The organism is Subdoligranulum variabile (genome assembly GCF_025152575.1).
GTDB lineage: Bacteria > Bacillota > Clostridia > Oscillospirales > Ruminococcaceae > Gemmiger > Gemmiger variabilis.
In genome coordinates this window covers 1132443-1247064 of the sequence record NZ_CP102293.1, presented here as the reverse complement: position 1 = coordinate 1247064, position 114622 = coordinate 1132443, and the positions used below count along the sequence as shown (strand labels likewise).

The window sequence follows — 114622 nt, the reverse complement described above, 5'->3', positions numbered from 1 at the left end:
GATCACGGCCCGCTCGCCGGGCAGCATCTCCTTGTTGAGCCGGATAAAGGTGCGGGTGCCGTTGTGCCACAGCATGGGGTTGAGCACCCGCGCCGTGGCCCGCAGGTCCAGGGTAAAGGCGGTTTCCTGGTTGCCGGTGTTGACCACCGTCGTGTACAGGCTCTGCCGGTACTGGCTTATATACCAGCTGCCCGCCGTGCTGACTGGCGTGGGAAACCAGGTGGAATCAAGGCCGCCCAGCATGGTGGTGACCGTCTCCTCGGTGCGCCAGTAGGGGTAAGGGCACTTGATTTTGAACTGGAAATGCAGCAGCCCCGGTTCGCCGTCCACTTCGGGCAAGCGCTGGGCTTCGCCGTCCAGATACCACCGTTCCGTGCCGAGGATCTTCGTCCAGCGCAGCGGCGCGCCCGCCTGGATGAGCCGCTTAAGCAGCCGCTCGCTTGCGTCGTAGTCGCCGACGATGTCGCCGGTGACCGTGACGCTCCGGCTGCCGACCGCGCGGCCATTGATGGACTTGCCGATCTGCCCGGCCGCTTGCGTCTCCGAGAACGAGATGTCCAGCCCGTCCTCGCCGGAGATGGAGGTCACCCAGAACCAGGTATCCGGGGCAAAGTGGATGCTCTGCCCAGTGTCCAGGTTGGCGCAGATATATTCGGGGATCGTCTGCATGGGTGCCTCCTTAGGGGATCTTCCATTTCAGCCGCTCGGCCATGGCTTCGGTCTCATCCGTAAGTTCGGCTTCGCTCAGGCTGTCGTGGGTGTTAAAGGTGTTGTTCATATTGATAATCGTCTGCGCCATCGGCATAGGTGCGGCACTGCCGGCTGCCACACCGACCGGCACCGCCAAGCGGCTCTGGTTGGCGGCCACCATAGCACGCATGGTGGCGACAATTTGGGTTGGTGCCAGACTTCCGTTGGCAAAAGCCTGTTGCACCTTGTCCATTGCAGCTTTGGCTTTTTCGATGACAAGGTCCGTCCCTTTTTCCTCACCACGCGCCCAGCCCTTCATTAGATTCAGACCGATAAAGTCTTCCATCACATGGGAAGGCGAGTGGATTTCCGCTTCAGCAGCCGCGGCGGCAATGGCTTCACGGACCGTTTCCACCATAGCATTGACAACGCCAGATCGACCAGCGACAATACCCGCCGTAATGCCGTTATCCATCTGCAGGCCAATTTCCCGCCCTCCGGTGTTCGCCTGGGTTTTGGCGGCAGTCTGTGCCTCACTGATCATCTTCGTGGTGGCATCTTTTAGGGCTGTGTTATTGGCAACTCCCTCGGCCATTGTGGTGACCATTTCGCTGCCAGCGTTCGTCACTTCGGGCAGGCCCAGTTCGGTCTGCAGCGCGTTGGCTGCGGCCTGGCCGCCAGCGCGGAACGTTTCGCTCAGCGTCAGCAACTGCTCATCAGTGGCAGATACCAGCGCTGCCACGGTGGCAGCGGATTCCGGTCCGGCATCTCGCAGCTGCTGCAGGAGACCCTGGTCGAGGCCACGTTCACCAAGAGCAACCAGATTATCGGCCCAAGCGGAAAGAATTTCCTGGTTCTTCTGCATATTGGCGATCATCTGTTGAACACTCAACTCGCTCTTGGTGTCGATGACGTCGAACATATTGGTAGCCGTCTCGGTATAGCTTTGCAGGGCCTCCTTGCGGCGCTCCATCTCGGCTTCTTCTGCTTCGGCGGCGGCCTGGGTGGCCTCCTGCTGGGCCTGGGCATTATTGATAATCGTCTGGGCAGTGGTGGTGTCGATGGCGGCCAGCTCTTCGTCCAAGGCTTTTCTTTGATCACCGAGCGCCTTCTCCTGAGCGGCATAGGCAGCCAGAGTCTCACCAGATTGCTGCATCAGCTCGTTGTACTCACCCTGACTGATAATTTTCTGTTCCAGTTGGGCGGCCCATTCGGTCTGCATGGTTTCCAGTTCGGCTACGTTCTGGCGGATGGCAGCTTCTTCATCCAGCAGTTCATTGTATCGTTCCTGCCGGGCAGCCACTTCTTCCATGGTCTGTTGGGCTTCGATGTATGCCTGCAGCTGTTCGGTATTCATAGAAAGCAGGTCGGCTTCCTCATCGTAGGTCAGACTCAGGTCTGCGTACTTTTCGTTGAGTTCATCGACCATCTCACCAATACGCTGCTTCTGGCTGGCGGATTTGTTTTCGATGCTGTCCAGTTCCCCGAGCTCTTTTGCCAGTTCGCTGGCAGCGTCCGCATTGGCTCGGATGGATTTCAGGTTGTTATCAGCAGCCTTGGCGTTACTCTCCTCACTTTTGGCAAGGTTATCCTGGGTACTAGCCAGATCATCCAAAATTGCCGACTGCTCGGTAAAGGCTTCCGATTCCGCCGTGACGGCTTTGTACACAGCCACAGCTCCCGCACCTACGGCCGTCAGCCCCAAAGTGATCAGACCCACAGGACCGAGCAGTGTCTTGATGGCAACGCTCAAGGCGGTGGTCGCCGCCGTCAGCAGGCCGCTGGCCACGGTGGCCAATCCCATGCCGGTAGTCATGCCCCCCAGGGCAAAGGTCTTGGCAGTGATAACTCCGTTAGCAGCCATTTCTGCAACAATCTGTTCTTCTGTGGCCGCCGTTCCCAGCTTGGCCACAGCGGCCGCACGTGCCTCCGCTACCGCTTTTGCATTGAGTGTTGGTGTCAACACCTTGCCTGCGGCATCCGCAGCAACGATAGCGGCGGCAGCCGTTTCTTGCGCAGTGGAAAACGCCTTGACCACCTGATTGGCTCCATAGGCCACGGTCAGAGCGCCCAGCGTCACAACCAAGATATCCGCATGGGATGCCACCATCTCAATGGCCGGTGCCGCCAGACTCATAGAATCCTCGATAACATCGCCAGTCGTTTCAATGACGTTTTGAATGCTTTTAAACTTTGTTTCAGATAACCCGGTATCAAGCGCCTCAATCATTGTTGTGGTGCCGCGCACCATGGCCGTGCCCATGTTGGTCCATGCGGTCTTAATGCCTGCACTGGAGGTTTTGGCGAGTTCTGCAAAACCACCCACGCCATTGTTCAGCTGGATAATCCGGTCGTTAAACTGCGTAAAAGTGATTTCGCCGTCTTTCAGCGCGTTATACAGATCAGTCTGTGCGCTTTCACCCACATACCCGAAACTCTCAGCCACGCGGTTCAGTGCCAGACCCATGGTTTCCTGCATGGTCTTCCATTCTTCCATCTCGAACTTTCCGCGGCTTAGCGCCTGCACATACTGTTCGAGACCACGGGCCGCGCCGTCACTTCCCGCTCCGCTGGCGAGAAAGGCATTATTAAGGGCCAACGTGGTGTCTACGGCACCGTCCAGATTACCAGTTAGCACTGTCAACCGCTGCGCGGTAGACACAACACTGTCCAACGTGGTGGGGATTCCCTGTATCCCCTCTGATAGCCGCTGTACTGCCTCCTGGGCACTATCCGCCCCGTATCCCAACTGCTCCATCATCATGGGGAAGCGGTTCATCGTGTCATATCGGTTTATCGCCGAATCCAGGGAAGCAGTTACGGCGTCAACGCCTTTTTGGATAATCTTCAGGGCACCGCCGCCTTTGACGATATCCGACAGTCGGCGGGTACTTTCCGCAGTCTTGTCCACTGCAGCGGGCAACTGTTCCATGCCACTGGCTGCAGATTCCGCCCCCTTTCGGATGGTGTCAAACTGCTTATTGATATCACCGGTGCCGGAGGAAAAGCCGGATGTATCTAATTGCGTATCGAAAGTAATAGATCCATCATAAGCCACTTTGCACGTTCTCCTTGTATCAATTTCCTTTGCGTGATAAGATGTAAATCAAAAAGGGAGGAATAAACATGGGATTCTTTTCCAGAGCACCAGTAATTTGTGAAATCTGCGGAAGGAACTGTTCCACCGCCGGAGGAAAGAAACAATTGCTGGATGGGACGATCTGCTGGTCTTGTCTGATGCGCGCCGGGTACAATCCTAAAGATGCGCCCAGGCTTTCTCTGGCGGACGTTCGCGCAAAAGCATCATCAGCAAGCCAGGTACTGCGGGGGGAAGAAGCAATGCCTGTCAGTTTGCAACTCCAGGACATATGTATCGATACTGTTGGGAAGCAGTGGTACTGTAAAACTGGTCTTTTAACTGGCACCGGAGATAGATGCCCAGAAACCACTGGCGTACACTCTCTAAATGATTTACGGGTTACTTGGGTAGAGAGCTATACTCTCAATTCCGTAAACACGAAAACTACCAATAATGGTATCAAACGTGCCATCATCGGTGGTGTGTTAGCCGGTTCAACAGGTGCTGTAATTGGCGCTGTGACTGCAAAGAAAACGACCACAGGGAACACCGTCAGCACAGAACACTTTCATGTACATCTTCGTTTTAGCAGCAACCCCGACAAGGACTACTGGATTTACCTGAAAAATTCCAATGAAGTCAATCTTCTGTTACGCCACATTTCGCATGAAAATGCGCCCGAAACGTCCGATCCCACAGAGGAGCTGCGAAAGTATAAATCCCTTTTGGATGATGGAATTATCACGCAGCAGGATTTTGAAGCCAAAAAGAAACAGCTTCTGAAACTATGATTTTTCATGGCGGCCGTCAAGTTTGGCGGCCGCTTTTTTGTCTCAAAGATGCTTCTGCTTCTGCGTACCGCCGCGCAAGACGTTCGGCCATACTCTCAACTTTTCGCGGTCGCGCAGCCGCTTTTGCAGGAAGCGCCACCTGTTTCTGTAGTGCCTTGTAGTGTTCCCGCATCTTTTTGTCTTTGACTTTGCTGACATCCATGGTGCGCAACTGCATCCGCTGCGCCATGGCCGTACTGTCCGGCAAGTTTTCCAGCAGCGCCAGGAAAGCCCACCAGTGTAGGTAGGGAATTTCCGTCAGGTCTATCTGGTAAGCCTGTCGGAATGCGGCGTAGATGCAGGATGCGTCCGCGTCATTGGTAAGGTCGTAGGCTCGCACGACCTTTTTTCCGACCGGTTGTTTGTCCTCAGCGTCCGTGGACTTTCCCCGGCTGTAAAACCATTGAAGCCGGTCTACCGCCCGTTCCAGGCCGCCCGGTGGAAGCTCCTCAAAAAGTTGCTCTACGCCAAGCACCGTTTTTACGGCTGGGCTCAAAGCGTCATCGTCAAGAATCTGCTCAAAACGGATCATATTACGGTAATCGGCATAAATGGGCACGCCGTCAATGGTCTCGGGCAGACCATCCTCTAACAACAGGCAACTCATTTCGCCGCCTTGCGCCGGGTGGCGCGGTTAGGCTTGTAGGCGGCAAACCGCTGGGCGTACTGCACGCCCTGGCTGCTGATGGCATCGTGCAGGGCCTCCATTACGTCCAGCAGGGTGGACAGGCTGGTTTTGGGGCCGAGCAGTGCGTTGCAGGTCCCGTCGCCAAAGGCGGTATCGATAAAATCGGTCAGCAGTTTGCACTGTGCGGCCAGGTAGTCCTGGTATGCCCGCAGCCCCTCCATCGTCGCCATGGCGGCGGGATTGGGGTCGGGCGGCAGTGAAGCCGCAGCTCTCTGCATCGCGGCTTCTGCGTCCAGATACCGCTGCATATCAGCGGGGGATGTCACATCGAAGTCGATTTCTTTTCCAAGCACGGTAAGCATTACAATATCCTCCTTGCGAGTGTGCGGCCCGCCGGTACTGCCCCGGCATTGTTCTGTTGGCCGCATAAAGCCCCCGCCACAAGACAGGGGCTGCGCCATCAGCTGGCGCTGTAGGTGTATTCCGTCGGCGTGCCCACGGCGGTGAGGGTCGCGCTCCAGGTTGCATTGCCTCCGGCTTCGCCGCCCTGATCATCCTCCACCGCGATGCTCAGGGAGCCCTGCTCACCTTTGCCCGTCAGCATGCAGAAGTACACATACTTTTTGATCACAGACTGGCCGGTTCCATACTTAATGGCGTGGGCCAGAAGCGCCTCCTGAAAGTCATCCGCCGCCATGCGGTCACCCGCCACTGTAAAGGTACGCTTGGTGCCTGTCTTGGTCTCAGTGGTACCGCTGCGCAGGTAGGTGCTCTCGGCGGTGGTGGCCTCCAGCGCACCACTCTGTTTGGTCACGCCTCCATCGGCCACGATGTAATCGGCGGGGCCGGACGCCGAGCCGGAAAAGTCCACGGCCAGCACATAGTCGCCCGCAGTGACGACGCCTTCAAATTCAGGGCTCGGCGTTACTCCCTTCATCAGTTCAGATAATTTCATCTTCCTCTGGTTCCTTTCTCGTAGTAGATCAATCGGCACTGGATCTGGTACCGCCCTACATCGGGGGCCGCAGTCATCAGGTAGCCGGTGCTCTGTGCCTCGATGCTCTGTACGGTGCGCCCCGGCCCCAAATCGGGAAAATTCCGCTGCCGGGTCTGTTCCTCAAACCAGGCGGCCAGCTGTTCGTACAGGGCACTGTTTGCAAGGTTCTGCAGCGTATCCGAACCATAGTCCGAAATGCTGCGCAGAACAAATTGATATTGCCGCATCGTACTGCCGCTGAAGTACCGCTGAATGATCTGGCTGGCGGGCGTGGTATCGATTGAAAACGCCACGCTGTGATCCGGCAACCAGTCCACGCCCAGAGGGTGATCCCCCAGCAGGGGGCAGGACAGCAGGTACTGGTGCAGCGCCTCGGCGATGCTCTTATACTCCATGGGCTTGTCCTCCGGCCCGCGCGGCTGCTCCGCGCAGGATATCTGCTTTGTGGTCGATCATAGCGCGCTCGAACCACAGCGCCCCTGCATTGGGATGCGCGCTTTTGTCGAAATGGAAACTGATGCCATAGTACAGACGGTGGGCATAAGGGGCGATGTAGCTGACCTCGCCGGACCCGATCACGGTCCCCAAGTCACCGCTGCGCATCAGGAAAGCGCTCTGCATCGGGACATAGGGGCGGCAATACCGCAGCACCGCTGCGTCGATATATTCCTGCACCGTCTGGAACTGACTGGTGCGTTTCGGGCCGAAATCCCGGCTCCAGGTCAAGCGGCAGGAGATTTTTCCTCCCTTGAATTTGATCTGTACCAGTTTTCCCCGCGGCGTTTCGATCCGCATCCTTTTGGTTTGAGCCATTATTTGCCCTCAATTCGCCAGTGCCACAGCCGCCGCGCACCTCGGCGGTTGTCCTGCACATGGGTCACCACAAAACAGCGTCCCTGATATTTGCCGGTCAGGGCTGTGCTCCCGGTTACAGTGTCATCGACCTCACCGCGCACCAGCACATCACCAGGGGCAGCGGGAATCGCGGCGGCGGTGTTAATGCGCACCGTGTAGGCGTCAGCGGTCATAAGGCCGTTGTCGCTCACGCTGGCCGCCTGCCCACCGTACCAGCTGGCGGTGGTGTATACCGTCCGGTTCCACACGTCGGCCCGGCTGGCCGGGTCATAGCTGCGGTGGTAGAGCGTCACGGTCTCGTCGCAGCACAGCATATCAGCCGCACCCCCTGTACCGCAGCGGGTGCGTCCGGGGCAGGTACAGATCCGCTGCGGCCTGCAACTCCGCCTGCTCCTGCTCCACCAGATCAGCCGCGGCTCCCGCGTAGCTCTCGCTGTATCCGTCATTGGTAGCGCTGGCAAGCCCCGGCGTGCGCTCGGCAACGGCGGTCTGGTAGCGCCCCGCCACCTCAGCCATGGCACAGGCAGCCATGCGCACAGCATCATCCACCGGCGCTCCTTGGCGCAGGCGGTCGAGAGTAAGTCGATCCAGCCAGGCGTCAGCCTCCCGCGCTGCGGCGGGCCACTGTGCCTCGGTCAGGACCGTCCCGTGGTAGGTGCCCTGATAGTAGGAAAAGTCAGCATACATGGGTGCCCTCCTCAGCCGGCGGCTACTTCAACGCGCTTGATGTACAGCGTCTGCGGCTTAGACACCTTGATGCCGTATACCTTGCGGCCCTGCACGGCAGAGGCACCGATAAACTTGCCGGAGCCATTCAGGTCCTGCAGGTGGGGCTCTACCTGCCACTCCTGCACACGATGGCACCAGTTGGGATGACCGGCGATCAGTTCGGTGGTGATCTTCTTTCCTGCCACGCGGGTGGTGGACTCAAAGTCCAGGTTGGCGCTCTCAAAGACCAGAAAACCGGCAACCTTACCCACAACGCCTTCCTGTACCAGCTCCTGCGACAGGTCGCCCTGCTTAACGAAGTTGGGGTCCTGCATCAGCACTTCCAGGTACTCAGGGCTGACGATCATCCAACGCTGGCCATCGTTGGGGACACCTTTGCGGGACAGGGTACGTTTGGCTGCCAGCGCCTCCTTGTAAGCATTGCTGCTGGTACAGGCAGTCTTGCTGGTGGAAACATTGGCCAGTGTGCCTTCCTCCACGCTGCCTTCGCCAGTACCGGCGGCCTCCAGTGCATTGAGGGATTTCTTGTCCATGGACAGGCCCAGGGAGTAGGCCGCGCTGTCCAGGCGCTCAGCCACAATACCGTCGGGCACACTTTCGGCATCGAAACCGTCGATCAGCTCGTTCACGGCTTCATCCTGGTCAATATCCAAATCCAGGTAAGTGGTCGTACTGGCCTTGGGGTCGACACCATTTGCCTTATCGTAGTCCTTGACCTCGACCTCGGTGTCACGCACCGGGATTTTGACCTTTCCGGCCTTGGGGTCGCCCTCATATTTGTTGTTGAAGATGTAGTTGTCGCGGGTCACAAGATTGGTGCGCAGCTTGGCATCCACCATCTTGCCGTAGCGTTCCTGATTTGCATGTGCCATAAGTTTTTCCTCCTCAGAACTTCAGTTTGGGGTTGAGCGCTGCGAAGGCAGCTTCTACGCCCCCCTTTTTCTCGGTCCCCACCGCTCCGGTGCCGGTTCCGGCCGCATAGGGCGGCGGGGTCTCTGCACTCTCGAACAGATAACCGCTGTCTTTCTGCAGCGCAGCCAAGGCGGCTTCGATGTCCTGATCCTGGTTCTTACTGCCGCGCAGGGTGTCCATATCCAGCAGTGCCTTGATGGCCTTGCCGTTGCGCCCTTTGGCTTTGGTGATGGCACCATCCAGTTTGGCGTCAAACTGCACGGCGGCCACGCGGGCGTCGGCGTCCTTCTGGGCCTGTTCTGCTTTGGCCTGCCAGTCGGCGGCAGACTTCCGGATCGCGTCGATGTCCATTTCTTTGTAACCGGCGATGGTCTTGTTGGCATCGGCCAGCTGGGTCTCGGCGGCCTTCTTGGCCTCGTTCACGGCGTTGAAATCGGCCTTGGCCACAAAGCCCTTGCCGATCTCCGCGCTGATCTTCTTGTCGATGTCCTCGGTCCAACTGTCGCCGAGGATGTTCTTCAGCCATTCGAGCATAAGCTCCTCCTTATGGTTTGGGGTTGTTTCGGGCAGCTTTCCTTTTTTTCCGGCCAGTCCCGGTACTGCTGCGCCCCGGTTCTTCCCCCGGTGCCAGGGTATGACAAAAGCCCCTTACGGGGCCTTGGTTGCGGTTCTTCAGTTTATCACGAGGGCGGTTGCGGTGCGGATAGGGCCTGTGCCGAGATGCCTGGCATTGTCCGATCCGCATGGGTGGCCGAGGGGTGGAAATATTCCGCCCCGGCCCCATGGTAAAAAGGGCCTGTCTGAGGCTAACCGAAAGGGCATCCATTGTCACTGCGTACCAATCGGAAATGTGTGCAAAATCATCCATCTGCTTGATACTCCTAGTTTTTTTGAGCACGAAAAAAGCACCCCTAAAATGGGGTGCAAATAGCGTTTAAATTATGATTCAATGCTTCGCGGTTTCCGCAGTTTCAGAAGTCTTTTTCCCAAAGACTTCCTTCAATCGCTGGATTCCTTTTTCGTCGGCCTCTACCATCTGTTCAAAGGTCGTGGACGCACAGTATTCTTGGTTATTGCTATCTTCGCTGTGCTCGGAATTCCTGATATTCAAACCCATACGCCCCCATTTCCTTTAAAAAGCGCCGCCGAATGGCCAGCAGCTTTTCTGCAGAACTTTTCCAGTCCGGCATTTCTTTCTCTAATTGTCCCCACAGATGTATAACCGATGCTGCGTCATAATCTTGCTTTTTGCGCAGAACAAAGACGGAACCATCATTTCCGACCACCGTTGCCAACTGCAGTTTCTCATCCATAAGAAATGCCGAAACATCGTCGATGGAAAAAGGCGTACCGGTCGGGTGCGTGTGCATCGTTCCGATGGAATCCGTATGGGTCCTCAAACGAACATACCCTTCTGTTTTTCCAATTATAACATCGTTTGGCCGCACAATGCAATCCTGCGCAAAACTGGCTCCCACTTCCATACCTGCTGATTTCCCTTTCAAAGCCGAGAGAAGCGTTTTATGCGCTTCACGCAAGTTTTCGGCCTGTTGTGGTGTCATACCTTCCAGCTTTATGGTCGGGATGTTGTCTATACTCTCTTGTGTTACCTCATGTACTTTGATGAGTTCGTCTGCATACATCTCGGACTTTTTTCGGTACGCCCACACAGCCTTGCTGGCTTGGCTGCGTCCAAAACCCGCCGTATACAGCCGCTCGGTGCGGGTGCGCCGCCCGGTGGCGCGGCAGAACCTGCTGTACTCGCTCTGCAGCACCCGCAGGCGGATCTGATGCTTCTGCAGATCATCACTGCCGCTTTCTTCATCGCACAGCACCTGCCGCCGCATCTGGCGGATGGCATTTTCGATGGCTGCCTGCTCCTGACCAGCCCCGTACAGCGTGTAATGCTTGCCGTTGTAGGTGACACCCTTCTCGTTATCGGCGACCATCTGCGTCAGTTCCTCATCGCTGTATACCGGCGTGTCCACGCCGATCAGTACCGGGTCCGCCACGTGGCGGCAGTTCAGACGCCCGATGGGGCGCTGCAAGCTGGCGTTCAGTGCTTCAAATTCTTCGTCCGTGAACTGCCGTCCCTGGATGGGCTCATGGTCGGGGGCGCAGGCGGCGTGGGCACTGATTTCCCATCCGTCGCAACCCAACCGGTCATGGTTCTGCTGCTGGATCGCGTTGTCCAGCTGCCCCATCTGGTCCATCAGATAGCGGCGGCAGGCATACTCAATGCCCACGCTGCGCCCATTCTTTTGCTCAATGGTGCGCAGGCCGCGCTTGGCCAGCGGTCCCACCGCGCGGCGGATGGCTGTGTTCAGGTCCAGCGCGCCGGTGGCTGTCTGACGGAAAGCAAAATCCAGTGCCTTGGCGTAAGCATCCTGAATGGGCACCGTTTTGCCGTCGGGGGCCGTCGCCCACAGATTTTTCAGCTGTTCAGCCGTGCGGGTCTTCATGACCTCAGCGTATCCTTCGGACAGCTGCTTCAGGTATTCGCTGTCTTCAAACCGTGCCGAGTTGTCCACCACATAATCCAGCAGGGTGTCTATGACTTCCTCGCTGATTTCCAGCTGGTGGGCAATGGCTTCGGTAAGGGCCGTCTTACTCTCTCCCAGCGCTTGGGCGCGGTAGATTTCATACTCGGCGGTATCGGTGATGGCGCCGGCCTTTTTGATGCGCCGGCTGATATCTTTCAGCAATTCCTCAATGATCGGCTCTGTCAGCGCCAGCGCCGCATCGTTCAGGCCGTCCCGCTGTTCCTGGGTCATCGGGCGTCACCTATCTTTCCAGATCGGCCAGCTCCGGCATATATTTCTGCCGGATGGCCGCCAGATCAGCCTCCGTTTCGCAGGGCAGATCGAACTTCCAGGCCAGTGCCATTTCGGGCTTCAGCAGGCCCATCTGGACCATCTCCTTGCGGTCGGTCCACTCCTTGTCGGCGTCGTACAGCACACCGTTGCCCCATGTCACAGTCAAGGTATCAGGGTCCCACGGGGTATCATCGCACAGGTGATATGCGCGGCCAATCTGGTCGGCCAGCCGCAGAGCGGCCTGCAGACTGTCATACCACAGGCGTTGAAAGTCGATGATGGACAGGCTATAGTCCCCGGCGCTGGATGTAATCTCCGTCGCCGTTTTTTCGGTGGCTTCGGCGTCGCTCAAAATGCCACGCTTGATCCCCAGTAGGTTCTCTATGGCTTTCAGGTAGGCTTGGCGTCTCCGCTCGTAGTTTTCGTCCCGCAGCGCAGGGGAAAAGGCAGTAATGCCCACGTTACTTGAGTTGTCGTCCACACCGACGAACAGATCGTCTTTCAGCTGTTTGCGCCCAGGTTTGGCAGGCACAGTCGGGGCCAGCAGGTCGGCGCTGGCCACAATCCGCATCCGCCCCAGCTCGAATTCCCGCCCCAGCTGGTACTCGTTGCGGTTGATGTTGTAGATCAGGCCCATAGCCGGTTCGTACACCGACACCCCGTCGGGGCTGCCGTCCACTGTGTTGGCGGAAGGCATACGGATATGGACCAGCCCCACGCCGTCGATGGGCATGGCGTATGTGTATGCAGGAGCCAGCCCCGCATACTGGGGCAACGTATCCAGTGGCACAGGCTTTCCCAGCCTGGCAGGACTGTCGGATTCGTACAGTCGGTTTTGGATGGTCAGGTATCCGTTCACCCCGGTCCGACGCTCCATTAAGGTGAAATAGCGCCGTTCGGCCACCACGCTTTTTTCACAGGTAGCCATATCAGTCACGCTTCCGTCGGTTCCTCGGCCCAGTACCAATACATGATCCCGGCGCATGGTCCGCCAGAGCATTCCGCCGTTTGTAGTGGGTACCGGCTTGATCCAGACTTCACCGCCTACCATACCCCACTGCATAGCCAGGCTGCGCTGGGCATCATAGGCCCGGCGCACACCGTCCATCCACTGTAGCTTGGGGGTATCTGTCTTCTGCAGATCGCTGTCATATTCTGCAAAGATTGCCTTGCACAGTTTGTTCACGATAGCATAGGGAAGCCGTTGGCAGGGGTCGATTCCCAACTTGTCGTCCGGCTCACGTTCAAACCAGGCATCAAACCAGGATGCAATAGCTTCACGCATGGCCGTGCTGGTGCATTCCCGTATTCCCAGTGCAGCTTCCAGATCACGGTATCCGCTGCTGGCCATCGCGCGAATCAGTGCACTCATGGGTATCTTCCTCCTTCCTTGGCATCGTTATCTGAAGGTTCCGCCAGCAGCGCGGCCACAGACAATATGGCTCGGCCCCGCGCCAATGGCAGTGGGCACAGCGCAATTCACTCGTTATTTTCATAGTGGTTATATACCGTATTCGCGGGCAGATGCCGAACCGTGTATTCCAGTCCGGCAGCATAGTGCTGCATCTCCCGCAGCTCTGCCCGGGCGTCTTCCAGTTCTTTCCGCAGCCGCTCGTTTTCTTCCAGCAGCGTCTCCCGCGCGTAGGCGGGCAAGAACTGCTCCACGATCCACCTTTTTACTTTGTTCATCAGGTTCCTCTCCTTGTCCACAAACGGTTGGTAGCGTAGCGCACGGCATCAATGTGGTGGTTGTCTGCATCCACATACCCTGGCAGCACCTCGCCCTCCCGGCTTGTTTCGTATTCGTATTCGCTGAACTCCTTGGCCGTGTCGGGGCACCGCCTCGGATCAATGACGATAGCCGACAATCCCTGAAGCCACTTCATACTCTCGGTTACACTTCCGGGACCTTTGACGGCTTCCCGGCAGCGGATACCCGCATCCCGGTAGTCACCGCAGCTCTTGGGCTCGGCGCTGTCGGCGGTCACAGTCTCCCATCCCTCGATGCGCTGCATTACCAGCTTGGCCGTATCCTGGTTATTGGTCTTCAGCCGGGTCAGCTCATCAAAGATATACAGCGTTCGGGCATGAGCGTCGTAAGCGCAGCGGTTGAAGGCCCAGGGGTCCGGGTACCATCCCCAGTCCACGCCGTTCAGCGCATCTCCAAAGCTGCGGATGCGCTTGGCGCTCAACTCCTCCAGGCGTATATTGTCAAACACCTGGGTGCCGTTTCCCACCGCTTCGCCCAGGTACTCATGGCGGTACTTGGTGGGCTTGGTCTCTTTGATGTATTCGGCCTGGGCCAAAAATTTCGGCCCCAGCCATTCAGGCGGGGCCTCCAGGTAGCTGCTGTGATGTACCCGCTTTCCGGGGCGCTGGACCAGAGCGTACTTGTTGGCCCAGTTTCTGGCGGCGGACGGTGGGTTGAAACTGATGAAGGTCAGGCCAAACTCGCCGCCGCGCAGAGCGGACTGCTGGACGTTGCGCACCGCGTCCTCACCACCCTTGATCTGGTCGGCCTCCTCGAACCACAGCACGCCGATGTAACCGAAGGGCAGCTTGATGGACTTGATCTTCTGGGTGTCATCCAGGCCGCGGAACAAAATGCGCTGCCCGGTGGGCAGGTAGGTGCACTGCAGCGGACTTTGGGTGCAGCGGAATTTCGCGGTCAGCCCCAGCTTGTCGATGGCCCACAGGATCTGTGCATACACGCTGTCACGCAGCGTGTCGGCTACCTGGCGGCAAACCAAGGCATGGCAATCTGGGTGGTGGATCAGCTGCAGGATCACCTCCACGCTGACGTAGGAGCTCTTCAGACTGGCGCGACCACCTTTCTCCACAGCTTCATCAATGAGTCCTTGGTTGATCTGCCGGTGGGTCTCATAAAAGGCAGGGCCGATCACATCCCGCAGACGCACCGTCTGCACGTTTTTAGAGGTCATCAACGATCATCACCTCGCCGCTTCCGCCACTGGTCTGCATTTCTCGGTACATCCTGATGGCATCCACATCTCCGGAGCGGGCACGTTCCACCAGCGCCGCATGGATGGCGGACCACTCTCCCTCGGCGTACTTCTCGGCCATGGCATCCAGCAGGATGGAGAACTCCCGTTTGCCCAGGCGCTTATATTGGTTTTGAAGGGTCTTCAAATCCTCGGCGGGATTGTAGTTCTCTTTTTCCCGGCTCTTGCGGATGCCCGCCACAAGTTCCCGGATCGAGGTATTTTTCGTACGCATACGGGACTCCTTTCGGCAAAAATTCAAGGGCGCTGTTGCCAGCGCCCCAACGCCCGCAGAAACGGGCCTGCTTTTGATTCTGTTTTCGTATGGGCAGTTTTCCGCCTGCGCATCCTTGAACAATTTTAAACGCCCCTGGTGGCGAGTTAAACGGTAGTTTGCGCGGATGGTGTCCGAGTCTTTGTTTTTTCGGCAGACACGCTTCGCCATCCGGGGCCAAACTAGTCTTTTTCCCCGGTGATCAAAGTATGTCCGCCGCTTTGGCTTCGGGGGGCGAACCAGCCCCGTTGCTACTCCCGGTTTCCTGTTCAATCTCAAAGCTAAGGTTGATCTTGTGTTCTTTCCCATGCAGGGGCAGCACCGCTGTGGCGCGTCGTTCCCGCCGGAACACACTGCGCAATGCTTCCAGTTCAGCCAGCCGTTTCAGGGGGCCGCTGGTAAAGTCCAGACTGCCATCCGCCCGGCATACCGCCTTGCTCACCGGTTGGGGGCCGTCTCCGGCCAGCCACAGGATGTTGGCTTCCTCGTCCGCACTCAGCGGTTCCGGCGTGCCACGGGTAGCGCCCAGCCAGTACAACACGCCATCCTCGCGCCGGACAGCGTAGTATACATCCACAACGCGCTCGCACTGCACAAAGATGTAGGCCGGGTACAGGGTGTAGGTTTGCTCCTGCCAGCGCCCGCCGCGCCGAATCTGGCGCACCGCGCGCGGGCAGTAAGCCGGTATGCCCGCCTTGCGCAACCGCCCGCAGATATCTTTCTCACGCCCTGTAATGACCTGTAAGACGTACATGCTCATGTGCCGCTCTCCTGTGTCTTTCGGTCAAGGTAGGCCGATACCTGCCTGTACAGGTCGGGCCGCTCCTTTGCCATGGCCGTCCACAGCGCCGTCTTGATATCGTCGGCCCCGGCTTCCAGATCGGTCTTGTTCTGCAGCTCCACACGCTTCTTGTAGGCGACTGCACGGGTCAGACCGCTGATCTGGTTCATCAGCTTGTCCACACCGACCTTGGACCAGTCCTCGTCCTTCTTGCTGGCCAGCGCGCTCATCAGGTTCTGGCTGGCGATACGTACCAGAGCTTCGGTGGTGTCCAGGTCAGGGTAGCGGTCCAGTTCTTCCATCATGCTGCGGAAGTTCTGCTGGGCGATCTGCAGCGTCTGCATATTCTCTACGTACCCCTGGGCGTATCTGCATACGCTCGAAACGCTCAGACTGTAGCCGTGCTCCTGCAGGTACTCCACGATCTCGCTATAAGTAGCGCTGCCGTCAAGGATCATCTCCTCAACGGTAGCTTTCATCTCTGGGGGCAGGCTGTCGATTTTACTGTGCTTGCGGTTGCCCGCTTTTTTGCCAAAAGGCCAGCCCATAATCACACCTCGACCATTTCATCGCGGATATTACCCTCGAGTACGCGCGTCCCCTTACTGGCCAGCTTACCTTCCAATTCGGTCCAACTATGGTCGGCCAAATCCGCCACCGGAAGGTGGTCTTTCACCGTACGCAGCATGATGTAGCCTTCCAAGGCCAGGAAGTCGAGACTGGCAGTGTACAAGTTCTCACTGATATCATCTGCCACCAGTGCCCGCTGAATACCGCGCAGGCTGTTGTAGCTCGGCGCAAGCACATTCAGCGCACGCATGATTTTTCCGTTGGCCCGGGCAAGATCATTCTGTTTCATTTCGGCCAGCAGTCTTTCCTTCAGATCCATTATGCGTTCTCCTTCCGCTGCATCTGCATCAAAATTTCAAGCACCCGGTCCAGCTTCTCGTTTTGCAGTTCGAGCCGCCGCTCGGTCTTTGCCTGTTCCCGGTAGAAGTCCTCCTTGGTAAGGTAGCCTTCGCTGATCTTGTTGATTTTCCTACGGCATTCTTCAATGTCTTTATCATGGGTGGCGCGGGTCGTGTAGGTCTCCTGAATTGCCCGAATCTGCTCCTTACAGGAATCCAGCTGCTTGTCAAACTCGACCTTGGAAACGGCGCCGTCAGCCTTCCTCTCCACACGGTCATAACTGCGCTTCAGCAGCCAGAACAGCAGGGCCGTCACCCCGCTCAGTAGCAGGGCTACCAACCACCAAGTTCCTGCGTCGAACTGCATTCCTTCCATGCTTTCCCCCAAAAAAGAAGTGAGTATCATTGATTTCTGCAATCAATGATACTCACTTCTTGATTCATGGGGAATAATAAACATTTATTAAATTCATGTTAGGGATCAAACATACTAATTTGTCCCTCCAGTGGGGCGAGCATCAGGCTTTTGCGCTTTTCATCCACAATGCGCCGGATTGTGACGGGAGTCAAGTGGTATTTCCGTGCCAGTTCTCCTGTATTACCCCCGTCGAATTCGTCCACGATTTTCTGGTTTCTTACCAAGCGATCAAAGCTGTCGGCCTTTGGGATGTAGATGAGCTCGCCCGCATAGATGTCCACCAACTTGCGGTAGTTCTCTATTCCGATTAGATCGGCCACATCCCGCTGGGCCTCCGTCAGATCTTCTCGGCGGATCTCCCACTCGCTCATTTTGATCACCCCCGGCGTTTTTGTGCGTTTGACACATACCCCTTCAGGGCTTCGATCACTTTGTTTGCGCCTTTATAATCAACCCAGGCAAAGGGCGCGGAGGGGAAAGCTTCCACTCCCAACGACTTTTTGATGATTGCACACAGGCGATCCCCCAGCTGCGCCGTGCTGGGGCTGGCTTCTGCCAGTTGGTACATCAGCGCCCATATTTTCCGCTGCTGTCCCTCGCTGACCCGCCCCGGTGCGGTCTTGCGCAGGGGGCGGCCGCCTTTGCGGGGCGGCGGGGTGCCCTGGCGGGCTTCCAACTCTCCGATCACCCGGCAGGCTTCAGCGTAGGTCAGTTCCTTCACGCTGGCCTTGCCGGTCATACTATTGACCAGATCGTGCAGGGCGTCCTGCCGGTCCGCGCCCCGCATCCCCAGCGCCCCGCCGATGGCGTAGATTTTCCGTATTTGGTAGTTGTTGATGTTCGGCATCTTCCTTCACCGCCCTTTCAGCTTTCAGTTTTTCGATTTCCTCCGGGGTCAGCCCAGTGGCCAGGTACGCCTGCAGCAGTCTCCAGTCTCGCTTGCTCATGGCTTACAATTCTGGGTTCTCGCCGCTGACATCGTAGTAGAATTCATCCCGCTGCTGGATGTATGCGCCGATCTGGTTCAGCAGTTCCACCGGCTGGCGGCTCAGTGCCGCCCGGTCCAGTGTTTCAGTCGTTTTGATAAATTCCTTGCGGCCCAGCGCCTTCAGCGCGGCGATGGCCTCGGCAGCCTTGGAGGCGGGCAGGATCAATCTGCTGCTGATGCGGTAGCCGACCGTGCCGAAGTTCAGCGTCCGGCTCTTGCCGGTGAGTTCTGCCCGGTGGGCATCCGCATACGCTTTCACATCGCCCTCCAGTTTCTTGATACGGTTCTGCAGGGGCAGCGCCATTTTGCTGTATTCTTCCTTCACGCTATCGATGCGCCGGTCACGGTCTACCCCCAGTTCGGTCAGGGCGTGTTCACATTCGCGGATATCCCGAAGCGCCCCGTCTACTGCAGCCCAGTCAGGAAGCACCGGCGCAGCGGTTACTTTTCTTCTTGCCATTTACTTATCCTCCATTTCGGCTTTGATGGTCTTCGCTATGTCACGGGCCAGGCCCACCGCTGAGGGCGGCATATCTTCCCGGATAGCCTTCTCCAGTACCAGAATCGCAGCGTACCCCATGATCATCTCCCCGCCATCGCAGGGCATAAACAGATCCGCCATGCGCGCCGCCAACTGGGCAACCTTGTGTTGCACCGCATTGTTCGGTTTTTCGTTTTCCATAATGTACCTCCATTTGTACAGTTACCTCCCTCTGCATCATTCCGGGCTTGGGACCGGCAGGGCTACGCCCTGGCTGCATTAAGGCAAGAGGGGGCTTACGCCCCCTTGCGCCGTTCCGGCACGGCTTTCCGATCTTTACGCCGCCGCTTTTTCTCCGGCCTGTTGCGCACCGGCTTGGAAAACTCCATCGTTTCCAGCGCATCGTCGTATCCATCGCTATACCCGCTCCAGTATCCGGGCAGATTCTCTTTTACGTATTCCTCAGCATCGGTGTCCGTCTCGGCCACTCCCATCATCGGAAAGGTATCCCGGCTCCGCCCCAGGCACCACCCGGCCCACAGGAGTAACACTACCATCGGGAGCACCAGTATTTCACCGCCAGGGCGGCCGCTTCTCCCAAAGCCGGTCTGCAAGGCAATCATACAAAAAGCGCCCGCTGCGACTCCCGCCGCAAACACCACACCAAACTTCCACTTGTTCATGGCTCTATCCTCCTCATACCTGCGCCAGCATACCGATGCCCATGTGGGCCGCCATGCGGTACAGGTTTTCGTAATCCACGCTCTCGGCACTGGCCGCGTTGGTGTACAGGTTCATGGCCCCGCGGATGCCCCACGGGCTGCGGCACACGCTCAGCAAGAAGTCCAGCTCCTTTTTGGCTCCGCGCTGCGCCAATACCGGGAAGAGTTTCTCCACATCTTCACGCTTGACCTTACGGGTGGTATATTCCCGCTGCATACGGATGCGGCTGAACAACTGGGCGAACTGTGCCTGCTGCCGTCCCTGCAGGCGGCTGTACACCTCGCTGTTTCCGATGAGCACAACACCCACGCCATGCTCCCCGGTCATGGGGTTGTCATCGGTCAGGGCGCGGATTTCCTCCAGCGCCGCGTACTTCAGGTGCTGGGCTTCATCAATGACGATCACCATGTTGGTTCCGTCCAGTCGCTGGCGCAGGGCCACGACCTGGTCCATCTTATTGCGGCATTCCGGCACGCGCACGGCTCTGGCCAGCAGCTTGATGGCCCCGGTCAGATTGCCGGTGCTGGGGGTGATGCTGACCCCCACGGCGCTGGCGGCGTGATCCCGCAGGAACTTTTGCGCGCCTTTGCTCTTGCCCACACCGGCATCACCGTGCAGCACCACCATGCAGTGCTCCAGCTGGGCAAAGCGGATGCTCTGGTATACGTCCTCCGAGATGGAGGTCGGAATGTACTCTTCTCGGACGAGCAGGTCGCCGGTTCTCTCGGCGACTGCTGCCGCCTCCTCGGTGATCTTGAAAAACTCCCGCAGTTGCCGCTCCACCGCCTCTACGGAGCCCTTGTATTTCTGGTTCAGGTAACTGCTCAGCGCTGCGCTGGAAATATTGACTTTGCCCGCCAACTGGTTCTGGCTGATGCTGTTCTGCTCCATGTAGGCTTGTACCCGCTGGATCAGGGTCAGGTCATAGGTCTTCTCCATCTTCAAATCCTCCTCGTTGTCTGATCAGGTTTTCGGTCATTGCTCCAATATCAATATCGCCCACCGCCCGCAGCAGAGGTTCTTCCTGTTCGGCGCGGCGCAGTTCGATACAGTTAGGTTTGGGGGCCAGCTCCAGTTCATCCAGATTGTGGCGCGCCAGAGCGGTGGCCAGATTGAGCGCCCGCTCCGGGTCATCCGGCAGGCGCAGCGCCTGCCCGTACTCCCGCACCGCCTTTTCGGCTTTACGTTTGGCGGCCATCAGCTCGGCGATCTGCTCCTGTGTAGCCAGATATCCGGCGGTCAGCTTACTCTGCGGGGCTTCCGTGAGAAAACGGTCCTCCAGGTCGTAGACCCGCACTTTGCTCAGGTCCTCCGGGTCATACCGCAGATACACCTTATCCTTCATGCGCAGGTTGGCCAGCTCCGGGGTGTAGAAATCCAACTCCAGACCGTGGATCTTCAGTGTCACGCCGCGGCGGGTCACTCGCACCGGCTTGCTGGTGCGCATCAGCATCAGCTGCAGGTCGTTTTCACTGGCCGGTTGTCGTACCGCGCCATTGGGCAGGCTTTCCCGCCAGACCTCCACGCGGCTTTTTCCTTTGTCCTCGGCCACACTGCCACCGTAGGGCTCACAGTTCAGATACCCTTCGATCAGCGTGTCCACCGCCGCAATCACTTCGGCGTCCGTGGGCACATGGTCGCCCTGCTTCAGTACATATTTCAGCCGGTTTGGCTTTTCAAGCACGTTGCCGCCGGTATAGGTAGGGAACAACCGGCTTACATAATTCTTGAAATCCTCGAACCGCCGCTCCACCAGCTTGGCGCGGGCATTGCGCACAATGGCATTGGTCATCTTGATGCCCAATCGCTCAAACACACCCGGCGGGGCAAAAGGTTCGCTGCCATCGGCCAGACGCTTCTTGGCGCGGTGACCTCGTCCGCCGATGTCGTAGGTCAGGAACTCACGGCCATTGTCCACGTAGACGTTTAGGGGGATGCCGCGGGCGGCAATGCCCTTGCGCAGCGCATTCAGCGTGGCCTGACTGCCGGGATTGGCGGTCACATACCAGCCGGTAAAAATACCGCTGCGGGCATCCAGCCAGGCGCTCAGATACAGGCGGTGCAGGGGGCCATCCGGCCCCATGCTTTCCACGTCCAGTGTATGGGTGTCGCCGATCCAGAAGTCGTTGGCGGAAATACTCTCGTATTCGCGGCGTATGTAGGGGCTGCACTTGTCGTAGTAGGCTTTTTCGCCCTCCCGGCACAGCACCGTCACCGCATAGGGTACCGCCTTGGCTTTGCGGTAAAAGGTGTGATAGCTAGGCAGCGGCAGGGCCGTGGGCATATTTTCCCGCGCCCACTGCTCGGTCAGCGCCACACAGCGGGGGATCGGCAACTGCGCCTCATCCAAGAACAGGCTCAAAAATTCCTGCTCGATTTCCGGCAGCAGCACGGTCTTGCCCTTGCGGGCCTTGCCGCGCTTGTCTACCAGTGAATCTAATTCTCCGGCCCGGATCGCCGCCCACTTGCGGTACAGCGTCTCTACGCTGATCTGCCGTTCCGGCTCCTCCAGCTGGCGCAGCAGCACAAACTTTTCATCGCATTCTGCCTTGCGGCCACCCGCCTTGCGGCGGTATTCCTGCCAGCGGTCCACCATGGCCAGCCAGTAGCTGATCTCGGCCCGCTCCTCGGCGCTGTAGCTTTCCAGCGGCCTTGCTGCGGCGGGCGTTTCTTTCTTTCCCTTACCCATGGGGGGTGCAGCGGAGGCAGGGCGGTGCTGATCCATGTATTTTTTCTGCACCTGCTCCGGCAGTGCCGACAGCGGGATCAAATAACAAGCTCTCCCATGGGAATTAACTTGTATCTGCACGTCAGTATACCGACCTTCTTTTGCCAATCTCCGCACATATTGCACACTGGTTCCTGTTAGCGCCGATACTTCCGTCGCCTTCAGTAACGCTTCCAAAATCCTCACCTCACTCCGACCTGCCATCCTCAGTGCTGGGCGGTCAACCCTCAGCAGACGGCCCCGCAGGGCCGTTTCGGCTGTTATTCAAAGTGTCCGTCTGTGCTGTAAGCCCATTGCAGTTCGATCTGTCCATCCGGCATCAGGTACAGGGCCGGGCGGTGTGCCTTGCAGGTCCATCCGCTTTTGATGTTCTGCACCCAGGCATCCCCATAGTACCCTTCCACCTTCAGCACCTTGTATTGGCTCCCAGCATTGGGGTAAGTCTCGCCAACCAGCAGTGGATCGCCCAGCTTCTGAACCGGCACCCGGTCATTCTTCGGTATCAATGTCATAACCAAGCGCCTCCATCACATACAGGATCTCACCAGTATAGCCGATCAAGCCCTCATACCGTAGCCAGATGTCCAGCAGCTCCCGGCGGTAATGCCGCTCCAGCGCCTTCTCGATCGTGCCGGGCTCTTCGCCGGTCATTTCTTTCAGCGCCGTCAAGATTGCATCTTCCAACCCTTTTTCCTCCTTTTTGAATGGACGATTAAACGCCGTTTTAACAGTCTTCATACCTGTCACAAAATCACTGTCCCATGCGCCGCGCCGCCAATGCTCGGGCCACGCCCACCAGTTCAGAGCGTCCTCCAGTGTGGTGTATCTCGGCCCCATGGCCTCCTGGATCGCGTCGATTATCTTCATGCCGGTTCCCACTGGATGCGGCCATCCTGGTACCGGGTCTCCTTAGTGACCTGGTATCTATCCCAAGGGTGGCAGGTGCGGCCATGGCGGCGGCACCAGGCTTTTTGTCTGCGAACATCGGCTCGGTTCAGTTCATCCCGCTTCTGTATGGCGATGTCTTTGTCGGTATAGCTTTCGACCACGGTGGAGCCTGCACCGCTCCAGGAATCCCGTTTTACCAGGATATACAAGACTTGCATCCAGATTTCTCCTTTCTTGGCCTGCCTCATCAGTACCGGGCGGCCATCCCCGGCAGACCGCCATCTCTGGCGGTTTCGGCAACTAATTAGGCTGATTCTTGTTGAAATAGCCTGTCTTTGTCCAGATCCGGAAAGAAGCGCTTTTGAATTGTTTGGACTTCCGGCCAAGTAAAGGGACTTTTCCCTGACAGCTTATTATTAAAAGCTCGTGGCGTTACGCCTATCGCGACGGAAATCGCAGTCTTTTTAATTCCGCGTTCCTTAATTTTTTCTTCCAAGAATCTATAACACATCTCAGCACCTCCAAAAATACCGAATACGGAACTCTTTATTACAATATAATGCCTTAAACGGAATTTGTCAACCCGTTTATGTGTGTTTTTGTTCCGTATTCGGCATTTTTTGTTGACGCACTTATGCGAAAACGATATACTAAAATCCATAAAGGGGGAAATGTAAATGGATATCGGAGCACTCATATCGCAAAAAAGGAAACAGGCAGGAATGACGATTGATGAACTGTCGGATAGATCTGGCGTTCCAAAAGGAACTTTGAACAAGATTATCAATGGAATTACTCGTGATCCACAATTGGAAACCGTTAAAGCAATCGCGCGAGCTTTGAGTTGTACACTGGAAGATTTCGACGACTCTCCGAAGCCCCGAGCTATTTCACAAGATGAATACACAATGATTGAGCGGTATAGACTGCTTGATCCGGCCGGAAGAGAAATCATTGATATACTTATCGAAAAGGAAGTGGCTCGGTTAAACACCCTGCGCGATTCATTTACCAAATAAAAGAGCGCTTTGTATCGGTATTGTTGGGAAATAACACTTTCAGTTATAGGCGTATTTGAGAATGAGTAATGGAAACCTTTCCGCTTTTGCATGGCTTCATCATAGAATCTTTTTTACGATATATCGTAAAGGAAACAGGTGTGTTTAATAGAAACAAAATGTTTCCATTAAATCGCATAAATAAGGGTGGGAATGGTGTATCTCTTTTCGTTTCATTTCTTGGTCTATTTAATCCGTTTTAATAGCCGTTAAAACGCGCTGTTTCGTAAATTATGCAGGATGATTTCGGGGGTTTTAAATACTGTTTGAACGTATTTCAAACAGTACATCAGTAACAATAGCCCCTCTCCCCGGTGTCCACAAAAAGCGCCCTAAAATGGGCAAAAAAAATTTGCAAGCCCCTTTTCAGGGACTTGCATTTTTTATGCGAACTTTTCCGTTCACGCATCATTAAATTTTACGTTATTGGGTTAAAAAACGGCTTTTCCCGCCTTTTTGCACATTCCTTTCGGCCCCGTCCGCCGTTCAAACCGATTTTCTCATTCTCCGTGAAACTTCACAACCACGATAAGGGAGGAACCGCCCATGCTGCCCTGTCAGACCCACTGTTCCCATTACTGCGAAGGCTGCCACAAGACCTGTGCCGCCTGGCGCGTTTTGCAGCAGCGCCAGCACGAGGACCAGCAGCGCCGCAAGGAGTACCTGCGCCGCGCCAACGAAGTCTGCCGTCAGGTGCTGTACAGTTACTGGCAGGCGGGCGGGTACATAGGCCCCCAGATGGGCCACTGAATCCATAGGGCCGCCGGAGAGCGGACTGCACGGGGAGACGACGGTGCAGTCTGCTCTTTTTTTCTGTGGACGGGCCGTGCAACCGCTTGCCGGTTGTGGTATAATGACAAAAAACAAACCAGGAGACAACTGTTATGAAGATACCCGCAAACGGCTTTACCCACGGCGGCAAGTTCCATGCCGACGATGTGTTTTCCACGGCGCTTTTGCAGATCGTGCGCCCCGACATCAGGATCACCCGGGGTTTCACGGTGCCCGACGACTTCGAGGGCATCGTCTACGATGTGGGGGGCGGCATGTTCGACCACCACTCGGAACCCCGGGAGACCCGCCCCAACGGCGTACCCTACGCGGCCTTCGGCCTTTTGTGGCGGGTGCTGGGGGCCCAGCTGGTGGGGGAGCACCAGGCCCGGCTGCTGGATGAGAACTTCATCCAGCCCCTGGACCTGAACGACAACACCGGCGAGCAGAACTCCCTGGCCGACGCCATCGGCAGCTTCAACCCGGTGTGGGACCAGAAGGCCGACCCCGACGAATGTTTCTGGCGGGCGGTGCCGGTGGCCAAGCAGATCCTGGAAAACGAGATCGCTGCGGCCAACGCCGTGAACCGCGCCGACGAGACGGTGCGCCGGGCCTACGCCAACATGCGGGACGGCATTGTGGTGCTGCCCGCCTACATGCCCTGGAAAAACGGCCTGTACAAGACCGACGCCCTCTTTGTGGTGTATCCCAGCCAGCGGGGCGGCTACAGCGCCCAGTGCGTCAACGACCACCGCACCAAGCGCAGCAAGCTGCCCTTCCCGCCGGCCTGGGCCGGTAAGCCGGAAGCCCAGCTGCGGGAAATCAGCGGCCTGGGGCTGCGGTTCTGCCATCCCAGCCGGTTCCTGATCACCGCCGACGACAAGGCCACCGCCATCGAGGCCTGCCGCCGCACCCTGCGGGCCGCCGGCCGCCCGGTGAGCGAATGAGCGCCGAAGGGTTTGGCCCGGCGGCCAGCCTGGCCGCCGACCGTCTGCCCCACACCCCGGCCTGGGTCTACCTGCTGCGCTGCGCCGACGGCAGCCTCTATGCGGGCTGGACCAACGATCTGGCCCGGCGGCTCCGCGCCCACCGCACCGGGGCGGGCGGCGCCAGATACACCAAAAGCCACGGAAAATCCGCTGTGCGGCTGGCCTACGCCGAAGTCTGTGCCGACAAAAGCGCGGCCCTCAAGCGGGAAGCGGCCCTGAAAAAACTGTCCAAATCCGACAAGGAGGCTCTGGCCGCCGACTGGGCGGCCCGCAGCCGGCTCACCGTGCGGATGGCCACCCCCGACGATGCGGCGGATGTGGTGGCTCTTTATAATTGGTATGTGACCCACGGCACCCAGACCTTCCAGTACGAGCTGTCCACCGAGGCGGAGTACCGGCAGAACATCGCCGAAGTGCTGGAGAAAGCCCCCTTCCTGGTGGCCTATACCGCCGACGGGCGGCTGGCGGGCTACGCCTGCGCCCATCCCTGGCACACCCGGCGGGCCTTCGCCTGGGACGTGGAGACCACCGTCTACTGCGCCCCCGACGTGCTGGGCCAGGGCACCGGCCGCAGGCTCTACACCGCGCTGCTGGAACTGCTGCGCCGGCAGGGGTATCACAACGCCTTTGCCCTCATCACCCGGCCCAATCCCCAGAGCGATGCCTTCCACAAGGCACTGGGCTTCACCCGCTACGGGGTGGAGAAGAACAGCGGCTACAAGTTCGGCCGCTGGCTGGATCTGGGCTACTGGGCCTATGAGCTGAATCCCCCCGCCGATCCACCCGCCCCCGTGCGGCTGCAATTGGATGAGGCGGAAATCGAATTGGTGCTGCAGGATTGCACGGTTGTATAAATAGTAAAGCGGAAAAACTGCGGTGACCCGTGGGAACTCTGCAAGTAAAAATGAATATTCATGCACAAAACCGCATAGAAGAGCCGCTCCGCTGTACAGAACGACTAAAAACAGTCGGAATGTGGAAACTCCTTTGTGCGGTTTTCCACTTGTCTTTTGCCGCAAAAGTTGTATAATATACATCGATGAATGAATAAATATTCAGCGACGGCAAGCAACCGATCCCCGGCGCTGGCACAACAGGAGAGGGAAAGATCATGAAAAAGAACAAAGAAGACATCAAGAAAGTCGTACTGGCCTACTCCGGCGGCCTGGACACCTCCATCATCATCCCCTGGCTGAAGGAAAACTACAACAACTGCGAAGTCATCGCCGTTTCCGGTGACGTGGGCCAGGGCACCGAGCTGGACGGCCTGGAGGAGAAGGCCATCAAGACCGGCGCCTCCAAGCTCTACGTGCTGGACCTGAAGAAGGACTACATCGAGAACTACATCTGGCCCTGCCTGAAGGCGGACGCCAAGTACGAGGATTACCTGCTGGGCACCTCTCACGCCCGTCCCTGCATCGCCAAGGCCCTGGCGGACATCGCCAAGAAGGAAGGCGCCGACGCCATCTGCCACGGCTGCACCGGCAAGGGCAACGACCAGGTCCGTTTTGAGCTGACCCTCAAGGCCATGGCCCCCGACATGACCATCATCGCCCCCTGGCGGGAGTGGAACATCAAGAGCCGTGACGAGGAGATCGACTACGCCGAGGCCCACAACATTCCGCTGAAGATCAACCGGGAGACCAACTACTCCAAGGACAAGAACCTGTGGCATCTGAGCCATGAGGGCCTGGACCTGGAGAAGCCCTCTCTGGAGCCCCAGTACAACAAGCCCGGCTTCCTGGAGCTGGGCGTCAGCCCCGAACAGGCCCCCGACACCCCCACCTACGTGAAGATCCACTTCGAGAAGGGCATCCCCACCGCCGTGGACGGCAAGGAGATGGGCAGCGTGGAGCTGGTGGAATACCTGAACAAGCTGGGCGGCGAGAATGGCATCGGCCTGCTGGACATCGTGGAGAACCGGCTGGTGGGCATGAAGAGCCGCGGCGTCTATGAGACTCCCGGCGGTGCCATCCTCTACAAGGCCCACAACGTTCTGGAGACCATCACTCTGGACAAGGAGAGCTTCCACTTCAAGGAGATCATCGCCCAGAAGATGGGCGAGCTGGTCTACAACGGCCAGTGGTTCACCCCGCTGCGGGAGGCCATCTCCGCCTTCACCGACGATCTGCAGAAGACCGTCACCGGTGATGTGACCCTCAAGCTCTACAAGGGCAACATGATCAACGCCGGCGTCACCAGCCCCTACACCCTCTACGACGAGCAGACCGCTTCCTTCGGCGAGGATGAGGATTACAACCAGGCCGACGCCACCGGCTTCATCAACCTGTTTGGCCTGCCCATCGCCGAGCGCGCCAAGCTGGCCAAGAGCTGGCCCACCGAGGAATAATTTCCTCAGGACCGCAACCATTCCGTACCGCCGTGGGCGGGCTGTATGCCCACGGCGGATTTTGTTGTTACCACCCTAAGGAGGGTTCTTATGCCGCAACTTTGGCAGGGCCGCGCCAGCAAGGCCGTGGACAGCCGCGTCAATGACTTCAACTCCTCCATCCGTTTCGACGCGCGGATGATCGAGCAGGACATCCAGGGCAGCCTGGTGCACTCCGCCATGCTGGGGCGGCAGGGCATCATCTCCGCCCAGGACGTGGAGGACATCCACAAAGGCCTGCACAGCATCCTGGACGACCTGCACAGCGGCGCGCTGGAGATCGATCCCGCCGCCGAGGACGTCCACACCTTCGTGGAACAGACCCTCACCGCCCGGGTGGGGGATGCGGGCAAGCGGCTGCACACCGGCCGCAGCCGCAACGACCAGGTGGCGCTGGATTTGCGCCTCAACCTGCGGGAAGCCTCCGCCCATCTCCAGGGCCAGATCAAGGAACTGATCGAAACGATCTGCGACCAGGCGGAAAAAAGCGCCGACTACGTCATGCCCGGCTACACCCATCTGCAGCGGGCTCAGCCGGTGACCTTCGGCCACCAGCTCATGGCCTACGCCTGGATGCTGCTGCGGGACCTGGGTCGGATGCAGGACGCCACCGCCCGGATGAACGCCGAGTGCCCCCTGGGCTCCGGCGCCCTGGCCGGCACCACCTATCCCCTGGACCGGTTCTATACGGCCAAGGAGCTGGGCTTTGACGCCCCCTGCGCCAACTCCATCGACGGCGTCTCCGACCGGGACTTCTGCATCGAACTGGGGGCGGCCATCGCCACCTGCATGATGCACCTCTCCCGTCTTTCCGAGGAGATCATCCTCTGGTGCAGCTGGGAGTTCAAGTTCATCGAACTGGACGACGCCTTCACCACCGGCTCCTCCATCATGCCCCAGAAGAAGAACCCCGACGTCACCGAACTTATCCGCGGCAAGACCGGCCGGGTCTACGGCGACCTGAACACCCTGCTGGTCATGATGAAGGGCATCCCCCTGGCCTACGACAAGGACATGCAGGAGGACAAGGAGGCCATCTTCGACGCGGTGGACACGCTGGAACTCTGCCTGCGCACCGTGACCCCCATGCTGGCCACCATGACCCCACTGCCCGCCAATATGCGCCGGGCGGCGGCCAAGGGCTTCATCAACGCCACCGACTGTGCCGACTACCTGACCAAGAAGGGCATGCCCTTCCGGGATGCCTACAAGTGTACCGGCACCATGGTGGCGGCCTGCATCGCCGCCGACAAGACGCTGGAAGAGCTGACGCTGGAGGAATTCAAGCAGTACAGCGACCTCTTTGAGGAAGATGTGTATAAAGCCATCGACCTGACCACCTGCTGCGAGGGCCGCACCAGCTACGGCGGCCCCACCAAGGCAAGCGTGCTGAAGCAGATCGAACTGGTCAAGGAAAAACTGGCAAACCAATAAACAGAAACAGGTGTTTTTGTGGCAAAGTACAAGATTTTCGTGGACGGCTCCGCCGGCACCACGGGGCTGCGCATCGCCGACCGGCTGGCGGCGCGCCCGGAATTTACAATTCTGACCATTTCCGAGGCCGACCGCAAGGACGTTCATGCCCGGGCAGCGGTGATCAACGAGAGCGACCTCTCCTTCCTCTGCCTGCCGGACGACGCCGCCCGGGAGGTGGTGCCGCTGCTGCGGCCCGACGTGCGGGTGCTGGACACCTCCACCGCCCACCGCACCAGCCCCGACTGGCTCTACGGCCTGCCGGAACTGGGCACTACCCGGGAAAAGCTCCCCGCCGCCACCCGTGTGGCGGTGCCGGGCTGCCATGCCACCGGCTTCATTGCCCCGGTGGCCCCGCTGGTGGAAAAGGGACTCATCCCCAAAACGGCGCAGCTTTGCTGCTACAGCCTGACGGGGTACTCCGGCGGCGGCAAAAAGATGATCGCCCAGTATGAGGCCCCCCGGGAGGATGCGGCCCTCAACGCCCCGCGGCCCTACGGCCTGGCGCTCCACCACAAGCACCTGCCCGAGATGAAGGCCATCACCGGGCTGGACACCGCCCCCAACTTTGTGCCCATCGTGGCGGACTACTACGCGGGCATGGAGACGATGATCCCCCTGGACCTGGCAGCCCTGGGCCTGACCGCCGACCAGGTGGCCGAGACCCTGGCAAGCTACTACGCCGGGGCGAAGATGATCGCGGTCCACCCTTTGTGCGAGGGGACGGACGGCGGTTTCCTGGCGGCCAACAAGCTGGCCGGTTCCGACCGGCTGGAAATTTTCTGCCTGGCCAACCCCGACGGCACCCAGATGCAGCTCATCAGCCTGTTTGACAATCTGGGCAAAGGCTCCTCGGGTGCGGCGGTGCAGTGCATGAACCTGATGCTGGGACTGGACGAATGTGCGGGTCTGGCCCTGTAAACTCATAGATCGTGGAATGGGAGAGAGGAAAACAATCATGGAAACTTTTCAGCCTGTTGCGGGCGGCATCTGTGCCGCCCAAGGTTTTTCCGCCGCCGGTGTACACTGCGGCATCCGGCATAACCACAGCAAACTGGATCTGGCGCTGATCAAGGCGGAGGTGCGCTGCGCGGGCGCCGGCTGCTACACCACCAACAAGGTGTACGGCGCCCCCATCACGGTGGACCGGGAACATCTGCAGGACGGCTACGCCCAGGCCATCGTGGTGAACAGCGGCAACGCCAACACCTGCGCCCCCAATGGCATCCAGCTGGCCCAGGACACCTGCGGCCTGGTGGCCCAGGCCCTGGGCATCGACGCCAACGACGTGCTGCCCGCCTCCACCGGCGTCATCGGCCAGGCCATGGAGCTGGCGCCTTTTGAGAAGGGCGTCCCCGCGGCCGCCGCCAAGCTGGCCGCCACCCCGGAGGGCAGCCATGACGCCGCCACCGCCATCATGACCACCGACACCCACGCCAAGGAATTTGCCGTGGAGTTCACCATCGGCGGCAAGACCTGCCGCATCGGCGCCATCGCCAAAGGTTCCGGCATGATCCATCCCAACATGGCCACCATGCTGCTTTTCATGACCACCGACGCCAAGGTGGAACCCGCCGTCCTCCAGAAGGCGCTCTCCACCGTGGTGCCGGCCACCTTCAACCAGATCTCGGTGGACGGCGACACCTCCACCAACGACACCGTGCTGCTGCTGGCCTCCGGCCTGTCCGGTGCCGAAGTGGCGGAAGGCACCGCCGACTACGACACCTTCGTGGCGGCGCTGACCGTGGTGGCCGAGCATCTCTGCCGGGAACTGGCTGCCGACGGTGAGGGTGCTACCAAGCTGCTGGAATGCACCGTCACCGGCGCGCCTGACCTGGCAACGGCCCGGGCGGTGTCCAAGAGCGTCATCCACTCCACCCTGTTCAAGGCCGCCATGTTCGGTGCCGACGCCAACTGGGGCCGGGTGCTCTGCGCCATCGGCTACACCCCGGGGGACTTCGATATCTCCAAGACCGCCGTGCGGCTCAAGAGCCGGGCCGGGGAGGTCTTTGTCTGCGAGAACGCCGCCTACCACCCCTACAGCGAGGAGGAGGCCGCCAAGGTCCTGAAAGAGGACGAGATCGAGATCCTGGTGGATCTGGGCTGCGGCGATGCCACGGCCAAGGCCTGGGGCTGCGATCTGACCTACGACTACGTCAAGATCAACGGCGACTACCGCACCTGAGAAGCGAGGGGAACACGGCGATGAAAAACGAACAGATGGCGCTGCTTTTCAGCGAAGCAACGCCCTATATCCAGAAATACCACGGCAAGACGCTGGTCATCAAGTACGGCGGCAACGCCATGGTCAACGATGCACTGAAGCTGGCCGTCATGAACGACCTGGTCACCCTGACGCTGCTGGGCGTGCGGGTGGTGCTGGTCCACGGCGGCGGCCCGGCCATCAACCAGATGCTCAAAAAGGTGGGCAAGGAGTCCAAATTCGTGGGCGGCCTGCGCTACACCGACAAGGAGACCATGGGCATCGTCCAGCAGGTGCTGGCGGGCCAGGTGAACAAGGACCTGGTGGCGCTGCTCAAGGGCCGGGGCGTGGGCCTCTGCGGCATGGACGGGCATATGATCACCTGCTCCCGCAAGGCGGACATGGATCTTGGCTACGTGGGCGAGATCGAGCGGGTGGACACCACCCTGATCGACCATCTGCTGGCGGACAGCTTCATCCCGGTCATCGCCACGGTGGGCATGGACAGCAACGGCATCCCCTACAACATCAATGCCGACACCGCCGCCGCGGAGATCGCCATCGCCCTTCACGCCGAAAAGCTGGTCAGCATGACCGACATCGTGGGTCTGCTCTACAACAAGGACGATGAGTCCACCCTCATCCCCGAGGTGGAAGTCTCGGAGATCGAGGGTTACAAGCAGGCGGGGGTCATCGCCGGGGGCATGCTGCCCAAGATCGAGGGCATGGCGGAAGCCATCTACAAGGGCGTCCACGAGGCGGTCATCATCGACGGCCGGGTGCCCCATTCCATTCTGCTGGAGATGTTCTCCGACCGCGGCGCCGGTACCATGTTCTACCGCCGCGGCAACCGCTAAAGGGAGGTACAGGCTATGAATTCCCAGTCCATCATGAAGCGGGACGATACCTACGTCCTGCATACCTACGGCCGCAGCCCGGTGGCACTGGTGGGCGGCCAGGGCATGGTCGCCACCGACGCCGAGGGCAAGGCGTATCTTGACTTTACCTCCGGCATCGGGGTCAACGCCCTGGGCTTCTGCCATCCGGCCTGGGTGGCGGCGGTCACGGCCCAGGCGGCCAAGCTGCAGCACACCTCCAACCTCTATTACACCGAGCCCTGCGGTGCTCTGGCGGAAGAACTCTGCCGCCGCACCGGGCTGGATGCGGTATTTTTCGGCAACTCCGGCGCCGAGGCCAACGAGGGCGCCATCAAGGCCGCCCGCAAATACAGCGTGGACACCTACGGCCCCGACCGCAACAAGGTGCTGACCCTGGTCAACTCCTTCCACGGGCGGACGCTGGCCACCCTCACCGCCACCGGCCAGGATGTCTTCCACCACGATTTCGGGCCTTTCCCGGAGCGGTTCGGCTACATCCCGGCGGGGGACTTCGCCGCCCTGGAAGCCGCCGCGGATCACGAAACCTGCGCCGTGCTGCTGGAACTGGTCCAGGGCGAGGGCGGCGTGGTGGCCCTCGACAAGGACTATGTGGCGAAAGTCGCCGCCTTCTGCAAGGAGCATGACATCCTGCTGCTGGTGGACGAGGTGCAGACCGGCGTGGGCCGCACCGGCACCTTCCTGGCCTGCGAGCAGTTTGCTCTGCACCCCGACATCGTCACCCTGGCCAAGGGCCTGGGCGGAGGGCTTCCCATCGGCGCCGTCGTCATGAACCGCAAGGTGGCCGAGCACATGGGACCCGGTTCCCACGGCTCCACCTTCGGCGGCAACCCGGTGGTGTGTGCCGGCGCGCTGGCCGTTATGCAGCAGCTCACCGACGACCTGCTGGCTAAGGACCGTGCGCTGGCGGAGTATCTGCGGGCGGAACTCAAAAAGCTGCCCCACGTCGCCGAGGTGAGCGGCCTGGGCCTGATGGTGGGCATTGCCTTCGAGGAGGGCATCAGCGCCGCCGCCGTGCGCACCGCCTGCGAGCAGCAGGGCCTGCTGGTGCTCACCGCCAAGACCCGGCTGCGCCTGCTGCCGCCGCTGATCCTCACGCAGGAGGATGTGGACAAAGCCCTCGCCATCCTGCGTACCGTGTTGGAGAAACTGTGATGAAACATCTGTTGAAACTGGGCGGACTGTCCCGCGACGAGATCCTGCACATCCTGGATGTGGCCGACGAGTACAAGCGGCTGCACAAGCAGGGCGTTGACCCCAAGGACCTGCAGGGCAAGGCGGTGGCGCTGCTCTTTGCCAAACATTCCACCCGTACCCGCACCAGCCTGGAGGTGGGCATCTACCAGATGGGGGGCCTGGGCACGTACCTGAGCGCCAACGATCTGCAGACCGCCCGGGGCGAGCCCGTCCAGGACACCGCCCGGGTGCTGGGGCGGTATTATGACGCCATCGTCTGCCGCACCTACAAGCAGACCGACCTGGACGCCCTGGCCCAGTACAGCGGCGTGCCGGTGGTGTCCGGCATGACCGACTACGCCCATCCGCTGCAGGTCCTCACCGACCTGATGACGGTGCGGGAGTACAAGGGAAAGCTGGAAGGGCTGCGCATGGGCTTCATCGGCGACGGCTACAACATGGCCAACAGCCTCATTGTGGGCTGCCTGGCGGTAGGTATGCAGGTCACCATGGCCTGCCCCAAGGGGTATCGTCCCGCCGCCGATGTGCTGATGCAGGCCAAAGCCTACGGCGATGCCTTCCGGCTGGTCCATGACCCCGACGAGGCCGCCCGGGACGCCGATGTGCTCTTCACCGACGTGTGGGTGAGCATGGGCATGGAGCGGGAGACCGAGCGCCGCTACCGGGATTTCACCGGATTCACGCTGGACGCCGACCGGATGGCCCTGGCCAAGCCGGATTGCATGGTGCAGCATCCGCTGCCCGCCCGCCGGGGCGAGGAGATCGCCACCGATGTGTTTGAAAAGCACGCCAACGAGATTTTTGATGAGGCGGAAAACCGCCTTCATGTGGAAAAAGCCGTCCTGGCCATTCTGCTGGCCGGCAAGTGACGGGTCTTGTTCCTTCTTTGCAAAGAAGGAACCGAAGAAATTCCAATCAAAAATCCCTCGCAGGGGTATCACCCTGCGAGGGATTTTTCGTTAGAGTTCTTTTGGTTCTTTTCTTGCAAGAAAAGAACAAGGCTGGTACAATGGGGAAAAATCACACAGGAGGAACCTCCCTATGTACCAGGCTGACCCCCACCGTTACGACACCATGCCCTACCGCCGCTGCGGGCGCAGCGGGCTGCTGCTGCCCGCCGTTTCCCTGGGGCTGTGGCACAATTTCGGGGACAACGCCCCCTACGAGAATATGCGTGCCCTCTGCCGCACGGCCTTTGACCAAGGCATCACCCACTTTGACCTGGCCGACAACTACGGCCCCGCCCCCGGCGCCGCCGAGCGCAACTTCGGCCGCATCCTGCGGGAGGATTTCCGCCCCCACCGGGACGAGCTCATCATCTCCACCAAGGCCGGGTATCTGATGTGGGAGGGGCCCTACGGCGACTGGGGCAGCCGCAAACACCTGCTGGCCGGGCTGGACAAAAGCCTGCAGCGGATGGGCCTGGACTATGTGGATATCTTCTACCACCACCGCATGGACCCCGCCACCCCGTTGGAAGAAACCATGGAAGCCCTGGCCCAGGCGGTGCGCAGCGGCAAGGCGCTGTACGTGGGGCTTTCCAACTACGACGGCCCCACCCTGGAACGGGCGGCGGCTATCCTCGACGAGCTGCACTGCCCCTTCGTCATCTGCCAGAACCGGTACTCCCTCTTTGACCGCAAGATCGAAGAAAACGGCCTCAAGGAGAGCGTGGGCAAGGTCAGCCGCGGCCTCATCACCTTCAGCCCCCTGGCCCAGGGACGGCTCACCGACCGGTATCTCCACGGCATCCCCGCCGACAGCCGCATCCGCACCGACGGCCGCTACCTGAAAGAAAAGGACATCACCCCCGAGGTGGTCGCCAAGATCCGGGCGCTGAACGAGGTGGCCGCCCGCCGGGGCCAGACCCTGGCCGAGATGGCCCTGGCCTGGCTGCTGGCCCAGCCGGTGGTCACCAGCGTGCTCATCGGTGCCTCCCGGCCGGAACAGATCCTCGATAACATCCGGGCGGTGGAAAACACCGCCTTTGCCCCCGAAGAGCTGGCAGAGATCGATGCCATCTGTGCGGGCCAATGACCCATACAAAGACCCCCGGCCCCGGCGGAATTTCCGCCGGGGCCGGGGGCTTTCTCGTATGAGCAAAGGGGTTACGCCGGTTCCTCCGCAAAGTTGCCGGTGTAGAGCTGGTAATACTTGCCGCGCTTGGCGATGAGTTCATCGTGGGTGCCGCGCTCGATGATGCGGCCCTGCTCCATGACCATGATGCAGTCGGCGTTGCGTACCGTGGAAAGGCGGTGGGCGATGACGAAGGTGGTGCGGCCGGTCATCAGGGCGTCCATGCCGTCCTGGACCAGCTTCTCGGTGCGGGTATCGATGGAGGAGGTGGCCTCATCCAGGATCAGCGCCGGCGGGTCAGCCACCGCCGCCCGGGCAATGGCCAGCAGCTGCCGCTGGCCCTGGCTCAGGTTGGCGCCGTCGCCGGTGAGCATGGTCTGGTAGCCGTCGGGCAGACGGCGGATGAAGCTGTCGGCGTTGGCCAGCTTGGCCGCGGCCATGCACTCCTCGTCGCTGGCCTCCAGGTTGCCGTACCGGATGTTGTCCATCACGGTGCCGGTGAACAGGTGGGTGTCCTGCAGCACGATGCCCAGGCTCCGCCGCAGATCGGCCTTCTTGATCTTGTTGATGTTGATGCCGTCATAGCGGATCTTGCCGTCGTCGATGTCGTAGAACCGGTTGATCAGGTTGGTGATGGTGGTCTTGCCGGCACCGGTGGCACCCACGAAGGCGATCTTCTGGCCGGGCTTTGCCCACAGGCTGATGTTGTGCAGCACCATCTTGTCCGGCGTGTAGCCGAAGTCCACGTCGTCCAGCACCACGCTGCCTTCCAGCTTGGTGTAGGTGACGGTGCCCTCGGCCTTGTGGGGATGCTTCCAGGCCCAGACGTTGGTGCGGTGATCCACCGGATGCACGCTGCCGTCGGCGTCCTCCTGGGCGTTGACCAGCTCCACATAGCCGTCGTCGGCCTCGGGGGTCTGGTCCATCAGGTCAAAGACACGCTGGGCACCGGCGGCTGCCGTGACCACAAAGTTGACCTGCATGGAGATCTGGGTGATGGGGTTGGTGAAGCTCTTGTTCAGGCCCACAAAGGTGATGACGGTGCCCAGGGTAACCCCCGCCAGACCGTTGATGCCCAGCACCGCGCCCACGATGGCCACCAGCACATAGCTGATCCAGCCGATGTTGGCGTTGATGGGCATGAGCAGGTTGGCGTAGCGGTTGGCTTTGTCGGCGCTGTCCCGCAGCTGGTCGTTGACGGCGCGGAAATCCCGCAGGGCGGCGTCCTCGTGGCAGAAGACCTTGACCACCTTCTGGCCGTCCAGCATCTCCTCGATGAAGCCGTCCACGATGCCCAGATCCCGCTGCTGGCGCACATAGTATTTGCCGGACAGCTTGGAGAAGTTCACCGTGACGATGACCATGACGCAGGCCGTCAGGATGGAGATGACGGTCAGCGCCGGGTTGAGGAAGATCATCGTGATGAGGGTGGCGATCATCGTTACGCTGGTGTTGATGATCTGGGGGATGCTCTGGCTCAGCAACTGGCGCAGGGTGTCGATGTCGTTGGTGTACACCGACATGATGTCGCCGTGGGCGTGGGTGTCGAAGTAGGAGATGGGCAGGGATTCCATGCGGTGAAACAGCTCATCCCGCAGCCGGCGCATGGTGCCCTGGCTCACCGAGACCATGATGCGGTTGTAGGCGAAGGCGGTCACCACGCCCACCGCCAGGATGCAGGCCAGCCGCACAAGGCTGGCGGCCAGACCGGAAAAATCGGTGGAGCCGGTGTTCAGCATGGGCAGGATGTAGTCGTCCACCAGCGTCTGGGGGAAGGTGGCGCCGGTGACGGTGGCCACCGCCGTGACGAGGATGCATACGATGACCAGCGCAAAGGGCAGGGCATAGTAATGCAGCATATAGCGCAGCACCCGGTTCAGCACCTTCAGGGGCGCCGTGCGGGGTTGATTCGGTTGTTTCATGGGGCTTCCTCCTTTCAGGCGGGCTGGTCGAAGTCGCCGCCGCCCTTGACCTGGGACTCGTAGATCTCCTGGTAGATGGCGTTGGTCTTCAGCAGGTTTTCGTGGGTATCGAAGGCGTCGATGCGCCCGCCGTCCAGCACCAGGATGCGGTCGGCATTCTGCACGCTGGAAATGCGCTGGGCGATGATGATCTTGGTGGTGCCGGGAATGGTCTTTTCAAAGGCCGCCCGGATCTTGGCGTCGGTGGCGGTGTCCACGGCGGAGGTGGAGTCGTCCAGAATCAGCACCTTGGGCTTCTTCAGCAGGGCCCGGGCGATGCAGAGGCGCTGCTTCTGGCCGCCCGACACATTGGCGCCGCCCCGCTCGATGCGGGTGTGGTAGCCGTCCGGCATGCGGTCGATGAACTCATCGGCACAGGCCGCCTTGCAGGCGGCGATGCACTCCTCGTCGGTGGCGTCGGGGTTGCCCCAGCGCAGATTGTCCAGAATGGAGCCGGAGAAGAGGGTGTTCTTCTGCAGCACCACCGACACCTGGTTGCGCAGCACCTCCATGTCGTAGCGGCGCACGTCCACGCCGCCCACCTTCACGGTGCCGCTGTCCACGTCGTAGAGGCGGCAGATCAGGTTGACCAGGCTGGACTTGCCCGAGCCGGTGCCGCCGATGACGCCGATGGTCTCGCCGGAACGGATGTGCAGATCGATGTCGGTGAGGGCGTTCTTGCCGCTGCCGTGCTTGTAGGAGAAGTTCACATGGTCAAAGTCGATGCGGCCGTCCGGCACGTCGGTGACGGGATCGGCGGGATCGGCCAGGTCGGGGGTCTCGTTGAGGACCTCGCTGATACGGTGGATGCTGGCCAGGGACATGCTGATCATGACCACCACCATGGAGAGCATCATCAGGCTCATGAGCAGGGCCATGATGTAGCTGAACAGGCTGGTCAGGTCGCCGGTGGTCATGCTGCCGCCCACGATGTACTGGGCACCCAGCCAGGACACCGAGATGATGCAGAAGTAGACCGCCACCATCATGGCCGGGTTGTTGAAGGCCAGCAGGCTCTCGGCCTTGACGAAGAGGCGGTAGAGGTTGCGGGAAGCCTTGCTGAATTTGTCGTTCTCATAGGATTCCCGGACGAAGGCCTTGACCACCCGGATGGCGGAGATGTTCTCCTGGACGCTGGCGTTCAGGTCGTCGTATTTCTGGAAGACCTCGTTGAAGATGCGCAGCGTCACCACCATGATGCTGCCGATGACCAGCACCAGGAAGACCACCGCGATGAGGAACATGGCGCTGAGCCGGGGGCTGATGTACAGGCACATGGCGTAGCTGAACACCAGGGTCAGGGGGCTGCGCACCGCCACGCGGATGACCATCATGAAGGCGTTCTGGACGTTGGTGATGTCGGTGGTCATACGGGTGACCAGGCCCGGCACGCTGAATTTGTCGATGTTGGAAAAGGAGAAGGTCTGGATCTTGGCGTAGATGCTCTCCCGCAGGTTGGCGGCCAGACCCGAGGAGGCCGAAGCCGCCGCCTTGCCGGCCAGGGCGCCGCAGGCCAGGCTCACCAGAGCCATGGCGATCATCAGGGCGCCGTAGCGGTAGACTACCCCCAGATTGGCGGCCTCCAGACCGTCATCGATGATACGGGCCGTGACGAAGGGGAGCAGGATCTCCATCACAACCTCCAGCGCCGTGAACCCGATGCAGGTCCACGCCGCCCGTTTGTATTGCTTGAGTTGCTGCAGTACAGTCTTCACTTTCTTCACTCCTTCAAGGAAACATTCTCTACGTTACAGGATTATAGCATCTTCCCGGACGATTGAGAATTTCAAAACCTTGTTCGACGTTAGCAAATATCGAATGATGTATTGCAAAATATTGAAAGGTGGCGTATACTGATCCCGACATTACCCGCGGGAGGGAAAACGGCTATGAATACCCAGCAGCTGCTGTGCTTTGTCTGTGTGGCAGACCGGCTCAACTTCACCAAGGCGGCGGAGGAACTGTTCCTGTCGCCGCCCACGGTGACCCATCACATCCAGACGCTGGAGGCGGAGCTGGGCACGGCGCTGCTCATCCGCAACTCCAAGATGGTGCGGCTGACCGAGGCGGGCCGGGGCTTTTACAACGACGCCAAGGAGATCCTGGCCAAGATCGAGATCGCCCAGAAAAAGCTCCACGACGCCGCCCATACGGCGGTGCGGCTGTTCCATATCGGGTGCACCAGCAGCACCGAGCTGCAGTACCTCAAGCCGCCCCTGCGGGCGCTGGGGCAGCGGTATCCTGGGTTCAACCCCATCGTGCACCTGCAGGACTATTTCAGTCTGAAAAATATGTTCGAGGCCGAGCAGCTGGATGTCATGCTCTGCACCCGCAACATGATCCGCAAGCTGCCGGGCTGTGAGTTCCACCCGGTGGCCGAAGCGCTGCTCTACGCCGTGCTGCCGGCGGATTCGCCCCTGGCGCAGAAGGGGGAACTGCACTATGCCGACCTGCAGGACCAGCGGATCCTGACGCTCCATCCCAAGATGGTGCCCTTTGAGGGCGGCGGCCGCCTGCGGGACTGGATCATCGACCATGGCCTCAACCATATGGACATCCACTGCGAGAGCGACCGTTCGGGCATCCTGCTGGCGGAGTGCGGCTACGGCGTGGCCCTCTTCCCGGAGTTCTACACCCAGGAACTGCCCGACACACTGGTCCGCCGTCCCTTCGAGCCGGGGGGCGGCACGCTGACCTTCGGGGTGGCCTGCCGCAAGCAGGGCAAGGACGACTATGTGAAGGAATTCCTGGCGGCCTTCCCGCTGCAGAAAGCATAAAACACCGGGCGTGCCCGCAAGGGCACGCCCGGTGTTTCGTTTGTCAGGAGGAGGACCGCAGCACCAGTTCCATGCCGCCCGGTCCCCAGCCGAAATCCCCCACGGCATAGCCCCGCTCCAGCATCCGGGGCAGGGCGGGGTCATTGAGGTGCAGGTGCCGGTAGGGCTCCCGCCAGTGGGGCAGCCCCCGGGCCGAAAAGACCATCATGTTGGCCCCGGCCATAGGCCGCACGGCCCGCAGGGTCAGCCCCGCCGAAAGGTACTGGGCACACAGGTCCTCGCACCGGGGCAGCGCGTCGGCGTCCAGGGGCTGCACGGCCCAGACGTGGTAGCTGGCGTAGCGGGCGGTGGCCAGCCGCAGCGCCGTGCGCAGGAACTGCCGCAGCTGGGTATAGTGCTCCGCCGTCAGCGGTTCGGTGAGCACGGCACCCTGGCCGTCGGCACCGTAGCCGGCGGCCCGCAGACTGGCGGGCAGGGTCTCGTCGTCGTAGAGGGGCAGCAAGGCCGCCGCGGCCTGCAGCGTATCGCTCCCCGCAAAGTCCCCCAGGATCCGCCCGCTGGCCAGGGCGGTGTTCAGGGCATCCCGGGGCAGCTGGGGCAGGCCGCCCTCCCCGCAGAGGGTCAGCAGCGCCTCCCGGTCGGCGGGCAGCAGCATCCGGGCGTCAAAGGTGGTGGTTCGTTCCAAAGTTTGCAGCATACAAAGGTCCCTTCTGTAAGTAAAGAATGAATACGGGACCTATTGTACAAAAAGCCGCCCGCCAAACCTGCCGAAACAGGGCGGACGGCGCAAGGCCGGTTCAGTCCCGGGGCGTGGGATTTTTCCGTCCCCGGGCCAGCTCCTCAAAACTGCGGTTGGCCGTGAAACAGCGGTGGTAGGGATTGTCGGGCAGCGGCGTTCTGGAGGGCGGCGGCACCGGCTTTTTCCGCAGCCGCCGCAGATATGCCCGGAGTTTGGGGCCTGCGCGCATGGCTCAGCCCTCCACCGGGACCGCCCCGGCGGTCAGGGTGGCCCACAGGCCGCTGTTCACGGTGTAGGCCTCCGGCACCTCGTCGTACCAGTTGCCCCGGCAGCCGATGTACAGCCCGTCCAGCAGCGACTGGCCGGAAACGCTGTTCTCCCCGGTGGCAACCTCCCCCAGGTCCAGCCCCGCCAGCAGCGGGCAGTCCTGCCAGCGGTAGACCATCTGCTGCCAGTTGTCCAGGTCATCCTCCCCGGGCAGAGTGCCGTCGGTGTACTGCAAGGCCTGGGTCTGGCTCTCAAACCCGGCGGGATCCTCCAGCAGGAACAGATAGACCTCGCTGCCTTCCGCCAGAGCCGCCGTCAGCTGGGTGGTGCCCGCCAGCTGGCTGTAGGGATCGGCGCTGTCGGGGGCAAAATCCACCAGGTACTGGTCCAGCTGTACGATCACCTGGCCGTCGCCGTTGCGGTCGCTCACGTAGGGGATCAGCGCCTGCTCCAGCGCTTCCGCCGTGGCTTCGGACAGGTTGCGGGGGCCCACGTAGCCGATCTGGAAGTCCGGCTGCACCCGGAAAAACATATCATGGATGATCCAGGCCAGCAGACCCAGCAGAATGACCACCACCAGCACAAGGATCTTGTGGTAGTGCCACCAGTTGGCGGCCTTCTCCTGTTTGGTGTATTCGCGGGGGGCGGGTTCGGGGGCGTACTGTTCGTCGCTGCTCTTGGTGACCCATGCCATAGGAAAGCCAACTCCTTTATATTTCACATTCTCCTTATTCTACCACAAATCGCGCCGGGATTTGTAAACTATTTTTAACACAGCCTTGCAAAGCGGGAATAAAATCGGTATGATGGAAGAAAGATCCCGCGCCGCGGCGCGCGGGAAGGGGAGAGGACGGTGCCTGTATGGAGAAAAACACCCTGCTGCTGCGCGATACCGAAGCGTTCATGCGCGGCGAGCTGGACAACGTGACGGTGGCGGGGGGCAGCATCGTGCTGGACCTGGTCCAGGGCAGCTATGTGCCCTACGGCTGCTACACCAGTGCCGCCATCCCCCTGCCGCTGTTTGATGCCCTCTGGGTGAGCTGGAACGCCACCTCGCCCCCCGGCACCGCCGTGGAGGCCCAGGCCCGGGTGCTGGTGGACGGCAACTGGTCCGCCTGGGTGGGGTTCGGCAAATGGAGCCCCTACCTCCGGCGGGAAGGCACCCCGGAGCAGGAGCGCGGCCCGCTGCGGATGGGCTCCGACCTGCTGCGGCTGGACAGCAAGCGGGCCACCCAAGCCCAGCTGCGGATCTATCTGTACACCAAGCAGGAGAAGGTCACTCCAGCGGTGCATCTGCTGGGGGCCAGTGTGCGGGCGGTGGGAGTCATTCCCGCCCGGGGCCGCCCGGTGAACCGCACCCTGCACCTGATGCCCTATGTGATGGGCCGTCGGGCGAAGGCGCTGCATCCCTGGATGGACCTGGCCATCAGCCTGGCCAGCCTGACCAACCGCTGGGGCGCCGATCTGCTGCCGGAGGAGTTCGCCCAGGTCCTGCGGGACTGGCGGACCCCCGACGCCCAGGACCCCCGCAACCTGGGCTTTGCCGCGGCGGCTGCGGGCTGCTGGGGCTTCCCCACCTGGGTGAACTGGTGCGGCCTGGGCACCCTGCGGGAGGAAGTGCGCCAGGGATACGGCTCGGTGGTGGCGCTGGAATCCACCCCCGCCCAGATCGCCCAGGGCTACCCCGAGCGCCGCTTTGTGGCGGTGCGGGGCTTCCGGATGGCGGGCGGCGCCTCCCAGGTGCTGCTCTGCGACCCCTGGGCCGGGGAGGCCGACTTTGACGCCGAGACCGAGATGCCCCTGGACGATTTCCTGGTGGCCTGGGACAATGTGGCGCTGCTCATGCGGGCCCGTCCCACCGAGGATGCCCGCACCGGCCCGGCCCGGGGCAGTGTCTGGGTGCGCCCGGCGGGGCCGGCGGCCCCCGGGGTCTACCGGCTGTACAGCAACGGCGAGCTCCATCTGCTGGGGGACGATTTCTGCGAAAACGGCGGGGTGCTGGCCTGGAGCACTCCCGACGACAAGCCCCATGCCACCACCGCCCACCGGACCTTCCACTTCGTGGCGCCGGACGAGGGCGGTCTGCGGCTGGACCCCCAGGGAGAAAACCGGAAATATACGGTCTACGCCATCGACACGGCGGGCAGTATGCTCGTGGGCGATCTGACGGTGTGACCTGCTGCCCGTCCCCCGCTTCGGGGGACGGGATTTCCTTTGTCCGCGGGGCGGAAACACCCCCGGAAAAACCCGGCAAAAAGTGGAAAAGTCACAATTTTTTAAAGGTTTTTTACCTTGCTTTTGACGGCGAATCATGTATAATAAAGGTAACATGGGGGACAAGGGCCGGCTGTTCCCCATTCCAAACGGTCGGCGGCCCTGCCGGCCGCCGGATCGTCCCGGCCAAATGTATAGAGAAAGAGGTATATGTAACATGGCAAAGCTGGATCTTACCAAGTACGGCATCAGCGGCACGACCGAGATCGTGTACAACCCCTCTTATGACGAACTCTTCGCCGAGGAGACCAAGCCCGGTCTGGAAGGCTACGAAAAGGGCCAGGTCAGCGAACTGGGTGCGGTCAACGTCATGACCGGCATCTACACCGGCCGTTCCCCCAAGGATAAGTTCATCGTCATGGACGAGAACTCCAAGGACACCGTGTGGTGGACTTCCGAGGGCTACAAGAACGACAACAAGCCCGCTTCCAAGGAAGCCTGGGATGCCTGCAAGAAGCTGGCCGTGAACGAGCTGTCCAACAAGCGCCTGTTCGTGGTGGATGCCTTCTGCGGCGCCAACAAGGATACCCGCATGGCCATCCGCTTCATCATGGAAGTGGCCTGGCAGGCACACTTCGTGACCAACATGTTCATCAAGCCCACCGCCGAGGAGCTGGAGAACTTCGAGCCCGACTTCGTGGTCTACAACGCTTCCAAGGCCAAGGTGGAGAACTACAAGGAACTGGGCCTCAACTCCGAGACCGCGGTCGTCTTCAACATCACCAGCCGTGAGCAGGTCATCCTGAACACCTGGTACGGCGGCGAGATGAAGAAGGGCATGTTCTCCATGATGAACTACTTCCTGCCGCTGAAGGGCATTGCCTCCATGCACTGCTCCGCCAACACCGATATGAACGGCGAGAACACCGCCATCTTCTTCGGCCTGTCCGGCACCGGCAAGACCACCCTGTCCACCGACCCGAAGCGCCTGCTCATCGGCGATGACGAGCACGGCTGGGACGACAACGGCGTCTTCAACTTCGAGGGCGGCTGCTACGCCAAGGTCATCAACCTGGACAAGGATTCCGAGCCCGACATCTACAACGCCATCAAGCGCAACGCCCTGCTGGAGAACGTCACCCTGGACGAGAACGGCAAGATCGACTTCAACGACAAGAGCGTGACCGAGAACACCCGTGTGTCCTACCCCATCGATCACATCGAGAAGATCGTCCGTCCCGTCTCCGCGGCTCCCGCTGCCAAGAACGTCATCTTCCTGTCTGCGGACGCCTTCGGCGTGCTGCCCCCGGTCTCCATCCTGACTCCGGAGCAGACCGAGTACTACTTCCTGTCCGGCTTCACCGCCAAGCTGGCCGGCACCGAGCGCGGCATCACCGAGCCCACTCCCACCTTCTCCGCCTGCTTCGGCCAGGCCTTCCTGGAACTGCATCCCACCAAGTATGCTGAGGAGCTGGTCAAGAAGATGAAGGTCAGCGGCGCCAAGGCCTACCTGGTCAACACCGGCTGGAACGGCACCGGCAAGCGCATCTCCATCAAGGATACCCGCGGCATCATCGACGCCATCCTGGATGGCTCCATCAAGACCGCGCCCACCAAGACCATCCCCTACTTCAACTTCGAAGTGCCCACCGAGCTGCCCGGCGTCGATCCGAAGATCCTCGATCCTCGCGACACTTACGCCGATGCTTCCCAGTGGGAGGAGAAGGCCAAGGATCTGGCTTCCCGCTTCCAGAAGAACTTCGTCAAGTACGAGAGCAACGAGGCCGGCAAGGCTCTGGTTGCCGCCGGTCCCCAGCTGTAATCGCTGCGGCTGACGCCTGACGAATCCATAACCTGAAAACCCCCGTCCTGCCATGCAGGGCGGGGGTTTTGTGGTGCTGCGCCGTTGCGCCGGAGGGGAGAGACGTGGTATACTGAAAAACAGAAAACGGCAGGCCGGAACAGTGGAATACGGCCCTGCACAGAGGAGGAACTCCATGCAATGGTGGAAACTGGAGGCCCCGGAGCGGCGGCGCTTTGCGCTGCTGGCAGGGGGCGGCCTGATCTATGTGCTGCCCATTCTCCTGGCAGACCGGTATTATCAGGATGATCTGGCCCGGGCAGTGTATGGCGCCGGCGGTTGGGTCGGGGACGGCCGTCCCCTTACCGAGTGGATCATGGAACTGTTGGCGGGCGGCGGTAGCACGGTGATCGATGTGTCCCCGCTGCCTCTGCTGCTTGGGGTGGCGGTGCTGGCCTATGCCATGACGCTCTATGCCCGGCAGGCGTTCCCGGCTCTGCGCGGCAGCGCTCTTGCCACGGTGTCGTTGGGGTTCGTGCTGACAAATCCTTTTGCTCTGGCCAATCTTTCCTATAAATTTGACTGCCTGACCATGCTGCTGGCGGTGGCGATTTGTTTTGTGCTCTACGCTCTGCCGGCAACCCTTGGCGGCCCCCGGCTGGCGGTGGCCGGGGCGGTGTGTGCGGTACTTGTGATGAGTCTGTACCAGCCCGGTGCCGGGATGTTTCTGGTGCTGGCGGGCGTTTGGGGTGTGTTCTGGCTTGTGGACTGGCTGGGCAGCGGGGAACCGCTGCGTGGACGTTTGCCCTGCCTTTGGCCGGAAGTCTGGCGCCTGGGCGGGATTGGAGCAGGGGCTCTGGTTTACCTGAAAGGCATCGCGCCCCGGCTGATGAATCAGGAAGGATGGCAGCAGAATGCCTCCCAGACGGTTGGCGGCATCGGCGCTCTCCGCACCATGGTATCGCATCTTTTGGAAGGCGCTCGCTATATAGAAACGCGGCTGCTCCAGTTTCCGGTGGCCTACCGCACCGCCCTGCTGCTGGCAGTGGCCGGGGCGGTCGCCGCAGCGCTGTGGAGATTCTGGCGGCAAAGCAAGGCGGCCCCTGTCCGGAAACTGTTGGGATGTCTTCTGCTGCTGGCGGCACCGTTTGCCGTCCTGTTGGCCAGTTATCTGCCGCTGACCGCGCTGCAGAGCGTACCTTTTGCGCCGCGGCTCCTTCTTGCCGCCGGCGGGGCGATGCTGTTCATCGGTCTGCTGTGGCTGCGGGCGCTGCCCCACCGCCGGGCGGTGGCCGGGGTACTGCTGGGGGCCTGTCTGTTCTGCCAGTTCTGCTATGGTTACGCCTATGGCAATGCGCTGAAATGTCAGAAGGACTATGAGGTCTATCTGGTGACCCAGATCGCCCATGACTGTGAGACCATCAACAGCGCAGAGACGTACGATCAGCTGAGCTTTATGGGGGACCCGCCGAGCCCGCGCCAAATGCAGCAGTTCACCAATATGTATCCGCTTTTCGGGGAGCTGATTCTGCCGTATTTCAACAACAGCAACTGGATCGGCGGTGCCTGGGTCTACCACTACCTGCAGCATGGATTGAAGATCGTGGATCTCACCGATGCCGACAAGGCGGCCTGCACCGACGAAAACCGGCTGCTGCAAAATTCCCTCTATGATTGCTACCGGTCGGGAAACAAGATCCTGATTTCTTTCCGCTGAAAAACCAAACCCCTTCCGCTGCGCCGGCAGCGGAAGGGGTTTTTATGGCTCCTGTACCGGTTCCAGCAGGTGATGCTCGGCCACCGTGGGACCGTCCAGGCGGCGCTCCCGGCCGTCCATGAAGCGGATGGTCAGAAAACGGCCGTTCACCTCGGTGACGGTGCCCAGCCCGAACACCCCGTGTTTTACGGCGGCCCCCACCCGGGACAGTGCCCCCAGATCCACCGGCGGCAGCTTGGGCGCCGGTGCGGTGGTGACGGCGGGCAGAGGGGCCGGGGCCTTGGTCTGCAGGCGGGCGGCCTGGGCGGCCAGACGCTCCCGCTCGGCCCGGGCTTCCGGCAGGTTGAAGAGCACCTCCTGGGTGAACACCGAGGGCAGCGCCGGGCAGTCAAAGAGTACCAGCCGCCGCCTGGCCCGGGTCATCCCCACATAGTAGAGCCGCCGGTCCTCCTCGTAGCGGCGGGTGTCCTCCTGGGTGCGGCAGCAGATCTCCAGCTGGGCAGGCAGGATGCCGTCAAACACATCCAGCAGTACCACGCTGTCATACTCCAGACCCTTGCTGGAATGGATGGTGGAGAGGGTCAGCATCGCTTCGGCGGGGTCCTGCCGGTCAGCCAGCAGCTCTCGCAGTTCTCCCAGCCGGGCCAGCAGCCGGTCGGGGGTGGGCTCCTGCTCTGCCAGCAATCCCAGTATGGACAGTTTGCCGCTGTCCATCCGTTTCTGCTCCAGGTAGGCGCCGTAGCCTGCCTCATCCCGCAGGGCGGCGATGGCTTCGGCGGCGGTGAGGCCCGGCAGCCGGTGCATGGCGGCCACCACATCCTCCAGCCCCTCCCGCACCCGGCGGCTCAGATCGGGACAGCGCCGCAGTTCGTCCAGGATGGGCCGTCCGCTGCGGCCGCTGGCCCCGCAGGCATAGACCGCCTGCCGCCGGGCGATGGGCAGCCCGAATTTGTAGTAGAGTTTCATGAACAGCGTGCTGTCGGCGGGATGCCGGGCCAGCTGCAGCAGATCCGCCACGTCCAGCACGATCTTGTCGGTAAAAAAGGTCAGGTCGCTGCGGGGGAACCGGTAGGCCAGGCTGTGCCGCTCGCAGAGGTCAATGAGGGGCAGGGCGCTCTCGTTGTTGCGGAAGAGCACCGCCAGTTTCTCCCCCCGGCGCACCCGCTCAAACAGCCAGGTGAACTGTTCCTCCCGTTTTGTGATCTTTACGATCTCCAGCGGACCCTGGTCGCCGCAGGTGGCCCGCATGACCTTGGGACGGCGGTACCGGTTGCGCGCCACAAAGTGGTTGGCGGCATCCACGATCTCAGTCCCTGAGCGGTAGTTGTGCTCCATCAGCAGCACCCGGGCGCCCGGCCACACCTTCTCAAACTCCATCAGCGCCTGGGGATAGGCCGCCCGGAAACCGTAGATGCTCTGGTCCTCGTCCCCCACCATAAAGAGATTGCGGGAGCGCCCCGCCAGCAGGGCGATGATCTCGTGCTGGATCTTGGAAGTGTCCTGGGATTCGTCCACACAGAGATAGCGGTACCGGTCCTGAAAATACCCCAGCACCGCCGGCACAGCTTTGAGGATCTGCAAGGCAAAGACCATCTGGTCGTCGTAGTCCATCCAGCCCCGGCGCTTCAGCTCCGCCTGGTAGCGGTGGTAGAGGGCGGGCAGATCGGGCAGGTCGGTCTCCAGGGCCGCGATGCCCTCCTCGTCCAGGGCCATGTTCTTGATGTAGGTGATGGCGGTGCGCAGCTCCTTGAGGGTGCTGTCGGTGGGGTAGTCCTCCGCCACCTGCTGGTAGAGCTGGGTGAGCAGACGGGTCAGTTCCCCCTCGTTGGTCATGAGCTGGGGCTGCTGCCGGTGGTAGCGGCGGCTGTAATACTGCAAGATCACCGCCGACACCCCGTTGATGGTGCGGAAGGGCAGCCGCTCCGCCAGCTCCGCCCCGAACCGGGCCGCAAACCGGGTGCGCATCTCCCGGGTGGCGGCCACCGTGTAGGTCATGGTCAGGATGGACTCCGGCGGGATGCCCCGGCACTGCACCATGTAGCCCAGCCGGGTCACCAGCACGGTGGTCTTGCCGCTGCCCGGCACCGCCAGCAGCAGCACCGGACCGTCCACGGCGGTCACCGCCGCCCGCTGCTGGTCGTTGAAGGACGCCATATGCTCTTGGAAAAACTGCTGCTCCTCCACGGGGCGGGGACCTCCTTTCAGCGTTTCAGGATGAAACAGGGCAGCGGCGCGGTGTCGGCCCAGTTGGCAAAGTCGCAGACCAGCACGGTGTACTGGGTCAGCGGCAGGGAACGGAAAAAGGCCAGGGCGGCCTGCTTTTCGCTGTCCCCGATGACCTGCCCGCTGTAGAGCACGGCGGCCAGGATGCCCCGGGGCTTGAGCAGCTTCAGCGCCGCCTGCAGCGCCGGGATGCTGCCCGCCGCCGTGGAGTGCACCTCGTGGTCCGCCCCCGGCAGCCACCCGAAGTTGAAGAGCACACAGTCGGCGCTGCCGGGCGCGGCCAGCTCCCCCAGCCGGGCATGGTCGGCCTGTACGGCCCGGCCGATGCCGTCCAGCCCGGCCGCCGCCAGCCGGGCGTTGGTGGCCTCCACGGCCCTGGGCTGGATGTCCAGGGCCAGGACCCTGCCCTGCGGCCCCGCCAGACGGCAGAGAAATTCGGTATCATGGCCGTTGCCGCAGGTGGCGTCGATGCAGAATCCCCCCGGCGCCAGGTGGGCAGTGAGGAATTCATGGCAGAGTCCCACCGCCGACAGGTCGGGCACCCGCCGGCGGACCAGCCGGGTGCCGTCGGGGCGGAAATCAAACTTTTCCGCCAGTGCCCGGGCGGCGTCGTCGGCAGGCAGGGGGGCGGTGAACCGGGTCTCCGCCTTGGGGTCCAGGCCGCCGTTGTGCCGCAGCAGCTCTTTTAACAGGTAACTGCCGTAGCCCCGGCGGCGCCAGGCCGGGTCGATCTCCACCCGGACGGCGCCCTGTTCCAGCCGCGCCGTGCCGATGGGTGTTTTCTCTTTGTACAGCGTATATACCGGACCTTCGCGGCGAATCTGCATAGGGCACACCTCTCTCTTTGAACAGGATACAAGCCCCGGCAGGCATTGTCAAGTGCTGCCAAAAATGATAAAATGTGTGAAAAAGAGGGCTGAACGGGCCAAAAACGCCCGGCTTTTCACATTCTTTTCACGCACACGCGAAACCTATTTCACAATTCGCGGGTATACTCTTTAGCAGAGAAGGCGAAAAGACCCCCTCTCAGAAGAAAGCGAAAGGAAGGACCCGTATGAGCAACGAGTTTGATTACTCCGGCCTTTATAATCATACAACGGGCGAGGGTACCCCCCAGGGCACCCCCCCGGCAGACCAGAACCACACCGAAAACACCCAGGCTGCCCAGAGCAGCTATCCCAATGTGGGCAGCAGCGGCATGAACACCGCCAACACCGCCCAGACCGATTACTCCACCCCCAACTCCGCTCCGCAGCAGAACAGCGGCTACACCGGCGCCACCGGTTCCACCGGTTCGAACGGCTACACCAGCAGCTTCAGCGGCGGCAGCAACGGCGGGTACAACGGCTACAGCTACGCCAGCGCCCCCCAGCAGCCCCCCAAGAAGCAGAAAAAGCACCATCCGGTGCTGCTGCGTGTCCTGGCCGGCGTGGGCGTCGTGGTGCTGGGCTTCGGCAGCGGCTTCGGCGGCGCCATTGTGGCCAACCGCACCGGCCTGACCGGCAACCAGGTGGTTGTCCAGCAGGTCCAGCGTGATACCTCCGACGCCACCAACGCCAACAGCACCGACGGCACCACCATGAGCGTCCAGCAGATCGCATCGGTGGTCTCGCCCAGCGTGGTGGCCATCACCACCGAGCAGATGAGCGGCTCCCAGACCTGGTTCGGCGGCTACTATGTGCAGAGCGGCGCCGGTTCCGGCGTCATCATCAGCCAGGATGGCTACATTCTGACCTGCGCCCATGTGGTCAGCGGCGCCACCAGTGTCAAGGTGGAACTGAGCACCGGCGACAGCTATGACGCTACCATCGTGGGCTCCGACTCCACCTCCGACATCGCGGTCATCAAGATCGACGCCACCGGCCTGACCCCGGCGGTCATCGGCAACAGCGACGCCCTGGCCGTGGGTGAGACGGTGGTGGCCGTGGGCAACCCCCTGGGCACCCTCTCCAACAGCGTGACGGACGGTATCATCAGCGCCCTGAACCGGGAAGTCACCGTGGAAGACAATGACATGACCCTGCTCCAGACCGATGCGTCCATCAGCCCGGGCAACTCGGGCGGCGGCCTCTTCAACGGCAACGGCGAACTCATCGGCGTGGTCAACGCCAAGAGCAGCTACTCCGAGGCCGAGGGTATCGGCTTCGCCATCCCCATCAACTCCGCTATGGACATCGCCAACCAGCTCATCGAGAACGGTTCGGTGGCCCGTCCGGCCCTGGGCGTCAAGATCTATGACGTACAGGACGCCAACACTGCCCAGCAGCTGGGTGTCAGCAGCACCGGCGTCTATGTGGTGGAAGTCACCGCGGGCAGCGGTGCCGAAGCCGCCGGCGTCAAGGCAGGCGACCGCATCATCGCCGTGGACGATACGGCGGTCAGCTCCTCCAACAACGTGAAGAGCTACCTGGCCGACAAGAATGTGGGTGACACCGTCAACCTGCAGGTGGAGCGGGACGGCAAGGTCCTGACCCTGGCCGTCACCCTGGGCAGCAGCACCCAGTAACCCGTAAACAGCAATCCCCCTGCCGGGAATTTCCCGGCAGGGGGATTTTTGTATGTGTGGTTACGCCTGCAGGGCACGGCAGGCTTCCCGGATGAGGTCCCGCTCCACAAAGGGCACCTTTTTGCCCTGGATGAGCTGGTAATCCTCGTGGCCTTTGCCCGCAAAGAGGACGATGTCCCCAGGCTCTGCCATGGCCACCGCCTGGCGGATGGCCTCGGCCCGGTCGGGGATCAGGGCGTACAGGGCATCGGGGGCCATGCAGGCATCGATGTCCCGCAAAATGTTCATGGGATCCTCAAAGTCAGGGTTGTCGCTGGTGAGGATGCTGTAATCCGCCCAGGCGCTGGCGGCCTCGGCCAGTTCCCGGCGGCGCACCTGGGTGCGGCCGCCCACCGATCCGAAGACGCAGATCAGACGGCGGGGCTGGTAGGCCCGCAGAGTTTTCAGGGCGCTGGTCAGGGCCAGCCCGTTGTGGGAGTAGTCCACAATGAAGGTGCGGCCGGGCAGACCCTCCACCACCTCAAAGCGGCCCTCCACCGGGGTGTGGGCCAGGGTTTTGGCGGCCTGGTCGGGGGTCACGCCGAAGGCCCCGCAGAGGGCGATGGCGCACAGAGCGTCCGACGCGCTGAAGGCGCCGGGGGACATCACCCGCACAGGGGTGGCTTCGCCGCCGTGCTCGCAGGTGAAGTCGATGCCCAGGGCGGTCTCGCTGCGGTACTGGGCCAGGTCCACCGCCCGGTAGTCGGCGTCGTGGCCGATGCCGAAGCTGACCTGCTGCCCGGCAAAGCCCGCCCGCATGTAATCGCTGACGGCATCGTCGGCGTTGTAGACCATGACTCGGGCGTTGTACTCGGCGAAAAGGCGGCGCTTGGCGGCCTTGTAGTCCTCGAAATCGGGGTGCTCGCCGGGGCCGATGTGGTCTTCCGACAGATTGGTGAAGGCCACCACCTCAAAGGGGATGCCGTCCACCCGGTGGTGGCGCAGCGCCTGGCTGCTCACCTCCAGCACCACGTGGTGCACATTGGCGTCCAGCATCTTGCGGAACAGCCGGTGCAGTTCCAGGCTTTCCGGGGTGGTGTTGGCGGTGGCTTCGTGGGTCCCGGCGATGTTCACGCCGTTGGAACCGATGTAGGCACAGGACAGTCCCGCCTCGGTGAGGATGGCGGAAGTCAGCAGCGCCGTGGTGGTCTTGCCCTTGGTGCCGGTGATGCCGATGATGTGCAGCTGTTCGGCGGGATTGCCGTAGAAATCGGCCCCGATGACGGCCAGCGCTGCCCGGGTATCCTGTGTCACGATCTGGGCGACGTCGGCGGGCAGGTCCAGCGTATGCTCTACGAGGAACGCCCGGCAGCCCTGATCGTAGGCGCTGCGGGCGAAGGTGTGGCCGTCCATCCAAGCGCCCACCAGGCAGACAAACAGCGCCCCCGGTCCCGCCTTGCGGGAGTCGTAGGTGATGGCGGTGATCTCGGCGTCCGAGGCGCCGGTGTGATCAATGTGGCGAACGAGTTCGTTCAGTTTCATGGCGGGGTCAGCCTTTCGGGTAGTAGGTTTTGAACTTCTTGAACTGGCGGCGCAGCTGCTCCAGCACGCAGGCGTAGCGGACAGGATTCATCCACAGGTCGGGCTTGTAGAGCAGCGAGCAGGCTTCCTTGCCCTGGGCTTTCAGCGCCCGGGCTTTGGCCACCAGCTGTTTGTCCTCGGTGTAGGTAAAGGCCACCTGGGCCGGTACATGGTGCCAGAATACCTCGTTGCGGTTGAGCATGCAGTCGGTGCCGCCGTCGTTCCATTTCTCCACCACGAGTTTCGCAATGTTCATGCCGCTGGCCGTCACATAGTAGTTGCTGCGGCCCTGGCGCAGATTGATCTCAAAGACCCGGAAATCCCCCGGCTCCCCCGACCACTTGATGTCGAAGTTGGAAAATCCCGTGTAGTGGCAGGCTTCCAGCATCTGGCGGATGTTCTCCACCAGGGGCAGGGCGGTGGTGTCCTCGGTGACGATGGCCGCGTGGTTGCCCAGCCCGTGGGGGGTGTGCTCCTCCACCATGGTGTGGCCCAGGCACATGGCCCGGACCTTGCCGTTCTCGTCGGAGAAGGCGGTGAGCACCCGCATGTGGTCGTCGCCGCCCGGCACCATCTTCTGCAGGATCATCTTGTCGGGGTAACCCGAAGCATAAATCTGTCTGACGATGGCCGCGGCCTCGTCAGGGGTGGCCGCCGTGTAGACCTTCTTCATGCCGTCAAAGGGAAATTTCCAATACGCTACACTGGAAGAGGGCTTCACAATAATCGGGTAGGCAAAGCCCAGCTTGTCCTCGGTGAGCTCGGCAGGGTCTGCCGGGGCGGTGAGGACTTTCGTGGTGGGATAGGGAATGCCGAACTTGTCGCAGACTTCGTAGAACTCCGCCTTCTTCTGGATCAGACCGTAGAGGTCGGCGGCAGGGCCGGGGGCAATATACTCCGGCAGTTCGGCCTTGCGGCGGATGATCATGGCCGCGTAGTCGTCGGTGCAGCCGAACAGATAGAGCTTCTTGCCGGCGTGCTCTTTGGCAAAATCGTGGAGCACTTTCAGCATGGTGGGTTCGTTGTCGATGTCCGGCACGATGGTGAAGTGGATGATCTTGGAATACTTGGTGGGGGCCATGGCATACCGGCCGAAGGCGTAGCTCTCCACGCCGTAGGCCTCATGGAAGGCCCGGGCAAAGTTGTAGCAGTTCAGGTCGGCACCCAGGAATACAGGGATCAGATCGGTGTTCATAGCAAAAATTGCATCTCCTTGGTTATATAGTCACTGTTGGCGGACATGTGCCGACAACAGTGACACCTACAGGGAAATTGCCCCCAAAATTGTGTGCGAGGAGCTCGCGACGAGTGCGCGGTTTTGGGGGCGATTTTGTCGAAGGGGAATACAAAGGGGGAAACAGACCCGTCAGGCATCGCCGTGCGGGGCTGTTGCCCTCTTTGAAGCGCGCGGCGCTTGCATCACGCCCACTTTTCAAAGAACTGTTCGTGCCAGGTCAGGAAGGTGTAGGCCGTCCAGATCTTGCGGCGGTCGTGGCGCGGGTCGGCCAGCATGGCCACCAGCTTGTCCTGGTCGAAGTACTCGGCGGCTACATCGCTCTCGAACCGGGCGCGTACCTTGGCGGAGAACGCCGGGTCCTCCAGCCACTTGGCGATGGGCACCGGGAATCCCTTCTTGGTGCGGTTGGCCCAGGCGTCGGGCAGCGTCTTGTTGGCGGCGGCCCGCAGCACGGCCTTGGTGTCGCCGGCAATCTTGTAGTTCACGGGATAGCTGGAAGCCTCCCGCAGCACTTCCCGGTCGAGGTAGGGCACCCGCAGTTCCAGGGAATGGGCCATGCTCATCTTGTCGGCTTTCAGCAGGATGTCGCCGGGTAGCCAGAGGTTCAGGTCCAGATACTGCTTCTTTTCCAGCTCCGGCAGGTCCTTCACCCGGTCGTAGATGGGCGCGGCGATCTCCCGGGCAGTGGGGCCTACCCGGTATTTCGGCTTCAGGATGTCGTAGGCTTCCTTCTCGGTAAAGACCAGCGCCTGGCCGATGAACCAGTCCTCGGGACGGCCGCTGCCCTTGATAATGAAGTCATGCCCCTTGAAGTAGGGCAGCTGCTGGCTCACATCGCTGGCCAGATGACGCAGCCCCAGGGGCAGATGCTTGTATTTCTGCATCAGCGGGGTGTCGGCGTACCACTCGTAGCCGGCGTAGATCTCGTCGGCGCCCTCGCCGGAGAGCACCACCGTCACATGGCGGCGGGCCAGCTCGCACAGGAAGTAGAGCGGTACCGACGACGGGTTGGACTGGGGTTCGTCCATGTGGTACTGGATGTCCGCAAAGGCGTCCAGGCACTGCTCCTTGGTGAGCATCTCCCGGTAGTTGTGGATGCCCAGCTTGGCGGACAGCTCGGCGGCCTCGGTGGTCTCGTCGAACTTGTGGCCGCCGTCGGGGGTCTCAAAGCCCACCGAGAAGGTGTCGTCCGGCATCAGGCAGGCGGTGATATAGCTGGAATCCACGCCGCCCGACAGGAAGGAACCTACCTTCACGTCGCTGATGCGGTGGGCAGCCACCGACTCCCGCACCCGGGCGTCGATCTCGGCGGCACAGTCCTCGAAGCTCATGCCGGTCTTGTGGCGGAAATCCACATCCCAGTAGCGCTCCATATGCATCTTGCCGTCCTTGTACTCAAACCAGTGGGCGGGCGGCAGCTTGTAGGTGCCCTTGAAGAAGGTCTCGTTCATGGCGCTGTACTGGAAAGTCAGGTAGGGGCGCAGTGCCTCGGCGTTGACCTCCCGGCGGAACCCGGGATGCTCCAGCAGGCTCTTGATCTCCGAACCGAAGAGCAGCTCGCCCGCGTCGGTCTGGGTGTAGTAGAAGGGCTTGACGCCGAAGATGTCCCGGGCACCGTACATGACGTTGGTCTTGGTGTCGTAGACCACGAAGGCGAACATGCCCCGCAGCATGGCGGCCAGCTTGTTGCCGTACTCCTCGTAGCCGTGGAGGATGACTTCGGTGTCGCAGTGGGTCTTGAAGATGTGACCCTTGGCCTGCAGCTCGGCGCGCAGGTCCATGAAGTTGTAGATCTCGCCGTTGAAGACGCAGACGACGGTGCCGTCCTCGTTGTACATGGGCTGGCGGCCCGCCGCCAGGTCGATGATGCTCAGCCGGCGGAAACCCAGTGCCACGGCGGTGGCGGGGGTGTCACCGCTCAGGTGATACCCTTCCATATCGGGGCCGCGGTGGATGATGCGGTCTGCCATCTTATGCAGGATCGCCTCACGCGCTTCGCGCAGCCCGGTAAAACCAACAAAACCACACATGGTCGTTTATCCTTTCCCTTGTTCAGGTTGCCTCTATGCTTTCCCATACGGAGAAAACTCCATATATCTGTATATTGTACCACAGCACCCCCCAAAAGAAAACCCCCGCCCGGATTTTTCCGGGCAGGGGTTCGGCGTTACAACATATGTTTTTTGTGCAGGAACCAGGCGGTGACCACACAGATCACCAGGGTCAGCCCCAGCACGATGCCGAAACCGGCGGCACTGCTGGCAAAGGGCATGCCCTCTGAGGAGACGTTCATGCCGTACAGGCCGCTGACCACCGTGGGCACGGCCATGAGCAGGGTGATGCTGGTCAGGTATTTCATGGCGTTGTTCAGGCGGTTGTCCAGAATGGAGCTGAACAGTTCCCGGGTACCTTTGATATCGTCCCGGTAGATGCTGGTCATCTCAATGGCCTGACGGATCTCCACGATGACGTCGTCCAGCAGTTCCCGGTCGTCGGGATACTGTTCCAGCCGCTTGTACCGGGTCAGCCGGTCCAGGACGGTGGCGTTGGCCCGCAGACTGGTGGCAAAGTAGACCAGGGTGGATTCCAACCCGTGCAGTTCCACCAGGTCGCTGTCCCGCAGATCACCGGACAGGTTTTTCTCCAGGGCCTGCCGCCGGCGGTCGATGAGCCGCAGCTCCTGCTGGTACATGGTGGCGGCACGGTAGAGCAGCTGATAGACGAACCGCATCTTTTTCCGGGTGGAAAATCCCTTCACCCGGCAGGAGGTGAAATCCCCGATGACCGGCGTCTCCACCGAACAGACGGTGACCACCAGTTCCTGGGTCAGCAGAATGCCCATAGGAATGGTGGAGTAGATGCCCTCCCCGGAGCCGGGGACCTGATAGGGAATGTCCACGATGATGACGGTGTACCCGTCCTCCAGACTGATACGGGCCGACTCTTCCGGGTCGGTGGCGGCGAACAGGTCGTCCGGTTCGATGTCCAGTGTGGCGGCCACCTGGCGCACCTCGGCCTCACTGGGGGCCGTCAGGCAGACCCAGCTGCCCTCCTCCATATTGTCTGCCCGCGTCAGCAGTTTGTCTCTTGTGCGGTAAATCTTCATCATGGGCGTATCCACCTGTACTTTTATACTGCCCTACCAGTATAAGCCCTCTGGAGCCAAACCGCAAGTAAAACCTTTGTACAATGACGCCTATACCTTATATAATAGCCAAAAAGCTCCCCCACAGCCCGGCGATCCAGTTCTTGTGGTGCGGATCCCATAAAACCACGATATGCGGTTTAACCAAAAATGCCCTCCGAAATTTGTCAAAAAAACTGAAAAAAGGTGTTGACAAAGTGGGTTCTGGGTGGTATTATAGTCAGGCTGTCCGGCGCGAGAGCGAACGCGACAGCCGCTGAAAAACCGCATAACAACAGCCTTTGAGGGCTTTTCGGAAGCTTCGGTTCCTGAAAAAACTTCAAAAAAATCTCAAAAAAGTTCTTGACAAACGGAACTTCGCGAGATATAATAAATAGGCTGTCACGCGAGATGCGAACAGCGAGCAGGACCTTGAAAATTGAACAAAACTGAAACTTGTGGAACCTTATCGTGGGTTTCCAAACCCACGTAAATCAATTCCAAATTACAAGTAATTCAAACAGGACGCAAGCGATTGTGTCTGAGTGATTTACAAGATTAAACACTTATAAAGTGATTTAATACCATTTTATAAAGAGTTTGATCCTGGCTCAGGACGAACGCTGGCGGCGCGCCTAACACATGCAAGTCGAACGGAGTTATTTCGGTTGAAGTTTTCGGATGGATACTGGTTTAACTTAGTGGCGAACGGGTGAGTAACGCGTGAGTAACCTGCCCTGGAGTGGGGGACAACAGTTGGAAACGACTGCTAATACCGCATAAGCCCACGGCCCGGCATCGGGCTGAGGGAAAAGGATTTATTCGCTTCAGGATGGACTCGCGTCCAATTAGCTAGTTGGTGAGGTAACGGCCCACCAAGGCGACGATTGGTAGCCGGACTGAGAGGTTGAACGGCCACATTGGGACTGAGACACGGCCCAGACTCCTACGGGAGGCAGCAGTGGGGGATATTGCACAATGGGGGAAACCCTGATGCAGCGACGCCGCGTGGAGGAAGAAGGTTTTCGGATTGTAAACTCCTGTCGTTAGGGACGAATCTTGACGGTACCTAACAAGAAAGCACCGGCTAACTACGTGCCAGCAGCCGCGGTAAAACGTAGGGTGCAAGCGTTGTCCGGAATTACTGGGTGTAAAGGGAGCGCAGGCGGACCGGCAAGTTGGAAGTGAAATCTATGGGCTCAACCCATAAATTGCTTTCAAAACTGCTGGCCTTGAGTAGTGCAGAGGTAGGTGGAATTCCCGGTGTAGCGGTGGAATGCGTAGATATCGGGAGGAACACCAGTGGCGAAGGCGACCTACTGGGCACCAACTGACGCTGAGGCTCGAAAGCATGGGTAGCAAACAGGATTAGATACCCTGGTAGTCCATGCCGTAAACGATGATTACTAGGTGTTGGAGGATTGACCCCTTCAGTGCCGCAGTTAACACAATAAGTAATCCACCTGGGGAGTACGACCGCAAGGTTGAAACTCAAAGGAATTGACGGGGGCCCGCACAAGCAGTGGAGTATGTGGTTTAATTCGAAGCAACGCGAAGAACCTTACCAGGTCTTGACATCCGATGCATAGTGCAGAGATGCATGAAGTCCTTCGGGACATCGAGACAGGTGGTGCATGGTTGTCGTCAGCTCGTGTCGTGAGATGTTGGGTTAAGTCCCGCAACGAGCGCAACCCTTATTGCCAGTTACTACGCAAGAGGACTCTGGCGAGACTGCCGTTGACAAAACGGAGGAAGGTGGGGATGACGTCAAATCATCATGCCCTTTATGACCTGGGCTACACACGTACTACAATGGCGTTTAACAAAGAGAAGCAAGACCGCGAGGTGGAGCAAAACTCAAAAACAACGTCTCAGTTCAGATTGCAGGCTGCAACTCGCCTGCATGAAGTCGGAATTGCTAGTAATCGCGGATCAGCATGCCGCGGTGAATACGTTCCCGGGCCTTGTACACACCGCCCGTCACACCATGAGAGCCGGGGGGACCCGAAGTCGGTAGTCTAACCGCAAGGAGGACGCCGCCGAAGGTAAAACTGGTGATTGGGGTGAAGTCGTAACAAGGTAGCCGTATCGGAAGGTGCGGCTGGATCACCTCCTTTCTAGGGAGTCAGACATTCAGTCAAAGCTGGTCTTTGAGTGAATGGACAGGGAAACAAGTTTCAGTATTGTTCAATTTTGAGGGCCGCTGCAAAGCGAACCTCAAAGCATAAGGGACAGCGAAACCCGAAACGCTGTAAAGGCGCGGGGGTATAGCTCAGTTGGGAGAGCACCTGCTTTGCAAGCAGGGGGTCAAGGGTTCGAATCCCTTTATCTCCACCATTTGGGCTGATAGCTCAGCTGGTTAGAGCACTCGGCTGATAACCGAGAGGTCGATGGTTCGAGTCCATTTCAGCCCACCACTGGTTATCCAGTGTGCTGGGTAACCCAAATCCTTATGCAAGGAAGTACCTTGAAAACTGAATATAGAACTGCGAAATGAGATTTTAAGCTAGTAAAATTCCTGATTTTTTAATAAAATCTATAATTTCACCAAGCGGTAAAATCTCGTTGGCAAATGGAGAATCTGAAAAGAGATATGTTTATCGAGAGATAAACAACGGTCAAGCTACAAAGGGCGCAAGGAGAATGCCTTGGCACTGGGAGCCGATGAAAGACGTGGTAAGCTGCGATAAGCCTTGGGGAGGAGCAAACATCCTTTGATCCAGGGATTTCTGAATGAGGAAACTCACTGAAGCTCATACTTCAGTATCCTGCACTGAATCCATAGGTGCAGGAGGGGAACCGCCTGAACTGAAACATCTAAGTAGGGCGAGGAAGAGACATCAACCGAGATTCCGTTAGTAGTGGCGAGCGAACGCGGAAGAGGGCAAACCGGAAGGAGAAATCCTTCCGGGGTACGGACCGCTTTTAGGACCCAAGCTGTTAGCCGAATGGTGTGGGAAAGCCATCCGGAGAGTGTGAGAGACACGTAGGCGAAAACGGCGAGGGCTGCGCGAGTTCCAGAGTACGGCCAGACACGTGAAACCTGGTCGGAAGATGGGGGGACCACCCTCCAACCCTAAATACTACCCAGTGACCGATAGCGTATAGTACTGTGAAGGAAAGGTGAAAAGGACCCCGGGAGGGGAGTGAAAAAGAACCTGAAACCTTGTGCCTACAAGCACATAGAGCACATCAACGTGTGATATGGTACTTTTTGTAGAACGGTCCGGCGAGCGATTGTACGTTGCGAGCTTAAGCACTTCAGGTGCGGAGGCGTAGCGAGAGCGAGTCTGAATAGGGCGTTCAGTAACGTGCAATGGGCCCGAAACCGGGTGACCTACCCATGATCAGGCTGAAGTGAAAGTAAAATTTCATGGAGGGCCGAACCGACCTCCGTTGAAAAGGCGGCGGATGAATTGTGGGTAGCGGAGAAATTCCAATCGAACTCGGAGATAGCTGGTTCTCCCCGAAATAGCTTTAGGGCTAGCCTCATGTTAGATACCCGGAGGTAAAGCACTGAATGGCCTAGCGCCCGAGAGGGTAGCGAAGCCTATCAAACTAAGAATGCCGGAGTATCGATGCATGGGAGTCAGACAGTGTGAGATAAATCTCATTGTCAAAAGGGAAACAGCCCAGATCTACAGCTAAGGTCCCAAATTGTATCTAAGTGGAAAACGATGTGAAAATACACAGACAACCAGGATGTTGGCTCAGAAGCAGCCACTCATTTAAAGAGTGCGTAATAGCTCACTGGTCGAGCGTCTTTGCGCGGAAAATTTAACGGGGCTAAGATACAAACCGAAGCTTAGGCTGCATCGTAAGATGCGGGGTAGGGGAGCGTTGTGTAAGCGGAGAAACAGTAGCGTAAGCGGCTGTGGAGTTTACAGAAGTGAGAATGCCGGAATGAGTAGCGCGAATGCAGTGAGAATCTGCATGGCCGGAAACCTCAGGTTTTTGGAGGAAGGTTCGTCCGCTCCAAGTTAGGCGGGAGCTAAGGTGAGGCCGAAAGGCGTAGCCGATGCACAGACGGTAGAGATTCCGTCCCCACCGAAAGATTTAAGCGCAGGGACACTTTTTGAAGGTCAGAGCCGGGTGTTGGTTCCGGTAGTGATCGAGGGAAATTTAGTACCGAAGTCTGGCTGAATGAGAGGCGAGAAAAGCTGCGTGTATATCTAAGGTGCCCGTACCGCAAACCGACACAGGTAGGTAGGAAGAAGATTCTAAGGCCAACGGGAGAAGGGTTGTTAAGGAACTCGGCAAGTTGACCCCGTAACTTCGGAATAAGGGGTGCTCACGAGAGTGAGCCGCAGAGAATAGGCCCAGGCAACTGTTTACCAAAAACACAGGTTTGTGCTAAATCGAAAGATGACGTATACGAGCTGACGCCTGCCCGGTGCTGGAAGGTTAAAAGGAGATGTGCAAGCATTGAATTGAAGCCCCAGTGAACGGCGGCCGTAACTATAACGGTCCTAAGGTAGCGAAATTCCTTGTCAGGTAAGTTCTGACCCGCATGAAAGGCGTAATGATCTGGGCACTGTCTCAACAGCCCGCCCGGCGAAATTGTAGTACCGGTGAAGATGCCGGTTTCCCGCGACAAGACGGAAAGACCCCATGGAGCTTTACTGTAGCCTGATATTGGGTTTCGGTGTTGCATGCACAGGATAGATGGGACGCTAGGAAGCAGAGGCTTTGGCCTTTGTGGAGCGGACGTTGGGATACCATCCTTGCGACATTGGAATTCTAACCTGCGCCCTTGAATCAGGGCGGGGGACATTGTCAGGTGGGCAGTTTGACTGGGGCGGTCGCCTCCTAAAATGTAGCGGAGGCGTTCAAAGGTTCGTTCGATCTGGACGGAAACCAGATGAAAGAGTGCAAACGCATAAACGAGCCTGACTGCGAGACTGACGGGTCGAGCAGAGACGAAAGTCGGAGTTAGTGATCCGGTGGTATGTGAGTGGAAATGCCATCGCTCAACGGATAAAAGTTACCCTGGGGATAACAGGCTGATCTCCCCCAAGAGTCCACATCGACGGGGAGGTTTGGCACCTCGATGTCGGCTCATCGCATCCTGGGGCTGAATTCGGTCCCAAGGGTTTGGCTGTTCGCCAATTAAAGCGGTACGCGAGCTGGGTTCAGAACGTCGTGAGACAGTTCGGTCCCTATCTGTCGTGGGCGCAGGATATTTGAAAGGCGCTGTCCCTAGTACGAGAGGACCGGGATGGACGAACCTCTGGTGCACCAGTTGTCACGCCAGTGGCACAGCTGGGCAGCTATGTTCGGATCGGATAAACGCTGAAAGCATCTAAGCGTGAAGCCGGCCTTAAGATAAGATATCCCACTGAGTCAATCAGGTAAGACCCCTTGAAGACTACAAGGTTGATAGGCACAATGTGTAAGTGGCGTGAGCCATTCAGCAAGCGTGTACTAATAGGTCGAGGGCTTGACCCCATCTTGATCAGATACTCTGTTTGCAAAGCGGTTCGATATTCAGTTTTGAGGGTACATCCTCAACAAAAGAGAAGCAGATGACAAGGTCATATGCATGGCCGGTGTCGATGACGGTGAGGTTCCACCTGTTCCCATTCCGAACACAGAAGTTAAGCTCACTTGTGCCGAAGATAGTTGGCTGGAGACGGCCTGTGAAAATAGGTAGATGCCGGCTTCTCTACAAAGCAGCCTCCGGGCCGAGCCTTGGGCCCGGTCCGGAGTTTGCTTTATATGCACCATTAGCTCAGCTGGTAGAGCAACTGACTCTTAATCAGTGGGTCCTGGGTTCGAGTCCCCGATGGTGCACCAGAAGCAGCCAGTAGAGTGCAGAACACCCCTACTGGCTGCTTTGTTGAGTGGTCACTGTTTACCACAGAGAAGATGGACTGACGTAACCTGCGTCAGTCCTTTTTCTTTTTCCTGTATTCTAGCACTTGAATGGTCAGAGAAATGGAAGCATATATTGTGCCGCCAATGAGGGAAAGAAGCAAAAGCAATTCACTCAATTCCAATACACCATCACCTCCTGCCTGAGATGAATCAATTGGCAGTGCAAACAGTGACGGCGAACAGTGTATCATAGTTAATAAAGTGTTGTCAACTTTTTGTAATTGCTTTCTTATTCATCGCTTTGTTCATGTCGCTCACGAAGTGATACCTTCAAGGCCTGCAGAACATCCAATAGTACAAGTGTTTCATATGGACTACAATCAGAGAGCAATAAGGTGATTTCCTTACTTGCATAGATTTCTGTGCAGGTAAGTTGCTCAATCAGGAGTTGAGTAGGAGATACTCTCAAGGCATTAGCGATAAGAACAAATGTTTCCAAACTCATGCTTTTAAAACCATTCTCTATGTAGCTGATGTAGGATGGTGTTTTGTCGATAAGTTCGGAGAGCATAGCTTGAGAGATTTGCCTGCGATGACGGATTAGGCGAATTCGTTTTCCAATGGATTTGTAGTCAAGACTCATAATAAGGCCTCCCTAAAATTTGTAGCCTTATTATAGTGTTTGCTACAGCCGCTCATGATAAAGACCTAGAAATAGATCAATATGATGTAGAGGCAATGGCCGAATTCGTTGGATTTGTTATTGAATACATCTACGTGGTTCCGAAAAAAATCAATGATTATAAAACGCGCTTGGATGATAAAACATCTGGAAAGGGGAAACAATAGCCAAATTTTGTTACGGTGATACTCTCGTTGCTTCTTTTTTTATCGTGTATCGACCAGAAGTCAATTTCTTGACTTCTGGTCGATTTTGTTATTGATGCATGGATTATATAATGGGGGGAAAGACACGATAATAGGGGGACACAATATGCCAGAGCAGACTATGCAAAACCAAGGGATGGAGCAGATGGTCATGCCTTCTTTTGACTGGTTGTCAGAGGGACAGTTGGAAAAAAATGCTCTTTTGGCGGAGCACCGTAACTGGTTAAGGAAAATTCGACGGGAACGACCACATCCGGAAAATCATCATCGAGTGGCAGTATACATCAGATACTTTAACCAGACGCGATATGAAGATTATCTCTCTGCACATAAAAAGCAATTTTTGGACACCTTATCCCTCTGTCCCAATTGGGAATTTATCGGTTTCTATATTGATGAGGGAAGCACCGCACCCAATATGGAGAGCTCCTCAGAATGGGCCAGACTTCTGCAAGATTGCTTCGATGAGAAGGTGGACTTGATTATCACGCAGAAAGCGAGCAATGTGTCCAAAAAACTTACTGAATTGTCTTTTTGTGCGAGACTGATGGCTGCGCTTCCCAAGCCGGTGGGGATATATTTTGTCTCAGAGGATATCTATACATTGGCTTCCTATTATCGCGAGGATCTACACGACCCTTATTTCTTGCCCGGTCCTGATTGGAAGATATTGTCTGAAGATGACACCCGGAGGGAGATGCTGCATGATTGACCAGTATTCAAGAAAGAAACTCGCAGAGAAGAAAGACAAGGTGCGGCGTCGAATTAATACAAAGGTTGATCCGGAAAACTATGAATTTATTCCAGCCAAAAAGCCGATTGATTATTACGACAATGATGTCGAACAACGTGTAGCTGTATACGCACGGGTTTCTACAGACAATGTCCAGCAGACAACATCCTACGAACTTCAAAAGAAATACTACGAAGATTTCGTCGTACATCATCCAAATTGGACGTTGGTTAAAATCTATGCTGACGAGGGAATCAGCGGAACATCTCTGGCACACAGAGATGAGTTCCATAGCATGATTTCCGATTGCCGCAGCGGGAAAATTGATATGATTATCACCAAAAGCGTGTCGCGGTTTGCCCGTAATGTGGTCGACTGCATCAGTATGGTACGGATGCTTGCAGAGTTGCCCAGCCCGGTGGGGGTGTTTTTTGAGAGTGAATGTATTTTTTCCCTCAAGGATGATTCGCAAATGGCACTCTCATTTCAGGCAACCATGGCGCAGGAAGAATCGCATATCCGAAGCCGAAGTATGGAAACTTCCCTACGGATGCGGTTGGATGGTGGGTTACCGCTTACCCCCAAATTGCTTGGGTATTCTCACGATGCAGAAGGAAATCTGGTAGTCAATCCGGATGAAGCACCTACGGTAAAACTGATTTTCTATATGTACCTGTATGGATATTCTACCGCAGATATTGCGGCAGCACTTACTGAACTGGGGCGCAAAACTTATCTGGGAAACATCAAATGGACATCAAATTCCATTGTACAAGTGCTTCGTAACGAGCGGCATTGTGGGGATGTTTTGACGCGGAAAACCTTCACCCCTAATTACCTAAACCACAAGGCCAGAAAAAACAGAGGGGATCGTCCTCAAAGTTTATATCGAAATCACCATGAGGGCATTATTTCGAGAGATGACTTTATTGCCGTTCAGCATCTATTGAATAATTCCAAGTACGGAAATCGCTCGATTCTTCCTGAACTTCGAGTAATTGATAGTGGCCTGTTGAAAGGTTTTGTGGTCATAAATCCTCGATGGGCAGGGTTCAAACCTGCAGATTATTATCAAGCGTCCATCAGTATCCAGGTTACTGCAGAGCAGCGGGAGGAAACAGATCCGGCTAAGAGTATTACCCTGTCCCCAGGAGATTTTGATATGCGAGGATTTGAAATTGCTCGGAGTGAATTTTTTGATAATCATCTCCGACCGTATGTACTGTTTCAGGATAAGAAGGTCAAGTTTAGTGTTGCTTGTGTTCGGGCCTTTGGAAAAGATAACTGTGTGGAGTTGTTGGTCAATCCTGCGGAAATGCGTTTTGCCGTGCGTACTGCCCCTAAAGGAAGTCGCAATGCGGTAGTTTTTTCAAAACTGGTAAATGGGAAATATCAACCCAGAGAAATTGCTGGTGCTGCTTATGCAGAAACACTTTTTGAATTGTTCGGATGGAGCCAGGATTTAAAATATCGGATTGCGGGCGCTTTATACCAAACGGAAAGCGAATCGGCGTACATTTTTGATGTCAACGATGCGGAAGCATTTATAAAATCATATCTGCTCACAGGCCAGGCAGGCGAACAGGCAACACAAGATCCAGTACAACCGCTTTCCATTTCTGGTAAAAGGGTAAGAGCCGTTCCAGAGGAATGGATCGGTTCTTTTGGAAAGCAGTATTACCTTCATCAGAAGTCTTTCCCGGCAATCTGTGACCAGAGTGAAGAGGACTGGAAAATACGAATGGAAGGCCAACTTTACGAAACAGGGCAGAAACTTCACGTAACAGGTTTTGAGGTGTTGAGGGACTATATTCGCAAGGAATTCAGTCAACATGGCAAGGAGGAATCTAAATGAATGAGGATCCCCGTAAAAGTACAGAGGGGGTAATCGCAGGGATGCTCCGTTCTTTGGAAGGGACACAGCAGGAGGACGAAGCATCTGTTGTTCTGGAGCACGAGCGTGTGCCCGTTGCGTCCGAAAAAGACAATACGGATGATGTTTTGGAAATTGCAGGTGACTTCAATTATGATGGATATCAGGTAGTACGCCGAGAATTTTTTGCCCATATCAGTGAACCTTCCGTGACCTTCAATAACTACAAGTTTTATGTGAATGCGGCTTGTCTGAATCGATTTCCGCAAGTCGATCATGTGCAGGTACTGGTCAATCAGGAAAGCAAAATTCTGGCGATTCGTCCTTGCCGCGCAGAAGACCGTGATGCCTGTGTATGGTGTACCAATGGAACCGGCCGGCGTAAGCCTAAACAGATAACCTGCAAAATCTTTTTCGCCAAAGTGTTTTCACTGATGGGATGGAACTTGGATTACCGGTATAAACTTCTGGGACGCGTGATCCATGCGAAAGATGAGTGGCTGATTGCATTCGATCTTACCGCCACCGAGGTTTACCAGCGAGTATTGAAAAACGGTGAAAAGCCAAAATCTTCCAGAACACCTGTGTTCCCGGAAGGATGGAAAACACAGTTTGGCCTTCCCTTTCGGGAACACCAGAAGTCTATGCAAGTGGATATTTTTGAGGGCTATGCCGTATATGGACTCCGCGACCATACTGCCCAGAAAGATTCTAAGGTAGATGATTCTGCTTTCAAGGGAGGTCAAGAACATGGTTGATCCAAAGGGACAAAAGGTGAAAAACGATAAAACCGTGCATGCTTCGTTGACGCTTGATCCATTCCGAAATCGAATTCGTATTCACCGTCAGACAATCCGTCTGTTGAAAAATCCTGCGTATATTCAATTTTTGGTGAATCCGGAGGAACTTTATATAGCTGTTCTTGGTTCAGACAAACCTATTTCGGGTGGTACTGCAAACAGAGTCCGGATGTTGGACACAACGCAACAATCAGTGGAATTTTACAGCGCGATCCTAATGAATAATTTTTCTGAGATGGTCGGAGGTTTTGACCCGAGATTCAACTACCAACTGGAAGGAGAAATTGATCAGGTGAACCGGGTTGCCTATTTCTCCTTGCAAACAATAAAGCAACTGGAGCGAAGGAGTAAGTATGTCAGAAAAGAAATTTAGGCAGTTGAGAATCGACCCGGAGTTTAAAAATCTGATTCGCCCCCTTCGCAGAGAAGAGTACCGGCAGCTTGAGCTGAATCTGGTACGGGAAGGGTGTCGGGAGGATATTGTTGTCTGGAATGATACCATTGTGGATGGGCACAACCGTTACGAAATTTGCAACAAATTGCATATCCCTTATGGTGTTTATGAAAGGGAGTTCCCCAACCGGGATGCAGTAATTGCATGGATTTGCTCCAATCAGCTTGGGCGCCGCAACATTACAGAGGAAACAAGGAAATACCTGATCGGAAGGCAATATGAAGCGGAAAAGAAGGCACAAAAAAATGGGAATGGTTATAATCAGTATCGGGCAAATCCTAACGCTGTTCCGGTGAGGGGAAGGCCAATTGATGAGGAAAGCGGCTGTCGGACTGCAGCCCGGATCGGAAAGGAGCATCATGTGTCTGGTGCAACCGTACAAAAATATGCAAAATATAGCACTGCATTGGATACGATAGCCCAAAGCGCACCGGAACTGGTTCCGCATATTCTATCCGGTACATGTAAGATATCATTTGAAAATATTGTGGCACTGGCGGAGAAGGATACAGGAGAGCTGAAAGAACTGGGGCAAAAAATTGGGAAAAATCCATATGCTTTTGCCCGGTACAGCGAATCAAGGAGGAACATTCATTCCGACGTGGCAACTAAACCAGCAGGAGCGACGGCAGATCAACCGGCAATCAAGACGATGCCGGTATATGACCCTGATGCAGAAGTTGCCGGGCTAACGCTCACAATTCCTTCCTGGATGAGTTCTATTGACCGAACTAAAACCATGGCACGTCTGGAAGCAATTTCTCCTGCGGCCAGACAAAATCTTCGGACAGCGTTGCGTGAATTGATAGAAAAGATCCAGGAAATGCTCAGTGCAATTGAGGGGGAAACCTGATGGCAGATTATAGTATGTTTGTTCCCAATGTCCATTTTGAGCAGATCCCTATTAAAAACCTTGTATCTAATCAGGAGTATCAGCGAAATATTTCCGAACAGCATGTACTGAATGCGGCAGCCCATTTCGATTTGTATCAAATCAATCCTGTAAAGGTAAGTCGACGAAATGGAGTTAATTATGTGTTCAATGGGCAGCATACAGTGGAAATTGTTGCATTGGCTTCGGGGTCCCGTGAAACCCCTGTGTGGTGTATGATCTACGACGATTTGAATTACGAACACGAGGCAGACATTTTTGCCAACCAGATGAAGTTTGTAAAACCTCTTCGGCCTTACGAGGTGTTTATGGCAAATGTGGAGGCAGGAAATCAGGAACAGCTCATTATCAAAGATCTGGTAGAGTCTTATTCACTTTCTATCGGGCAGGTAAGAAACTACGGCGTTGTGTGCGCTGTCTCCACGCTTGAAAACATTTATGAACGGTTTGGGTACCATGTTCTCGACCGGACGCTGCGGCTCTGTGTAGGCACTTGGGAGGGGGATATGAATTCTCTGTCTGCGAATATGCTCAATGGGATAGCAAGACTTGTCTACACATTTGGAGATACCTTGAAAGATGAGAACTTCAAGGAAAAGGTGGGAGAGATGTCGGTCAAGCTGCTGTCCAGAACAGCCAAGGAGCGCCGCCCAGGGTCTATGGGGTATGCGGAGGCGATGCTTCTGGCCTATAATCGTAAGTGCAAGTATCCGCTTAAATGGACACGGCTCTACGAAAAGAATATCGGGAACCATGAAGGATTGGATATAGACACAGATTTGGAGGAGGAGGACGCAGAAGAAGGGGTTGAGCTGTTGGTGAAGGAATAGGAAGATTGACTACCTCAGAAGTGGTTTGTACTACATTTTGGTACAAACCACAATGACGATACAATGATGAATTTTCTGATCTGTGCTGCTCGTATATATCAATAGGTAAAATAGCATGGGATAAGTGTGCCCATTTTTAGCCGCTTGGTTTCTGGCAATGCCGGAAATGAGCGGCTTTTTGTTTTTCCCCCTTGTATTATAGAGTAGTAGTTATTAAAGCCCCTCCCCAAGGGCTGTGCTACACTGTAAGGGATGCTGTGGATCGGTGCATTTCCCCCTACCACAAGATGGTTCTGGAGAGGTTCCAACCACAGTCCCTTACATTTTGTTAATCAGTTAAATACCGCTAGACGGTTTATGTGGAACAAGGCTACAAAAGTAAGGCGCTCTGTGGATGAAGCATCACATTTTTCGTCGGAGGTATTTGTTATGATGGTTTCTGTTGGCATTGATGTTTCAAAAGATAAGCACGATTGTTTCATCGTCACTTCTGATGGTGAAGTTCTGTCGGATGTGTTCACTATCCCCAACACCATAAACGGATTTCACTGTCTGTTGCGAAGAATCCAGGATTGCACCAGCACACAGGACAAAATAAAGGTAGGGCTTGAGGCAACCGGGCATTACAGCTACAATCTGCTCGGTTTTCTTCTTGACAATGGTCTAACCACCTATGTCCTGAACCCCTTGCGTACAAACCTTTACCGAAAGAGCCTCAGTCTGCGAAAAACAAAAACCGACCGGGTGGATGCACGAACGATTGCGTTTATGTTGTTATCCGATGCAAGTCTCAACCCCTACACAGATACGGCATACCACACCGAGGAACTAAAGTCACTTACCAGATATCGTTTTGACAAGGTGAAAGAGCGTGCCAAGCTGAAAAGTTCCATTGCCCGATTGGTTTGCATCCTGTTCCCAGAACTGGAAAAACTCGTTCCCTCTCTGCATATTGCTTCTGTGTACGCTCTGCTGGAGGAGTTTCCTGGCGCTACCTTGCTGCCCGGTCATCTGATGCCCGCAGACATTGTGGATCTAAACGATTACCAGGTCGAGTCCTGGCCATCCACCCCCGAAGGAGAAGAACGGCAGCGCCGGGAATGGCGGGAAATGTACGAGATCCTTTTCTCGCATTCTCAGGTGGAAGCAATTACCGGATGGGACTTTGCCGACGGTGCGTGGCTGAATGCGCCCAGCGGTTTGTTGCGGGCGGACAATTCGCCCAAGCCCAGTTACCGGGAACTGCAGCGGCTGATTCATGCGGAGTGGACTTCCCAAGGGGAGCTGCATACCGATGAAAACGGCGTTGCCGAGCTGGCTGGTTTCCGGGGAACGTACAGTCTGCACACCGACCGTGCGCAGGCAGAGGTGCAGCTGACGGCGCAGCCGATTACACAACCGCAGCGGATTCTGCTGCAGGATTGCCATACATGAGGAGGCGCGTTGGAATATAGAGCCTGTCACATCTCGCGCGTTCGCGGCTTACGGACGTGTGGTGAGTGGCTTTGAAGAGGAATGTGCTGCCCTTGTACAAGCGGTGACCGAGCACACACCGCTGCCGGAACGGCTGGCATATATTGGATTGACCGGAGAAAATAGCGACGTCTCTGTACAACTTTGAAAAAGATGAGTTGAAAACTATAAGCCTATTGTGTTGCGGAGCAATCAGGCGTTTCGTTTTGTAAATGAATCGTGCATACAAAAAGCAGACCCGTGAGTCCAAGGGTCTGCTTTTTGTATTTGCGATAGGGAAGAGTATGGACGGGTTACGCAGGTATCGATCCGGGAGATTCGGTTTCCAAACACCCACATCCGCTTGGCTTTTCGCGGATTCGTATGGCTTTTTATTTGTGGGCGGGCTCCTCACCGGCTGGACATTCTCTCCCCATTTGGCAGCCGCTACCGAATGATTCGTGAAGGATTACTTGGTGGGAAGTTCGCGATAGGTCATTCTTTCAAAATCAGAATAACCACCAGCGTCTTCCCCATTGCCGGAAGCGTATAACCCCAGTGTACAGCCGACAAAACCGCCGGCATGTTCCGTGCTTAAAGAGCGCAGGTCGATACCAGAGGCAGCTGTTTTCCATTCGGTACCGCTTTGGTAAAGAACACTGGCCACAAGCCCTTCTACGCGCAACTTCAGTTTGATGGGGGTTGCAGCCGACATATCCATTCGCGCCAAACAGCTGTCTTCACCATCTTTGCAAAGAGAAACAACAAGTTTGATCCCCGAATCCTGGGGATAGCACTCTGCCCGTAGATGGTTTTCGTTGCTTTGAACCATGGCAATACCGGCGCAATCACTCTCTTTGCAGAAATGCGGGATAAAGCTGGTTTCAAATTCGCAATTCCAGTGTTGCTGACGCAGCGCGAGGTATGCAGGCTCACCGCAATCCTTCAGGCTGTCGCAACGATGGAAAAGACGAACAATATGCTCTTCTGCGTGCAGTTCCAGTTCGTGATCGCGGTGATTGCGCAAAGTCAGCAATTCCAGCGGCAGAGAAGGTGTATCAAACGTATAGGTTTTACATTGGGGTACGTCGTCAGAAGGCTGCCCCTCGTAAGGCAGCGTGACTACTTCTTCAAGATGACCGACCCCCGCATTCACAACCGGCCAACCATCTTCCCAGGTGACCTTTGCCAAAAAGGTTTCACGCCCCAACAACGTGTACCCTTGGTTCGGCCGGCAAGCCAATACAACCATATACCAGTTGCCGTTTCCGTCATCCACTAAGTCGGCATGACCGACGCAGGTAACAGGATATTGGGCTCCCAAATGGCGATGCGTCAGAATGGGGTTGCAGGGGCAGTACTCGTAGGGACCAAACACATTTTTGCTGCGCGCGATCATGACGCTGTGGTGGATGGAAGTACCGCTTTCCGCATGCAAAATGTAATAGTAACCGTCCTTTTTGTACAGGTGAGGTCCCTCCGGCCAAATGGCTTTGCGCTGGAATCCGGTAAGTACAATGGTGGCATCGGGCTTTAACTGCATCGTGTCCAGATCCAGAGTTTGAATCCAAATTTCGCAGTCGCCATTGTAGCGGTACCCGGCAGAACGCGGCCGTTGGCCGATATAATAGCAGGTACCGTCATCGTCAAAAAAGAGACTGGGATCAATGCCGCCGGTAGACTCACCCAAATAGTAAGGCTCGGACCAGGGGCCGCGCGGATCTTTTGCAGTGACGATAAAATTTCCTTGGTCGGACACGTTGGTGGTAATCATATACCAGGTGCCCTTATGGTAACGAATGGTAGGGGCAAAAATCCCCTCGGAATGCTGACAGCCGGACAAAGGAACCTGAGAATCACGATCGAGCACATTGCTGATCAAATTCCAGTGGACAAGATCTTCGCTCTCAAAAACCGGCACACCGGGAAAATACGCAAATGTCGAATGAACCGTATAGAATTTGTTCCCTACCCGGCAAATCGAAGGGTCGGGAAAGAAGCCTGTCATGATAGGATTTTTAACGGAAAGCATAGAAAACCTCCAGGTATAAAGGGGTGATGTTCTGCATGCAAAAATATAGAGCTATGGCCGCTGTATCCAGGAGGAAAAACAGATGCAGCGGCCATAGCTATTGAAGGGTGCCGCCAAACTGACTTTTCGTGTTACAGGCACTGGAAAACAGGGGCGGATGGCAGGAAAAGGATTTTACTCTTTTACACTGCCAATGGTCATGCCGGATACAAAGTATCTTTGCAGGAAGGGATAAAGCAAAATGATGGGAAGCATCGTCACCACAGTAGCGGCGGCACGCACGGTAACCGGCGTGACGGCTGCGGTAGCGGTGTTGCCGCCGGTGGTGGCACTGCCGCTTTGCTGCATGACAGAGGAAAGAAGCTTCATCAACTCATATTGCAGGGTCGTATACTGGGTGTTCATCCGGTTGTACAACATAGCATCGAACCAGGAGTTCCACTGTCCGACAGCTACGAACAGGGCGACGGTGGCATACACCGGCTTGCACAGGGGCGAGATGATACGGGTAAAGATGGTGAAATCGTTGGCACCGTCAATCATGGCGGATTCTTCCAGCGCGCTGGGCAGACCTTCCATGAAAGTGCGCAGAACCAGAACGTTAAATGCGCTGATCATGCCCGGAATGACGTATACCCAGAAAGAGTTGGTCAGGTTCAGGTTGCGGTACAAAATCAAGGTGGGGATCATACCGCCGTTCACATACATGGTGATGACCCAGAACAAAGACAGCTGGGAACGGAACAAAAAGCGTTTGCGGCTGATGACGTAGGCCAAAAGTGCGTTCGTTACCAGGGAGAAGATGGTTCCCAACACAGTTCTGGCCACCGAAACCACTGCACCGGTGATGATGTTCTGCTGATTCAGAACCGTTTTATAGTTCGAGAGCGTAAAGATGCGCGGCCACAGATGGATGCCACCGCGTACGGCGTCGATACCGTCGTTGAAAGAAAGCGCCAGCGTGTTCAGAACAGGATACAGCGTAATGGTGACGAACAAAACCAGGAAAATGGTATTGCAGGTAACAAAGACTTTGTCCATGGTGGATGATTTGATTTTCATGTGTACCCTCCCCTTAGAACAATCTGTCTTCACCGGCACGTTTGGCAATCCAGTTTGCGCCGAGAATCAGAATAATTGCAACGACGCTCTTGAAGATACCGGCTGCAGTACCCAAAGAATAATCGTTTTGGCTGATGCCCCAGGTCAAGGTGTAGATATCAATGGTTTCCGAAACACCCTTGACCAGGCCGTTGCCAAGCAGATACTGGACTTCAAAGCCTGCATTCAATACGTTGCCAACATTCATGATCAGCAGAATCATAATGGTGGACTTGATGCCAGGAAGCGTGACGTGCCAGATTTTGCCCCACCGGCCGGCACCATCCAAAGTGGCTGCCTCATACAGGCTGGGATCGATGGAGGTAATGGCGGCCAGGTAGACAATGGCATTCCAGCCGGTTTCCTTCCAAACATTGGCAAATGCAACGATTGGCCAAAAATAACTCGGATTGGCGAAGAAGTTGATGGGCGAATCCAGAATGCCCAGGTTCACCAGCAGCTCATTGATGATACCGGTGGAAGACAGCGCATCGTGCAGAATACCGGTGACAATGATCCAGGAAAGGAAGTGGGGCATATAGGAAATCGTTTGAACAATCTTTTTGCCGAACATGTTGCGTACTTCGTTCAGCAGGATGGCGAAGATAATGGCCATTAAAAAGGTGGTCACCAGATTGAGAACGCCCATGGCCAGAGTGTTACGGATATCACGCAAAAAGACTTCGTCAGAGAACAGGAATTTAAACTTTTCCAGTGCTACGAATTCAGATCCGAAGAGGCCGTCTTTGGGTTTGTAGTTCTGAAAGGCCATTACCCAGCCTGCCAGTGGAACGTAATAAAATACGATGCCGTATACAAAAAAGATAGCCGCACAGACCATCAGAAATTTCTGGCGTGAAATCTCTTTCCATGTAATACGCTTTGATGGATTTTTCATTGGCGAGTCCTCCTAAGGAACGTGTATGGCGAATCATGTGTTGCAAACTAACGTTTAAGGAGCTTGCGGGTTGAATGCATTTCATAAAAAAAGTGGCCACGGCTACACCGTGCAGCCGTGGCCACTTGTATGTGTCAACGTCTGTGTCGCCTGCAATAACGGGCATCAAAGACCGGCACGGCGCTCAAGCTCAGTTTGCATTTCTGCCAAGAAATCCTGCGGATTGGCTGCGTTGTACGCAGTCATGTATTCATTCCAGGTGCTTTCAAAATCAGGCGCCATAACAACTTTGGGCAGCCATTCGTGTTTGACTTCGCCCATCTTGACCCAGGCAACACCACCGGGGGTTTCGGTAGTCATTGCATTGGAGTAAGAATACATCGGGAACCAGGGGCCCTGTTCTTCTTTCACAGAACCGATCAAATCAACGTAGCTGTCTACGCCGTAGGCATCAAACAGTTTCTGCAGCGGGGTGGACAGGCTGTCCAGGAATTCGCTTGCCTGCTGGTCGGGCTGCATGGCGTTCTTGCCGTCCCGGCTGGTGCCCAGCCACTGCGGCATGTAGGAATAGTTGCACAGGTGAGAGGCCTGGTAGGCGGGATCCGCGCACTTCATCCGCATTTCTTCGGTGCGGTAATACAGGCCGTTTTCATCAACCAGGTAATCCTCACCTTCAACGCCCCAGAAGCGAAGATCGTGGATTTCCTGATCCAGCAGATCGTTCATAAACTTAAATGCACCGTCAATATCGGAGCAGCTGGTGGTAACGGCCACGCCGCTGGAATTGTTCAGGGTATCGGCGTAGTTGTGCCAGCGGTTTTCCATTCCTTCGTCAATGGTCAGGCCCAGCGGAACGTAGTTGCAGCCCTGCTCGTCCAAACCCTGCTGTTTGAAAACATCATTGACATTGTACGCGAAGTTCCACCACTGGTCGCACATGCCCAGCACAGCGCCGGTGGAAAGCTTGGCGATGTATTCATCGTAGGTCTGGGTGGCGAATTCTACGTCCACGTAGCCTTTCTGGTATTCTTCGTTCAATTTCTGGAAATACCGCTTGGCAGTGGGCGTGGTATTGTAGTCAACCACCTGCATCGTATCCTTGTCTACAATGACAGAGCCGTCGTTGGGATACCCATCAAGGAACTGGGGTGCATTCTCGATGCAGAAATAGCGCCAGTCTTCGCAAAGTGCCGTGTAGGGAATGTTCTTGGTACCGTTTGCCATGGTGGGGTTGGCATCGGCATAGCTTTCCAGCAGATCGAAATACTGGTCCAGGGTTTTGATTTCGGGGTAACCGGCCCATTCCAGAACACGCGCCTGAATCCAGAAGGCTTCATCGTTATGGGTGGTGGCACGATCTTCGCCGTAGGTGTTCTGGAATACGTTGGCCCAATAAATCTTGCCGTCATCCTGACGGAAGCTGTCCCACTCTTCGTCGGTGTACATTTCTTTCAGGTTGGGGTACTTTTCCAGGTAATCATCCCAGGGCACCAGGACGCCTGCGTCATAAAGAGACATCATGGCATCGCCGCCATTGATGAAATCCGGGTACTCGCCGCCGGCGATGATTGTGCCGATGGCTTCTGCGTCGGTCTGGCCGGTCAGCCAGGTCTCTTTCAGTTTGGCACCGGTCTTTTCGGCAATGATGTTCATAATGTCGTTGTCATCATTGATTTCGGAACCGGGCATTGCGGTAAACATCGTAAATGTTTTGATCCCATCGGACGATTCGGTGGAATCAGAGCCGCCGCCACATGCCGTTAAGCCCAGCAGCATGGCCGCGGACATACTTGCCGCAAATACGCGCCGCCACAATTTTACTTTCATAATTGGCCTCCTGTAAATAGATTTTTCGCCCCTTGCGGGCTTTTCTGATTTAAGTATATATACTAAAAATGTTTTACACAACCGACAAATTCTAGTAAAAACCCCTGAAAATTATAGCTTTGCAAATTCAACGGAAGAGGAATCGCGCTAAACAGCGAAACAATGATACAAAAAAGACAGGCAGTCCCCCATCCTTGAAGTATTTTGGGGGGGCAACATGCCTGCACTTTTGTTTGGTTTATCGTTGTTTTTTAAGAATGCAAAAAACGAAAAGCAAGTGTATGATTATTCTGGTGTGAATTATTTCCCGGGAAATTCAGAATGTGGTTTCTCGGTTTTGCTCTTCCGAAAATGGGAAGGCGTACAGCCTTTCAGCTCGATAAATTTGCAAAGGAAATAATCCACATCTTTATAGCCCACATCTTCGGCAATGCGGCCGATCCGCTTGTTTGTGTACAATAGCTGGTGGCACGCTTCGTTAATACGGTAAGAACACAAATAGTTTTTAAAGGACTGTCCGTATTTTTTGCGGAAGATTTGCCCTAAGTATGCACTGTTGATATAGTATTTTTTGCCCAAGCCCTGCAACGTCAGGTTTTCCGAGTAGTGTTCCTGGATTTCCTTGTCGATAGAATCCAAAATATCGGTGGAGATATTTTTTCGCAGAAGGGAAAGGTAGTCTGCATACTCGCGTGCAAAGCGGAACAGATGCTGTCGGCTCCTGCGGGAAATTCCTTCCCGGAAAGACTGCGCGCTGATAAATTGCAGCATTTCCTTCTGGTTGGCTTCGTTGTCCAAATTGGATGCAAGATGCATAAGACGGAACAAAAGATAATTTAAGTTCAGGTTGATATCTTTGTCATGTACGCCACGCCGCTGCATTTCGGCAAACAAATGGTCTATTTCGGAGCCGATGCGTTCCTGCTCATTCAGTTCAATGGCGGTAATCAACTGATCCAGGGTATCTTTGCACAAAACGGCTCTTTCTTGCGGAACCGATAACTCTTCCTCGTAATAATAGATCGATTTTTGCTGGCGGAAGGCGCAAAGGTTTTTCAGCCCGCAGACGGTATCATACGATTCAGAAACAGTGGTGATATCGTCCACTTTTTTGCCAACCAGAAATCGCAATTCGTGTTGTATCGAAACACCCAATTTCTTATAAAAATCCTGGATATACTGTGTTTCGGAACAGCCGGCATTTCGGGCAAGCGCACCGCTGTAAACAAAAGCAATCCCATACCCAACGCGATCCAGCGAAGCGTCATAGAAACACCGGCTCTGGTCCTCGCCTAAAATTTGCACACAGCTTTGGTACAGGTCACGCTGCACCATACGGAAGTGCTTCTCATCATCGTCATCTTCGCTGTCCGAAGAATGGCAAGCGGAAATTTCAATGTAACGAACGCCGTCCGAAAAATCCAGATGCTTATGCAGATAATCCACGCCGTTGGGATCATATTTGCCGAACAGCAACGAGATCAAACACCGGGCTTGATAGGCCAGTTCGTACTGCTCCTCCATTTTGCTGTTTTGCGAGATGTTATTGTATTTGCTGAGAATGGATAACAGATCTTGCTTTTCCACCGGTTTGAGAAGATAGTCGATACACCCGTAGCGCAGCGCTTTTTGAGCATAGGAAAACTCACTGTATCCGCTCAGAATCACGAAACCGGCGTTGGAAAGATTCTCCCGGCGAACAGTTTCCAGTAATTCAAGTCCGGTCATTTTTGGCATCATAACGTCGGTGATGACAAGGTCAACGGGTAACTTTTTTATGTACTCCAAAGCCTCCTGCCCGTCGGACAGAACGGCAGCCACTTCATAGCCTGCGGCGTTCCAGTCAATCAACGCCTGCAAACCTTGCGCAATAAACTGCTCATCATCTACGATAATAACTTTTAACATGTCACTCCGCCCTTATTGCTTTGTTTAGAGGGAACCGAATCGAAACAAGTGTTCCAATGCCCGGCTCGCTTTCCACCGAGAACTGTGCAGTATCCTCCGTCATCATGCGGATGCGCAGGCAGGTGTTCACCATGCCTACGCGTCCTTTTTCTTTTAACATTTTCAGGCTGGCGTTGCGCATCCGGTCTTGAATACGTTCTGCCTCGGCCTCGTCCATACCGCCACCGGTATCTTCAATTTCCATGCAAAGCGCATCGTTTTCTGTATACACGCGTACAAAAATCCAACCGGGAGAAGATTTTGCTTCAATACCGTGCACACAGGCATTTTCCACAAAGGTGGTAATGGTCAATTTCGGAACCAGGATGTTCTGGCAATCTTCCTGCGCATTGATTTGATACGAAAGGCGCTCCCCGAAGCGATATTTTTGCAAGGCCAGGTACGCTTCAACAAACGCCAGCTCACGCTTAATGGTATTGGAATCCGAGGACCAATCCACGTTTTGGCGCGCCATTATGGCCAATTTCTGTACCATATCGGCGGTTTCTTCTTCTTTTTTCAGGATGCTGTGCATACGGATGCTTTCCAGTGCGTTGAACAGAAAATGGGGATTGATTTGGCTGTATAAAGCCATCAGCTCTGCGTTCTGCCGGGCAATATCCATCTCCTGCTCTTTCAGTCGGCATCGGTAGACGGTGTCAATCAGGCTGTTCATCCGGTCAGCCATGCGGTTGTAGTTGTCCATCAGACTGCCGATCTCATCTTGACCGCTTGGCCCGGAAATCTTGATCAACACGTCGCTGTCCATCTGGTTGAAGACTTTTTCCAGACGGAAAAGACGAGAAGTAATGGAATTCTCCAGCAGATTCATCAAAAGCTGCGGGGGAATAATGTTCAGGAGCAGCAGCAGGATCAGGATATGGATGTTTTGGCGAATTAGGGCTAAAACGTTGCCGCTTGGTTCCATCACATAGATGTCCAGATCTTCCCCGTAAAGGGTAAAATGCTGGGACAAGCCTACCGAATCAGACGGGGAGAATGTGTCATAAGGCTGCCAACGATAATTGGGCATTGCGTTCGTAAGCAAAATCCGGTTACCGCTGCATACATAAACTGAATAGTTATACCCCATGTTCTGGAAATCGCGGTCCAGCGTGCTGTAATTGATTTCAATACACGAAAGGCGCTCCGCCTTATCGCTGTAAAGGCTATTCATCCCACGTAAAAACAACACCTGGCGCCCATCTGTTTCATCATAAGAAAAAAGAAGCCGCGGGCTGTAGCCATCCGCAGTATACTGCTGATACCAGGGCTCCTGCGAAACGGTGGATAACCGTGCAAATTCACTGCCGTTTATCAGGGTTTCATTGTCTGCATACACCCGTATGACAGAATTTGTGATCCGGGAAACACCCTGCAGCAAAGAATGGTGGATGTATTCTCGGTAACTTGAAAAATAGTCCCGGGGACTGGCATATTGCCGGCTCACAAAATCCTGGAGGGAGTCATCCATATACAGGCTGGTAGAAATCAGCGCGGAATCTTCTGTGGCGGCGGAAAGCATCGACTGCACTGATTTGGCTATTTTTTCCATCTGGTGCAGCTGCTCGGCATGCTCGTTCTTGGTTAATGCATGTAAAATTACAATATCGGTCAAAAATATGGGGACCAGAATACATAAAAAATAAAGATATCGAAGTTTTTTCTTCAGGCTTAAGTTATTGAGAAAACTCTCCAGCTTGATTCTGACATGATGAAACCGGTTCATACAAAGCTCCTTACCGGTGAATGTTGCAAAAGGACCTTGCTATTTTTAGCGGTGCAAAGTATAATGCCAGTATAATTCAGCCGCAGAACCATTGTCAATCAAATAACAGATTGAATGGTGTACAATTTGAATCGCTGTTTTTGGTGAATATTTACATCCTGAAAAAAAGGAGGAGAACTCATTGAGAGGCGTTTTTAATCCGGACAGCCCCCTGATGCGCGCCCTGGGCGTTGTGTGGGATCTTATTGTCCTGAATCTGCTGTTCCTGGTTTGCTGCATTCCGGTGGTCACCATTGGCCCTGCCATCACGGCTTTACATTATGTCACCACAAAAATGGCGGGTGAAAAAGACGGCACTCCGGTGGTCGGCAATTTTTTCAAGTCATTCCGGGCAAATTTCCGCCAGGGCGTACTGATGGGAATTCTTTTTGGGGCTGCAGGGGGATTTCTGGGCTATGATATCTATCTTCTATGGCATTCCGGGAATTTCCAAAACAGCATCTTTAAGATTTTGATTCCCGTGGCTGCAATCGCTTATATGATGACCTTCGTATATGCTTTCCCGCTGCTTGCAAGATTCAACAATACGGTTTTAGGTACCATACGGAATGCGTTTATCATGTCTGTGACCTCTTTGCCCAAAACCTTTTCCATGTTGTTGTTGATAGGCGCATGTGTAGCATTTACCCTGTATACACAGACCACATTGCGCTATGGACTGTTTTTGTGGTTTGCGCTGGGGTTCTCTTCGATCGCTTATGCAAATGCATTTGTTTTAAATGGCGTTTTCATGAAGTGCTCGGAGCAGTACTCTTCTCAGATAAATCAGGAGCAGTCTCAGGATACTACGGAGAATTCAGACAGCAAAAAGTAACCGTTTGACGGCATAGAATAAAGCAGAAGAGCGCAGGAGTCATCTCCGGCGCTCTTTTGCTTTGGTCTGGAAATCAGGCTTTCAGAGTAAAGGTAGCAACGCTGCATGCGGGCAAGAGGGAAGTAAAGCTGTTGGTACCAACAGTTATGTTTGTCAACGGCTTCGGCTCGACTTGATGGGGATTATCGAACGTATTGTAGGCAGCCGCGCCGGCACCATCACCGCTAAGAACCTGACCGGTGATGGAAGTAAACTTGCTCAGGCCATCCCAGTGAATTTCAACAGGCACAGAGGAATGATCGCTGAGGTTGACGACGGTAACCAGCACATTGCCGTTATGGTCTTCACTGGCGGAAACGTGCAAATTGGGAACCTTGCAGTCTGCCCCGTCTGCACCGATGAGCGCTGTTTCTGCGTAAGTTTCCAGCTGGCGAGCCCCCTGGTGGCCTTTGAACATATGGAACACGTGATACGTGGGCGTGCAAAGCATCCGCGGCCCGTCGGTAAGAATCATAGCCTGCAGCACATTGACCGTTTGTGCAATGTTGGCCATGACGACGGAATCACAATGATCGCCAAAGATGTTCAGGTTGACTGCAGCGACCAGGGCATCCCGCATAGCGTTTTGCTGGTACAGGAAATGGGGGTTGGTTCCTTCCTCCACATCAAGCCATGTACCCCATTCATCAATTACAAGCCCCAGATTTTTGTTGGGGCAGGCCTGCCGCATCCGTGCGGTGTGGTTTTCAATCAACCCCTTCATCTGAAGGGCTTTATACATGGTAATATAATACTCTTCGCGGCTGAACTTGGTGGCAGAGCCTTTGTGCTCCCATTCGCTGCCGGGAATGGTGTAGTAATGCAAGCTTAAAGCGTCTACCAGCGCCCCGGTCAGTTCAGCAACCCGTTGCGTCCAATCGTAGTTGAAATCACAGGCGCCGCTTGCAATTTTGTAAATCTTGTGGGAAGGATCGTAGTCCCGCAGGAAACTGGCATACTGACGGCACAGATCGGAGTAGTAGTCTGCGCGCATATTGCCGCCGCCGCCCCACATTTCGTTGCCGATTCCCCAGTACTTTACGTTCCAGGGTGCATCCTGACCGTTTTGCCGCCGCAAGTCCGCCATGGGGGAAACGCCGGGCATGTTGCAATATTCGACCCAGTCGCACATTTCCTGTACAGTGCCGGTGCCTACGTTTCCGTTGATGTATGCTTCGCATCCCAACTGACGGCACAGCTCCATAAATTCATGGGTGCCAAAGGAATTATCCTCCCGTACACCACCCCATGTGGTATTGATCAGCGTCTTACGGGAAGACTTGGGACCGATGCCGTCCTGCCAGTGATAGGTGTCTGCAAAACAACCACCCGGCCACCGAAGGACGGGAATATCCAGCTCTTTGAGAGCATTGACAACATCGGTGCGCATTCCATTCTGGTTGGGAATCTCGGAATCTTCGCCTACATACAGGCCGCCGTAAATGCAGCGCCCCAGATGTTCGGCAAAATGCCCGTAGATGTTTTTATTGATGGTGCCGACAGAGCGGTTGCCGTTAATGAAAATCAACATTGACATAGCCTCCTGAATGTGTGGTCCAGTAAACTGCGGTTCATGGAAAAAAGCAAACCGAAGGGGAAGTAAAAAATCGTTTTTTTGGTAGGGTACATTATACCTTTGCTTCTTGCGGGAACCAGATGCGGTAATGCCCGCTTAAAGCAAGCAGCGCAAAAAGATACAGGCAATTGTCATAATAACGCCGCGGTCCGGAACGGAGCGGAGTGCTAAAGAACCGGCGGAGCCATTCATCCGCGCAGGCGTCATCCAGAATCAGGGAACCCTGCGCAATGGTAGCCAGAAGCCCTACAGGATGCAGAGCATTTCCTTCAACGGGTGTGCCGTCGATCAGATAGATGCCGTTTGTTTGCCCGTGTTCCTTTTCTTCAAAAAATTGCTGAATATGTGCAGCTGTTTCTTGGGCCCAACCGTCTTTGTCCCCGAACCATTGGGCATCCAAAGCAATGTTGCCCAACGTGCGGTATGCATCGCTGAAGAACCAGTCGTGACGGTCCGGCTGATCACCCCGATGCGGGCGGCCGTCGTACTCGGCATATTCGGCACTCAATCCGGTACGGGCGTGGCAGGCTTTGCGCAGGTACTGGCGGCTGGCCGCTGCGGCTGCATGCCAGAAAGGACGGTCGCATTCGTCGCTCCACAGAGCAAAAAGTTCATAGAAATGCGGCAAATGATAAGAGGGATCGGTAAATTCACAGTTGGGAACGAATTTGATGAGATGGTTTTCGGGGTTCCACATGGGAAATCCGGAACCGGCTTCTTCGCCTTTGTGTACACATGTGTGCAAGATGCGCCGTGCCCAGGAAGCGTAATCCAGTACCCCTTCGCCGGAACCCCAGCGGTTGGCTGCAAAAAACAGGGACATGGCAAAAAATTCTTCGCCGTCAGGGGCGGGTCCATCGGAATTTTTGCTGCCGTCAGTATGACAGGACCAGGCAAAATAGCCGGCGTTTTCCCCTTCGGTGAGGTACATGTGGGTCACGACCCATCGCCACAGGCAGTCGAATTCCTTCTGGCGATTCATTTGTACGCAGAACATCATTGCGTAGGACATGCCCTCGGTACGGACGTCATGGTTCCCCGTATCCTCTATGTACATCATGTCAGGTCCGGCAAAATGGCAAAGGCGAACCCCCTGCGGACCATAGAACATCTCCTCAAATGTGCTTTCCAGCTTGTTGTCAATTTCGGCCTGCGAATATCCAAGCCGTTCCAGTCTGTTCAAATATTGCCCGTTATAGTAGGCACCTTCCATAATCATTTCAGCTCCTTCTGGACCGTGTAAGAGGTAACCGGTTTACGCGGTCTACTGATTTTGTGACTCACTATAGCAGGTTTTCTATTTTGAAACAAGTGCAAAAAGAGCGAAAAAACGTTATGAAATCCAAAACCGCGAGGAATATAGCAAGAAATGAGAAAAGGCACTTTGTAAAAACACCTTTTGCCAGAAGCCGAAAAATGGACGGGAACAGCAACATTTGCAAATCTTCTTTTTTCATTTCGATTTCCTAGATATAGTGGGCAGAAATTCTCCATTCAAAAAGCAAGAACCCCATGCAACAACAGTACAAAAAAGAATTGCTTACAGATGTACATATTTTTTTGAGGAAACAATGACAGTGATTAAAAATTGCTAACTTTATGCGTATGCCCCCAGATGCGGACAGAAAAATAAAAAAGCAAAATACAAGGAAACGTATAGCAAAAAATGAGAAGCACCACCGCGGTATAAGGCTTTATGATAAAGAAAAATAGCGGAACTCAAAAAGTTTATCATGAGAAGGTGTGCCTGAGATGCGTGATCAACGAATTGCTCCACGGGATCCCATCCCTCAGCGAGAGGCTCTGTATATTCTGGTTGATAAGCCCGTCGGCGGCGGGGGCTCCGATGCAGAAGCCAACCGATTTCCTGTTTTCTTGAACGATGAGCGTTTGGTAACATTCGCAAAAATCGTGGGTGGCGTTCAGGACGAGAACATTCTGCAAATGCTGCAGACAGCTAAAGGCTTCCGCCGGTTGGTTCACAGCATTGGTGTGAGCGTTGTCAGTGATGCGCCTGATAAAGCGGCCGTCTTTAGCATGTATTTTTCGGGGGAACATGGCACAGAAGGAGGTAGCGGCAAGATTTCTCTGTGTACCAACGGCGTCGAAACGATCCTGGAAATGGCTTGCGTAGAGGAACAAGATACGGATGCTGTTCCCGGCAAGTTCTTGATAGAACTCCCCTGTGAAGAAGACACGGCCCTTGTGACGGTCAAATTTTACCTTCATGACGGGTACCATGCGCCGCGATTTGATCCGGATCCGCCGGTTGAATTTGATACGCCGCAGTATAACGCAATGATCGCACGCTCTTGCTTGAGTACAGGGAACAATGCACGGATCAAGCGAGTTCTGGGGGACCTGCGTGCTGGTAAGCCGGTGACTCTGGCTTTTCTTGGCGGTTCTATCACACAGGGGGCCGGAGCTGTTCCCGAACAGGAAAAGTGTTATGCCCGTCTGACCTTTGAAGCAATCCGGGACAAATACTCCTCTGCACCCGATCAAGTGAATTATATCAAAGCCGGGGTAGGCGGAACCCCATCACAGCTAGCTTTGAATCGCTATGATCGAGATGTCACACGCAATGGTACGGTATCCCCGGATCTGGTCGTGGTAGAATTCGCCGTCAATGATTTGGGGGATGAAACCAATGGATGCTGCTACGAAAGTCTGGTGCATCGCATTTGGAATGATCCCGGCGAACCGGCTGTTATTCTCTTGTTTTCTGTATTTGCAAATGACTGGAATCTGAAAGAGCGGTTGGCCCCCGTGGGATGGCGGCATGAATTGCCCATGGTGGACGTGCTGGAAGCGGTCAGCCCCCAGTTTGGAGCAACGACTGCGCAGCGGAGTGTGATTACCAAGCGGCAATATTTCTATGATACCTATCATCCTTCCAACGCCGGACATCGCATCATGAAGGATTGCTTGATGTATCTGTTACAGCGTCTGGATGCCCAACAGAGTATGGCACCTGCAAAAGAAGCGCCGCCCTATTACAGTTTCTACTTCTCTGCGATGCAGGCGTATGACCGCGGCAACTTGCCGTTTGACATCTCTGTGGACCCGGGAAGCTTTACCGGTACCGATGAAGATCTGCAGATGGTTGCATTGGATAATGACACTTACAATACAGCGCAGTTTCCTTTCAACTGGAAAAAAACGTCCGGAAAGAAACCGTTTCAAATGGAGTTGGTATGCAAGTCACTCCAGATGGTTTTTAAAGATAGCGCATCCTTGGATTTTGGAAGAATCCGCGTAACAGTAGACGGGCAGACGGTTGCATATTATGACCCGAGGGAAGTGGGATGGACCCATTGCCACGCAACAATTCTGTTTGCGGAAGAAACCGCCGGCAAGCACCACATAGAAATCTGCATGGCGCCGGAGGATGAAGGTAAGACCTTCACAATCCTTGGCTTTGGCGTTGTGCGCTAATGATACAAAATAAGAAGAAAGGGGTACGTACAAAATGAAAGATCGTAACCAAAAACTGGAACAATACCGGGAGCGGGCACGCGCACTGGTTGCACAAATGACGCTGAAAGAAAAAATCAGCCAAATGCTCAGCTGGGCTCCGGCCATTCCGCGTCTGGGCATCCCTGCATACAACTGGTGGAACGAGGGCATTCATGGCGTGGGACGCGCCGGAACGGCAACGGTATTTCCGCAGGCAATTGGTCTGGCTGCGTCTTTTGATGAGGACTTACTGGGCCAGGTCGGGGAAGCCGTCGGCGTGGAAGCGCGTGGTAAATACAACATGTATCGCAGCTATCAGGACCGGGATATCTATAAAGGCCTGACAATCTGGGCGCCGAATGTAAATATATTCCGTGACCCACGCTGGGGCAGAGGGCACGAAACCTATGGCGAAGATCCGTACCTGACCTCTCGCCTGGGCGTACGCTTTGTGGAAGGTATGCAAGGCGATGACCCGGACTATCTGCGCGCCGCTGCCTGTGCCAAACACTTTGCAGTCCATTCGGGTCCGGAAGACCAGAGACATTATTTTGACGCCAAAGTTTCCCAACAAGATTTGTGGGAAACGTACCTTCCGGCCTTCCGTGCACTTGTAAAGGAAGCCGGAGTGGAAGCAGTCATGGGTGCCTACAACCGCACAAACGGTGAACCGTGCTGCGGCAGCAAAACCCTTCTTGTGGACATTCTGCGCGGAAAGTGGAATTTCCAGGGGCATGTTACGTCCGACTGCTGGGCAATCAAGGATTTCCATGAAGGGCATATGGTCACGTCCGGCCCGGTGGATTCTGTGGCATTGGCCGTAAATAACGGGTGTGACCTCAACTGCGGCGATCTGTACGCGTATCTGGAAGAAGCTGTGGCAGAAGGCAAGGTAAAAGAGGAAACGATTGACCGAAGCCTGGTCCGGCTGTTTACGACCCGCATGAAATTGGGCATGTTTGATGCGGAAGAGAAGGTACCCTACAACAAAATTGGGTACGATGCGGTAGATAGCCGGGAAATGCAGGCCCTGAACCTGGAAGTGGCCGAGAAGATTTTGGTTCTGCTGAAAAACGAAAACCATACCTTGCCGCTGGACAAAAGCAAGCTGCATCGGGTCGCAGTGGTCGGCCCGAATGCGGACAACCGCAAGGCTTTGGTCGGCAATTATGAGGGAACCGCATCCCGGTATGTGACGGTTCTGGATGGAATCCAGGAGTATCTGGGAGAAGATGTGCAGGTTCGCTACTCTGAGGGGTGCCATCTGTATGCAGATAAAATCCAGGGACTGGCAAAATCCAATGAGCTTATCAGCGAAGTACGCGGCGTATGTGCGGAATGTGATGTGGTGATTTGCTGCCTGGGCTTGGATGCGGGCCTGGAAGGTGAAGAAGGCGACCAGGGAAACCAGTTTGCCAGCGGCGACAAGCAGTCTCTTTCTCTGCCGGGAAACCAGGAGTCTGTACTAAAAGCCTGCATCGAGAGCGGAAAACCTGTGGTGGTGGTGGTGCTGAGCGGCAGTGCGTTGGCCTTGGGCACTGCGCAGGAAGGGGCAGCCGCCGTTCTGCAGGCATGGTACCCCGGTGCCCAGGGCGGCCGGGCCGTAGCGCGTGCCTTGTTCGGGGAATGCAATCCGCAGGGGAAGCTGCCGGTCACTTTTTATCATTCGGATGAGGATCTGCCTGCATTCACGGATTATGCAATGAAGGGACGCACCTACCGCTATATGGAAAAAGAACCGCTTTACCCCTTCGGTTATGGCCTTTCTTACAGTCATTTTACCTTCCGGGATGCCAAGGCCGATGCTGCACAGATTGGGCCGGACGGTGTGGATGTAAGGGTAACGGTAGTCAACGACGGGCAGTACCGCGGCCGTGAAACCGTTGAAGTTTATGTCAAGGCCGAACGCCCTGGCACACCGAATGCGCAGCTGAAAGCACTGGCAAAAGTGGACCTTATGCCTGGGGAAGAAAAGTGCGTTACGCTGCATCTGCCGCAGTGTGCTTTTGCTCTTTGCAACGAGGAGGGCATTTCGGAAGTGCTACCGGGTGAATACACCGTTTGGTTGGGAGGAAGCCAGCCCGATGCACGCAGCATCCTGCTGACGGGGCAGAAACCACTCAACATCCTGCTGCATCAAAAGGAGAAAGTTGTTATCTCCGACTGATGTCCCCTCCTGAACCCCATCTTTCCGTTTGTTGGAGATGATTTGATGAGTGATACGATTTACGCAGATCACGCTGCTACGACCCCGCTTGAACCGGAAGCCTGGGAAGCGATGTGTTATTGGCTTACTAAGGATTTTTCCAATCCGGCAGCCTTGTATCGAAGCGGAATTGCCGCACATCAAGCAGTAGAGCGAGCGCGCCAAAGCGTGGCAGAATGCCTGAGATGCAGCGCATCACAAATCTTTTTCACATCCGGCGGCAGCGAAAGCAATACGTGGGCAATCCTGAGCGGTGCCAGCAGAGCAGGCATCGGTAGCAGAGAAGTCGTCACTACGCCTATTGAACATCACTCAGTCGGTAGAGCCTGCGCATCGCTAAAAAATAGCGGAATAGCTGTATATACGTTGCCGGTCAGCGAAGAAGGGAAAATAGATTTGCCTGCTTTGCTGCGGGCTCTGGAACGGCAGCCCAGATTGGTGACCATTCAATACGCCAACAACGAGGTAGGCACGATTCAGGATATCCCTACCATTTCCACCCTTTGTCAAAAAAAAGGTGTATTGCTCCATGTGGATGCTGTACAGGCAATCGGGCATATCCCCGTAGTATTAGACGGCATCGATTTTCTCAGTGCTTCCGCGCATAAATTTGGCGGTCCCAAAGGCATAGGCTTCCTGTATGCACGAAATCCTGCTTTGCTGAAGCCTTTGATTTTTGGTGGCGAACAACAGAGCGGATTACGCCCCGGAACGGAACCGGTAGCTCAGATTGTAGGGCTGGCATGCGCGCTCAAACTAGCCTGCAAACAGATGGAGCAGCATGCCGCATTCAAACGAATGTTAGCAGAAGAATTTTGCCAAACACTTCGTCAATCTTGGGCAGAAGTATATTTCAATAGTACCAAAGCAGGCTTGCCTGGTTTGGTTAGCGTGGGGCTGCCAGGCTACGAGGGTCAGAATCTTACCTACCGATTAGATGTGGCCGGCGTGTGTGTTTCACCGGGTGCTGCGTGCGATAACACAAGGAGCCGCAATGCCTCCCATGTATTGCTGGCCCTGGGGGGAACTGCGGCTCGTAATGCATTGTGTACACTTCGGTTTAGTTTTGGCCGGGCCAATCATTCCGGTGACGGAATCGAGGCTGCACAAAGGCTGGTGAAGATTCTTCAATCTATGCCCAAACGCCTGCTATGATTGCGTTCACAGAAACTTTTGCGCGAACCTTTCTAAGGGGGGCGGACGAACAGGGAAGTTGCCTGTTCGGTGCCCATTATTCTTGCGGCGCAGAAAAACCAAGCCCCAATTTTCTGAATTCGCTGGGTGTGCAGCCAATTTGAAATTTAAAAATGCGATTGAACGTGGCCAACGAATTGAATCCTGAACGCATGGCAACTTCTGTGATGGGGAGCGAAAAGTCTGCTAACAGGGTTTTGGCAAAGAGAAGCCGTCGCCCTAACAGATAGTTGTGGCAGGTGGTCCCTGTTATTTCTTTAAAAAGCCTTGCGAAGTGGTACTTACTGAATCCTGCTTCATTGGCCAATTCGTCCAAAGACAGATCTTCTGTGCAGTGAGCATTAATGTAATTGCATAACATGGAAAAACGCTCTTGCTGTTCTTTTTGCCGCAGGGGAGAGATGTTTTCATGCGGTGCATTCTGATGGAGCTTGCGGCCTATGACTGCGAAAAAGTGCAGCATCAGCGAAGACAACTCGCAATCCCGAAAGACCGCCGCACCAAAGTATTCTTTTTCCATCCGGGTCATCAGGGCCAGAAGCTGGTCGTTGAACTGCGGTTGATCCTGATAGCGTAACAGCCTGAAGGGATGCAGGGCGGCAAAAAAAAGCGCAAGCTCGTGGAACTGCTCAAACATTGCGGTACTAAAATTCAAAATGTACCGCTCGCCCTCCTTTGGAGCTGTAATGCTGTGCAATTCCCCTGAGCCGATGAACAGTATGTCATGGGGTTTCAAATAAAGAATTTCGTCTGCAACGGTCACATTATAGGTGTTTTGGATCGGGCAGATAATTTCCCCGGGGACATGCCAGTGTAACGGGAAGTCTTCCGCTGAATTGTTGTGATATAACCGGATGTTGGAAGCGAGTGTAAAGTTTACAGTTTCGGTGGTACCGTTCAATTTTTCAATCATAGCAAATTCCTCTTAAACGTGACGGCAGCCGCAATCATAACTCCTCAACGAAAAGATTGATAAAATGCAATGCTGCCCCAAGCGGAACCGCGTGCTTGGGGTAATGGCAAAGGGAAATATATTCGGCCTCCTCATCAAACGGATCGCGGCTGGCCGTCAGCCCCCGGAGCTCCTTTAAAAAAGGCGTGAGATATTGAGCGACATACCCGCCCAGCACAATGCGACAGTCAAAAACCATACGGATCGTGGCAAGCGCTGATGCCAAGTGGCGGAGATAATCTTTCCATAACGTTTGGTACGCTAAGTTCCCGGCTTCCAAGCCGGCAAAAAACTGCTCCACGGAGATACCCAAATCGGTAGAAATTCGATCAGAAGAGCAGTAAGCTTCCAGACAGCCACGCAAACCACACTTACAGGAAAGCCCTTCCGGCTGCACACAAATGTGCCCGAACTCGCCGCTGCGGCCATTCAGACCGGTATAAGGAACACCGTTCATAAGGATAGCGCCACCTACGCCACCTTCTAAGGAAATATATGCCATGCAATCGGAATCTTGCTGAACGTACCATTCAGCATACCCGCCGCTGGTCGCATCATTGCAAACGGAAACAGGGTAAGGGATGCTGCAAATCAGCGGACGAATACTTTGATCCCTCAAATTAAGCGTCGGTGCTGCGACCACACAAGTTCTGTCGGCATTAAAAATGGCTGGTAGCGCGATCCCGACCCCCAGCAGTTTTTCGCGGTTCAGACCAAATCTGTTTAGAAAATTTTCCAAATCGGCTGCAAGGAAGTTCCCCATCTCCTTCATGTTGTTGCAATGGGGATGAGGATACTTTTGATATGCGATTTCATCCAGCCGGAGGTTCGCAGCAATGATCCGAAAATGATCGTCGGTGACAGAAATTCCTACAGAAAAATGCGCATTTTCATTAATGGTCAATTGAAGAGGCCGGCGCCCACCCGTAGATTCTCCAACGCCATCGATGCGCACCAACCCCGCTTGTGTCAGTTCGTTCAGATTTTGATGTACAGTTGGCATACTGAAATTGAGGCTGTCAGCAATCTCCTGCTTAGAACATCCGGGTGCCTTGTAAATATATTGATAAATCTGGTTCCGGGTCAAGCGACGCCGTTCGGTAGGCGGAAGAGAAAGCTTTTTCATATATAATCCCTTTAACTTTTTAAAAGTGAAATCAATGTAAAACACTTTCATCTTACCCAACCACAACAAAAAAGTCAACCGAATCAGAAATTTTTGTGGATATATGGCGATATTTCTCGACTGCTTTTGTTGGTTTTGATGATTGACAGTGATGTATACTTGCAGTATCATATGTAAAGAACTTATATAAATGTTCTTTACAAAAGAGCGGCTGGAAAGGCGGTATTCTTATGTTGTATATCGGCGTGGATCTGGGTACCTCGGCGTGCAAATTTCTTCTGGTGGACGAAACCGGCAAGGTGTGCAACCAGGTTTCCCGGGAATATCCCCTAAGTATGCCTCATACGGGATGGAGCGAACAGGATCCTTCCTCCTGGTGGCAGGCATGCCTGGATGGCATCCCGGCTCTGCTGGAAGGCTTCGACCCCGCTCAGGTGCAGGGCATCGGCATGGGCGGCCAGATGCATGGTCTGGTGGCCCTGGACGCCGCCGACAAGGTGCTGCGCCCCGCCATCCTGTGGAACGACGGCCGCACCGCCAGACAGACCGACTATTTAAACAAGGAAATCGGCCGCGAGACCCTGAGCAAATACACCGGCAACATCGCTTTCGCAGGATTCACCGCCCCCAAGATCCTGTGGATGAAGGAGAACGAGCCTGAACTTTATGCGGCTATTGCCAAGATCATGCTGCCCAAGGATTACCTGGTGTACCGCATGACCGGCGTGCACGCCACCGATTATTCCGATGCTTCCGGCATGCTGCTCCTGGATGTAGAACACAAATGCTGGAGCAAGGAAATGTGCGAAATCTGCGGTGTCAAGGAAGAATGGCTGGCCCATCTCTATGAAAGTTGGCAGTTTGTTGGTACCTTGAAACCGGACGCAGCCGCCGCTCTGGGTCTGCCCGAAAGTGTAAAGGTCTGTGCGGGTGCGGGAGATAACGCAGCCGCAGCTGTGGGCACCGGCACGGTAGGGAAAGGACACTGCAACATCAGTTTGGGTACCTCCGGCACTGTGTTTATCAGCAGTGAGAAGTTCGGCGTGGATGCCACCAATGGTCTGCATGCCTTCGCTCACGCAGACGGCGGCTGGCATCTGATGGGCTGCATGCTCTCCGCTGCCTCCTGCAACAAGTGGTGGATGGATGACATTCTCAAGGTCACTGATAAAGACTATCCCGCCGAGCAGGCCCCTATTACCCGGGACAAGCTGGGCCGCAATAAGGTGTTTTTTCTGCCCTACCTGATGGGCGAGCGCAGCCCTATCAACGACACCGATGCCCGAGGTACCCTCATCGGGCTGAGCATGGACACGACGCGTGCAGATATCACACAGGCAGTACTGGAAGGCGTGGCATTTGCCATCCGGGATTCGGTGGAAACCGCCCGCTCCATCGGCGTGGAGATCCCCCGGTCCAACATCTGCGGCGGCGGTGCCAAGAGCCCGCTGTGGTGTACCATCATGGCCAACGTGTTGGGCATTCCCTTGGATATCCTGGTTACCGAACAGGGACCCGGTTACGGCGGTGCGCTGCTGGCCATGGTCTGCTGCGGTAAATATGCGACCGTGCAGGAGGCCACCAATGCCCTGGTCCATGTCAGCCGTACCATTGAGCCGGACGCGGAACTCACCGCCCTGTATGAAGAACGGTATCAGAAATTCAAGCAAATCTACCCCACCTGTAAGCCGCTGTTCAAAGAACTTGCCAAGTAACAAGTTAAGAAAAAGGGAGGAAAAACAAATGACCATCTATCCTGTTACTGCCCCCGAGTTTGCCCCTTACGGCCGTGTCATCACCGGATATGAAACCGAATGCGAGGCCGTGGTTGCAGCCCTGAGCGCTTCCACCCCGCTGCCGGAGGGCACCGACTATCTGGCTGAAGATCCGGCCCTGCAAAACCTGCCGGAATCCGCCGCGCTGGGGGCTTCGCTCTTTGGCGGTATGCCCTTCCAGATGGGCTGGTGCAACGGCCACAACACCAAGCTGAACTGCCTGGAATACCACCGGGACAGCGAGTTCAATCTGGGCACCCGGGACTTCATCCTCCTGCTGGCCAAGCAGGACGAGATCGTGGACGGCACGCTGGACACCAGCAAGGTGAAGGCTTTCCGTGTGCCCGCGGGTACCCTGGTGGAAGTCTACGCCACCACCCTGCACTACGCCCCCTGCCACACCGACCCCGCCAACGGATTCAAGGTGCTGGTGGCTCTTCCCAAGGGAACCAACACCGACAAGCCGAATATGCCCATCAAGGGCGGGGACGATGCATACCTCTGGGCCTGCAACAAGTGGCTGCTGGCTCATCCCGATTCCGCCGAGGCCGCCCAGGGCGCTGTGGCGGCCCTGACCGGCGAGAACATTGATATCGAAAAAGATCTATAACTAGAATCATCCACATAGAAAACGGAGGAATTTGACATGAAGTCTACCAACATTCCCGAAGTCCGCCTGGGCATTGTGGCTGTCAGCCGCGACTGTTTCCCCATTGCCCTGTCCACCCAGCGCCGCCAGAACATCGTGACCGCCTGCAAGACCAAAGGCTTTGAGCCTTATGAGTGCAGCGTCACGGTGGAAAACGAAGCCGACATGCTCAAGGCGGTGGCCGACGTAAAAGCTGCGGGCTGCAACGCCCTGACGGTTTTCCTGGGCAACTTCGGCCCCGAGACGCCCGAGACCCTCATCGCCAAATACTTCGACGGCCCCGTCATGTACGTGGCGGCTGCCGAGGGTGACGGCGACATGATCAACGGCCGCGGCGACGCCTACTGCGGCATGCTGAACTGCTCCTACAACCTGGGTATGCGCCACCTGAAAGCCTACATCCCCGAGTACCCCGTGGGCACTGCCGAGGAACTGGCGGACAAGATGGCGGAGTTCCTGCCCATTGCCCGGGCCGTGCTGGGCGTGAAGGACCTGAAGATCATCTCCTTCGGCCCCCGTCCCCAGGACTTCTTCGCCTGCAATGCTCCCATCAAGGGCCTGTATGAGCTGGGCGTGGAAGTGGAAGAAAATTCCGAGCTGGACCTGCTGGTGGCTTATAAAGAGCACGCCGACGACCCCCGCATCCCCGAGGTCTGCGCCGACATGGCCGCCGAGATGGGCGAGGGCAAATACTACCCCGACCTGTTGGCCCGCATGGCCCAGTTCGAACTGACCCTGCTGGATTGGGCCGAAGCCCACAAGGGCAGCAAGAAGTATGTGGCCTTTGCCGACAAGTGCTGGCCGGCTTTCCCGTCCCAGTTCGGCTTTGAGCCCTGCTATGTGAACAGCCGCCTGGTCAGCCGGGGCATCCCTGTCTCCTGCGAGGTGGATATCTACGGTGCCCTGAGCGAATATATCGGTATGTGCGTTTCCGGTGACACCGTCACCCTGCTGGACATCAACAACAGCGTACCCAAGTACATCTACGACGAGGAGATCGCCGGCAAGTTCGATTACAAGCTGACCGATACCTTCATGGGCTTCCACTGCGGCAACACGCCGTCCTGCAAGATGTGCGCCGACCGTGCCGTGAAGTACCAGCTGATCCAGCACCGTCTGCTGGAGCCGGCGGGCAGCGATCCCGACTTCACCCGCGGCACCCTGGAGGGCGATATCGCGGCATCCGACATCACCTTCTACCGCCTGCAGTGTGACAGCGAGGGCAACCTCCGCGCCTACATTGCCCAGGGCGAGGTGCTGCCGGTGGCCACCCGCTCTTTCGGCGGCATCGGCATCTTTGCCATCCCCGAGATGGGCCGCTTCTACCGCCATGTGCTGATCCAGAAGCGTTACCCGCACCACGGTGCGGTGGCCTTCGGCCATTACGGTAAGGCCCTGTTCGAGGTATTCAAGTATCTGGGCATTGCCGATATTGCCTACAACCAGCCCAAGACCCTGCCCTATCCCACCGAGAATCCCTGGGGTTGATTGATTAGAAAGGAAGTCTTTTGTTATGAAATTCTTTATTGATACCGCGAACGTCAACGAGATCCGCGCCGCCAACGACATGGGCGTCATCGCAGGCGTCACCACCAACCCCAGCCTCATCGCCAAGGAGGGCCGGGACTACGCCGAGACGCTGGCTGAAATTGCCACCATCGTGGACGGCCCCATCAGCGGTGAGGTGAAAGCCACCACCACCGATGCCGAGACGATGGTCAAGGAGGGCGAGGCCATCTACGCCCTGGACCCCAAGCACATGGTCGTAAAAATCCCCATGACCGCCGAGGGCCTCAAGGCCATCAAAGCCTTATCCGCCAAGGGCATCCCCACCAACTGCACCCTGATTTTCAGCGCCAACCAGGCGCTGCTGGCCGCCCGCGCCGGTGCCACCTACGTCAGCCCCTTCCTGGGGCGCCTGGACGATATCTCCCAGCGGGGCATCGAGCTCATCGAGACCATCCACGACATGTTCCTCAACTACCCCGACATCGAGACCCAGATCATCGCCGCCAGCGTGCGCAACCCCATCCATGTGACGGACTGCGCCCTGGCCGGGGCGGACATCGCCACGGTGCCCTACAAGGTCATCGAGCAGATGCTCCATCACCCCCTGACCGATTCCGGCATCGAGAAGTTCAAGGCCGACTACTGCAAGGTGTTTGGTGAGTGATATGACAAAGGAAGAACGTCTGAAGCTGCAGATCGCAGCCTGCAAGGTGCGTATGGGCGTGATTGAATCCACCCACGGTGCCAAAGCCGGGCACCCCGGCGGCAGCCTGTCCGCCGCCGATATGTTTACTTACCTTTATAATAAGGAAATGCGCGTCGACCCAACCAACCCGAAATGGGAGGACCGGGACCGGTTCGTGCTCTCCAAGGGACATACCGCGCCGGGGCTGTACAGCGCGCTGGCCTACCGGGGATTTTTCCCGGTGGCGGACCTGCCCACCCTGCGCCACATCGACAGCTATCTGCAGGGCCACCCCAACATGAACACGGTGCCCGGCGTGGATATGTCCACCGGCAGCCTGGGTCAGGGCGTGTCGGCCGCGGCCGGCATGGCCAAAGCCGCCAAGTACCTGCACAAGGATGATGTGCGTGTGTATGCTCTCCTGGGCGATGGCGAGATCGAGGAGGGGGAAGTGTGGGAAGCGTTCCTCTTCGCCGCCAAGTACAAACTGGACAACCTCTGCGTCATCATCGACCTGAACGGGCTGCAGATCGACGGCCCCACCAGCGAAGTGATGCCCACCGACCCGGTGGGTGCCAAGATGCGGGACTTCGGGTTCCGCACCGTGACTATCGACGGCCACAACTTTGCCCAGATCGAGGATGCCTTCCAGTATTTCCACACCCAGACAGGCGCCCCCACAGCCGTCCTGATGAATACTACCAAGGGCAAGGGCGTCAGCTACATGGAGAACCAGGTGGGCTGGCACGGCAAGGCCCCCAACGATGAGGAATACAAGATTGCCATGGACGAGCTCAACGCTCAGATGGCGGAACTGGAGGCGCAGGTATGAGTGAGGTCAAGAAAATTGCCACCCGCGACAGCTACGGCGCCGCGCTGGTAGAACTGGCAAAAGATCACCCCGACGTGGTGGTGCTGGACGCCGATTTGGCCGCCGCCACCAAGACCGGCGTCTTCAAAAAAGCCTATCCCGACCGCCATTTTGACTGCGGCATCGCCGAGAGCAACATGATGGCCACCGCCGCCGGTATGGCGGCCATGGGGCTGGTGCCCTTTGCCTCCAGCTTTGCCATGTTCGCCGCCGGCCGCGCCTTTGAGCAGGTGCGCAACTCCATCGGCTACCCCCACCTGAACGTGAAGATCGGTGCCACCCACGGCGGCATCTCGGTGGGCGAGGACGGTGCCTCCCACCAGTGCTGTGAAGATTTCGCGCTCATGCGCTCCATCCCCGGCATGACGGTGCTCTGCCCCGCCGACGACGTGGAAGCCCGCGCCGCCGTCAAGGCCGCCTACGAGCACCAGGGCCCCGTCTACCTGCGGTTTGGGCGCCTGGCGGTGCCGGTGTTCCATGATGAAGCTACCTTCAAGTTCGAGATCGGCAAGGGCGAACAGCTCACCGAGGGCAACGATGTGGCCATCCTGGCCACCGGCCTGGAGGTGGGGGAGGCTCTCACCGCTGCCGAACAGCTGAAAAACGAGGGCATCCACGCCCGGGTCATCAACCTGTGCACCATCAAGCCGCTGGACGAGGAACTGGTCGTCAAAGCGGCCAAAGAGTGCGGTGCCGTCGTCACCTGCGAGGAGCACAGCATCCTGGGTGGTCTGGGCGAAGCGGTGGCCGCCGTGCTGGGCGAGCAGTGCCCCACGAAGATGCGCCGGGTAGGCGTGAAGGACGTCTTCGGCCACTCCGGTCCTGCCTGGGATCTGCTGGAGCAGTTCGGCCTGCGTTCCGACGCCATCATCGCCGCTGTAAAGGAGCTGGTGTAAGATGATCGCCATCGGCTGCGACCACGGCGGATACGAACTCAAGCAGAAGATTTTGGCTCACCTGCGGCAGCGCGGACTGGAATACCGGGACTTCGGCTGTGATTCCACCGCTTCGGTGGATTACCCCGTCTATGGCAAGGCGGTGGCCCATGCCGTGGCATCGGGCGAGTGCGAAAAAGGCATCGTCATCTGCAGCACCGGCATCGGCATCTCCATCGCCGCCAACAAGGTGCCCGGCATCCGCTGCGCGCTGTGCGGGGATTGCTTCTCTGCCAAAGCCACCCGCCTGCACAACAACGCCAACGTGCTTGCTCTGGGCGCGCTGGTCACCGGACCCGGCCTGGCGCTGGAGATCGTGGACATCTTCCTGGACACGCCTTTCTCGGAGGAGGAGCGTCACAGCCGTCGGGTATCCCAGCTGGAGGAAGAATAATGTTTGAACTGTGTGCATCCATTCTGGCCGCCGACTTTGCCAATCTGGAGCGGGACATGCGGGCGGCCAATGCCGCCGGTGTGGATGCCTTTCACATCGACGTGATGGACGGGCACTTTGTGCCGGCCATCTCCTTTGGTACGGGCATGGTGCGCACGATGGAACGCCTGACCACCAAACCCCTAGACGTTCACCTGATGGTGGAAAAGCCGCTGGATTTTCTGCCGGAACTGGAGGAACTGGGGGTAAAGCGGGTCTCGGTCCATTACGAGATCCCGGGCGGGCCGGAAGCGGCCCTGCGGGCCATCTGCGCCGCCGGGATGCAAGCCGGGCTGGTACTCAACCCCGAAACGCCGGTGGAATCGGCCCTGCCGTACCTGGCCCAAATTTCGCAGCTGCTGCTGATGACGGTACACCCCGGTCGCGGTGGGCAGGTCTATCTGCCCGGCAGCAACGAGAAGATCGCTGCTGCCAAAAGTCTGCTGCAAGGGCAGGGGAGCAATACCGTCATCCAGGTGGATGGCGGCATCACCCCCGGTACCCTGCCCGGCGCCTATGCGACCGGGGCACGGAGCATTGTGGCGGGTAGTGCGGTGTTTGGAGGTAAAATAGATGAAAATGTAAAGATGTTGCGCGTTGCGATATAACGCAACCCTAAAAGGAAATATTCTATTGGATGAAGTAAAACAAACTGTTGTAGGCCGTTTGCGCAACAACATACATACAAGGAAGGGTGCTGACCACAATGTGGTCGGCATCCTTTTTTGCTTCGACATTATATTATAAAAAACGCCATCTTTCGGGAATTATCGACTTACGGACTTGCGTTGATAGTGCCTGAGGACGGCGTTTTTTTATTGCTGTGTCTGCAGAAAGGCACCTTCTTTCGATAAAATATTGATTTTTTTATTTAAATGTATCAAAAGCTGTTAGGTTTAGGCGATAAGATGCCCCCATAGCAAAGGAAGGGAGGGTGTTGCTTTGCAAAAAAATTGAAAAGATTTTGCTTATAAAATGAAAAAGAAAAAGGGCGTTTGAGAAGGTATTAAATCCCTCTTAAACGCCCTTTTTTCGTCTCATTTTTTCGGGTCTTTTCGGTTTCCGTGATCTTCTAAAATCAGATCTTGGCCGGTCTTTTTTTGGAGACTTGGAACATACTCAAGAACATCTTCAACGCGACAGCCCAAAGCCTCACAGATACGGTCCAAATGTTCCAGGTTGATTCTCTCCGCAAACTCATTATAATAAGCGCAGATCGTAGATGGACGGATTCCAGTTTCCCGCGCTAGGCGCGCTTGTGTCCACCGCTTTTCCCCGAGCAAACGAGACAGATGATTTTTGATCATCTGATCGCCCCTGCCCATTGTAATTGAGGCAGAGGCAGGCGTCCCTCTTTTGGTATAGCCTCCATTCGCTTGACCACGGCGCTGTGGGTTTTATACCCCAGCCTGTCTGCGATTTCTTCCAGTGTGTATCCATCTACCCTCAGTTCCAAAATCGCCATATCCTTTTGGGATAAGGTGGCCTTGAACCGCTGGCAGAAGTCCTCGCTCTCCACCTGTTCCGTGAAGTCTCCTTTCGGGTCGGGGAGAGAATGTATCCTGCTGTCCTCATCTTCCATGCATTCTTCCAGGGAAACGGTCTGCACCCGTTTGGAGCGGGTGTGGTACCACTTACGGAGGAAGTCTTTTCGGACATTGGTGTCCCACCGCTCAAAATCTTCCTCGCAGGGCATGTTCCGTATTACTTCCAATATGGGCCCCCAGCCCTGTTCCTCGATGGTCTCTTCCACCACCTGTTTCATGACCTGGCGCACATCTTCCGGGTCGCAGAAGGGAATCTCATAGTCAGGGGGCAAGGCAAAGAGTGCCTGCACACCCCAGCCCCGCACTTTTTCCACTCCTTTGGCCCACAGGGGCAAGGCATAGGACAAGCGCCATACCGGGGAATAGCCGGAGTAATGTTCCTTCCAGCCGCCAAAGCCAAAATGGGGAAAAGCAAGGGAAGCCACGGCATCCATGATCTCGTTCAAGAACTGCTGGCTCAAAATGACCTTGCCCCATCCGGGGGTGGCGTTCAGTGCTCCCATGCTGCGGGGCAGTTTGCTTAGGGTAGGATAACGGGAAATCACATCGTAGGGCAGCATGTACACCAGAGGCAGGTAGCGTACAGGGCTGTCATAGGGAAATTGGTAGATAACGGGCATATAGGTTCGACCTCCTTTCGTGAGAGACGGTTGTGTCTCTAATTATTAACGGCACAAGTATATACCTTTTGTTCCTGCTTTTCAAAAAAATTTGAAAAGCAGGGGAATAATTTTCCATAGCAATAGGGAGCAGAAAGCCTTTTAGGCGAAGAAAAGAAGTTTTTCTGTTTATGACTTGCACTTTCCACTTTATCCCTTTACAATGAAAACAAATCGAACTGCACCTGTTTGGTGCGGAAGGGGGATTGTTGCATGGGACTGATTGCAAAATCTGCAAAGGAAGTTACAGAACGGCATAAAGGCTTTGAGCCGCTGGAACTGACCGAGGGCAATGTCCAGGCTATCTTCAATCGGTGCTTGGCAGGGGACAACACCACAGAGTATATTAAAAGTGTGCTGTATCAAAAGGAACATGGCTATGCGGAGGACTCCAATCCCATTTTGTTTGACAAGGAAGCCCTTCTGGATAACCTAAAAAATATTCGGTATTTGTATGGCCAGTTGATTACGGTACACTTGAAGACGAACACCATCAACACCGATGAAGATAACAGGTCATGTGTGATGAAAAACTATCAGGGCAAAATCTGGACAACGAACAAAGGAACCATTTTACGATTTTTTCACTTAGGTGTAGGCTCTGGAACGATTCACCCATTTAGCGTTGAAGGTTACTCAGGTTTTAAGAATGTAGGGATCACTCCCACCCTCTCCCCGAAAGACCCCGCCTTCCCGGCGTGGTGGGAGGCCCACAAGAGCGAGTGGGAAGCGTGAGGGCGAATCTTGCGAATAAACCATAGAGAATAAATCAGCACCCGCTCGGTGCGGAAGGAGGCTTGTGGTATGGGCTTAAAGGATAAAATGATTAAAAAAGCGGCAGAAATAGAGGAAAGACGGCCCGAATTTACTCCGCTGGAACTGACCGAGGGCAATGTCCAGGCTATCTTCAATCGGTGCTTGGCGACGAAGGATACACCAGAAGCTGATGAACAGCTTAGTATCCTGTTCAAAAAAATCATGGGATATGAGGAAGATTCCAAACCAGTCGTATTCAGCAAATCTAAAATAGAGCAGAATAAAAAGAATGTCCTATATTTAATTGGTCAGCTGGATTTTGTGCATAAAGGCAGCCGTGAAGTCAAAGCGAAAGAAACGATTTTTAGATATGATGGAAAACAGTGGGCAACCGATAATGCGATTATCATGGAATTATACCATATGGCAGAGGCTGCTGGTGGCATTTCTCCATTTATGAAAAAGTACAATGTTGCCAATACCGAGCCAAGCGTTAAACCCACCCTCTCCCCGAAAGATCCCAACTTCCCGGCGTGGTGGGAGGCCCACAAGGGCGAGTGGGAGGACTGACAGTTTCGTCCGAGTGTGTACCATCGAATTAGGTGGTCTGCCCTGACTTTGTATACCTGCCAGCCCCGGTGCCTTTTTCCAGCCCGTGGTAGAGGGCGCTTTGCCCCACCTTGCGCCCCCACTTCCGTACCCCTGTGGCCGGCAGGTATAACACACTATACCTTGCAAGCAAGGTAGTGTGCCAGGGGGATACCCCCTGGACCCCCTCGTGCTGCTGGTGTGCGCCGAGTTGATCCCGTCCACCTCTGTTTCGTAAACCGCATAGAACCAGCGCAGGACAGCGTACCCCGTGGCTGCCCTGCGCTTTTTCTTTTGCCCATCCGTAAATCTCGGAGAATCTGATTTCGGGTTGCAATTTCACAAAAACCGGGTTATAATGAAATTGACCCGGAAAAGGAGGCGAGAGTATGATAGAAGTGGGTAAGCGATTGAAAGCCCTGCGGGAGAGCATCGGATTCTCCCAGGTGAAGATGGCCCAGGCATTGGGCACCACCCAGTCCAGCATCAACCGATATGAAAACGGACAGTCCTCTCCATCGGTGGAACTGTTCCGACGGTATGCAGATTACTTTGATGTGTCTCTGGATTATATCTTTGCCCGGACGGACAAGCCCCAAGGGGAAACCTATCACTTCAAGCCCAAGGCAGTCCCGGAGCGGGAGGAGCTGCGGCAGTTCATTGAGATGTGCTTTGACCCGCAATCTCCCATGAACGAAAAGCTGAAGGAAACCCTGTTCCGCATGATGGAGGATGAATCATGAATGCTGTGATCTATGCCCGGTACTCCTCGGACAACCAGCGGGAAGAAAGTATCGAGGGCCAGATCCGGGAATGCACTGCCTACGCTGAGAAAAACGGCATTACCATCCTGCGCCACTACATTGACCGGGCCTTGTCCGCCAAGACCGACAACCGCCCGGAGTTTCAGAACATGATCAAGGACAGCGGCAAACGCCTGTTTGATATGGTCATTGTCTGGAAGCTGGACCGGTTTGCCCGCAACCGCTACGATAGCGCCCGTTACAAGACCACACTGAAAAAGAACGGGGTGAAGGTGGTGTCTGCCACCGAGATTATCTCCAACGGGTCCGAAGGAATCCTTCTGGAAAGTCTGCTGGAGGGCTATGCGGAGTACTACTCCGCCGATCTGGCAGAAAAGGTCTCCCGGGGAATGACCGAGAATGTCCTCAAGTCCAAGTGCAATGGGGGCAACCGCACCATGGGATATGTCATTGACAGTGACCGGCATTTCTAGCCGGACCCCTTGATTGCGCCTTTTATCCGAGAGGTATTCCAGCGGTATGCCGAAGGAGCTACCATGACCGAGATACGGGACTGGCTCAATGGACAGGGGATTAAGAACACCCGGGGCAAGCCCATGGACTATGGCAGCATCCAACGGATTTTGAACAATCGCCGGTATATTGGAGAATACACCTTCCGGGGAACCGTATCGCCGGAGGGCATCCCGGCCCTTGTGACGCGGGAACTCTTTGACCGGGTGCAGGCGAGGATGGCCAAAAACAGAAAGGCCCCGGCCCGTTATAAGGCCGAGGAAGAATATCTGCTGACCACCAAGCTGTTCTGCGGCTACTGCGGAGCGTACCTCTGCGGGGAGAGCGGCGTCAGCCACACGGGAAAGGTGCATCGGTACTACAAGTGCGTATCGGTGAAAAAGAAGCGGACGGAGTGCCACAAAAAATCGGTGCGGAAAGACTGGATAGAAGACCTGGTGGTCAGCGAGACCATGAAGATGGTCATGGACGATCAGGTCATCGAGGCCATCGTGTCCATGCTCATGGATCTGCAGGACCGGGAGAATGCGAATCTGCCCCTGTACGAACAGCAGCTGCGGGAGGTGGACAGGGCCATTGAGAATCTGCTGAATGCCATCCAGCAGGGGATCCTCACCAAGTCCACCAAAGCACGGCTGGAAGAACTGGAAGCCAACAAGGAGGATCTGGAGACCAGGATCGCCTGTGAGAAGTTGGCTAAGCCTCGGATCAGCGCCGAGTTTATCACCTTCTGGCTGCAACGGTTCCGCAAACTGGATGTACGTCAGGAGTCCCACAGGAAAATGCTCATTGATACCTTCATCAACGCCATTTTCCTGTATGACGACAAGGTGGTGCTCACCTTCAACTATAAGGAAGGAACCAAGACCATCACCTTCGATGACCTCAAGACCGCCCTTGCAGAGGAAAAAATAAGTTCGGATTTGGATTGCCAAGCTGCACCAAAGACAGCCTTACACAGTGTGTAGGGCTGTTTTTTATTGCTGTAATCCGGAACGTAGAGCTGGTGCACCATCGGGGACGAGAACAGCTCGTGCCCGCCGCCTGCTCCGGCGGGCAAAAAGGGTCCAGTGGACCCTTTTTAGAGCGCGGGGGTTTTATTTTTTGCGCACCACTCGTTAAATACCTTTAAGCAATGGAATCTGCCGGAGCGGCGGGTTCCGTTTTGTTTTTGGCCGTCTTTCCCGCACTGAGCTGATCCTGGACCTTCCCGATAAAGCGATAATAAATTTCGATCCGCATGACTGGCAGGCCATCCAGAATTTCTTTTTCATGGATGACAATTTTCTCAATCAACGTATGGACCAGCTCTTCATCCAGTTCTGTGATATCGGCATAAGGGGCGACCAACGCAGCAAAATCCCTGCTGTTTTGTGTTTTGCTTGCGGACTCCGCCAGCTGCGTTTGGATTTCTGCGGTGCGTGCTTTCAAGTTCTTGGTTTCCGCTTCATATTTGGCAGAAAGCGTCTGATACAATTCTTCTGGCAAGCGGTCGAAAACATGGTCTTCATAGATGCGCTGTACCAGCGTAGCCAGTTCGGCCAGCCGGTGTCTGGAAGTTTCCAACTCCTTTTTCAAGGCGTTTATTTCGTCTGCCTGTCCGGCTTTGGAAAGCTGCATCAGATAGTCAATATATCTGCCAGTGTCTTCCGATGCCAGCATGGCATTCCGACGAATATCTTCCAGAACGATACTTTTGACCTGTTCCAGCGTGATGTAATGCGTGGTGCAAAACTTGCCTCCGTACCGGCGGTTGGTGTTGCAGCTGAAACTTCCCAGCGATTTTCGCCGTTTTTCATTTTTGCGGTTGCAGAACGCCATCCGTTTACCGCATTCGCCGCAAAACAGCAAGCCACGGAAAATGTTGGCGTTGCAGCACCGCTTGCGCGGCTGCTTTACCTTCACCCGTTCCTGCACAGTCCAGAATGTTTCGGCATCCACCAGCGGCTCATGTGTACCTTCCACCACGATCCAATCCGTCTCCGGCTTCCAGATAAGTTTTTTCTCCTTGAAGTTCTTGCTGCCGGTACGGAAGTGTACCATGTTTCCGATATACACCTGGTTCATCAGGATGGCTCGGACGGAGCTGTGGTCCCAAGCAAAGGGATACTGCAAAATCCGATCCGAAACAAACTTACCAAACTTCTCATGAAGGTAAGCCTGCGGACGAAGGATTTGCTGTCTTTCCAGTTCGCGGGCAATCTGGCCGCAGGTTTTTCCCTCCAACGCCATCCGAAAGATTTCCCCAATGACCGAACTGTACTGGTTCGGCACCAGTTTATGCCGGTCTGCGGGATCACGGTCATATCCATAGGGAGGATACGCACCGGTATACTCTCCTCGAAGAGCCTTGGCTTTAAAGGCTGATTTCACTTTTCGGCTGATATCCTTGGCATACCATTCATTGATAATGTTTTTGAACGGTGCAAATTCGTTTTCCCCGACTGCGGAATCCACCCCGTCCGTGATGGCGATGAATCGCACCTTGTATTCGGGGAAGATCACCTCGGTATAGCGCCCCACCTCCAGATAGTTGCGCCCCAGACGGGACAGGTCTTTGACCAGAATCGTTTTGACCCGTCCCTGTTGCACCAGTTCCATCATCTCGATGAATGCCGGTCGGTCGAAATTGGTGCCGGAATAGCCGTCATCCATAAAGAATCGGCAGTTGGTAAAACCGTGTTCCTTGGCATACTGCCCCAAAATTGCACGCTGGGACTGGATGCTCATGCTTTCGCCGCTCATTTCATCGTCGCGGCTCAGTCTGCCATATAAAGCGGTGATATCCTGTAGCTGTTTCTGATTCATATACCGTCCTTTCCGAACAGCGATTCAGGATGTTTGCCTGTTCACAGTATACCTCTTTTCAGCGGTATTGTGTAGTTCTTTTTTACAGTTCCTTCCGTGTCGCTGTCCTATTTATGGTATTTCTTTTTGCTTGTTTCCGGTGTATAATGAAAGGTAAATTGCAAAAGTGAAGGTAACGTTTTAGGGATAGAAAATGAGGAAAAAGGTGACGCTCACTTCTGCAAATAGACTATAATGAAAGAAAGGTCACTCTCCTGCGGAAAGCAGGAACTATGAGTCGTATGACATTATCGGACAGAATTGCCATAGAGGCAGGAATCTACGCCAGAAAGAATCTGACGGAGATTGCAAAGACGATCCACAAAAGTCGGCGCCATGTATCGGAAGAGATCCGGAGAAATGGAACAAAAACACCCGGTGAACATCCCTACGGAAAAATTTGCCGCAACGCCACAGGATGCAGGCGGAAGGGGTTGTGCGGAAAAGCCGATTGCCTTCGTACATGCTATACCTGCCTGGAAGTAGACTGCCAAAGGGTGTGCAGCACCTTTCAGGATAGTGTGTGTAAGCAACTGGAAAAACCGCCGTATGTATGCAATGTGTGTACCCAACGGAGAAAGTGCAAACTGGACCGAATCTACTACATTGCGCAGCAGGCAGACGCCGTTGCCAAACGTCGCTACGCACAGGCACGAAGCAAGCCGCAGATACACGGTGCAGATCTGGTTGCTCTGGATGCATTGGTAACGCCGCTGATCCGAAAAGGTCAGCCGCTGGCCCACATCTATGCAGAACACGCAGAAGAACTCCCGGTAAGCCAGCGTACGTTATACCACTACATTGATGAAGGGGTACTCAGTGTCGGCAATCTGGATCTGCGCCGCAAGGTTAGCTACCGCCCCCGCAGAAAAAAGAAGGAACCGACCGAAGGAGCGCTGAACCAGAAATATCGCCAGGAACGAACATACGAGGCCTTCTTTACATATATGGAGAAGCATCCCACCGCAACGTATGTGGAAATGGATACGGTAAAAGGTTGCCGGGAACAGGGCAAACGGATGCTGACGCTGCTTTTTGTAGAACAGAGCTTCATGTTGATCTTTCTGATGCGGGACGGCAAGGCGCAGACAGTTGTGGAGCAGTTTGATTGGCTGACATCCGCGCTTGGCTTGGAGACCTTCCGAACCTTGTTTCCCGTGATTCTGACCGACAACGGCAGTGAGTTCAAGCACACCCGTGAGATGGAATACACAGTGGATGGACAACGGAGAACCCGCGTTTTTTACTGTGATCCGCAAGCATCCTGGCAGAAACCTCATATTGAAAAGAACCACGAATATATCCGATATGTTCTTCCAAGAGGCAAGAGTTTTAACCCGTATACGCAGCAGGATATTGTTCTTTTGCTCAACCACATTAACAGTACACGCCGCAGCAAACTTGATGGGAAAACACCATTTGAATTGGCAGAGAGTTCTGAATTCCAGCAGTTGAAAGCGGTTCTGGGGCTCAGGGCAATCCCTGCAGACGAGGTCGATCTGACACCCCGGTTACTGAAGAGGTAACCAACAAAAGCCAGGCAGGAAGTGACCCGCGATATCTCAGCTGAGGTGGGGTGACGTTCACTTCTGCAACGACGAAGTTCATTCCGCCAGCTTTGCTGTGCCCCCTTATATATGATTTGTGACGCAAAACGGGAATTTACCAGGCCAGATCTGTCTGGGAGGGGGCTAAAACAGTGGCTTGACCGGTGAGGCGATACTTTATATTACCTTCACCATTTCATTCAACGGTGTATAATGAAAAATCATCCATACCGGAACGGTATAATGTCAGTATACGGAAGGACTGCGCAAAACACATTGCGCGTAAATTGCAGGAATTTTGAGCACCGGAGGTGAGAGTATGGAACGCGTGGACTTTTGCTCCTGTATGACGGTTCTGCGCAGATATCTGCAGGAAGATCAGATGGGAAATCAGCTGGATCTGATGTATGCCCTGTTCCGCAGCTTTTTGCAGAGTGAGGAAGCCGCCAGTTTCGACCTGGATAATGGACAGGTCTGCCGGTGGCTCAATGGCATGGCAAAAGTCAGCCCCAAAATCACAGGGTTTTACCTGACGGGTAAAGAAGATCTGCTTGCTGCGGACATTCGGGAAGAGATCTTCCCGTATCTTTCCGACCCGGATATGGCGATACAGGAATTTTGTCACTTGATTCTTCAGGACCCTTCTGTGTCGGAAAGAAAAAAGCGGACCCTGCTCGAAGAAAACGGCACCGATCCGGCGCAGCAGGCAAACTTTCTGGCAGATGTTCTCTGCTTTGCCCTAGGGCGAGAGTTTCTCAAACGCGATGCGCGCACCAAGACCTTGCGGGCAGCAGGAAATCTCTCCCCCAGTATTCTGGATTTTATTTTCAGCGCAGACCCGCCACGCCCCTGCAGCTATTTTTGTGGGCGAGATGCAGAGATGGAACAGCTCCATGATCTGCTCTCAGAAAACGGAAAGGTGTTTGTGCATGGGATTCCCGGCATCGGAAAGAGCGAACTTGCCAAGGCCTACGCCAGCAGGTATCAAAAGGAATACACCAACCTTTTATATATAGCGTACTCGGGAAACCTGGTGCGGGATATTTCCGAGATGGATTTTGCCGAGGACCAGCCGGAAGAAAACGAACAGGATCGCTTTCGGCGGCACAACCGCTTCCTGCGAAGCCTGCAAACCGATACGCTGCTGATCGTGGACAACTTTGATACAGCGCCCGAGGAGGAAGCTTTTTTACCGGTCTTGCTGAAATACCGTTGCCAGATCCTCTTCACAACCCGCTATCGTCCGCGACATTACACGGCATTGGAGATTACGGAAATTCAGGATGCTGCCATGCTGTTTCAGCTGGCAGAACGTTTCTATCCGGAAGCGGCAGATCATACGGAAGTCCTGGAACAGGTCTTCCGTACGGTGCACGCCCATACTTTGGCCGTGGAACTGGCGGCACGTCTGCTGGGCAAGGGTGTTCTGACGCCGGAAGAGTTGCTGGAGAAACTGAAAGCCGAAAATGTGGCACTGCAATCTCAGGAAACCATTCACACGAACAAAGACAACCGCCCGCAAAAGGCCACCTATTACCAGCACATTCATCTGCTTTTTTCGCTGTACAAATTGAGCGCCCCACAGCAAGCTGTGCTGCGCTGCATGGCGCTGGTTCCGCCTCAGGGAATCTCCGTCCGCCGTCTGGTACAGTGGATGCAGCTTTCCAGCAGCAACACCCCGGAAGAACTGGTGGACGCTGGATTTTTGCATCCCCAGCCAGGGTATTGTCTTGTCATGCATCCTCTGATCCGGGAAATCACTCTGGCCGACGAAAAGCCTTCCGTTACCAACTGCCGTTGCCTTTTGCAGGAAATCCAGAAGCAATGTCTGCTGTTGGGTGTTTCCATTGACTTCGCGCCGCTTCTGTTCCAGACGGTAGACGGTATCCTGGACCATTGCATCCGGGATGATCCCGAATATTTCCTGCTATGGCTGGAAGATGTCTTCGGTTATGCGGACAACTACTCCGATGAACCCCGACTTCGCAGAATACTGGAGGAAATCCAAGACATTCTGGAGCGAGGCAAAGTCGGAAAAGCCAAGGACCATGCCATCCTGTTGGATTATACGGCGGCATTGACCGGCAATTACGACCACCGCTATAGAGAAGCCGCCGAGTTGGATCGGAAAGCGCTGGATATTCTCAACCAGCAGGATTCGCTGAACTCTACAGAACGGCAGCTTTTCTGCAATATTTCCTCCAATCTTTCCCTTTGGTACACTCGCTTGCAGCAGCCACAACGAGCCTATGAGCAGATGAAGTTGGGTCTGCAGCTTCTTTCGGATGGGCAGGTAGAGGTGAGCCGAAACACCATCCCACAGATCCTGAACTTTTCCATCATTGCCGCAAATCTGGGACGCCCCGAAGAAGGCATTCCGTATTTGCAGATGCTGCGGAAGTTGTATCAGCAACAACAGATGACCGAAGGAAGCGACTATGCGGAAGTGACCTATCGGCTGGGAACGCTGTATCTGGCCGCTGGTCAGCCGAAGGCAGCCAAAGATTTTTTGGAAGAAGCCTGGCAGATTTTCAAGACCGTATATGCCGACCAACCCAAACTTCTGGAAGAAAAGAAAGCCTTCTACCGCACCTTGCTGCAGATGCTCGGTGCGCAGTTTCTTCCAGATCCACAATCACTCACCTGAAAATTCCAACCGGCCCCTGCGCAGATGCGCGGGGGCCGGTTTTGTTGTATCCTCAATTTGCGCTCAAATTCCGCACAATGAGAAAACACCCCTCTTTCGTTAGAATGAACCTGTAAACAAAACAGCACCAACGAGTTCGAAATTGGTGCCTGGTTCCAGGGAAAACGAAAGGGGGCTTTTTCTATGGATATCGAAGCACAGAATCCGGTTCTGAGAAAACCGTACCGCCATACCGTGGGCCGCGCTGTTTTTGAGGTTACGGCCTATGGAAACCCGACAGGTACACGAACCGCTCACCAGCTGCTGCTTCAAAGGATGGAGCGGCAGTTGGCGAAAAAAGCAAAGGAGGAACAAGCAGATGAAGCAACTGAATCAACTGACTATTGTGGGGATTGACCAGGGATATGTGGAGGAACTCTTTGCCGTACTGCGCAGCTATGAATATGATCCGGCAACCGTACAGTTGATCGTTGCCGGTGGCGGCGGACAGCTCATCAAGCATTTTTACTCCTATGACCCGGCGCAGATTACTATTTTGGATGACCTTTGCGCCGCCGCCAAGGGCTACGAATATCTGGCATACCGACAGCTTATGCGGGAGGCCTGAGATGGGAGAAATTCGCACGACCAATCTCCGGCTCAATCTGGAAAAGCCGATACAGCGGCAGGCATGGGAATATCTGCAAACTATGGATAAAGCGGTATTCAAGTCCTACAGTCAGGCAGTAGCCACAGCACTGGTGGATTATTTCGACCGGTATTACAAAAAGAAGGAAGATCCCTATCTAGAAACCCGTGCCCGGGAAGAACGGTTTGTCCAGCAGATCGTAACCGCTGTGGAGCAAGCTATGCGGGACGTACTGCCGCTTTTTCTGGCAGGTTGTCTGGCAGGCATGGGGCAAAGCGCCGGGTCGATTCAGCCGGAAGTTCCAGCCTCGAAAGAGTCGGATTGCGTAAACTGGGATTTTGCGGGAGGTTGATGGGAATATGAAAAACTTACAGCAATGCCTGGAGGAGTTGGCTGCCGAACGGCCGTTGCAGCCGGATGAATATCTGGACCCAAAAAGTGGGCTGCCTTGCTGCAAACGCTGTCACAGCCCCCGCCGTATCCGGAAATCGCTTTTCGGCAGGGAACGGCTGCTTCCCATAGCTTGCAAATGTCAGCAAAACGGTGACAGTTCCGGGAAGAAAAACACCAAAAAGCAGGAAAAATGATGCTGCATTTTGTCCTCGAAAAGTCCGTCGACCAATGTGATCGGTCTTTGATACCGGAAAGGAGTTTCTATGACTGAAAATGAGAAAAAAATGGTACAGGCCAGGCATCGTTTGGAGGCTGCACAAGCCAGGAACCGCCAGAGGGAACGAAAGGAGCGAACACGACGATTGATCCAGGAAGGAGCCATTCTGGAAAGTTTACTGCCGGAAATCCGCGACGTGCCTCTGTGTGATCTGCCCGCAAGATTGCAGGTTGGATTGCGCAACGATCCGTAAGGGGAAAACTGTCCCGGAAGGGCGCACTTACTCACCACCGGCAAAGCCGGCGGTGGTAAGCGCGCCCGCTGCGGCGGGAGGGAAAACGAAGGAGGTGACACGCCGTGGCAATTTACCACCTGGAAGCAAAAATCATCAGCCGCGGAGCAGGACGTTCGGCCATTGCCGCTGCGGCTTATCAGAGCGGCGAAAAACTGTACAATGCATACGACGGCCTGACTCATGACTACCGGAAAAAAGGAGGTATCCTGCACACCGAGATTTTACTTCCGCCCCAGGCGCCCGCTGCCTGGAAGGAACGTCAAATCTTATGGGAAGCAGTAGAGACCACCGAGAAAACCCGGGACAGCCGTCTGGCGCGTCAGCTCATCGTTGCCCTGCCGGTGGAACTTGCCCAGGAGGATTGGCTGCGGCTTCTGCGATCCTTTTTGCAAAAGGAATGTGTCGACCAGGGGATGTGCGCCGATCTGGCGATCCATGATCCGGATGGCCACAACCCTCATGCGCACATCCTGCTCACCATGCGTCCCCTGAATACACAAGGGCAATGGCAGGCAAAAACACAAAAAGAATACCTGTGCAGCAAAGCTGGACAGGAACAAGGCTTTACCGCACAGGAATTTCTGCAAGCCAAAACGGAAGGCTGGGAAAAACAGTATAAATTCAAGAACCCACAGGGCCGGACAGCGTGGCTGACGCCCTCACAGGCCGTCCAAAACCCCGAGTGGGTACGCTGCTCGAAGCAGCCGAAAGCGGCAAAATTTGGGCGACAAAATCCGCTGTGTGCCCGGTGGAACAGCCAGGAGCAGCTGCTCCAATGGCGATGCGCCTGGGCAGAGGCCGTCAATCACGCGTTGGAAGAAAAGCAGCAGACAGCCCGTGTCACCCATCTGAGCCATGCGGCACAAGGCATAGAGGAACAGCCAACCATTCATGAAGGATACCACGCCCGCAAGTTGGAAAAGCAGGGAATCTCTGCGGACCGCTGCGAACTCAATCGGCAGATTCGGGCCGACAATGCGTTGCTGCACACGCTGAAAGAGCAGTTGGAAAAATGGACGGAATGGGTCGGCCAAGGTGTGGAGAAGATGGCTGCTCTGCTGGAACAGCTGCGCAGCAATCTGATCCTGCTACAATACCGGGTCCTTTCCAATGAAGCGCGGGCAGATACTTACAAACGGGAGGCGGCCTATATGCGCCCACTCTTGAAAGATGTGGACGATACAAACCGACAGTTGACGGAGATCCAATTGCAGCGCCAAAAGGCACAGGCGGACAAAAAGAAACTTTCCCCGCTGCAGCTCCGAAAGCACCGCCATTTGTCTGAGCAAATCGCCGCCCTGACCGAAGAACTGGAAGAACTGCAAAGCCGCCGCCATATGTTGATGGAAAAGCTCTATTGCAAAAAGGATAGCGATGTTACCCGAAGGGAGAAAGAGCTGGCGCAACTTACCCTGATGATTGAGCAGTTGGATACGCAGCGGAACAGTCTTCAGGAGCAGCTGAAAAAAGATCTGCATCATTTTACAGGTCTTATAAATTCCATTCCCGAACCGGACCGGGAAGCCGTTATGGACGAGCGGGTAAGACTTCGCAAACAGATTACGCGGGAACTCTATCATTCTTTGCAAGCAAAGGAGCCGGAATTCAATTTTGCCCGGGCTGCCAATGCCGAAAGAAAAATCGATGATTTCACGGGAGAAACCGGCCAGATGCAAAAGATATTGCTTCGGAAGCGCAAAAAGCAAACTTCAAGGCAAAGCAGAAATTCGGAAGAGCGAGCCCTTTGAACAGAGTTTACT

The 114622-nt window shown here is 56.1% G+C and carries 101 protein-coding genes, 3 tRNA genes, 3 rRNA genes, 2 other RNA genes and 2 pseudogenes (1 of these 111 running past the window's edge); 54 read left to right on the top strand and 57 right to left on the bottom strand.

Annotated features, from left to right (window positions below; translation table 11 throughout):
- Together NQ490_RS06085 and NQ490_RS06080 are read right to left on the bottom strand one after the other, a co-directional pair.
- A protein-coding gene (locus tag NQ490_RS06085; RefSeq protein WP_007048331.1) for a phage distal tail protein crosses the window boundary here: on the bottom strand, positions 1 to 669 show its 5' portion. It extends 204 nt beyond the left edge of the window; the window shows 669 of its 873 coding nt (coding positions 1-669); its start codon is at positions 667 to 669; the stop codon falls past the left edge of the window.
- A 10-nt stretch (positions 670 to 679) separates the two neighbouring features.
- On the bottom strand, positions 680 to 3748 hold the full coding sequence (locus NQ490_RS06080) for a tape measure protein (protein ID WP_007048332.1): 3069 nt from the start codon (positions 3746 to 3748) through the stop codon (positions 680 to 682).
- A gap of 68 nt (positions 3749 to 3816) precedes the next feature.
- On the opposite strand from NQ490_RS06080, the gene NQ490_RS06075 reads away from it, so the two are divergent.
- Positions 3817 to 4560, top strand: coding sequence for an SHOCT domain-containing protein (locus NQ490_RS06075; RefSeq protein WP_084759179.1), 744 nt, complete (start codon positions 3817 to 3819; stop codon positions 4558 to 4560).
- 16 nt (positions 4561 to 4576) lie between these two features.
- On the opposite strand, the gene NQ490_RS06070 is transcribed toward NQ490_RS06075, so the two are convergent.
- From NQ490_RS06070 to NQ490_RS05925, 30 genes are all read right to left on the bottom strand, one after another.
- On the bottom strand, positions 4577 to 5194 hold the full coding sequence (locus NQ490_RS06070; protein WP_198005065.1) for a Gp15 family bacteriophage protein: 618 nt from the start codon (positions 5192 to 5194) through the stop codon (positions 4577 to 4579).
- 8 nt (positions 5195 to 5202) lie between these two features.
- A complete protein-coding gene (locus tag NQ490_RS06065; RefSeq protein WP_040918667.1) occupies positions 5203 to 5589 on the bottom strand; it encodes a DUF6673 family protein in 387 nt (128 codons plus the stop codon).
- Between the two features lie 98 nt (positions 5590 to 5687).
- Entirely contained in the window at positions 5688 to 6182 is a 495-nt protein-coding gene (locus NQ490_RS06060; protein ID WP_007048337.1) for a phage tail tube protein, read from the bottom strand.
- Positions 6179 to 6619, bottom strand: a complete 441-nt coding sequence (locus NQ490_RS06055; RefSeq protein ID WP_007048338.1) for a hypothetical protein — start codon at positions 6617 to 6619, stop codon at positions 6179 to 6181. Before NQ490_RS06055 ends, NQ490_RS06060 begins: the two co-directional genes overlap by 4 nt.
- Positions 6609 to 7037 (bottom strand): minor capsid protein, encoded by a 429-nt coding sequence (locus tag NQ490_RS06050; protein WP_007048339.1) that lies wholly within the window; start codon positions 7035 to 7037, stop codon positions 6609 to 6611. The genes NQ490_RS06055 and NQ490_RS06050 overlap by 11 nt, the downstream gene beginning before the upstream one ends.
- The gene (locus NQ490_RS06045) at positions 7037 to 7393 is read right to left on the bottom strand and encodes a DUF6751 family protein (protein ID WP_007048340.1); all 357 of its coding nucleotides are present in this window, start codon (positions 7391 to 7393) and stop codon (positions 7037 to 7039) included. The genes NQ490_RS06050 and NQ490_RS06045 overlap by 1 nt, the downstream gene beginning before the upstream one ends.
- Before the next feature lies 1 nt (position 7394).
- Entirely contained in the window at positions 7395 to 7766 is a 372-nt protein-coding gene (locus tag NQ490_RS06040) for a head-tail connector protein (protein ID WP_007048341.1), read from the bottom strand.
- Between the two features lie 11 nt (positions 7767 to 7777).
- Positions 7778 to 8680, bottom strand: a complete 903-nt coding sequence (locus NQ490_RS06035) for a phage capsid protein (protein WP_007048342.1) — start codon at positions 8678 to 8680, stop codon at positions 7778 to 7780.
- A 13-nt stretch (positions 8681 to 8693) separates the two neighbouring features.
- Entirely contained in the window at positions 8694 to 9254 is a 561-nt protein-coding gene (locus NQ490_RS06030) for a phage scaffolding protein (protein WP_007048343.1), read from the bottom strand.
- A gap of 542 nt (positions 9255 to 9796) precedes the next feature.
- The gene (locus NQ490_RS06025) at positions 9797 to 11494 is read right to left on the bottom strand and encodes a phage minor capsid protein (protein WP_007048344.1); all 1698 of its coding nucleotides are present in this window, start codon (positions 11492 to 11494) and stop codon (positions 9797 to 9799) included.
- Between the two features lie 10 nt (positions 11495 to 11504).
- Positions 11505 to 12908, bottom strand: a complete 1404-nt coding sequence (locus NQ490_RS06020) for a hypothetical protein (RefSeq protein WP_007048345.1) — start codon at positions 12906 to 12908, stop codon at positions 11505 to 11507.
- A 107-nt stretch (positions 12909 to 13015) separates the two neighbouring features.
- Entirely contained in the window at positions 13016 to 13225 is a 210-nt protein-coding gene (locus tag NQ490_RS06015; RefSeq protein ID WP_007048346.1) for a hypothetical protein, read from the bottom strand.
- Positions 13225 to 14478: a PBSX family phage terminase large subunit gene (locus NQ490_RS06010; RefSeq protein ID WP_007048347.1), complete on the bottom strand. Its 1254-nt coding sequence runs from the start codon at positions 14476 to 14478 to the stop codon at positions 13225 to 13227. The genes NQ490_RS06015 and NQ490_RS06010 overlap by 1 nt, the downstream gene beginning before the upstream one ends.
- Positions 14468 to 14773 carry a hypothetical protein gene (locus NQ490_RS06005; protein WP_040918671.1) on the bottom strand — a complete coding sequence of 102 codons (306 nt, stop codon included), beginning with the start codon at positions 14771 to 14773 and terminating at the stop codon, positions 14468 to 14470. Before NQ490_RS06005 ends, NQ490_RS06010 begins: the two co-directional genes overlap by 11 nt.
- Before the next feature lie 241 nt (positions 14774 to 15014).
- Positions 15015 to 15572 (bottom strand): transcription termination/antitermination NusG family protein, encoded by a 558-nt coding sequence (locus tag NQ490_RS06000; protein WP_007048349.1) that lies wholly within the window; start codon positions 15570 to 15572, stop codon positions 15015 to 15017.
- The gene (locus tag NQ490_RS05995; protein WP_040918674.1) at positions 15569 to 16141 is read right to left on the bottom strand and encodes a phage protein Gp27 family protein; all 573 of its coding nucleotides are present in this window, start codon (positions 16139 to 16141) and stop codon (positions 15569 to 15571) included. Before NQ490_RS05995 ends, NQ490_RS06000 begins: the two co-directional genes overlap by 4 nt.
- A gap of 2 nt (positions 16142 to 16143) precedes the next feature.
- A complete protein-coding gene (locus tag NQ490_RS05990; protein ID WP_007048351.1) occupies positions 16144 to 16482 on the bottom strand; it encodes a hypothetical protein in 339 nt (112 codons plus the stop codon).
- Complete coding sequence (locus NQ490_RS05985; RefSeq protein WP_242655020.1) at positions 16482 to 16877, bottom strand: hypothetical protein; 396 nt, start codon at positions 16875 to 16877, stop codon at positions 16482 to 16484. Before NQ490_RS05985 ends, NQ490_RS05990 begins: the two co-directional genes overlap by 1 nt.
- A gap of 98 nt (positions 16878 to 16975) precedes the next feature.
- Entirely contained in the window at positions 16976 to 17290 is a 315-nt protein-coding gene (locus tag NQ490_RS05980; RefSeq protein WP_147644583.1) for a Mor transcription activator family protein, read from the bottom strand.
- Between the two features lie 5 nt (positions 17291 to 17295).
- Positions 17296 to 17766, bottom strand: a complete 471-nt coding sequence (locus NQ490_RS05975; RefSeq protein WP_007048354.1) for a regulatory protein GemA — start codon at positions 17764 to 17766, stop codon at positions 17296 to 17298.
- A gap of 103 nt (positions 17767 to 17869) precedes the next feature.
- Positions 17870 to 18367: a host-nuclease inhibitor Gam family protein gene (locus NQ490_RS05970; RefSeq protein WP_007048355.1), complete on the bottom strand. Its 498-nt coding sequence runs from the start codon at positions 18365 to 18367 to the stop codon at positions 17870 to 17872.
- Complete coding sequence (locus NQ490_RS05965) at positions 18368 to 18589, bottom strand: hypothetical protein (RefSeq protein ID WP_007048356.1); 222 nt, start codon at positions 18587 to 18589, stop codon at positions 18368 to 18370.
- 95 nt (positions 18590 to 18684) lie between these two features.
- Positions 18685 to 19071 carry a hypothetical protein gene (locus tag NQ490_RS05960; protein ID WP_007048357.1) on the bottom strand — a complete coding sequence of 129 codons (387 nt, stop codon included), beginning with the start codon at positions 19069 to 19071 and terminating at the stop codon, positions 18685 to 18687.
- Between the two features lie 13 nt (positions 19072 to 19084).
- Positions 19085 to 20050, bottom strand: a complete 966-nt coding sequence (locus NQ490_RS05955) for an AAA family ATPase (protein WP_007048358.1) — start codon at positions 20048 to 20050, stop codon at positions 19085 to 19087.
- The gene (locus NQ490_RS05950) at positions 20034 to 21881 is read right to left on the bottom strand and encodes a Mu transposase C-terminal domain-containing protein (RefSeq protein WP_050764753.1); all 1848 of its coding nucleotides are present in this window, start codon (positions 21879 to 21881) and stop codon (positions 20034 to 20036) included. Before NQ490_RS05950 ends, NQ490_RS05955 begins: the two co-directional genes overlap by 17 nt.
- Positions 21882 to 22030: 149 nt before the next feature.
- Positions 22031 to 22098, bottom strand: an RNA gene (locus NQ490_RS05945) — hammerhead ribozyme type II.
- A 1-nt stretch (position 22099) separates the two neighbouring features.
- Positions 22100 to 22351, bottom strand: a complete 252-nt coding sequence (locus tag NQ490_RS05940) for a hypothetical protein (RefSeq protein WP_007048360.1) — start codon at positions 22349 to 22351, stop codon at positions 22100 to 22102.
- Entirely contained in the window at positions 22329 to 22706 is a 378-nt protein-coding gene (locus NQ490_RS05935; protein ID WP_007048361.1) for a hypothetical protein, read from the bottom strand. Before NQ490_RS05935 ends, NQ490_RS05940 begins: the two co-directional genes overlap by 23 nt.
- Positions 22703 to 22945, bottom strand: coding sequence for a hypothetical protein (locus NQ490_RS05930; protein WP_040918687.1), 243 nt, complete (start codon positions 22943 to 22945; stop codon positions 22703 to 22705). Before NQ490_RS05930 ends, NQ490_RS05935 begins: the two co-directional genes overlap by 4 nt.
- A gap of 15 nt (positions 22946 to 22960) precedes the next feature.
- Positions 22961 to 23026, bottom strand: an RNA gene (locus tag NQ490_RS05925) — hammerhead ribozyme type II.
- Between the two features lie 378 nt (positions 23027 to 23404).
- Between NQ490_RS05925 and NQ490_RS05920 the strand changes: the two genes are divergently transcribed.
- From NQ490_RS05920 to NQ490_RS05865, 12 genes are all read left to right on the top strand, one after another.
- Positions 23405 to 23746, top strand: a complete 342-nt coding sequence (locus NQ490_RS05920) for a helix-turn-helix domain-containing protein (RefSeq protein ID WP_007048364.1) — start codon at positions 23405 to 23407, stop codon at positions 23744 to 23746.
- A 585-nt stretch (positions 23747 to 24331) separates the two neighbouring features.
- Positions 24332 to 24535, top strand: coding sequence for a hypothetical protein (locus NQ490_RS05915; RefSeq protein ID WP_007048365.1), 204 nt, complete (start codon positions 24332 to 24334; stop codon positions 24533 to 24535).
- Between the two features lie 134 nt (positions 24536 to 24669).
- Positions 24670 to 25503 (top strand): MYG1 family protein, encoded by an 834-nt coding sequence (locus NQ490_RS05910; protein WP_007048366.1) that lies wholly within the window; start codon positions 24670 to 24672, stop codon positions 25501 to 25503.
- Positions 25500 to 26399, top strand: coding sequence for a GNAT family N-acetyltransferase (locus NQ490_RS05905; RefSeq protein WP_007048367.1), 900 nt, complete (start codon positions 25500 to 25502; stop codon positions 26397 to 26399). The genes NQ490_RS05910 and NQ490_RS05905 overlap by 4 nt, the downstream gene beginning before the upstream one ends.
- Positions 26400 to 26656: 257 nt before the next feature.
- Entirely contained in the window at positions 26657 to 27895 is a 1239-nt protein-coding gene (locus NQ490_RS05900; protein WP_007048368.1) for an argininosuccinate synthase, read from the top strand.
- 90 nt (positions 27896 to 27985) lie between these two features.
- A complete protein-coding gene (gene argH / locus NQ490_RS05895) occupies positions 27986 to 29368 on the top strand; it encodes an argininosuccinate lyase (RefSeq protein ID WP_040918691.1) in 1383 nt (460 codons plus the stop codon).
- A gap of 18 nt (positions 29369 to 29386) precedes the next feature.
- Entirely contained in the window at positions 29387 to 30328 is a 942-nt protein-coding gene (gene argC / locus NQ490_RS05890; RefSeq protein ID WP_007048370.1) for an N-acetyl-gamma-glutamyl-phosphate reductase, read from the top strand.
- 37 nt (positions 30329 to 30365) lie between these two features.
- Entirely contained in the window at positions 30366 to 31592 is a 1227-nt protein-coding gene (gene argJ / locus NQ490_RS05885) for a bifunctional glutamate N-acetyltransferase/amino-acid acetyltransferase ArgJ (protein WP_040918694.1), read from the top strand.
- Positions 31593 to 31612: 20 nt separating this feature from the next.
- A complete protein-coding gene (gene argB / locus NQ490_RS05880; RefSeq protein WP_007048372.1) occupies positions 31613 to 32467 on the top strand; it encodes an acetylglutamate kinase in 855 nt (284 codons plus the stop codon).
- Between the two features lie 15 nt (positions 32468 to 32482).
- Positions 32483 to 33661: an acetylornithine/succinylornithine family transaminase gene (locus tag NQ490_RS05875; RefSeq protein WP_007048373.1), complete on the top strand. Its 1179-nt coding sequence runs from the start codon at positions 32483 to 32485 to the stop codon at positions 33659 to 33661.
- A complete protein-coding gene (argF, locus tag NQ490_RS05870; RefSeq protein ID WP_007048374.1) occupies positions 33661 to 34572 on the top strand; it encodes an ornithine carbamoyltransferase in 912 nt (303 codons plus the stop codon). The genes NQ490_RS05875 and argF overlap by 1 nt, the downstream gene beginning before the upstream one ends.
- A 172-nt stretch (positions 34573 to 34744) precedes the next feature.
- On the top strand, positions 34745 to 35740 hold the full coding sequence (locus tag NQ490_RS05865) for an aldo/keto reductase (RefSeq protein WP_007048376.1): 996 nt from the start codon (positions 34745 to 34747) through the stop codon (positions 35738 to 35740).
- A gap of 71 nt (positions 35741 to 35811) precedes the next feature.
- Here NQ490_RS05865 and NQ490_RS05860 read toward each other — a convergent pair whose 3' ends face one another.
- A complete protein-coding gene (locus tag NQ490_RS05860; protein WP_007048377.1) occupies positions 35812 to 37701 on the bottom strand; it encodes an ABC transporter ATP-binding protein in 1890 nt (629 codons plus the stop codon).
- Between the two features lie 14 nt (positions 37702 to 37715).
- Positions 37716 to 39455: an ABC transporter ATP-binding protein gene (locus NQ490_RS05855; RefSeq protein WP_040918697.1), complete on the bottom strand. Its 1740-nt coding sequence runs from the start codon at positions 39453 to 39455 to the stop codon at positions 37716 to 37718.
- 174 nt (positions 39456 to 39629) lie between these two features.
- On the opposite strand from NQ490_RS05855, the gene NQ490_RS05850 reads away from it, so the two are divergent.
- The gene (locus tag NQ490_RS05850) at positions 39630 to 40517 is read left to right on the top strand and encodes a LysR family transcriptional regulator (protein WP_007048379.1); all 888 of its coding nucleotides are present in this window, start codon (positions 39630 to 39632) and stop codon (positions 40515 to 40517) included.
- Between the two features lie 43 nt (positions 40518 to 40560).
- Here the strand turns inward: NQ490_RS05850 and NQ490_RS05845 are convergent, their stop codons facing one another.
- The 3 genes from NQ490_RS05845 to NQ490_RS05835 form a co-directional block, all read right to left on the bottom strand.
- On the bottom strand, positions 40561 to 41214 hold the full coding sequence (locus NQ490_RS05845; RefSeq protein ID WP_007048380.1) for a hypothetical protein: 654 nt from the start codon (positions 41212 to 41214) through the stop codon (positions 40561 to 40563).
- A gap of 100 nt (positions 41215 to 41314) precedes the next feature.
- Complete coding sequence (locus tag NQ490_RS05840; protein ID WP_007048381.1) at positions 41315 to 41485, bottom strand: hypothetical protein; 171 nt, start codon at positions 41483 to 41485, stop codon at positions 41315 to 41317.
- 3 nt (positions 41486 to 41488) lie between these two features.
- Entirely contained in the window at positions 41489 to 42217 is a 729-nt protein-coding gene (locus tag NQ490_RS05835; protein WP_007048382.1) for a hypothetical protein, read from the bottom strand.
- A gap of 167 nt (positions 42218 to 42384) precedes the next feature.
- On the opposite strand from NQ490_RS05835, the gene NQ490_RS05830 reads away from it, so the two are divergent.
- The 3 genes from NQ490_RS05830 (at position 42385) to NQ490_RS05820 (ending at position 47255) form a co-directional block, all read left to right on the top strand.
- The gene (locus NQ490_RS05830) at positions 42385 to 43698 is read left to right on the top strand and encodes a hypothetical protein (RefSeq protein WP_007048384.1); all 1314 of its coding nucleotides are present in this window, start codon (positions 42385 to 42387) and stop codon (positions 43696 to 43698) included.
- A 256-nt stretch (positions 43699 to 43954) separates the two neighbouring features.
- The gene (gene pckA / locus NQ490_RS05825) at positions 43955 to 45559 is read left to right on the top strand and encodes a phosphoenolpyruvate carboxykinase (ATP) (RefSeq protein ID WP_007048385.1); all 1605 of its coding nucleotides are present in this window, start codon (positions 43955 to 43957) and stop codon (positions 45557 to 45559) included.
- Positions 45560 to 45734: 175 nt separating this feature from the next.
- On the top strand, positions 45735 to 47255 hold the full coding sequence (locus NQ490_RS05820) for a glucosyltransferase domain-containing protein (protein ID WP_040918700.1): 1521 nt from the start codon (positions 45735 to 45737) through the stop codon (positions 47253 to 47255).
- A gap of 42 nt (positions 47256 to 47297) precedes the next feature.
- Here NQ490_RS05820 and NQ490_RS05815 read toward each other — a convergent pair whose 3' ends face one another.
- Both NQ490_RS05815 and NQ490_RS05810 read right to left on the bottom strand, forming a co-directional pair.
- The gene (locus tag NQ490_RS05815) at positions 47298 to 49439 is read right to left on the bottom strand and encodes an ATP-dependent helicase (RefSeq protein WP_259951671.1); all 2142 of its coding nucleotides are present in this window, start codon (positions 49437 to 49439) and stop codon (positions 47298 to 47300) included.
- A 17-nt stretch (positions 49440 to 49456) separates the two neighbouring features.
- Positions 49457 to 50305, bottom strand: coding sequence for a bifunctional GNAT family N-acetyltransferase/class I SAM-dependent methyltransferase (locus tag NQ490_RS05810; protein ID WP_259951670.1), 849 nt, complete (start codon positions 50303 to 50305; stop codon positions 49457 to 49459).
- Between the two features lie 227 nt (positions 50306 to 50532).
- Between NQ490_RS05810 and NQ490_RS05805 the strand changes: the two genes are divergently transcribed.
- Complete coding sequence (locus tag NQ490_RS05805; RefSeq protein ID WP_007048392.1) at positions 50533 to 51984, top strand: S1C family serine protease; 1452 nt, start codon at positions 50533 to 50535, stop codon at positions 51982 to 51984.
- A gap of 60 nt (positions 51985 to 52044) precedes the next feature.
- On the opposite strand, the gene NQ490_RS05800 is transcribed toward NQ490_RS05805, so the two are convergent.
- From NQ490_RS05800 to NQ490_RS05785, 4 genes are all read right to left on the bottom strand, one after another.
- Positions 52045 to 53505 (bottom strand): UDP-N-acetylmuramoyl-L-alanyl-D-glutamate--2,6-diaminopimelate ligase, encoded by a 1461-nt coding sequence (locus tag NQ490_RS05800; RefSeq protein ID WP_007048393.1) that lies wholly within the window; start codon positions 53503 to 53505, stop codon positions 52045 to 52047.
- A gap of 7 nt (positions 53506 to 53512) precedes the next feature.
- Positions 53513 to 54739 (bottom strand): carboxylate--amine ligase, encoded by a 1227-nt coding sequence (locus tag NQ490_RS05795; protein ID WP_007048394.1) that lies wholly within the window; start codon positions 54737 to 54739, stop codon positions 53513 to 53515.
- A 224-nt stretch (positions 54740 to 54963) separates the two neighbouring features.
- Positions 54964 to 56811 (bottom strand): asparagine synthase (glutamine-hydrolyzing), encoded by a 1848-nt coding sequence (gene asnB / locus NQ490_RS05790; protein WP_007048395.1) that lies wholly within the window; start codon positions 56809 to 56811, stop codon positions 54964 to 54966.
- A gap of 137 nt (positions 56812 to 56948) precedes the next feature.
- Positions 56949 to 57890, bottom strand: coding sequence for a magnesium transporter CorA family protein (locus tag NQ490_RS05785; protein ID WP_007048396.1), 942 nt, complete (start codon positions 57888 to 57890; stop codon positions 56949 to 56951).
- Positions 57891 to 58493: 603 nt separating this feature from the next.
- On the opposite strand from NQ490_RS05785, the gene NQ490_RS05780 reads away from it, so the two are divergent.
- From NQ490_RS05780 to NQ490_RS05755, 6 genes are all read left to right on the top strand, one after another.
- Positions 58494 to 60022 (top strand): 16S ribosomal RNA (locus tag NQ490_RS05780).
- A 144-nt stretch (positions 60023 to 60166) separates the two neighbouring features.
- A tRNA-Ala gene (locus NQ490_RS05775) sits at positions 60167 to 60242 on the top strand.
- A 3-nt stretch (positions 60243 to 60245) separates the two neighbouring features.
- Positions 60246 to 60322: transfer RNA gene (locus NQ490_RS05770), tRNA-Ile, on the top strand.
- A 199-nt stretch (positions 60323 to 60521) separates the two neighbouring features.
- Positions 60522 to 63353: ribosomal RNA gene (locus tag NQ490_RS05765) — 23S ribosomal RNA — on the top strand.
- A 97-nt stretch (positions 63354 to 63450) separates the two neighbouring features.
- Positions 63451 to 63567 (top strand): 5S ribosomal RNA (gene rrf / locus NQ490_RS05760).
- The 16S, 23S and 5S rRNA genes sit together here with 3 tRNA genes alongside, the layout of an rRNA operon.
- A gap of 58 nt (positions 63568 to 63625) precedes the next feature.
- Positions 63626 to 63701 (top strand) — tRNA-Lys (locus tag NQ490_RS05755).
- A 310-nt stretch (positions 63702 to 64011) separates the two neighbouring features.
- Here the strand turns inward: NQ490_RS05755 and NQ490_RS05750 are convergent.
- Complete coding sequence (locus NQ490_RS05750; RefSeq protein ID WP_040918423.1) at positions 64012 to 64365, bottom strand: helix-turn-helix domain-containing protein; 354 nt, start codon at positions 64363 to 64365, stop codon at positions 64012 to 64014.
- Between the two features lie 351 nt (positions 64366 to 64716).
- On the opposite strand from NQ490_RS05750, the gene NQ490_RS05745 reads away from it, so the two are divergent.
- The 7 genes and pseudogenes from NQ490_RS05745 to NQ490_RS15485 form a co-directional block, all read left to right on the top strand.
- The gene (locus NQ490_RS05745; RefSeq protein WP_040918425.1) at positions 64717 to 65322 is read left to right on the top strand and encodes a recombinase family protein; all 606 of its coding nucleotides are present in this window, start codon (positions 64717 to 64719) and stop codon (positions 65320 to 65322) included.
- Entirely contained in the window at positions 65315 to 67198 is a 1884-nt protein-coding gene (locus NQ490_RS05740; protein WP_007048077.1) for a recombinase family protein, read from the top strand. The genes NQ490_RS05745 and NQ490_RS05740 overlap by 8 nt, the downstream gene beginning before the upstream one ends.
- Positions 67195 to 67974, top strand: a complete 780-nt coding sequence (locus NQ490_RS05735) for a hypothetical protein (protein ID WP_007048078.1) — start codon at positions 67195 to 67197, stop codon at positions 67972 to 67974. Before NQ490_RS05740 ends, NQ490_RS05735 begins: the two co-directional genes overlap by 4 nt.
- On the top strand, positions 67967 to 68389 hold the full coding sequence (locus NQ490_RS05730; RefSeq protein WP_007048079.1) for a hypothetical protein: 423 nt from the start codon (positions 67967 to 67969) through the stop codon (positions 68387 to 68389). Before NQ490_RS05735 ends, NQ490_RS05730 begins: the two co-directional genes overlap by 8 nt.
- On the top strand, positions 68370 to 69323 hold the full coding sequence (locus NQ490_RS05725) for a ParB N-terminal domain-containing protein (RefSeq protein ID WP_007048080.1): 954 nt from the start codon (positions 68370 to 68372) through the stop codon (positions 69321 to 69323). The genes NQ490_RS05730 and NQ490_RS05725 overlap by 20 nt, the downstream gene beginning before the upstream one ends.
- Entirely contained in the window at positions 69323 to 70192 is an 870-nt protein-coding gene (locus NQ490_RS05720; RefSeq protein ID WP_007048081.1) for a DUF6551 family protein, read from the top strand. The genes NQ490_RS05725 and NQ490_RS05720 overlap by 1 nt, the downstream gene beginning before the upstream one ends.
- Positions 70193 to 70624: 432 nt before the next feature.
- Positions 70625 to 71185: pseudogene (locus NQ490_RS15485) on the top strand (IS110 family transposase); the annotation flags it as partial.
- Positions 71186 to 72113: 928 nt separating this feature from the next.
- Here NQ490_RS15485 and NQ490_RS05710 read toward each other — a convergent pair.
- The 6 genes from NQ490_RS05710 to NQ490_RS05685 form a co-directional block, all read right to left on the bottom strand.
- Positions 72114 to 73676 (bottom strand): glycoside hydrolase family 43 protein, encoded by a 1563-nt coding sequence (locus NQ490_RS05710; protein WP_007048084.1) that lies wholly within the window; start codon positions 73674 to 73676, stop codon positions 72114 to 72116.
- A gap of 174 nt (positions 73677 to 73850) precedes the next feature.
- The gene (locus tag NQ490_RS05705; protein WP_007048085.1) at positions 73851 to 74738 is read right to left on the bottom strand and encodes a carbohydrate ABC transporter permease; all 888 of its coding nucleotides are present in this window, start codon (positions 74736 to 74738) and stop codon (positions 73851 to 73853) included.
- A gap of 13 nt (positions 74739 to 74751) precedes the next feature.
- Positions 74752 to 75675 carry an ABC transporter permease gene (locus NQ490_RS05700; protein WP_007048086.1) on the bottom strand — a complete coding sequence of 308 codons (924 nt, stop codon included), beginning with the start codon at positions 75673 to 75675 and terminating at the stop codon, positions 74752 to 74754.
- A 165-nt stretch (positions 75676 to 75840) separates the two neighbouring features.
- Positions 75841 to 77502, bottom strand: coding sequence for a type 2 periplasmic-binding domain-containing protein (locus tag NQ490_RS05695; RefSeq protein WP_007048087.1), 1662 nt, complete (start codon positions 77500 to 77502; stop codon positions 75841 to 75843).
- A 300-nt stretch (positions 77503 to 77802) separates the two neighbouring features.
- Positions 77803 to 79410, bottom strand: coding sequence for a response regulator transcription factor (locus NQ490_RS05690; protein ID WP_007048088.1), 1608 nt, complete (start codon positions 79408 to 79410; stop codon positions 77803 to 77805).
- A gap of 1 nt (position 79411) precedes the next feature.
- Entirely contained in the window at positions 79412 to 81178 is a 1767-nt protein-coding gene (locus NQ490_RS05685; protein WP_007048089.1) for a sensor histidine kinase, read from the bottom strand.
- A 181-nt stretch (positions 81179 to 81359) separates the two neighbouring features.
- On the opposite strand from NQ490_RS05685, the gene NQ490_RS05680 reads away from it, so the two are divergent.
- Positions 81360 to 82052, top strand: a complete 693-nt coding sequence (locus NQ490_RS05680) for a YesL family protein (RefSeq protein ID WP_050764738.1) — start codon at positions 81360 to 81362, stop codon at positions 82050 to 82052.
- A 73-nt stretch (positions 82053 to 82125) separates the two neighbouring features.
- On the opposite strand, the gene NQ490_RS05675 is transcribed toward NQ490_RS05680, so the two are convergent.
- Together NQ490_RS05675 and NQ490_RS05670 are read right to left on the bottom strand one after the other, a co-directional pair.
- Positions 82126 to 83622: an alpha-N-arabinofuranosidase gene (locus NQ490_RS05675; RefSeq protein WP_007048092.1), complete on the bottom strand. Its 1497-nt coding sequence runs from the start codon at positions 83620 to 83622 to the stop codon at positions 82126 to 82128.
- A 97-nt stretch (positions 83623 to 83719) separates the two neighbouring features.
- Positions 83720 to 84664 (bottom strand): glycosyl hydrolase family 8, encoded by a 945-nt coding sequence (locus NQ490_RS05670; RefSeq protein WP_320415305.1) that lies wholly within the window; start codon positions 84662 to 84664, stop codon positions 83720 to 83722.
- Between the two features lie 755 nt (positions 84665 to 85419).
- Here NQ490_RS05670 and NQ490_RS05665 point away from each other — a divergent pair.
- The 3 genes from NQ490_RS05665 to NQ490_RS05655 are packed head-to-tail and all read left to right on the top strand — an operon-like array spanning position 85420 to position 90487.
- Positions 85420 to 87105 carry an SGNH/GDSL hydrolase family protein gene (locus tag NQ490_RS05665; protein WP_007048097.1) on the top strand — a complete coding sequence of 562 codons (1686 nt, stop codon included), beginning with the start codon at positions 85420 to 85422 and terminating at the stop codon, positions 87103 to 87105.
- Between the two features lie 34 nt (positions 87106 to 87139).
- The gene (locus tag NQ490_RS05660) at positions 87140 to 89293 is read left to right on the top strand and encodes a glycoside hydrolase family 3 C-terminal domain-containing protein (protein WP_007048098.1); all 2154 of its coding nucleotides are present in this window, start codon (positions 87140 to 87142) and stop codon (positions 89291 to 89293) included.
- 45 nt (positions 89294 to 89338) lie between these two features.
- The gene (locus NQ490_RS05655; protein WP_084759169.1) at positions 89339 to 90487 is read left to right on the top strand and encodes a cysteine desulfurase family protein; all 1149 of its coding nucleotides are present in this window, start codon (positions 89339 to 89341) and stop codon (positions 90485 to 90487) included.
- Positions 90488 to 90563: 76 nt separating this feature from the next.
- Here NQ490_RS05655 and NQ490_RS05650 read toward each other — a convergent pair whose 3' ends face one another.
- Positions 90564 to 91439, bottom strand: a complete 876-nt coding sequence (locus NQ490_RS05650) for an AraC family transcriptional regulator (RefSeq protein WP_007048100.1) — start codon at positions 91437 to 91439, stop codon at positions 90564 to 90566.
- Between the two features lie 34 nt (positions 91440 to 91473).
- Positions 91474 to 92775: an ROK family transcriptional regulator gene (locus NQ490_RS05645; protein ID WP_007048101.1), complete on the bottom strand. Its 1302-nt coding sequence runs from the start codon at positions 92773 to 92775 to the stop codon at positions 91474 to 91476.
- 59 nt (positions 92776 to 92834) lie between these two features.
- Between NQ490_RS05645 and xylB the strand changes: the two genes are divergently transcribed.
- The 8 genes from xylB to NQ490_RS05605 are packed head-to-tail and all read left to right on the top strand — an operon-like array spanning position 92835 to position 100069.
- Positions 92835 to 94319 (top strand): xylulokinase, encoded by a 1485-nt coding sequence (xylB, locus tag NQ490_RS05640; RefSeq protein WP_007048102.1) that lies wholly within the window; start codon positions 92835 to 92837, stop codon positions 94317 to 94319.
- A 28-nt stretch (positions 94320 to 94347) separates the two neighbouring features.
- Positions 94348 to 94989: a DUF4867 family protein gene (locus NQ490_RS05635; RefSeq protein WP_007048103.1), complete on the top strand. Its 642-nt coding sequence runs from the start codon at positions 94348 to 94350 to the stop codon at positions 94987 to 94989.
- Positions 94990 to 95025: 36 nt separating this feature from the next.
- A complete protein-coding gene (locus tag NQ490_RS05630; RefSeq protein WP_007048104.1) occupies positions 95026 to 96516 on the top strand; it encodes an L-fucose/L-arabinose isomerase family protein in 1491 nt (496 codons plus the stop codon).
- A gap of 25 nt (positions 96517 to 96541) precedes the next feature.
- A complete protein-coding gene (gene fsa, locus NQ490_RS05625) occupies positions 96542 to 97201 on the top strand; it encodes a fructose-6-phosphate aldolase (RefSeq protein ID WP_007048105.1) in 660 nt (219 codons plus the stop codon).
- A 1-nt stretch (position 97202) separates the two neighbouring features.
- Positions 97203 to 98054, top strand: coding sequence for a transketolase (locus tag NQ490_RS05620; protein WP_007048731.1), 852 nt, complete (start codon positions 97203 to 97205; stop codon positions 98052 to 98054).
- A complete protein-coding gene (locus NQ490_RS05615; RefSeq protein ID WP_007048730.1) occupies positions 98051 to 98989 on the top strand; it encodes a transketolase family protein in 939 nt (312 codons plus the stop codon). Before NQ490_RS05620 ends, NQ490_RS05615 begins: the two co-directional genes overlap by 4 nt.
- A 1-nt stretch (position 98990) precedes the next feature.
- On the top strand, positions 98991 to 99422 hold the full coding sequence (rpiB, locus tag NQ490_RS05610; protein WP_007048729.1) for a ribose 5-phosphate isomerase B: 432 nt from the start codon (positions 98991 to 98993) through the stop codon (positions 99420 to 99422).
- The gene (locus NQ490_RS05605; protein WP_007048728.1) at positions 99422 to 100069 is read left to right on the top strand and encodes a ribulose-phosphate 3-epimerase; all 648 of its coding nucleotides are present in this window, start codon (positions 99422 to 99424) and stop codon (positions 100067 to 100069) included. Before rpiB ends, NQ490_RS05605 begins: the two co-directional genes overlap by 1 nt.
- A 429-nt stretch (positions 100070 to 100498) precedes the next feature.
- On the opposite strand, the gene NQ490_RS05600 is transcribed toward NQ490_RS05605, so the two are convergent.
- Together NQ490_RS05600 and NQ490_RS05595 are read right to left on the bottom strand one after the other, a co-directional pair.
- The gene (locus NQ490_RS05600; RefSeq protein WP_040919016.1) at positions 100499 to 100768 is read right to left on the bottom strand and encodes a helix-turn-helix domain-containing protein; all 270 of its coding nucleotides are present in this window, start codon (positions 100766 to 100768) and stop codon (positions 100499 to 100501) included.
- Positions 100765 to 101628, bottom strand: a complete 864-nt coding sequence (locus tag NQ490_RS05595) for an RNA polymerase sigma factor (RefSeq protein ID WP_259951668.1) — start codon at positions 101626 to 101628, stop codon at positions 100765 to 100767. The genes NQ490_RS05600 and NQ490_RS05595 overlap by 4 nt, the downstream gene beginning before the upstream one ends.
- 252 nt (positions 101629 to 101880) lie before the next feature.
- Here NQ490_RS05595 and NQ490_RS05590 point away from each other — a divergent pair, with 252 nt between their 5' ends.
- From NQ490_RS05590 to NQ490_RS15450, 4 genes and pseudogenes are all read left to right on the top strand, one after another.
- On the top strand, positions 101881 to 102402 hold the full coding sequence (locus tag NQ490_RS05590) for a hypothetical protein (RefSeq protein WP_007048724.1): 522 nt from the start codon (positions 101881 to 101883) through the stop codon (positions 102400 to 102402).
- Positions 102403 to 102471: 69 nt separating this feature from the next.
- Positions 102472 to 102993 (top strand): hypothetical protein, encoded by a 522-nt coding sequence (locus NQ490_RS05585; RefSeq protein ID WP_007048723.1) that lies wholly within the window; start codon positions 102472 to 102474, stop codon positions 102991 to 102993.
- A gap of 407 nt (positions 102994 to 103400) precedes the next feature.
- Entirely contained in the window at positions 103401 to 103754 is a 354-nt protein-coding gene (locus NQ490_RS05580) for a helix-turn-helix domain-containing protein (protein WP_259951667.1), read from the top strand.
- Positions 103751 to 105256 (top strand): annotated as a pseudogene (locus tag NQ490_RS15450) (recombinase family protein). The gene NQ490_RS05580 and the pseudogene NQ490_RS15450 overlap by 4 nt, the downstream one beginning before the upstream one ends.
- A gap of 160 nt (positions 105257 to 105416) precedes the next feature.
- On the opposite strand, the gene NQ490_RS05570 reads toward NQ490_RS15450, so the two are convergent.
- Positions 105417 to 107018 (bottom strand): recombinase family protein, encoded by a 1602-nt coding sequence (locus NQ490_RS05570; RefSeq protein ID WP_242655027.1) that lies wholly within the window; start codon positions 107016 to 107018, stop codon positions 105417 to 105419.
- Between the two features lie 359 nt (positions 107019 to 107377).
- Between NQ490_RS05570 and NQ490_RS05565 the strand changes: the two genes are divergently transcribed.
- The 7 genes from NQ490_RS05565 (at position 107378) to mobQ (ending at position 114610) form a co-directional block, all read left to right on the top strand.
- Positions 107378 to 108661, top strand: coding sequence for an IS30 family transposase (locus NQ490_RS05565; protein ID WP_187118487.1), 1284 nt, complete (start codon positions 107378 to 107380; stop codon positions 108659 to 108661).
- Positions 108662 to 109001: 340 nt separating this feature from the next.
- A complete protein-coding gene (locus NQ490_RS05560; RefSeq protein WP_050764763.1) occupies positions 109002 to 111329 on the top strand; it encodes a tetratricopeptide repeat protein in 2328 nt (775 codons plus the stop codon).
- Between the two features lie 183 nt (positions 111330 to 111512).
- The gene (locus NQ490_RS05555; RefSeq protein ID WP_147644580.1) at positions 111513 to 111725 is read left to right on the top strand and encodes a hypothetical protein; all 213 of its coding nucleotides are present in this window, start codon (positions 111513 to 111515) and stop codon (positions 111723 to 111725) included.
- The gene (locus tag NQ490_RS05550) at positions 111688 to 111936 is read left to right on the top strand and encodes a hypothetical protein (RefSeq protein WP_040918937.1); all 249 of its coding nucleotides are present in this window, start codon (positions 111688 to 111690) and stop codon (positions 111934 to 111936) included. Before NQ490_RS05555 ends, NQ490_RS05550 begins: the two co-directional genes overlap by 38 nt.
- Position 111937: 1 nt before the next feature.
- Entirely contained in the window at positions 111938 to 112309 is a 372-nt protein-coding gene (locus NQ490_RS05545; protein WP_007048714.1) for a hypothetical protein, read from the top strand.
- Between the two features lie 304 nt (positions 112310 to 112613).
- A complete protein-coding gene (locus NQ490_RS05540; protein ID WP_007048712.1) occupies positions 112614 to 112820 on the top strand; it encodes a DUF3847 domain-containing protein in 207 nt (68 codons plus the stop codon).
- Between the two features lie 104 nt (positions 112821 to 112924).
- Positions 112925 to 114610, top strand: a complete 1686-nt coding sequence (mobQ, locus tag NQ490_RS05535) for a MobQ family relaxase (protein ID WP_007048711.1) — start codon at positions 112925 to 112927, stop codon at positions 114608 to 114610.
- The last annotated feature ends 12 nt before the right edge of the window (positions 114611 to 114622 follow it).

Bases quoted from the DNA above. Each gene is read 5' to 3' on its own strand.
- NQ490_RS06075 (WP_084759179.1), top strand. From the start codon at position 3,817: ATGGGATTCTTTTCCAGAGCACCAGTAATTTGTGAAATCTGCGGAAGG.
- NQ490_RS06065 (WP_040918667.1), bottom strand. From the start codon at position 5,589: ATGCTTACCGTGCTTGGAAAAGAAATCGACTTCGATGTGACATCCCCC.
- NQ490_RS06060 (WP_007048337.1), bottom strand. From the start codon at position 6,182: ATGAAATTATCTGAACTGATGAAGGGAGTAACGCCGAGCCCTGAATTT.
- NQ490_RS06055 (WP_007048338.1), bottom strand. From the start codon at position 6,619: ATGGAGTATAAGAGCATCGCCGAGGCGCTGCACCAGTACCTGCTGTCC.
- NQ490_RS06050 (WP_007048339.1), bottom strand. From the start codon at position 7,037: ATGGCTCAAACCAAAAGGATGCGGATCGAAACGCCGCGGGGAAAACTG.
- NQ490_RS06045 (WP_007048340.1), bottom strand. From the start codon at position 7,393: ATGCTGTGCTGCGACGAGACCGTGACGCTCTACCACCGCAGCTATGAC.
- NQ490_RS06040 (WP_007048341.1), bottom strand. From the start codon at position 7,766: ATGTATGCTGACTTTTCCTACTATCAGGGCACCTACCACGGGACGGTC.
- NQ490_RS06035 (WP_007048342.1), bottom strand. From the start codon at position 8,680: ATGGCACATGCAAATCAGGAACGCTACGGCAAGATGGTGGATGCCAAG.
- NQ490_RS06030 (WP_007048343.1), bottom strand. From the start codon at position 9,254: ATGCTCGAATGGCTGAAGAACATCCTCGGCGACAGTTGGACCGAGGAC.
- NQ490_RS06025 (WP_007048344.1), bottom strand. From the start codon at position 11,494: ATGACCCAGGAACAGCGGGACGGCCTGAACGATGCGGCGCTGGCGCTG.
- NQ490_RS06020 (WP_007048345.1), bottom strand. From the start codon at position 12,908: ATGAGTGCACTGATTCGCGCGATGGCCAGCAGCGGATACCGTGATCTG.
- NQ490_RS06015 (WP_007048346.1), bottom strand. From the start codon at position 13,225: ATGAACAAAGTAAAAAGGTGGATCGTGGAGCAGTTCTTGCCCGCCTAC.
- NQ490_RS06010 (WP_007048347.1), bottom strand. From the start codon at position 14,478: ATGACCTCTAAAAACGTGCAGACGGTGCGTCTGCGGGATGTGATCGGC.
- NQ490_RS06005 (WP_040918671.1), bottom strand. From the start codon at position 14,773: ATGCGTACGAAAAATACCTCGATCCGGGAACTTGTGGCGGGCATCCGC.
- NQ490_RS06000 (WP_007048349.1), bottom strand. From the start codon at position 15,572: ATGAGCATGTACGTCTTACAGGTCATTACAGGGCGTGAGAAAGATATC.
- NQ490_RS05995 (WP_040918674.1), bottom strand. From the start codon at position 16,141: ATGGGCTGGCCTTTTGGCAAAAAAGCGGGCAACCGCAAGCACAGTAAA.
- NQ490_RS05990 (WP_007048351.1), bottom strand. From the start codon at position 16,482: ATGGATCTGAAGGAAAGACTGCTGGCCGAAATGAAACAGAATGATCTT.
- NQ490_RS05985 (WP_242655020.1), bottom strand. From the start codon at position 16,877: ATGGAAGGAATGCAGTTCGACGCAGGAACTTGGTGGTTGGTAGCCCTG.
- NQ490_RS05980 (WP_147644583.1), bottom strand. From the start codon at position 17,290: ATGAGCGAGTGGGAGATCCGCCGAGAAGATCTGACGGAGGCCCAGCGG.
- NQ490_RS05975 (WP_007048354.1), bottom strand. From the start codon at position 17,766: ATGCCGAACATCAACAACTACCAAATACGGAAAATCTACGCCATCGGC.
- NQ490_RS05970 (WP_007048355.1), bottom strand. From the start codon at position 18,367: ATGGCAAGAAGAAAAGTAACCGCTGCGCCGGTGCTTCCTGACTGGGCT.
- NQ490_RS05965 (WP_007048356.1), bottom strand. From the start codon at position 18,589: ATGGAAAACGAAAAACCGAACAATGCGGTGCAACACAAGGTTGCCCAG.
- NQ490_RS05960 (WP_007048357.1), bottom strand. From the start codon at position 19,071: ATGAACAAGTGGAAGTTTGGTGTGGTGTTTGCGGCGGGAGTCGCAGCG.
- NQ490_RS05955 (WP_007048358.1), bottom strand. From the start codon at position 20,050: ATGGAGAAGACCTATGACCTGACCCTGATCCAGCGGGTACAAGCCTAC.
- NQ490_RS05940 (WP_007048360.1), bottom strand. From the start codon at position 22,351: ATGACATTGATACCGAAGAATGACCGGGTGCCGGTTCAGAAGCTGGGC.
- NQ490_RS05935 (WP_007048361.1), bottom strand. From the start codon at position 22,706: ATGAAGATAATCGACGCGATCCAGGAGGCCATGGGGCCGAGATACACC.
- NQ490_RS05930 (WP_040918687.1), bottom strand. From the start codon at position 22,945: ATGCAAGTCTTGTATATCCTGGTAAAACGGGATTCCTGGAGCGGTGCA.
- NQ490_RS05920 (WP_007048364.1), top strand. From the start codon at position 23,405: ATGGATATCGGAGCACTCATATCGCAAAAAAGGAAACAGGCAGGAATG.
- NQ490_RS05915 (WP_007048365.1), top strand. From the start codon at position 24,332: ATGCTGCCCTGTCAGACCCACTGTTCCCATTACTGCGAAGGCTGCCAC.
- NQ490_RS05910 (WP_007048366.1), top strand. From the start codon at position 24,670: ATGAAGATACCCGCAAACGGCTTTACCCACGGCGGCAAGTTCCATGCC.
- NQ490_RS05905 (WP_007048367.1), top strand. From the start codon at position 25,500: ATGAGCGCCGAAGGGTTTGGCCCGGCGGCCAGCCTGGCCGCCGACCGT.
- NQ490_RS05900 (WP_007048368.1), top strand. From the start codon at position 26,657: ATGAAAAAGAACAAAGAAGACATCAAGAAAGTCGTACTGGCCTACTCC.
- argH (WP_040918691.1), top strand. From the start codon at position 27,986: ATGCCGCAACTTTGGCAGGGCCGCGCCAGCAAGGCCGTGGACAGCCGC.
- argJ (WP_040918694.1), top strand. From the start codon at position 30,366: ATGGAAACTTTTCAGCCTGTTGCGGGCGGCATCTGTGCCGCCCAAGGT.
- argB (WP_007048372.1), top strand. From the start codon at position 31,613: ATGAAAAACGAACAGATGGCGCTGCTTTTCAGCGAAGCAACGCCCTAT.
- NQ490_RS05875 (WP_007048373.1), top strand. From the start codon at position 32,483: ATGAATTCCCAGTCCATCATGAAGCGGGACGATACCTACGTCCTGCAT.
- argF (WP_007048374.1), top strand. From the start codon at position 33,661: ATGAAACATCTGTTGAAACTGGGCGGACTGTCCCGCGACGAGATCCTG.
- NQ490_RS05865 (WP_007048376.1), top strand. From the start codon at position 34,745: ATGTACCAGGCTGACCCCCACCGTTACGACACCATGCCCTACCGCCGC.
- NQ490_RS05860 (WP_007048377.1), bottom strand. From the start codon at position 37,701: ATGAAACAACCGAATCAACCCCGCACGGCGCCCCTGAAGGTGCTGAAC.
- NQ490_RS05850 (WP_007048379.1), top strand. From the start codon at position 39,630: ATGAATACCCAGCAGCTGCTGTGCTTTGTCTGTGTGGCAGACCGGCTC.
- NQ490_RS05845 (WP_007048380.1), bottom strand. From the start codon at position 41,214: ATGCTGCAAACTTTGGAACGAACCACCACCTTTGACGCCCGGATGCTG.
- NQ490_RS05840 (WP_007048381.1), bottom strand. From the start codon at position 41,485: ATGCGCGCAGGCCCCAAACTCCGGGCATATCTGCGGCGGCTGCGGAAA.
- NQ490_RS05835 (WP_007048382.1), bottom strand. From the start codon at position 42,217: ATGGCATGGGTCACCAAGAGCAGCGACGAACAGTACGCCCCCGAACCC.
- NQ490_RS05830 (WP_007048384.1), top strand. From the start codon at position 42,385: ATGGAGAAAAACACCCTGCTGCTGCGCGATACCGAAGCGTTCATGCGC.
- pckA (WP_007048385.1), top strand. From the start codon at position 43,955: ATGGCAAAGCTGGATCTTACCAAGTACGGCATCAGCGGCACGACCGAG.
- NQ490_RS05820 (WP_040918700.1), top strand. From the start codon at position 45,735: ATGCAATGGTGGAAACTGGAGGCCCCGGAGCGGCGGCGCTTTGCGCTG.
- NQ490_RS05810 (WP_259951670.1), bottom strand. From the start codon at position 50,305: ATGCAGATTCGCCGCGAAGGTCCGGTATATACGCTGTACAAAGAGAAA.
- NQ490_RS05805 (WP_007048392.1), top strand. From the start codon at position 50,533: ATGAGCAACGAGTTTGATTACTCCGGCCTTTATAATCATACAACGGGC.
- NQ490_RS05800 (WP_007048393.1), bottom strand. From the start codon at position 53,505: ATGAAACTGAACGAACTCGTTCGCCACATTGATCACACCGGCGCCTCG.
- NQ490_RS05795 (WP_007048394.1), bottom strand. From the start codon at position 54,739: ATGAACACCGATCTGATCCCTGTATTCCTGGGTGCCGACCTGAACTGC.
- asnB (WP_007048395.1), bottom strand. From the start codon at position 56,811: ATGTGTGGTTTTGTTGGTTTTACCGGGCTGCGCGAAGCGCGTGAGGCG.
- NQ490_RS05785 (WP_007048396.1), bottom strand. From the start codon at position 57,890: ATGATGAAGATTTACCGCACAAGAGACAAACTGCTGACGCGGGCAGAC.
- NQ490_RS05750 (WP_040918423.1), bottom strand. From the start codon at position 64,365: ATGAGTCTTGACTACAAATCCATTGGAAAACGAATTCGCCTAATCCGT.
- NQ490_RS05745 (WP_040918425.1), top strand. From the start codon at position 64,717: ATGCCAGAGCAGACTATGCAAAACCAAGGGATGGAGCAGATGGTCATG.
- NQ490_RS05740 (WP_007048077.1), top strand. From the start codon at position 65,315: ATGATTGACCAGTATTCAAGAAAGAAACTCGCAGAGAAGAAAGACAAG.
- NQ490_RS05735 (WP_007048078.1), top strand. From the start codon at position 67,195: ATGAATGAGGATCCCCGTAAAAGTACAGAGGGGGTAATCGCAGGGATG.
- NQ490_RS05730 (WP_007048079.1), top strand. From the start codon at position 67,967: ATGGTTGATCCAAAGGGACAAAAGGTGAAAAACGATAAAACCGTGCAT.
- NQ490_RS05725 (WP_007048080.1), top strand. From the start codon at position 68,370: ATGTCAGAAAAGAAATTTAGGCAGTTGAGAATCGACCCGGAGTTTAAA.
- NQ490_RS05720 (WP_007048081.1), top strand. From the start codon at position 69,323: ATGGCAGATTATAGTATGTTTGTTCCCAATGTCCATTTTGAGCAGATC.
- NQ490_RS05710 (WP_007048084.1), bottom strand. From the start codon at position 73,676: ATGCTTTCCGTTAAAAATCCTATCATGACAGGCTTCTTTCCCGACCCT.
- NQ490_RS05705 (WP_007048085.1), bottom strand. From the start codon at position 74,738: ATGAAAATCAAATCATCCACCATGGACAAAGTCTTTGTTACCTGCAAT.
- NQ490_RS05700 (WP_007048086.1), bottom strand. From the start codon at position 75,675: ATGAAAAATCCATCAAAGCGTATTACATGGAAAGAGATTTCACGCCAG.
- NQ490_RS05695 (WP_007048087.1), bottom strand. From the start codon at position 77,502: ATGAAAGTAAAATTGTGGCGGCGCGTATTTGCGGCAAGTATGTCCGCG.
- NQ490_RS05690 (WP_007048088.1), bottom strand. From the start codon at position 79,410: ATGTTAAAAGTTATTATCGTAGATGATGAGCAGTTTATTGCGCAAGGT.
- NQ490_RS05685 (WP_007048089.1), bottom strand. From the start codon at position 81,178: ATGAACCGGTTTCATCATGTCAGAATCAAGCTGGAGAGTTTTCTCAAT.
- NQ490_RS05675 (WP_007048092.1), bottom strand. From the start codon at position 83,622: ATGTTGATTTTCATTAACGGCAACCGCTCTGTCGGCACCATCAATAAA.
- NQ490_RS05670 (WP_320415305.1), bottom strand. From the start codon at position 84,664: ATGTTCTGCGTACAAATGAATCGCCAGAAGGAATTCGACTGCCTGTGG.
- NQ490_RS05665 (WP_007048097.1), top strand. From the start codon at position 85,420: ATGCGTGATCAACGAATTGCTCCACGGGATCCCATCCCTCAGCGAGAG.
- NQ490_RS05660 (WP_007048098.1), top strand. From the start codon at position 87,140: ATGAAAGATCGTAACCAAAAACTGGAACAATACCGGGAGCGGGCACGC.
- NQ490_RS05655 (WP_084759169.1), top strand. From the start codon at position 89,339: ATGAGTGATACGATTTACGCAGATCACGCTGCTACGACCCCGCTTGAA.
- NQ490_RS05650 (WP_007048100.1), bottom strand. From the start codon at position 91,439: ATGATTGAAAAATTGAACGGTACCACCGAAACTGTAAACTTTACACTC.
- NQ490_RS05645 (WP_007048101.1), bottom strand. From the start codon at position 92,775: ATGATACTGCAAGTATACATCACTGTCAATCATCAAAACCAACAAAAG.
- xylB (WP_007048102.1), top strand. From the start codon at position 92,835: ATGTTGTATATCGGCGTGGATCTGGGTACCTCGGCGTGCAAATTTCTT.
- NQ490_RS05635 (WP_007048103.1), top strand. From the start codon at position 94,348: ATGACCATCTATCCTGTTACTGCCCCCGAGTTTGCCCCTTACGGCCGT.
- NQ490_RS05630 (WP_007048104.1), top strand. From the start codon at position 95,026: ATGAAGTCTACCAACATTCCCGAAGTCCGCCTGGGCATTGTGGCTGTC.
- fsa (WP_007048105.1), top strand. From the start codon at position 96,542: ATGAAATTCTTTATTGATACCGCGAACGTCAACGAGATCCGCGCCGCC.
- NQ490_RS05620 (WP_007048731.1), top strand. From the start codon at position 97,203: ATGACAAAGGAAGAACGTCTGAAGCTGCAGATCGCAGCCTGCAAGGTG.
- NQ490_RS05615 (WP_007048730.1), top strand. From the start codon at position 98,051: ATGAGTGAGGTCAAGAAAATTGCCACCCGCGACAGCTACGGCGCCGCG.
- rpiB (WP_007048729.1), top strand. From the start codon at position 98,991: ATGATCGCCATCGGCTGCGACCACGGCGGATACGAACTCAAGCAGAAG.
- NQ490_RS05605 (WP_007048728.1), top strand. From the start codon at position 99,422: ATGTTTGAACTGTGTGCATCCATTCTGGCCGCCGACTTTGCCAATCTG.
- NQ490_RS05600 (WP_040919016.1), bottom strand. From the start codon at position 100,768: ATGATCAAAAATCATCTGTCTCGTTTGCTCGGGGAAAAGCGGTGGACA.
- NQ490_RS05595 (WP_259951668.1), bottom strand. From the start codon at position 101,628: ATGCCCGTTATCTACCAATTTCCCTATGACAGCCCTGTACGCTACCTG.
- NQ490_RS05590 (WP_007048724.1), top strand. From the start codon at position 101,881: ATGGGACTGATTGCAAAATCTGCAAAGGAAGTTACAGAACGGCATAAA.
- NQ490_RS05585 (WP_007048723.1), top strand. From the start codon at position 102,472: ATGGGCTTAAAGGATAAAATGATTAAAAAAGCGGCAGAAATAGAGGAA.
- NQ490_RS05580 (WP_259951667.1), top strand. From the start codon at position 103,401: ATGATAGAAGTGGGTAAGCGATTGAAAGCCCTGCGGGAGAGCATCGGA.
- NQ490_RS05570 (WP_242655027.1), bottom strand. From the start codon at position 107,018: ATGAGCATCCAGTCCCAGCGTGCAATTTTGGGGCAGTATGCCAAGGAA.
- NQ490_RS05565 (WP_187118487.1), top strand. From the start codon at position 107,378: ATGACATTATCGGACAGAATTGCCATAGAGGCAGGAATCTACGCCAGA.
- NQ490_RS05560 (WP_050764763.1), top strand. From the start codon at position 109,002: ATGGAACGCGTGGACTTTTGCTCCTGTATGACGGTTCTGCGCAGATAT.
- NQ490_RS05555 (WP_147644580.1), top strand. From the start codon at position 111,513: ATGGATATCGAAGCACAGAATCCGGTTCTGAGAAAACCGTACCGCCAT.
- NQ490_RS05550 (WP_040918937.1), top strand. From the start codon at position 111,688: ATGAAGCAACTGAATCAACTGACTATTGTGGGGATTGACCAGGGATAT.
- NQ490_RS05545 (WP_007048714.1), top strand. From the start codon at position 111,938: ATGGGAGAAATTCGCACGACCAATCTCCGGCTCAATCTGGAAAAGCCG.
- NQ490_RS05540 (WP_007048712.1), top strand. From the start codon at position 112,614: ATGACTGAAAATGAGAAAAAAATGGTACAGGCCAGGCATCGTTTGGAG.